91 protein-coding genes and 5 pseudogenes (2 of these 96 only partly in view) are annotated in these 115,343 nt (G+C 37.6%); 62 read left to right on the top strand and 34 right to left on the bottom strand.

Annotated features, from left to right (window positions below):
- On the top strand, positions 1-616 hold the 3' end of the coding sequence (locus ACLBWE_RS02120) for a TonB-dependent receptor (RefSeq protein ID WP_447600898.1). It extends 1,481 nt beyond the left edge of the window; the window shows 616 of its 2,097 coding nt (coding positions 1,482-2,097); the start codon falls outside the window, past its left edge; it ends in the stop codon at positions 614-616.
- A 55-nt stretch (positions 617-671) separates the two neighbouring features.
- Here the strand turns inward: ACLBWE_RS02120 and ACLBWE_RS02115 are convergent, their stop codons facing one another.
- The 3 genes from ACLBWE_RS02115 to ACLBWE_RS02105 form a co-directional block, all read right to left on the bottom strand.
- Positions 672-2,015, bottom strand: a complete 1,344-nt coding sequence (locus tag ACLBWE_RS02115; RefSeq protein WP_447600896.1) for a PepSY-associated TM helix domain-containing protein — start codon at positions 2,013-2,015, stop codon at positions 672-674.
- A 300-nt stretch (positions 2,016-2,315) separates the two neighbouring features.
- Positions 2,316-4,280, bottom strand: coding sequence for a multicopper oxidase family protein (locus ACLBWE_RS02110; RefSeq protein ID WP_447600894.1), 1,965 nt, complete (start codon positions 4,278-4,280; stop codon positions 2,316-2,318).
- 43 nt (positions 4,281-4,323) lie between these two features.
- Entirely contained in the window at positions 4,324-5,892 is a 1,569-nt protein-coding gene (locus ACLBWE_RS02105) for a tyrosinase family protein (RefSeq protein ID WP_447600892.1), read from the bottom strand.
- Positions 5,893-6,547: 655 nt separating this feature from the next.
- Here ACLBWE_RS02105 and ACLBWE_RS02100 point away from each other — a divergent pair.
- Genes ACLBWE_RS02100 through ACLBWE_RS02085 form a run of 4 tightly spaced genes read left to right on the top strand, consistent with a single transcriptional unit; the run spans position 6,548 to position 9,832 of the window.
- Complete coding sequence (locus tag ACLBWE_RS02100; RefSeq protein WP_447600890.1) at positions 6,548-7,567, top strand: ABC transporter substrate-binding protein; 1,020 nt, start codon at positions 6,548-6,550, stop codon at positions 7,565-7,567.
- A gap of 2 nt (positions 7,568-7,569) precedes the next feature.
- Positions 7,570-8,580, top strand: coding sequence for a FecCD family ABC transporter permease (locus tag ACLBWE_RS02095; RefSeq protein ID WP_447600888.1), 1,011 nt, complete (start codon positions 7,570-7,572; stop codon positions 8,578-8,580).
- A complete protein-coding gene (locus ACLBWE_RS02090) occupies positions 8,577-9,341 on the top strand; it encodes an ABC transporter ATP-binding protein (RefSeq protein ID WP_005040479.1) in 765 nt (254 codons plus the stop codon). The genes ACLBWE_RS02095 and ACLBWE_RS02090 overlap by 4 nt, the downstream gene beginning before the upstream one ends.
- Before the next feature lie 2 nt (positions 9,342-9,343).
- Positions 9,344-9,832, top strand: coding sequence for a GNAT family N-acetyltransferase (locus ACLBWE_RS02085; protein ID WP_447600885.1), 489 nt, complete (start codon positions 9,344-9,346; stop codon positions 9,830-9,832).
- Here ACLBWE_RS02085 and ACLBWE_RS02080 read toward each other — a convergent pair.
- Positions 9,827-10,615, bottom strand: coding sequence for an AraC family transcriptional regulator (locus ACLBWE_RS02080; RefSeq protein ID WP_447600883.1), 789 nt, complete (start codon positions 10,613-10,615; stop codon positions 9,827-9,829). The genes ACLBWE_RS02085 and ACLBWE_RS02080 overlap by 6 nt on opposite strands.
- A 98-nt stretch (positions 10,616-10,713) precedes the next feature.
- Here ACLBWE_RS02080 and ACLBWE_RS02075 point away from each other — a divergent pair, with 98 nt between their 5' ends.
- The 5 genes from ACLBWE_RS02075 to ACLBWE_RS02055 all read left to right on the top strand — a co-directional run bounded on the left by ACLBWE_RS02075 (position 10,714) and on the right by ACLBWE_RS02055 (position 16,390).
- On the top strand, positions 10,714-11,523 hold the full coding sequence (locus tag ACLBWE_RS02075; RefSeq protein ID WP_447600881.1) for a sulfite exporter TauE/SafE family protein: 810 nt from the start codon (positions 10,714-10,716) through the stop codon (positions 11,521-11,523).
- Positions 11,524-11,705: 182 nt separating this feature from the next.
- The gene (locus ACLBWE_RS02070; RefSeq protein WP_447600879.1) at positions 11,706-12,590 is read left to right on the top strand and encodes a phosphoribosyltransferase family protein; all 885 of its coding nucleotides are present in this window, start codon (positions 11,706-11,708) and stop codon (positions 12,588-12,590) included.
- An 11-nt stretch (positions 12,591-12,601) separates the two neighbouring features.
- The gene (locus ACLBWE_RS02065) at positions 12,602-14,095 is read left to right on the top strand and encodes a nicotinate phosphoribosyltransferase (RefSeq protein ID WP_447600877.1); all 1,494 of its coding nucleotides are present in this window, start codon (positions 12,602-12,604) and stop codon (positions 14,093-14,095) included.
- 60 nt (positions 14,096-14,155) lie between these two features.
- A complete protein-coding gene (gene ntrR / locus ACLBWE_RS02060; RefSeq protein WP_447600875.1) occupies positions 14,156-14,923 on the top strand; it encodes an ADPR responsive transcriptional repressor NtrR in 768 nt (255 codons plus the stop codon).
- A 72-nt stretch (positions 14,924-14,995) separates the two neighbouring features.
- Positions 14,996-16,390, top strand: coding sequence for a methylenetetrahydrofolate reductase C-terminal domain-containing protein (locus ACLBWE_RS02055; protein ID WP_447600873.1), 1,395 nt, complete (start codon positions 14,996-14,998; stop codon positions 16,388-16,390).
- 484 nt (positions 16,391-16,874) lie between these two features.
- Here the strand turns inward: ACLBWE_RS02055 and ACLBWE_RS02050 are convergent, their stop codons facing one another.
- A complete protein-coding gene (locus ACLBWE_RS02050; protein ID WP_447600871.1) occupies positions 16,875-17,180 on the bottom strand; it encodes a hypothetical protein in 306 nt (101 codons plus the stop codon).
- A gap of 127 nt (positions 17,181-17,307) precedes the next feature.
- Here ACLBWE_RS02050 and ACLBWE_RS02045 point away from each other — a divergent pair, with 127 nt between their 5' ends.
- From ACLBWE_RS02045 to ACLBWE_RS01990, 12 genes and pseudogenes are all read left to right on the top strand, one after another.
- Positions 17,308-17,832, top strand: a complete 525-nt coding sequence (locus ACLBWE_RS02045; protein ID WP_311085757.1) for a DUF4468 domain-containing protein — start codon at positions 17,308-17,310, stop codon at positions 17,830-17,832.
- Positions 17,833-18,092: 260 nt separating this feature from the next.
- A pseudogene (locus tag ACLBWE_RS02040) lies at positions 18,093-18,353 on the top strand (DUF4236 domain-containing protein).
- Positions 18,354-18,445: 92 nt separating this feature from the next.
- Positions 18,446-19,129, top strand: coding sequence for a hypothetical protein (locus ACLBWE_RS02035; RefSeq protein WP_447600869.1), 684 nt, complete (start codon positions 18,446-18,448; stop codon positions 19,127-19,129).
- A gap of 67 nt (positions 19,130-19,196) precedes the next feature.
- Positions 19,197-20,135 carry a hypothetical protein gene (locus ACLBWE_RS02030; protein WP_447600867.1) on the top strand — a complete coding sequence of 313 codons (939 nt, stop codon included), beginning with the start codon at positions 19,197-19,199 and terminating at the stop codon, positions 20,133-20,135.
- A gap of 93 nt (positions 20,136-20,228) precedes the next feature.
- Positions 20,229-20,948 (top strand): response regulator transcription factor, encoded by a 720-nt coding sequence (locus tag ACLBWE_RS02025; RefSeq protein WP_447600865.1) that lies wholly within the window; start codon positions 20,229-20,231, stop codon positions 20,946-20,948.
- A 91-nt stretch (positions 20,949-21,039) separates the two neighbouring features.
- Positions 21,040-22,500 (top strand): indoleacetamide hydrolase, encoded by a 1,461-nt coding sequence (gene iaaH / locus ACLBWE_RS02020; protein ID WP_447600863.1) that lies wholly within the window; start codon positions 21,040-21,042, stop codon positions 22,498-22,500.
- 695 nt (positions 22,501-23,195) lie between these two features.
- A complete protein-coding gene (locus ACLBWE_RS02015) occupies positions 23,196-24,257 on the top strand; it encodes an HlyD family secretion protein (protein ID WP_056480193.1) in 1,062 nt (353 codons plus the stop codon).
- 25 nt (positions 24,258-24,282) lie between these two features.
- Positions 24,283-25,830, top strand: coding sequence for a DHA2 family efflux MFS transporter permease subunit (locus ACLBWE_RS02010; protein ID WP_016138092.1), 1,548 nt, complete (start codon positions 24,283-24,285; stop codon positions 25,828-25,830).
- Between the two features lie 188 nt (positions 25,831-26,018).
- A complete protein-coding gene (locus tag ACLBWE_RS02005) occupies positions 26,019-26,807 on the top strand; it encodes a hypothetical protein (protein WP_426456151.1) in 789 nt (262 codons plus the stop codon).
- On the top strand, positions 26,804-28,390 hold the full coding sequence (locus ACLBWE_RS02000) for a GH3 family domain-containing protein (RefSeq protein WP_447600860.1): 1,587 nt from the start codon (positions 26,804-26,806) through the stop codon (positions 28,388-28,390). The genes ACLBWE_RS02005 and ACLBWE_RS02000 overlap by 4 nt, the downstream gene beginning before the upstream one ends.
- Positions 28,387-29,715, top strand: coding sequence for a TolC family protein (locus ACLBWE_RS01995; RefSeq protein ID WP_447600858.1), 1,329 nt, complete (start codon positions 28,387-28,389; stop codon positions 29,713-29,715). The genes ACLBWE_RS02000 and ACLBWE_RS01995 overlap by 4 nt, the downstream gene beginning before the upstream one ends.
- Entirely contained in the window at positions 29,712-30,869 is a 1,158-nt protein-coding gene (locus ACLBWE_RS01990; RefSeq protein ID WP_447600856.1) for a hypothetical protein, read from the top strand. The genes ACLBWE_RS01995 and ACLBWE_RS01990 overlap by 4 nt, the downstream gene beginning before the upstream one ends.
- A 168-nt stretch (positions 30,870-31,037) precedes the next feature.
- Here the strand turns inward: ACLBWE_RS01990 and ACLBWE_RS01985 are convergent, their stop codons facing one another.
- Positions 31,038-31,478 carry an HD domain-containing protein gene (locus ACLBWE_RS01985; RefSeq protein ID WP_270902483.1) on the bottom strand — a complete coding sequence of 147 codons (441 nt, stop codon included), beginning with the start codon at positions 31,476-31,478 and terminating at the stop codon, positions 31,038-31,040.
- 803 nt (positions 31,479-32,281) lie between these two features.
- On the opposite strand from ACLBWE_RS01985, the gene ACLBWE_RS01980 reads away from it, so the two are divergent.
- The gene (locus tag ACLBWE_RS01980; protein WP_447600853.1) at positions 32,282-32,830 is read left to right on the top strand and encodes a TetR/AcrR family transcriptional regulator; all 549 of its coding nucleotides are present in this window, start codon (positions 32,282-32,284) and stop codon (positions 32,828-32,830) included.
- Positions 32,831-32,956: 126 nt separating this feature from the next.
- Here the strand turns inward: ACLBWE_RS01980 and ACLBWE_RS01975 are convergent, their stop codons facing one another.
- On the bottom strand, positions 32,957-33,958 hold the full coding sequence (locus ACLBWE_RS01975; RefSeq protein WP_447600851.1) for a hypothetical protein: 1,002 nt from the start codon (positions 33,956-33,958) through the stop codon (positions 32,957-32,959).
- Positions 33,959-34,077: 119 nt separating this feature from the next.
- Between ACLBWE_RS01975 and ACLBWE_RS01970 the strand changes: the two are divergent.
- The 4 genes and pseudogenes from ACLBWE_RS01970 to ACLBWE_RS01955 form a co-directional block, all read left to right on the top strand.
- Positions 34,078-34,279 (top strand): annotated as a pseudogene (locus tag ACLBWE_RS01970) (GNAT family N-acetyltransferase); the annotation flags it as partial.
- Positions 34,258-34,467 (top strand): annotated as a pseudogene (locus ACLBWE_RS01965) (helix-turn-helix domain-containing protein); the annotation flags it as partial. The pseudogenes ACLBWE_RS01970 and ACLBWE_RS01965, both read left to right, overlap by 22 nt.
- Before the next feature lie 200 nt (positions 34,468-34,667).
- Positions 34,668-35,837, top strand: coding sequence for an MBL fold metallo-hydrolase (locus tag ACLBWE_RS01960; RefSeq protein ID WP_447600849.1), 1,170 nt, complete (start codon positions 34,668-34,670; stop codon positions 35,835-35,837).
- A gap of 3 nt (positions 35,838-35,840) precedes the next feature.
- Positions 35,841-40,133: a trypsin-like peptidase domain-containing protein gene (locus ACLBWE_RS01955; RefSeq protein ID WP_447600847.1), complete on the top strand. Its 4,293-nt coding sequence runs from the start codon at positions 35,841-35,843 to the stop codon at positions 40,131-40,133.
- Positions 40,134-40,503: 370 nt separating this feature from the next.
- Here ACLBWE_RS01955 and ACLBWE_RS01950 read toward each other — a convergent pair whose 3' ends face one another.
- Positions 40,504-40,677: a hypothetical protein gene (locus ACLBWE_RS01950; RefSeq protein ID WP_447600845.1), complete on the bottom strand. Its 174-nt coding sequence runs from the start codon at positions 40,675-40,677 to the stop codon at positions 40,504-40,506.
- A gap of 66 nt (positions 40,678-40,743) precedes the next feature.
- Here ACLBWE_RS01950 and ACLBWE_RS01945 point away from each other — a divergent pair.
- Positions 40,744-41,019, top strand: a pseudogene (locus ACLBWE_RS01945) (GNAT family N-acetyltransferase); the annotation flags it as partial.
- A gap of 66 nt (positions 41,020-41,085) precedes the next feature.
- Here the strand turns inward: ACLBWE_RS01945 and ACLBWE_RS01940 are convergent.
- Positions 41,086-42,117, bottom strand: coding sequence for a helix-turn-helix domain-containing protein (locus tag ACLBWE_RS01940; protein WP_447600843.1), 1,032 nt, complete (start codon positions 42,115-42,117; stop codon positions 41,086-41,088).
- Between the two features lie 249 nt (positions 42,118-42,366).
- Here ACLBWE_RS01940 and ACLBWE_RS01935 point away from each other — a divergent pair, with 249 nt between their 5' ends.
- The 3 genes from ACLBWE_RS01935 (at position 42,367) to ACLBWE_RS01925 (ending at position 45,489) form a co-directional block, all read left to right on the top strand.
- Positions 42,367-43,383: a lipase family alpha/beta hydrolase gene (locus ACLBWE_RS01935; protein WP_447600841.1), complete on the top strand. Its 1,017-nt coding sequence runs from the start codon at positions 42,367-42,369 to the stop codon at positions 43,381-43,383.
- 78 nt (positions 43,384-43,461) lie between these two features.
- Positions 43,462-44,469: a lipase secretion chaperone gene (locus tag ACLBWE_RS01930; RefSeq protein WP_447600839.1), complete on the top strand. Its 1,008-nt coding sequence runs from the start codon at positions 43,462-43,464 to the stop codon at positions 44,467-44,469.
- A 252-nt stretch (positions 44,470-44,721) separates the two neighbouring features.
- Positions 44,722-45,489, top strand: coding sequence for a tetratricopeptide repeat protein (locus tag ACLBWE_RS01925; RefSeq protein WP_447600837.1), 768 nt, complete (start codon positions 44,722-44,724; stop codon positions 45,487-45,489).
- Between the two features lie 79 nt (positions 45,490-45,568).
- Here the strand turns inward: ACLBWE_RS01925 and adeT1 are convergent, their stop codons facing one another.
- A complete protein-coding gene (gene adeT1 / locus ACLBWE_RS01920) occupies positions 45,569-46,564 on the bottom strand; it encodes a putative multidrug efflux protein AdeT1 (protein ID WP_447600835.1) in 996 nt (331 codons plus the stop codon).
- Positions 46,565-46,906: 342 nt separating this feature from the next.
- Here adeT1 and ACLBWE_RS01915 point away from each other — a divergent pair, with 342 nt between their 5' ends.
- The 11 genes from ACLBWE_RS01915 to mgrA all read left to right on the top strand — a co-directional run bounded on the left by ACLBWE_RS01915 (position 46,907) and on the right by mgrA (position 59,217).
- Positions 46,907-48,532 carry an ABC transporter permease gene (locus ACLBWE_RS01915; RefSeq protein ID WP_447600833.1) on the top strand — a complete coding sequence of 542 codons (1,626 nt, stop codon included), beginning with the start codon at positions 46,907-46,909 and terminating at the stop codon, positions 48,530-48,532.
- 9 nt (positions 48,533-48,541) lie between these two features.
- Positions 48,542-49,357, top strand: coding sequence for an ABC transporter ATP-binding protein (locus tag ACLBWE_RS01910; RefSeq protein WP_068615156.1), 816 nt, complete (start codon positions 48,542-48,544; stop codon positions 49,355-49,357).
- A gap of 12 nt (positions 49,358-49,369) precedes the next feature.
- Positions 49,370-50,212, top strand: coding sequence for a TonB family protein (locus ACLBWE_RS01905; protein WP_447600830.1), 843 nt, complete (start codon positions 49,370-49,372; stop codon positions 50,210-50,212).
- A gap of 37 nt (positions 50,213-50,249) precedes the next feature.
- On the top strand, positions 50,250-50,984 hold the full coding sequence (locus tag ACLBWE_RS01900) for a MotA/TolQ/ExbB proton channel family protein (protein ID WP_447600828.1): 735 nt from the start codon (positions 50,250-50,252) through the stop codon (positions 50,982-50,984).
- The gene (locus ACLBWE_RS01895; RefSeq protein ID WP_447600826.1) at positions 50,984-51,391 is read left to right on the top strand and encodes an ExbD/TolR family protein; all 408 of its coding nucleotides are present in this window, start codon (positions 50,984-50,986) and stop codon (positions 51,389-51,391) included. The genes ACLBWE_RS01900 and ACLBWE_RS01895 overlap by 1 nt, the downstream gene beginning before the upstream one ends.
- Before the next feature lie 156 nt (positions 51,392-51,547).
- Positions 51,548-52,345: a Crp/Fnr family transcriptional regulator gene (locus ACLBWE_RS01890; RefSeq protein ID WP_447600824.1), complete on the top strand. Its 798-nt coding sequence runs from the start codon at positions 51,548-51,550 to the stop codon at positions 52,343-52,345.
- Positions 52,346-52,464: 119 nt separating this feature from the next.
- Positions 52,465-53,373: a TauD/TfdA dioxygenase family protein gene (locus ACLBWE_RS01885; RefSeq protein ID WP_447600822.1), complete on the top strand. Its 909-nt coding sequence runs from the start codon at positions 52,465-52,467 to the stop codon at positions 53,371-53,373.
- Between the two features lie 50 nt (positions 53,374-53,423).
- Positions 53,424-54,491 carry an ABC transporter substrate-binding protein gene (locus ACLBWE_RS01880; protein ID WP_447600820.1) on the top strand — a complete coding sequence of 356 codons (1,068 nt, stop codon included), beginning with the start codon at positions 53,424-53,426 and terminating at the stop codon, positions 54,489-54,491.
- A gap of 128 nt (positions 54,492-54,619) precedes the next feature.
- Positions 54,620-56,815 carry a TonB-dependent receptor gene (locus ACLBWE_RS01875; RefSeq protein WP_447600973.1) on the top strand — a complete coding sequence of 732 codons (2,196 nt, stop codon included), beginning with the start codon at positions 54,620-54,622 and terminating at the stop codon, positions 56,813-56,815.
- A gap of 63 nt (positions 56,816-56,878) precedes the next feature.
- Positions 56,879-58,207: an LLM class flavin-dependent oxidoreductase gene (locus ACLBWE_RS01870; RefSeq protein ID WP_447600818.1), complete on the top strand. Its 1,329-nt coding sequence runs from the start codon at positions 56,879-56,881 to the stop codon at positions 58,205-58,207.
- Between the two features lie 11 nt (positions 58,208-58,218).
- Positions 58,219-59,217 (top strand): L-glyceraldehyde 3-phosphate reductase, encoded by a 999-nt coding sequence (mgrA, locus tag ACLBWE_RS01865; protein ID WP_447600816.1) that lies wholly within the window; start codon positions 58,219-58,221, stop codon positions 59,215-59,217.
- Between the two features lie 83 nt (positions 59,218-59,300).
- Here the strand turns inward: mgrA and ACLBWE_RS01860 are convergent, their stop codons facing one another.
- From ACLBWE_RS01860 to ACLBWE_RS01850, 3 genes are all read right to left on the bottom strand, one after another.
- On the bottom strand, positions 59,301-61,778 hold the full coding sequence (locus ACLBWE_RS01860) for a TonB-dependent receptor (protein WP_447600814.1): 2,478 nt from the start codon (positions 61,776-61,778) through the stop codon (positions 59,301-59,303).
- A 226-nt stretch (positions 61,779-62,004) separates the two neighbouring features.
- A complete protein-coding gene (locus tag ACLBWE_RS01855) occupies positions 62,005-63,669 on the bottom strand; it encodes an arylsulfatase (RefSeq protein WP_447600812.1) in 1,665 nt (554 codons plus the stop codon).
- 117 nt (positions 63,670-63,786) lie between these two features.
- A complete protein-coding gene (locus ACLBWE_RS01850; RefSeq protein WP_348950805.1) occupies positions 63,787-64,608 on the bottom strand; it encodes a Crp/Fnr family transcriptional regulator in 822 nt (273 codons plus the stop codon).
- A 221-nt stretch (positions 64,609-64,829) separates the two neighbouring features.
- On the opposite strand from ACLBWE_RS01850, the gene ACLBWE_RS01845 reads away from it, so the two are divergent.
- The 3 genes from ACLBWE_RS01845 (at position 64,830) to ACLBWE_RS01835 (ending at position 67,541) form a co-directional block, all read left to right on the top strand.
- A complete protein-coding gene (locus tag ACLBWE_RS01845; RefSeq protein ID WP_202732407.1) occupies positions 64,830-65,783 on the top strand; it encodes a TauD/TfdA dioxygenase family protein in 954 nt (317 codons plus the stop codon).
- A 74-nt stretch (positions 65,784-65,857) separates the two neighbouring features.
- Positions 65,858-66,958 carry an ABC transporter substrate-binding protein gene (locus ACLBWE_RS01840; protein WP_447600971.1) on the top strand — a complete coding sequence of 367 codons (1,101 nt, stop codon included), beginning with the start codon at positions 65,858-65,860 and terminating at the stop codon, positions 66,956-66,958.
- Positions 66,959-67,232: 274 nt separating this feature from the next.
- Entirely contained in the window at positions 67,233-67,541 is a 309-nt protein-coding gene (locus tag ACLBWE_RS01835) for a helix-turn-helix domain-containing protein (protein ID WP_447600809.1), read from the top strand.
- A gap of 191 nt (positions 67,542-67,732) precedes the next feature.
- Here the strand turns inward: ACLBWE_RS01835 and ACLBWE_RS01830 are convergent, their stop codons facing one another.
- On the bottom strand, positions 67,733-67,969 hold the full coding sequence (locus ACLBWE_RS01830; RefSeq protein ID WP_004642834.1) for a VF530 family protein: 237 nt from the start codon (positions 67,967-67,969) through the stop codon (positions 67,733-67,735).
- 62 nt (positions 67,970-68,031) lie between these two features.
- Between ACLBWE_RS01830 and ACLBWE_RS01825 the strand changes: the two are divergent.
- A pseudogene (locus ACLBWE_RS01825) lies at positions 68,032-68,243 on the top strand (TetR/AcrR family transcriptional regulator); the annotation flags it as partial.
- A 1,079-nt stretch (positions 68,244-69,322) separates the two neighbouring features.
- Here ACLBWE_RS01825 and ACLBWE_RS01820 read toward each other — a convergent pair.
- From ACLBWE_RS01820 to ACLBWE_RS01810, 3 genes are all read right to left on the bottom strand, one after another.
- A complete protein-coding gene (locus tag ACLBWE_RS01820) occupies positions 69,323-70,519 on the bottom strand; it encodes an LLM class flavin-dependent oxidoreductase (protein ID WP_447600806.1) in 1,197 nt (398 codons plus the stop codon).
- A gap of 22 nt (positions 70,520-70,541) precedes the next feature.
- Entirely contained in the window at positions 70,542-72,872 is a 2,331-nt protein-coding gene (locus ACLBWE_RS01815; protein ID WP_447600804.1) for a TonB-dependent receptor, read from the bottom strand.
- Positions 72,873-73,123: 251 nt separating this feature from the next.
- Entirely contained in the window at positions 73,124-75,736 is a 2,613-nt protein-coding gene (locus ACLBWE_RS01810) for a TonB-dependent receptor (protein ID WP_447600802.1), read from the bottom strand.
- A gap of 285 nt (positions 75,737-76,021) precedes the next feature.
- Between ACLBWE_RS01810 and ACLBWE_RS01805 the strand changes: the two genes are divergently transcribed.
- Positions 76,022-77,605: an ABC transporter substrate-binding protein gene (locus tag ACLBWE_RS01805; protein ID WP_447600800.1), complete on the top strand. Its 1,584-nt coding sequence runs from the start codon at positions 76,022-76,024 to the stop codon at positions 77,603-77,605.
- A gap of 62 nt (positions 77,606-77,667) precedes the next feature.
- On the opposite strand, the gene ACLBWE_RS01800 is transcribed toward ACLBWE_RS01805, so the two are convergent.
- The 4 genes from ACLBWE_RS01800 to ACLBWE_RS01785 form a co-directional block, all read right to left on the bottom strand.
- Positions 77,668-78,072 carry an ExbD/TolR family protein gene (locus ACLBWE_RS01800; protein ID WP_001018517.1) on the bottom strand — a complete coding sequence of 135 codons (405 nt, stop codon included), beginning with the start codon at positions 78,070-78,072 and terminating at the stop codon, positions 77,668-77,670.
- On the bottom strand, positions 78,072-78,806 hold the full coding sequence (locus tag ACLBWE_RS01795; protein WP_198495780.1) for a MotA/TolQ/ExbB proton channel family protein: 735 nt from the start codon (positions 78,804-78,806) through the stop codon (positions 78,072-78,074). Before ACLBWE_RS01795 ends, ACLBWE_RS01800 begins: the two co-directional genes overlap by 1 nt.
- A 24-nt stretch (positions 78,807-78,830) precedes the next feature.
- The gene (locus ACLBWE_RS01790) at positions 78,831-79,658 is read right to left on the bottom strand and encodes a TonB family protein (protein ID WP_447600797.1); all 828 of its coding nucleotides are present in this window, start codon (positions 79,656-79,658) and stop codon (positions 78,831-78,833) included.
- A gap of 190 nt (positions 79,659-79,848) precedes the next feature.
- A complete protein-coding gene (locus ACLBWE_RS01785; RefSeq protein WP_447600795.1) occupies positions 79,849-80,982 on the bottom strand; it encodes an LLM class flavin-dependent oxidoreductase in 1,134 nt (377 codons plus the stop codon).
- Between the two features lie 314 nt (positions 80,983-81,296).
- On the opposite strand from ACLBWE_RS01785, the gene ACLBWE_RS01780 reads away from it, so the two are divergent.
- From ACLBWE_RS01780 to tatC, 7 genes are all read left to right on the top strand, one after another.
- Positions 81,297-82,370 (top strand): ABC transporter substrate-binding protein, encoded by a 1,074-nt coding sequence (locus ACLBWE_RS01780; RefSeq protein ID WP_447600793.1) that lies wholly within the window; start codon positions 81,297-81,299, stop codon positions 82,368-82,370.
- 3 nt (positions 82,371-82,373) lie between these two features.
- Positions 82,374-83,213, top strand: a complete 840-nt coding sequence (locus ACLBWE_RS01775) for an ABC transporter permease (RefSeq protein WP_447600791.1) — start codon at positions 82,374-82,376, stop codon at positions 83,211-83,213.
- Positions 83,214-83,216: 3 nt separating this feature from the next.
- Complete coding sequence (locus tag ACLBWE_RS01770) at positions 83,217-84,005, top strand: ABC transporter permease (RefSeq protein WP_447600789.1); 789 nt, start codon at positions 83,217-83,219, stop codon at positions 84,003-84,005.
- A 33-nt stretch (positions 84,006-84,038) separates the two neighbouring features.
- Complete coding sequence (locus tag ACLBWE_RS01765) at positions 84,039-84,794, top strand: ABC transporter ATP-binding protein (protein WP_447600787.1); 756 nt, start codon at positions 84,039-84,041, stop codon at positions 84,792-84,794.
- A 96-nt stretch (positions 84,795-84,890) separates the two neighbouring features.
- Complete coding sequence (locus ACLBWE_RS01760) at positions 84,891-85,106, top strand: Sec-independent protein translocase subunit TatA (protein ID WP_447600785.1); 216 nt, start codon at positions 84,891-84,893, stop codon at positions 85,104-85,106.
- 13 nt (positions 85,107-85,119) lie between these two features.
- A complete protein-coding gene (gene tatB / locus ACLBWE_RS01755; RefSeq protein ID WP_447600783.1) occupies positions 85,120-85,536 on the top strand; it encodes a Sec-independent protein translocase protein TatB in 417 nt (138 codons plus the stop codon).
- Positions 85,533-86,279 carry a twin-arginine translocase subunit TatC gene (gene tatC / locus ACLBWE_RS01750; RefSeq protein WP_447600781.1) on the top strand — a complete coding sequence of 249 codons (747 nt, stop codon included), beginning with the start codon at positions 85,533-85,535 and terminating at the stop codon, positions 86,277-86,279. The genes tatB and tatC overlap by 4 nt, the downstream gene beginning before the upstream one ends.
- A 29-nt stretch (positions 86,280-86,308) precedes the next feature.
- Here tatC and ACLBWE_RS01745 read toward each other — a convergent pair whose 3' ends face one another.
- Positions 86,309-87,385, bottom strand: a complete 1,077-nt coding sequence (locus ACLBWE_RS01745) for a sigma-54 interaction domain-containing protein (RefSeq protein WP_017390729.1) — start codon at positions 87,383-87,385, stop codon at positions 86,309-86,311.
- A 315-nt stretch (positions 87,386-87,700) separates the two neighbouring features.
- Here ACLBWE_RS01745 and ACLBWE_RS01740 point away from each other — a divergent pair, with 315 nt between their 5' ends.
- On the top strand, positions 87,701-88,789 hold the full coding sequence (locus ACLBWE_RS01740) for an LLM class flavin-dependent oxidoreductase (protein ID WP_447600778.1): 1,089 nt from the start codon (positions 87,701-87,703) through the stop codon (positions 88,787-88,789).
- 94 nt (positions 88,790-88,883) lie between these two features.
- Here the strand turns inward: ACLBWE_RS01740 and ACLBWE_RS01735 are convergent, their stop codons facing one another.
- From ACLBWE_RS01735 to ACLBWE_RS01720, 4 genes are all read right to left on the bottom strand, one after another.
- Entirely contained in the window at positions 88,884-90,146 is a 1,263-nt protein-coding gene (locus ACLBWE_RS01735; RefSeq protein WP_447600776.1) for a lipase family protein, read from the bottom strand.
- A 37-nt stretch (positions 90,147-90,183) separates the two neighbouring features.
- Positions 90,184-92,676, bottom strand: coding sequence for a TonB-dependent receptor plug domain-containing protein (locus tag ACLBWE_RS01730; RefSeq protein ID WP_447600774.1), 2,493 nt, complete (start codon positions 92,674-92,676; stop codon positions 90,184-90,186).
- A gap of 165 nt (positions 92,677-92,841) precedes the next feature.
- Positions 92,842-94,674, bottom strand: a complete 1,833-nt coding sequence (locus ACLBWE_RS01725; protein WP_447600772.1) for an ABC transporter ATP-binding protein — start codon at positions 94,672-94,674, stop codon at positions 92,842-92,844.
- Complete coding sequence (locus tag ACLBWE_RS01720) at positions 94,671-96,482, bottom strand: ABC transporter ATP-binding protein (protein ID WP_447600769.1); 1,812 nt, start codon at positions 96,480-96,482, stop codon at positions 94,671-94,673. Before ACLBWE_RS01720 ends, ACLBWE_RS01725 begins: the two co-directional genes overlap by 4 nt.
- A 283-nt stretch (positions 96,483-96,765) precedes the next feature.
- Here ACLBWE_RS01720 and ACLBWE_RS01715 point away from each other — a divergent pair, with 283 nt between their 5' ends.
- Positions 96,766-97,818 (top strand): ABC transporter substrate-binding protein, encoded by a 1,053-nt coding sequence (locus tag ACLBWE_RS01715; protein ID WP_447600767.1) that lies wholly within the window; start codon positions 96,766-96,768, stop codon positions 97,816-97,818.
- A gap of 337 nt (positions 97,819-98,155) precedes the next feature.
- Here the strand turns inward: ACLBWE_RS01715 and ACLBWE_RS01710 are convergent, their stop codons facing one another.
- Genes ACLBWE_RS01710 through ACLBWE_RS01675 form a run of 8 tightly spaced genes read right to left on the bottom strand, consistent with a single transcriptional unit; the run spans position 98,156 to position 107,864 of the window.
- Positions 98,156-99,424, bottom strand: a complete 1,269-nt coding sequence (locus ACLBWE_RS01710; RefSeq protein ID WP_447600765.1) for an acyl-CoA dehydrogenase family protein — start codon at positions 99,422-99,424, stop codon at positions 98,156-98,158.
- Positions 99,425-99,451: 27 nt separating this feature from the next.
- Positions 99,452-101,269, bottom strand: coding sequence for an ABC transporter ATP-binding protein (locus tag ACLBWE_RS01705; protein WP_447600763.1), 1,818 nt, complete (start codon positions 101,267-101,269; stop codon positions 99,452-99,454).
- Between the two features lie 2 nt (positions 101,270-101,271).
- Entirely contained in the window at positions 101,272-102,120 is an 849-nt protein-coding gene (locus ACLBWE_RS01700) for an ABC transporter permease (RefSeq protein WP_056480070.1), read from the bottom strand.
- Positions 102,117-103,268, bottom strand: coding sequence for an ABC transporter permease (locus ACLBWE_RS01695; RefSeq protein ID WP_447600760.1), 1,152 nt, complete (start codon positions 103,266-103,268; stop codon positions 102,117-102,119). The genes ACLBWE_RS01700 and ACLBWE_RS01695 overlap by 4 nt, the downstream gene beginning before the upstream one ends.
- Positions 103,269-103,273: 5 nt before the next feature.
- Entirely contained in the window at positions 103,274-104,845 is a 1,572-nt protein-coding gene (locus tag ACLBWE_RS01690; RefSeq protein WP_447600758.1) for an ABC transporter substrate-binding protein, read from the bottom strand.
- Positions 104,846-104,855: 10 nt separating this feature from the next.
- Positions 104,856-106,049, bottom strand: coding sequence for an LLM class flavin-dependent oxidoreductase (locus ACLBWE_RS01685; protein WP_447600756.1), 1,194 nt, complete (start codon positions 106,047-106,049; stop codon positions 104,856-104,858).
- A gap of 33 nt (positions 106,050-106,082) precedes the next feature.
- Positions 106,083-106,793 carry a class II aldolase/adducin family protein gene (locus ACLBWE_RS01680; RefSeq protein WP_424612233.1) on the bottom strand — a complete coding sequence of 237 codons (711 nt, stop codon included), beginning with the start codon at positions 106,791-106,793 and terminating at the stop codon, positions 106,083-106,085.
- A 12-nt stretch (positions 106,794-106,805) separates the two neighbouring features.
- Complete coding sequence (locus ACLBWE_RS01675) at positions 106,806-107,864, bottom strand: ABC transporter substrate-binding protein (RefSeq protein WP_198495798.1); 1,059 nt, start codon at positions 107,862-107,864, stop codon at positions 106,806-106,808.
- Between the two features lie 1,013 nt (positions 107,865-108,877).
- Between ACLBWE_RS01675 and ACLBWE_RS01670 the strand changes: the two genes are divergently transcribed.
- From ACLBWE_RS01670 to ACLBWE_RS01645, 6 genes are all read left to right on the top strand, one after another.
- Positions 108,878-109,168: a hypothetical protein gene (locus ACLBWE_RS01670; RefSeq protein ID WP_045432360.1), complete on the top strand. Its 291-nt coding sequence runs from the start codon at positions 108,878-108,880 to the stop codon at positions 109,166-109,168.
- A gap of 492 nt (positions 109,169-109,660) precedes the next feature.
- Positions 109,661-110,194, top strand: coding sequence for a fimbrial protein (locus ACLBWE_RS01665; protein ID WP_000731817.1), 534 nt, complete (start codon positions 109,661-109,663; stop codon positions 110,192-110,194).
- 85 nt (positions 110,195-110,279) lie between these two features.
- Positions 110,280-111,014 carry a fimbrial biogenesis chaperone gene (locus tag ACLBWE_RS01660; RefSeq protein WP_447600752.1) on the top strand — a complete coding sequence of 245 codons (735 nt, stop codon included), beginning with the start codon at positions 110,280-110,282 and terminating at the stop codon, positions 111,012-111,014.
- Positions 111,015-111,072: 58 nt separating this feature from the next.
- On the top strand, positions 111,073-113,631 hold the full coding sequence (locus ACLBWE_RS01655; RefSeq protein WP_447600750.1) for a fimbria/pilus outer membrane usher protein: 2,559 nt from the start codon (positions 111,073-111,075) through the stop codon (positions 113,629-113,631).
- Positions 113,628-114,638: a fimbrial protein gene (locus ACLBWE_RS01650; RefSeq protein WP_447600748.1), complete on the top strand. Its 1,011-nt coding sequence runs from the start codon at positions 113,628-113,630 to the stop codon at positions 114,636-114,638. Before ACLBWE_RS01655 ends, ACLBWE_RS01650 begins: the two co-directional genes overlap by 4 nt.
- Before the next feature lie 113 nt (positions 114,639-114,751).
- A protein-coding gene (locus ACLBWE_RS01645) for a DUF4882 family protein (RefSeq protein ID WP_447600746.1) crosses the window boundary here: on the top strand, positions 114,752-115,343 show its 5' portion. The gene runs 377 nt beyond the window's last position; only the first 592 of its 969 coding nucleotides appear in the window; it begins with the start codon at positions 114,752-114,754; its stop codon lies beyond the right edge, outside the window.

The raw sequence follows: 115,343 nt of genomic DNA, 5'->3' as shown, positions 1-115,343 counted from the left end.
GGGGCTTAATAAAGACAATCAACTTTATGACCCCGAGAAAACTCAAAGTTGGGAAATTGGAGCCAAATACGAATATCTACCGCAAAGCTGGTTTGGACTGACCTATTTTGACTTAGATAAACAACATCTATTGACTGAAGGTATTACCGATACGTATGTAGATAGTGGTCGTGTACAGAGCCATGGTGTAGAAGTCGAGTTAAAACATCAATTCAATGATCATCTTCGTGTGGGAGCCAATTATACTTTTACAAAGGCATCGGTCATTGAAAGCGAAGTTGATACAAAAGGTGCTCGTCTTAAAAATATTCCGAAGCACACCGCAAATTTAAATGCGGACTACCAGTTTGAACTATTGGGAAGAGAAGCAGGTTTGGTAGGAACGATCAACTATTTTGGCAAACGCAGTGCGAACTACATAGATAATGGAACCAGTTTGCCAGAATTTACGGTGGTGAATGTTGGGGGCTATATGCAAGTTCATCCTGATCTGCGAGCGCAATTAAATATTGATAACGTGTTCGATAAGGATTATTACGTTTCGAGTTATACGGATGAATGGGTACAACCCGGAGAGCCGTTAAAGGCAACTTTATCTTTGACTTGGAATTTTTGATGAAAAAGGAGTTAGGTAAATTTTGAGCCTAGCTCCTTTTTTAAGATTTATAGATTTATGGTTTGGAAGGAATATATTTACGTATTGCAAGGATGAATAGCGTAAATAATATGCTAAAACCAAAAACAGGTAAGCTTAGCCCTAACACTAGACTCACCGATATTAACGATAACTTTTGTTGGCCAGTTGCACGCTTCCAAATAAATAAGCTTTGACCAACAAAGTGAGTTGTCATGAGTTTTAAATTTGAGTTTTTAAACGCAGCCCTGTAGGCATAAATAATCATAACGCAGAGTGCCAAAGCATAAAGCGCCAGCACCAATTGGTTTATCCAGCCAAATAAAATACCAATATGGGCATCAACTCCCCAACGAGTGAGTTTTGCCACCAGTGAATAGTCTTTAAAAGCAAGTTGATCGATGACTTTATGTTGTTCCATATCAATTGCGATGCTGTCAGCTTGAGTTGGCCATTTGCGTTGAATCTCGGCGACTTCCCAAGCTTGATTACCACTGGTAGGTGGTTTGATTTGTATTTGTGCCGCGTCAATGCCATGTGCTCTAGCTATTGAAAGAACGCTATCAAATTCACTTGGAACAATATTTAAATTAAGATTTTCACTATGTGGCATGTCGTGATGTTCATGATGCATCACTGTAGGTAAATTATCTGTTTGAAGGGAAGTTGCCAATGTTGGGGTTTGCCAGTTAAGCCATTGACGAGCAACCCGAATATTATCTCCGGCCCACTCGGACCATGTTAGCCCCGTAATGGCGATTATTAATAAGAGTGGAAATAAGAATAAACCCAACGTGCTATGCCATTTCAATAATCTATTTTTGTGTGTTTGTCTAATTTTAAGATTTTGACGACGTTTCCACCAATTATACAGTCCAGTTAAAGTCAAAATGGCTAACCAACTTGCTGCCAGTTCACTGTAAAAGCGGCCCCATTTTCCAAGTAATAAGTTGCTATGTAACTGATCGAGCGTAGTTCGAAACGGTAGAACTCCACTGGTCCCATAGACAGCCAGATGGCCTTTGGCTTTAAGCGTAAAGGGATCAATGAAAACAGCTTCACTGGTAAAATGATGGATCGGGTCTGAGAAAATGACACGAGTTGTCTGATCAGCGCTTGGGGCTGGTCTAACTTCAATTACCTGTGCAGACTTGGGCATCACTTGCTTTGCGGCTTCAATTTGCTGACTCAGCTTATATTGCGCCTTATTTAGCGGCTCAACATACAGAACATTTTTATACATCGCTTGTTCAAGTTGAGGTGTAATCGCATAGAGTAAGCCGGTGAATGCTGCGACCAATATAAATGGTGCAATAAAAATACCAGCATAAATATGAATTAAACGGTAAAGACTACGCCAGAAGGATGAATGGGTCAGCATCAGAAGATAATGTCTATCAGGTGTTGGGCGGATTATAACGACTTATTTCTCTTAATGTTGATTGAGCTGTAACTGCTATTAAATTATTTGAGTAGCTCTTATGCAGACTGTTTGGCCTAATAATTAAACAGTTTTTATTACTTGGTAAATTTTATGCCTTTTTAAAATTACTATTTAAGGCCTTATTTGATAACTCTACAACTTATAATTCAAACTGTTTTGCTTCCTTATTAGTATTAAAAAACCGCTTATTTTAATATAAGCGGTTTTATTAGAATAAAGTTTTATTGCAGTCCAAAACTAGTGATGGCCTTGGGAAACGCCACCATTCCCATCAGGAAGACTAATTCGAATATTTTGCATCATACCTTGATCTTCATGATCTAAAATATGGCAGTGCAATACAAAGTCACCGATGTAGCGTTGGTACTTGGTTCTCACAACGACTTTATAACTGGCTCCTTGTGCGTTTTTAACCCAGATTGTATCTTTCCATGTACCTTTTAGCCCACGATATTGTGGGTCGGGAGCTGCCGTTTTGTCATAGTCATCCACGGCGTTTATATCGCTTACATCTTTACCGTTAGGGTCATATACTGCCACCACTTGAAATGGGTTTACATGAATATGAAAAGGGTGGCTGGCTAATTTAGAGGTGAGTATCCATTCATCGGTTTTACCTAACTCGAGCGTACGGTCAATTCGGTCTGGTTTGTATGGTTTTCCATCCACCTGAAACTGAGTTGGATTAGCCTTAGTATCAATATTAAATTCTAAAAATTGTCTATTCGATGTTGCTGGTAGGTCCTGATGAGGAACAAAGTGGCTGAGCTTTAGATTTTGTTCTAAATCTTGAAGCACTGCGGGACGCATATCTGGGGCAATATTTCGGTATGCATTATTGCTTAAAGCCGTTGTTAAAGACTGCGTAGCAGAGCTGGCTTTATTGACTTGAACTATACCAAGTAAGTGTTTCTGTGAAAATGTACGATCCACGTTAGCAGAAGCCGAAGCCGCTTCATCAATTAAACAATAACGACCTTCTTGAGGGAATTGAATTAATGCATCGTAACGATAACCTGGTTGAAAGACGGTTACTGTTTTGTCCATAACTTGTTTGAGGGTTAGACCGTCGGCTGCGATGATGTGTTGACTCACAATAGGTCCTGTACAACTTTCACTTAATAATTTCTTTTCACCCATTGGTGTCAAATTGAGTTTAGATGGGATATTTTGCATTTGACGAACGCTCAGGTTGATACTGTCGCGGACACCTGCATGTACCATTCGCCAACGCTCAACTTGTCCTGCAACCGCTTGAGTGATGAAGGGTTGAACTTCTCCATTGATGCTCGTATATCGTCCTGATTTTCCCCAATCGCCAGGGCCAAAACCTTGATAATCTCTAATTTCACCAATTTGATTGTTTTGGCAAATATAGTTGCCATTTTGATCAGTTTCGATTTTTCCGTTAGCATCGTAGCAAGCATATTGGATTTGCTGAAAAACCAGAGTTCTTTCTTTGAAACCATAGGTGAGTAAATCTAAATCACCTGACTTATTTGGGGTAGGCTGGCGATATCCGCGAATAATTAACGCACCCGCCATGCCACTTGCAACTTGAATAGCAGTTGAACCATGTCGATGAGGATGGTACCAAAACGTTCCGGCTGGATGATCGGGCGGAATGTTGTATTCATATTGGAAATTAACACCCGGATTAATTGAAACTAAAACGTTATCACTATTTCCTGCTGGATTTATCCATAAACCGTGAGTGTGCATGTTGGTGCCATCAAAACAATGTGGTTTATTCACATCAAAATGATCGCCAGTACAACTTGGATCTTTAGGAAATTTTTTGTGAGTAATCGGGTCTATATCAAGTTGATTATCTAAATTTGCCCGTACAGTTTCTCCGGGAAATACTTCAATCGTCGGAGCAATATAAGGCGTATTGGGCTGCGTATTTGTACCTTGATAACTACGTAAAAGGACTTCGTCATAACGATTTGTCGCTGGGTTCCAAAGTCTGTTCCTCGTTTTTTTAACTTCCCAAGTAAACAATGCTTCATTTGAAGATTGCATTTGCGGTGCATTTGTTAATGACACAGTAGGATTCGGTGCAGCAAGTAATGCGACATGATTACGTGTAACAGCCATATCGGGTGGGTCTTCTAATACACGTTCAGAAGAATCATTTGCTGATGCAGACCAACTAAGCAAAGTTAGAGGCGTGCACAATATTAAATGAGCTATTTTCATAATGAATATAGGCCTGAAAAAATCAGGCCTCTCCCTTAAATTATTATTTTGAAGTTTCTAAGCGAACCTGAGAAATACTGAGTCCTTGAGAGCTTAATTCTTCTTTCACTTGATCAAGCGTTAAATCAGTAGCAACAAACTGAACTTCTAAGTCTTCAGCAGGCATGCCTAATTGCTTAACCTGATCACTAACTTGATAGACCAATTGACCCATAGCACCTTTACTCGAGTGTCCGCCATGGTCATGATCTAGTACACCGAAATAGTTGATTGTAGAGACGTAAACCTTTTGCTCAGGTTTATTTTTAGAAGATAGATAAATCTTATAAGTTAGATTTGGAGTACCAATCATTTGAACATTGTCTAATATTAAATAGGTTTGTCCCGATGAGAGCGTTGTTTGAGTAAGTTGACTTGAGTTCTCTAAGAAACTTGCAGTTTGAGGGTCTAAGGCTACTGTTTGAGTTACACCCATAAGTTTAATAGTTTTATTGCTGCTCACTGGCTTATGATTCATTTTAAATAAGTTTGCTTTTCCTGCACTTTGACTACTCATAACAGGTGCTTCAACTTTACAAGCATTTTCATTGGTATATCGAACTGGGATTTTACCAGGGGTGAATACATCAGCAATGGTCATGGTGACTTTGTTGCCGTTTTCATCTGCAAAAGTATATCGGGTGTCATACCAACTATCTGGCATACCTAAATTTTTCTTTGCCCACTCAAGTGTAATCGGTTGCCCATTCGCTTTTTTATTTAGCCAGCATTGCCACAAGCGGTCTATATTGGCATGGTGCATATAAAATACGGGGTCTAAGCCTGCAATAGGTACAAATCCCATATCCGGTAGCACACAGTTTTTACCTACAGCACAGTGCATAATACCATGAGGTTGAGATTGTAACTGTTTCGAAAACCATTGAAAATTATCAGATTTAAATGCTTGAGCAGCGCTGGCATTATCTGGATCTATGGCACTGATATTTGTATTTAAACCAGGGGTACGGAACTGATCATATAAAGTACCAGCTTGTTTACCGCGGACCAATTGAGGCAGTGCTAAGCCTTGACCATTAGCCGCTTTTTCTTCGTAATAGTCCCAATAAGGAAGGGAGTAATTTTGCCCCACATATTTACGTACTGTTCGCTCGTAAAAATAAAGCATTATACGGTGCCACGGTAAGAAGTTTAGATTGTCGTAAGTTGGAGTGCTATGTTGGCACGTGCCCCAAACTTCGTCGGTAAAGCCATCATTTGGCACTGTTGAATTTTGAATATGTTTATAGTAACTGTCACATACTGCTTTACTATATACCTGTAAGCACTGTGGCATACGGTATTGATTAACATAATAATCTTTGTCTGTTGCATGTGTACCTGTACCAAAATAACCATGCGTATTGGCCCAGTAATTAAAGCTTGTACGAAACTCCGGTGATAAGGGAGGAGCATTATTATTTGCTCGCATTTTTTCCAAACCTTTTTGTAATGCACTTACTTTGGCTGGATCTTTTGCAAACTCCGTCGCACTCATTCGTAGTGAGTCAGCATGAGTTGTTAAGCTCATGCTAAATAATAGAGTGCCTAAAATATAATAATTTCTCTTCATGATTTTAAATCCTTGTCATGTTTAATGTTCTTATATTTGATTATTTGTAATGTATGAATTTACCCTTAGGTTGGGTAATTCTTAATCATTAATCTAGCATATAAAATAGTTATTATTAAAGGTTTATGTTTAATATTAATAATGATGAAAGTTAATTTTAAATCCTGTAATTTTTTAGAAAAACTTAATTGTTTAATGTGTTGTTTCTCATTGGTATTTAAAATATTTTTAAAATAAAATTAATTATATTTTTGTGTAATGTGTTTTGTTTTTTAAATTTTATGGTTATGCAGTCTCATTATTTTTTCTGAATTAAATTTTTAAGTATTAAAGCTAAAACTTTCTGATTAAATTTAAATATTGAAAAATAAGTGATTTCAGTTGAATGGTTTAAAGAAAATTCTAAAGATTTTGGAAATAACTACCTATCTTTTGAGTTTTAAAAATCACAATCACATGATTATTAAGTTTATTTTGTAATTCTGGCATTTTTATTGCTTAATTACTCTTATCTTCAGCACAACACTTGATTTGACTGCCGTATTACTTATGCTTCAAATATTCTTGATCACTTATGGTGTGTTTTTCACATGAAAAATGCACCAAATAGACACATCTTTTTATTTTGCACTGTATTTGTGCGTTGGGTGCTGTAATGAAGTTTTTGGTTTCAATACTCACTTTACTCACTCTATGTGGATGCTCTTCATCTGAACAAAAGGCAAAAACACAAGAAAAGTTAGCGGTCCATTCAATATGTGTGTTTGATAGTACAAATACAAAAGTCTGTGTAGCCAAACCAGCCCAAAGAATTGTGTCTTTGTTTGAGTCGGGTTTAGATGGCTTATATATGCTGGGGCAAGGTCATAAAGTAATTGGCATACCGGCCGAAGTATACATCCAACCATTATTATTTAATGCCTATTCAAAAATCGATCAACGTATTGCCAATAGAGAGCTTGCTACACCTTCGCAAGGTGCAAATGCCACCAATATTGAAAGTCTCGTGCTGTTAAAACCAGATCTGGTGATTTTGGGGAGCGGACAAACCCAAACAATTGAACTGTTAAGGCAGTTTGGCATTGCTGTATATGTGATGGAGTCCGGCACTTACCAGCAAGTGAAAGAAGAACTTTCTGAAATTGCTGTACTTAGTGGTGCCCAAAAGCGTGCTCAAGAAATTTTAAGTTTTTCTGATGAAGTTGTGGCAGAAGTCGCAGCTAAAACTGCACGTCAGTCAAATAAACAATCGATTTACTATGCATGGTCAGGAGGGCGAATTTTTTCTACATCGGGACGTCAGTCTATTACTAATGACTTTATTGAGCTGGCGGGTGCGTACAATGTAGTTCAGACCGATGCAAATCAACCCAATGTGAACCCCGAGACCTTAATTGAATGGAACCCAGACAATATCGTGCTTTGGAATAACAACCCAAAACTAATTTATGAACGAAAAGAATTACAAGGCTTTAGCGCTGTACAAAACCGAAAGGTATTTAATTTGAGTCCCGCATTTATATATAACCCACACACCATCAAAATTATTATTACGGCGATTTATTTGAATCACAGTATTTATCCTGAACAGTCCGATTTACCTGTAAGTGCTTTACAACAGCGTATTTTAACTAAGTTGTATGGTGAGCGCCTTGCAAAAGCGTTGGTGCAATGAATATGCAAAAGCTGAAATATTATTGGTTTTACCCGTTACCCGTCGTGATGATTTTTATCTCGCTGCTCATTGGGCCAACTCAGACATTGAATGCATGGGACTATTTGCGGTGGGGTGTGCAAGCAGTCTTTGGTACACCATATTTTGATGCTGAACAATTTAGACTAATGCAAAATATTCTTGTGAATGTCAGACTACCCAGAATTTTACTGACCTTTATGGTGGGGGCTGCATTAGCAACAGCCGGTAATGGCTTACAGGCATTGTTTCGTAACCCCTTAGTTGACTCTTATGTACTTGGTATTTCATCTGGGGCGGCGTTCGGTGCGGCTTTGGCACTTTCTTTAAGTTGGCTTTCGCCCAATCTATCCGCCTTTATTTTTGGTGTTTGCGCCGTTGCCTTAACGTATTTATTTGCTCATCAAAAACATGAAAGCCAGACGTCTTTAGTGATGGTTATTTTATCGGGCATGATTGTTTCTGGGCTATTTTTGGCTGGTCTCACGGTGATTCAATATTTAAGTGATCCATTTAAATTGCAAGCCATTGTGCAATGGACCATGGGCAACTTACATCAAGCTTCTTGGCAAAAGGTTCAATACGCCGTACTACCGATTTGCATTGGGCTTGCTGGATTATTTGCTATGCGTTGGCGCCTAAACTTAATGGCACTTGGTGCTGAAGAAGCACACGCAGTTGGTGTTAACCCTCGCTGGGAACAGCTGGTTTTAATTACTTTGGTGACCGTTTGTACTTCAACTTCAGTTGCTGCGGCAGGCATTATTAGTCTATATGGGCTGTTTATGCCGCATATTGTGAGAATGTTGGTTGGGCCAGATCACCGCTACAGTATTCCTGCCAATATGGTGTTGGGTGGTAGTTTTCTACTGATGATTGATAACTTTTCTCGGGTTTTACTAACGTTTGAAATACCGATTGGTATTTTTACCATGCTACTTGGTGCGCCATTTTTCTTATTATTAATGAAAACACAGAGGACTCATTGGGCATGATTCAAATTGATCAGTTAAATTATGCCTATGGGCACAAACAGGTTCTTAAAAATATTCATCTGGAGTTTCCTGAAAATCAGTTTTCAGTCATTTTAGGGCGTAATGGTTGTGGGAAATCGACACTTTTTAAATTGATGGCTGGCCTAGAACCCGTAAAAGATGGATTAATCCGTTATTCGGGAAAGCCATTATCGGACTTTAAAGGTAAAGATCGGGCTGCATTACTTGGCTTTTTACCGCAATTTCACAAAACCGTATTTCCATTTTTGGTTAAAGATGTGGTGATTACGGGACGTGCTGCTTTTAGCAGATATAGACCTTCAAAATCAGATTGGGAACGTGTTGACCAAGCTTTGCTTGATTTAGACATTGAGCATTTACGTGATCGTCCTTATACCGAGCTATCGGGTGGTGAAAGGCAATTGGTCATGATTGCCCGCATTTTAGTACAAGCACCGAAAGTCATTTTGCTTGATGAACCAACTAACCATCTCGATGTTTATTATCAGTCTTATTTAATGAAAAAATTGCGTCAGTTGTCGCGGCAAAATTTTACGGTGATTGCGATTATGCATGATCCAAACTTGGCTTTTTTATTTGCAGATCATCTATTTTTCATGCGCGAACATGAGGTAGTTAAGCCTGAGTCAAAAACTCGAATCACCGATCCGAAGTTTTTAAAAAGTGTCTATGATGTCGAGTTCCATGAGGCCATGATTCAAGACAAAACCATTGTTATCCCTGATCATTCTTGGCTATAAATATGACATTTCACTATCAGCTAGCCGACAAATCAGACTATGCCTCTGCGGTAGAGTTTGCACTTTATACTAGACAGCTTTTATTCCCAGAAATCTATCATGGGCAAGTTCCCAAAGATTTAAAAAATTTTGGGCAATATTATGTCAATGATCCATTAGGTTGCTTTATTACGGTAAAAGATAAAAACCGTATTATTGGCACCATTGCATATCGGGCGTATGACCATCGTTTTGATCTAAATTTGCCGTCCAATACGGCTGAAGTCGTCAAGTTGTTTGTATTGCCTCAATACCGCCGTAATGGCATCGCAACTCAACTATGTGACATGTTGTTTAGCCATGCAAAAAAGAATGGAATTGCCACTTTGTATTTGCACACTCATCCATTTTTACCTGCGGCTGAAGAGTTTTGGACTCTACAAGGCTTTGAAGTCATTAATCGAGAATGGATCGAGACGTATGACACCATTCATATGAGTAAATCTTTATAGCATTTCATCTTGAGTATGAAATCTTTTTAGAAAGTGGGTAGGCGGATAGCCCATAATCTTGCTAAACATTACGCTAAAAGCTGCCGAGTGTTCATAGCCCAAACTAAAGGCAATTTCAGTAATTGAGATATTTTCTTTTAAGGCATTTAAAGCATAGATGATACATACCCGATTACGCCAAGCCTGAAATGACATGCCCGTTTCAGACTTAAACCAGCGATGAAAAGTCCGTTCACTTTTATTGTGACCATGCGCCCAATCTTTAGGGCTGCTATGAATATCAGGGTGTTCCATAAACTCAGTACACTGTTTAGATAGTAATGTGTTGTGAGGTAGTGGAATAAACAGAGGCAGGGCTGGTGCAGCTTCTAGCTCATATAACAATAAATCGATAAGAGCGCCGTCACGGCCTGAGTGTGAGTAATTAATAGATAACTGGTTTGCCTGAATCAGTAACTGATGCAGTAATGGTGATACTTGTACAACTTCGCAGTATTTTCCCTGTCTTAGGGCATTGCTCACTTCTATATACAAACTATAAGTACTGACTTTAGACAACCATACCCGATGTGGTTTGCCTGCGGGTATCCATACACCACTATAGGGCAAGACGAGCCATTGGCCATCTTCAGTTTCAACTTTCATGAGGCCTTCGGGTGCATATAAGAACTGTGCACGGCGATGGCTATGCGTATCTAATAAGGTATCAGCTGGATAGTCTGATCCTAATGCTAGAACTGCTTGTGGTAGATGATCTACATCGTTAATTGGAATATTACGCATATATTTTTGGCTGAAATAAATAAAAATATGACTTTTCTACGTTAGTTTGCCACATGGCTATTTTATATCATGCCTCTATAAATGTGAGGAAGATGATCATGCTATATGAGCTATTTTTATTTGGACTACTTTCGGGCGTAACCACTTGGTTATTTGGCTTTGGCGGCGGCTTTGTTGCTGTGCCTTTGCTTTATACAGTCATTCTTCAAAAGTGGAGCAACGAAAGTAGTGTCAGCATACATGCTATGCAAATCGCGGTTGCCACATCTGCATTTGTCATGCTGTGCTCGGCAAGTTTTGCAACCTTTCGACACTATCGGTCTGGACAGATAGATTGGCAAAAGATCCGCTTTTTATGGGCTGGTATCGCATTTGGAGGAGTTGTTGGTGCGGTAATGGCCTCATTGTTTAATGGAAATTGGCTTCGCTGGATATTTATGGGTTATGTGTTCGTAACCATTATTGATTGTTATTACCGACCAGGGTTTATGGTGACATCAAGACAAAAGCAACACTATGGTCAAAACAGTGAACTCATTAAAGGTGGAATTATTGGCTGGGTTGCAGCACTTTTAGGTGTTGGAGGAAGCGTAATGACGGTTCCTCTATTACGGCGGAGGGGTAGTTCTATGGCAGAGGCTGCGGCTATGGCAAATATTCTCACCTTACCATTGTCTTTAACAGCAACGCTTACTTACTGTGTATTGTCGCTTTGGCAATCTACATGGGCACCAAGCGGATTCATTGGTCTGATCTGGTTTGAAGCTGCATTATTCTTGGTTGTGGGAACATGGATCGGACTGTATTTTTCAGAAAAATTTATTTCAAAACTACCGGATGTATGGCGGGCAAAGTTGTATCCATTACTTTTAATCATAGTTCTACTTGTAATGATTTTTGTAAATTAAATATTTATTTCAATGGTTTAAATAATAAATTTAATTAAAAAACGAATTTCTAAACGCTCTAAAACTGCAAATTTCATGTCTTAAATGGCTTTGAAAAAAGTTTGAAAATTAGACTTGAAATATATAGTGGCTTTATGCCACTATATATTCATCGAAGGTCATCAGACAAAAAAGAGGATGATATGGCTATCCAGCTTTTAGATGCGGCAAGCAATGAAATTCCAGTGAAATTTACGCAGTTTTCTGCTGGAGAGCGTCATGTTCAAATTGATGAGACAACGTTAGGTTCACTATCTGGCAACGTATTGGTCCGTGCGCAAATGACCTCAAGTCACGATGTGATGGACTATTTGTTACTTGAAAATATATTGCTGACTCAAGGCTTAACTGTTGACCTAGAAATTCCGTATTTCCCTTACGCACGTCAGGACCGCATTTGTGCAGTAGGCCAAGCATTTTCACTTGATGTTATGACGAAGTTACTTAACATCAATGCAGACAAAAAAGCGGGCAAACAACGCAAGGTGACTGTATGGGACTGCCATAGTGAAGTAACTACAGCATTACTTGCTGCCAATACTTCTTTTAGCGAAGTTGTAAATGTCAGTTCAGTCGACATCATCGCAAAGAGTGAAGCGCTGAGTGCATTATTAAAAGATGAAAAAACAATACTGATTTGCCCAGACAAAGGTGCAAAAGCACGTACACAAATGGTTGCAGACGCTTTTAATCTTGAGCGTAAACAACCAATCACTATTGTTCAGTGTGATAAAAAACGCGACCCAGTGACTGGCAAAATTTTAGGTACACATGTACATGCGACTGATTTATCAGGGTTGACTGCGGTCATTACCGATGACATTTGCGATGGTGGTGCAACATTTATTGGTATTGCCAAAGAACTCCGTCGCCTCAATTGCCATAAGGTCGTTCTATATGTGACCCACGGTATTTTTAGTAAAGGATTAGAGGTTTTTGATGGGCTGCTAGATCAACTGTTTACTTCAGACAGCTTTCCACAACAGCCAACAGACAAAATTTCAGTAATTGCTTTTGCAGCAAAATAAAGAGAATAAAGATGACTATTAAACTTAATCCATTAAACGCTATCGATTTTTATAAAGCTGATCACAGACGTCAGTATCCAGTAGGTACAGAGTACGTGTACGCAAACTTTACGCCGCGTTCATCTCGACTCGCTAAAATGTTACCTGACTTCGACGATAAAGTTGTGTTCTTTGGTCTTCAGGGTTTTATCAAACACTTTTTAATCGATACGTGGAATGAAGGATTTTTTAAACAACCTAAAGACAAAGTGGTAGCTGCTTATAAACGCCGTATGGATAGTTCATTAGGTGAAGGCGCAGTACCAGTTGATCATATTGAAGCATTACACGACTTGGGTTATTTACCATTACGCATTAAAGCCTTACCGGAAGGTAGCCGCGTCAATATGCGTGTACCTGTGCTCACTGTAGTTAATACCGACCCGCGTTTCTTTTGGTTAACCAACTATATTGAAACTGTGTTAAGTGCTGAGCTTTGGAAAAGCTGTACTACTGCAACGATTGCCTATGAGTACAAACGCTTATTAACGCAATATGCCTTAAAAACTGGCGCACCACTCGATTTTGTACCTGTGCAAGGACACGATTTTAGTAGTCGTGGCATGAGTGGAATTTATGATGCTGCTCAATCGGGTGTAGGCCACTTAACCAGTTTTATTGGAACAGACTCGGTTGCTTCAATTGACTACACAGAAGAATATTACAATGCCACAGGTGTGATTGGAGTCTCTGTACCAGCGACCGAACACAGTGTGATGTGTATGGGCACAGAAGACAGTGAGCTAGAAACATTTAAACGTTTAATCTGTGAGCTTTATCCGTCTGGTGTTGTCAGTATTGTGTCTGATACTTGGGATTTCTGGCGAGTGATTACAGAGTTTATAGTGGCTTTAAAACCTGAAATTCTGGCACGACAACCCAACGCTTTAGGTTTGGCTAAATTAGTTTTCCGTCCTGACTCTGGTGACCCTGTCAAAATTATTTGTGGTGACCCAGATGCCGAAGTCGGCAGCCCAGCATATAAAGGTGCAGTTGAATGTTTATGGGAAGTATTTGGCGGTACAACAACTGACCAAGGCTATAAAGTACTCAATGAACGTGTTGGTTTAATTTACGGTGACTCGATTACCCTAGACCGTGCACAGCGTATTTTAGAAGGCCTTGAAGCTAAAGGCTTTGCTTCAAACAACTTGGTGTTTGGTATAGGCAGCTTTACCTATAACTACTTAACTCGCGATACTTTTGGATTTGCTGTGAAAGCGACTTGGGGACAAGTGAATGGTGTAGGCCGTGAGTTGTTTAAAGACCCAATTACTGACTCAGGTGTGAAAAAATCTGCGAAAGGTCTGTTACGGATCGAAGAAAGTGAAAATGGCTTTACCTTGTTTGATCAGCAAACAGCCGAGCAAGAACAAGGCGGAGCACTAAAAACAGCCTTTGAAAATGGTAAACTTCAATATGAGTGTACTTTGGATCAAATTCGTGAGCGTTTATCCATCGCATAACTGAGTTTAGATGAGCCGTTGCATGGGTATCGGCTCATCATTTTTATTGAGAGGCTGAACGTGAATATTCAAACTGAACAAGAATTCCTTGCCAGTTATGATCGCCGAGATTATGACGCACCTTTACTCACTGTAGATATGGCTATTTTCTCGGTATTTAATGGTCAGTTGCAGGTATTACTCATTAAGCGACCAAACTTTCCAGCCAAAGACCAATGGGCTTTACCGGGTGGTTTTGCCGATTTAACCCATGATCAAGACTTGATGGCAACGGCTTACCGTAAGCTGGTCGAAAAAACAGGGATTGCTTCACCTTATTTGGAACAAGTTGCTTCTGTCGGCAATGCGAAACGTGACCCGCGTGGTTGGGCTGTGACCATTTTGTATTTTGCTTTAATCGATTTTAATGCCTATCAACATCAAGAGTTGGCTGAATACAGCGAATGGGTGCCTGTAGCAAAAGCACAAGATTTAGCATTGGCGTTTGATCACAATGAATTGCTAAGCTTGGCTTTAGAGCGTTTAACCAATAAAACTCGCTATACCGCATTACCTGCCAGTCTGATGCCTGAGTTGTTTACACTGACTGAGCTACAAACCATTTATGAAATTATTCTTGGGCAATCTTTAGATAAAAAAGCATTTAGACGCCGTATGATAGAAGCAGGCGCAGTTGAAGAAACCAACCACAGTAAAATTGTGGGCAAACGACCAGCTCAGCTTTACCGCTATGCATTCGATTCTTTCGATTTTATATTTCCTCGCTCACTCGAATTACCCAGAAATAAAGAGGGTGAAGATAAGCAAAACAATGAGCTTTCTGACTAGCGCATATTGATGCGCTTTGATTTATAATGCCGCGCTTATGATTGATGTCATGTTTTGATCAGCACTTTGCCTATGTCACACATTTCTCCCTGCTTCCAGCAAAACCAGTTTTTTGTGTTGGTGGAATATCTCACTTCACTGCATGAAATTTATCCTGTGAAACAGGAGTTTGCAGGATATCCGGCTGCAATGACATTGGCAGATCGTGTACATTCAGATCACGATGTCGCGCCGCTTGAGGCCAGCAAAAGTTACCCTGACTCAATTGATAAAGTCTTACACTTTTCGGGTAAGGCACGAGACATACAAGACTTTGAGCAGTTTTTAGAGCAAGCCCAAGCAGCTAATATTCAAAACTTATTATTGCTTACAGGCGATAAACTGAAAGAACATCATAATGGTCGAGATGGGCAGCCTCGTAGTCGATACCTTGAGTCTGTAAACGCAGTAATGGCTGCCAAGCAACATGGCGGTTTTCGCATTGGGGTTGCTTTTAACCCATTTAAATATGTCGAAGCTGAGCGTGAAGCACAGTATTTAAAACTACATAAGAAAATTAAAGCAGGCGCTGACTTTATCATTACCCAATTGGGTTATGACATTGAAGCCTTGAAGCAAGCCAAATCATTTTTAACCAAGCATGCTTATTCACAGCAAATACTGGCTTGTGTTATGCCACTGACTTTGGGCCGAGCCAATTTTATGGTGAAGCATAAAGTTGCAGGTATTGTAATCACCCCACACATGTTAAAAGTCTTGGCAGAAGAAAAACAAGCAGGGCATACAGACCGTGTTTATTTGCGCTGTGCTTTACAGATTTTAATATGTAAACATTTAGGATTTGCAGGGATTCATTTATCTGCCTGCCATAAGCCTGAAGAGCAAATGCTGCTTGAAAGCTACATTGAGCAATACAGACACCTTAAGCTTGAGGCCCTAGAAGAGCTATGGAATTCACTTTGGCAAGTCACCACAGGCAAAGAGTTTGCGCCTGAAATTGCTCGTTTTTCTCGCCAGCCAACATCTAAACAATTAATTAAATATCGCCAATTGCATGTTATGCATGAAGCAATGTTTGGATCAAAAATTGCTAAAGGTGTAGGACGGTTTATTTTTAAAGCATCATTTTGGGAAAATGCTTTAGTCGCTAAGGTATTACTCAAAACCGAAGTGCTCAGTAAATATAGCTTAGTGGGCTGTGAAAGCTGTGGTCAGTGTCGCTTAAGCGATACCTTATATATTTGCCCTGAAACTTGTCCAAAAGGTTTAGCCAACGGGCCGTGTGGCGGAACAACTTTAGACCGCTGTGAATTTGGTGACCGTGAATGTATTCATTCAGTCAAAGCAAGACTTGCCAAAGCGGTTGAACAAACTGATGTCTTAAAAGAAAAACTCATTCCAACCGTACCTCTTGAAGTGCGTGGCACGAGTTCTTGGAAAAATTGGTATTTAGCAACTGAGGCTTAATTTTGTATTAACCGTTGATTTGTTGTTGCTAAAAAATCAAATCATATGCTAAAGCACGGCGATAATTTAAAAATAACAATTGTTTGCCTTAATTATGTCCAATCAAAATGGCTACCGAGGAGTATACTTAAAGCAAATCTTTTGCGTTAAAAGAAAGGCTGTCTCAATGAAAAAGTTGGTTGCTGTACTTACTGTAATTGTTGTTTTGACTGGATGCGTTTACGACCCTGTTAATTACAACAAAATACACGACCAAGAGTTCCAAGATCACCTCAGGCAAAACGGTTAGTAATAAAAAAACCCACTCAATGAGTGGGTTTTAGTGTTTAAAAAGCCCGACTATCCACTGTATCTGAAATTACTGTGGTATATCCTAGTTAAAGCTCTACATCCACAAGCTGCAAATTTGGTTCTAGCAATCCCTTTACCTTCCCGTGAAACAATTGAGGTCCAAAAAAGGTAAACTGTTCCCTTATGGCTCAATTTATTCTTCATTTATACATTTAAATCTGATTTCAGTTTTAGGAAAGTTACCCAAAATATAGGGTGGTTTTGCATCAATAGTTTCTAAGACATTAACGAATTTATTTGTTTTTTGGCATTCTTGATATGCTTCCTTCATTGCCTCTGCTTTAAGTGTTCCCATTCCACTAAACCCAGTAGCAGCTTGTCGGGAGACCATATAAGTATTATTTCCCATAGGAACAATACCTGAATTTGCAGCGCATCCTACAATTAAAAAACTGCAAATTGTTATTAAAATTTTTTTATTAAAAGAGGTAGTAAGCATGAAATTTTGATTCCATAAACAAGTTTTTAAATTAAATATTTCTTAAGGTTACTACTTATTTTCATATGTGACAATTAGTAACCAGTTTGTTACAGTAGGTGTACTTAATAATAATGTTGGAAAGTACATGAAAAAACTTTTAATAAGCTCAGTTTTAGTTTTGGGTATGTCGGGTTGTGCAACTACGCCTCAACAGCCTTCAGAACCTATTAAATTTGAAAAAGTTTATACCATGGATAATTTGAAGCAAACTCAAGTATATGATGGTGCACGTCAATGGTTTGCAACAGCTTTTCGTTCAGCAAATGCAGTAATCCAATATGAAGATAAATCAACAGGCTCTATTATTGGTAAGGGTAATATGGCCTATCGTTGTGGTGGATTTGCTGATTGTATGACTGCAACCCCAAATGATCGGGTTGATTTTACAGTACGTGTAGATACTAAAGATGGAAAAATGAGAGTTAGTTACGATAACTTAACTCATTATCAACCATCCCACATGAGTGGTACAGTAAGAATTCAGGAAAGTAATCGTCCTATTATAGAAACAGCACCTTCAGCAAAAATTATTTTGAATGAATTAAATCAATCAGCAGATAGCATGGCTGAAAAAATAAAAACTCAGCAAAAAGTTAATGCAGATTGGTAAAGTGAATGAAAGCACCCTCTAGGTGCTTTCATTATTAGATATTAATAGTTAAATAATAAAATAAAGGGCAAGAATATGAAAAAAATTATTATGAGTATTTTATTAGTTCTAGGTTCTATCAGTATTACAGAAGCTGGTAAAGGTCGCCAACCTTGTTCTGGTAGTAAAGGTGGGATTAGTCACTGTGATGGTAGTAAATTCGTCTGTAAGGATGGCTCAATAAGTGGTTCCAAGAAAATTTGCACTAGATAGGTTTGGCTATGGGATTTAATTTTAGAAAGAGTTTCGAGATTGTGACGGGTATACGGTTAAATATCACGAAAAAGGTATTTCGAGTGTTTCACTAGGTGGTAAGGGTGCGCGTATGTAAACCTTGGGGAAAAGGAACACGTACAACAGTAGGATTACTGGGTACAGGCTTATCTTATTCTAAGTTCTCTAGTCATACTAAGAAAACAACACGTAGAAGAGAGCCTGATTTCAATTTATATAATGTGTTGGGTTACCCTAAATCTAAATAGATTATTTGTGGAATTATTTTATTTGTAGTTTTAATGATTTTTATTTTGATTATTCGCTAATTTTTAAACATTGATATTTGATAGGTTTTTATATGAAAAAAATTGTTTTGTTGGGTGGCTTAGCCTTAGCCCCTTTAATGGGTGCTAACAGTGCAGAAGTTACCGTCCAATACCCAGCTCTATTAAAGTTAAGACAACAAGAGTTTGGTCAGTTAGTTTTAAAATTCATGCCAGATAAAAATGATCAAGAATTTTATTGGAATTATCGGGCTAATGATCCAAATGTGATTTGGTTAGATAAATCATATATTGAGACTAAATTGGATGATGGTACTTACTATTCAAGCAGAAAAGGTATAGCACGAGTAAATGTTTTAGGTATTAAAGGCAAATATCTAGATCATAAAGAATATGAGATTCCTTGGGCGATAATGTTTGAGGGGATGGTTGGTAAATTTGGTGTAGATTCAATATCTTTTTATCCTGCAATGCCTGAAAGAGAGGGTGATATATGTTTTGGGGAGGGTTTTAGTGATTGTGAATTTTCTCCATTCAAGTCTCTATCTAAAGCTGGTATAAGTTTTAAAAAAATATGTGACAAGCAATTTAGTGCAGGAAACTTTGAGAAAGCTTATATTCTTAGTAAAAATAGTAAGAAAAGCGTATATGGTATTTGGGGAGCAAGTAGTGGATCTGGAGGATCAAGTAATTCATTTAAATTAGTTTCATTAGGCAATGAAAAGGAAATGTGTAAAAATTTAATGGGTGGACTATAAAAATATTTTGCAATGCTTTTCCATTCCTTTAAAATATACGTATTGAATATATATGAAGAATAGATAAATGAAAAAGATATTTCATACATATATAAAAAAATATCAATTTTTAACACCAGAAAGATTGTATGGCGAGTATGTTAAATATTTTGAAACTAATTTTACTAAACATGATTCAACTATTTATTTTATTGCCAAATGTAAAAAAATAAGATGGATTCCTGAGTCAATTAAATTTTTGAGAAATTACGAATTCTCAGCATTAGTTGAGATTGATAGTAAAATTCATAATATCACTATTAATATGGCTGACTATTGGTACGCAATGGAAAAAATGCAAAGAATATTTCCCAATAAAGAGAGTATGGCCTCTTCTTTAATGGAGCGTTCTGGAATATTTAAATTTTTACCACCAGATTTACGATATAAAAACTTTGGTTCTGTTGTTGGTACTGATTCTGAAGGAAGAGTACTAAAAATTAATTGTGCTCTTAAGAAATCTATTAATACAGATAAGAATTCTATAGTAGATATTTGTTTATATCAGGCAATAAACTATTATAATTTACCCAAGCCTACGATTAATATAATTTATATTGGATCAAGTTTAAAGGAAACATTCTCTAGATTGCAAGAACATGAAAAGTGGGGGTGGATACAAGCACAAAAAAGACCAGATGAAGATATATTAGTTTATTTTTGTGAGACAGAAGGTGCTCAATTAGATGTGAAACTTCCTTTTTTGTTGAAACAAGATCATAAATTATGTAAAAAAGAAGAAACATTGATTACTGAAATAGCACTTATAAATTATTTTAAACCTAGTGAATATAATAAGCATTATATTAATAGTAATATTGAAGATTCTAAATATATTAAAAGTTTGGTTGAAAAAGGTTTTCATCAGATAAATATAGAAATGATCCTTAATGGTAATATGGCCCAACTAGGATCGATACATATTGGTAAATACGGGAATCATAATATTTATTATGAAATAGAATAATTAGGTTTAAAATGACGGGATTGGTATTAAGCTCAAAGGAAGCGCTTAACCTATCTTCTTAAAATTCGATGGATTTCGTTAAATAGGTAGACGATGACCGCACTTTTAGAAAAGGATTTCAGCCCGTCTGAGTTTACATTGTTTTCTGAAATATTATGGAAACTTGGCTCAGGAAAAGGGCAATATAATTTACGTGAAAATATCATTGCAGATATTGCCATCTTGTTGCGGGCTGATTTTGCTGCATCTTATATTTGGGATTCAACGCATAACTTATCGAAAGAAGGCGTGATATGGAAAATCGACCCAAAAGCGATGGAGGACTATGAGAGTATTTGGCAATTTGCTGATCCAATTACTGCACAACTTCATAAACTTCAGAAACCAACATTTGTAAATGAAGTTATACCTCTTGAAGACCTTAAAAAAACCAGCTATTACAATAAATTTTTACGAGCGTATGGTTTGTATCACGGCATAAATATTTATTTTGTCCGAAATGGTATAGATGTTGGTGATTTACGCATTTGGCGTGCACAAGACGCTGACATGTTTGGTGAACGTGAAAAAAGAATATTAAATCTGCTTGAACCTTATTTTACCCAAGCCTTACCACTAGATTTATCAACACAATATGGTCTGACTCCACGTGAACAAGAAGTGGTTCGTTTGGTCTCTAAAGGTTTAAGTGATAAACATGTGGCGAATTTACTTGGAATTAGCTTTACCACATTAAGAACTCATCTTAACAACGCCATGAGAAAAATAGGCTGCAATAATCGCACTGAAATGGCTTTATTGATTCAACATTAAAACAAAGCAATCCTCAATTTTGAGGATACGAATGAATGAGCAATTTGTACTAAGTTCTTAAGATCACAACTTAAATGGATTTTAAGTCATCATGTCAAATGCAGTTGAAAAAAATAATTGGATTGAGTCACAGGGTTTAGCAAATGCTTCAGTAGATGTCATCACTAAACTGATTCATGAAAGAAAAGTATCTTGTGAAGAGCTCGTCCATCATTACTTCGCCACTATTGAAAAACAGCAATCTTTAAATGCATTTATTAGCACAGATAAAGCTTCAGCAATTCAACAAGCTCAATATTGGGATAAATATCTGCTTAGTGGAAAGCCATGTCCGGCTTTGATGGGCATTTTAATTGCGGTTAAAGATAATATTCATGTTGCAGGTTTTCCTAATAGTGCAGGCACACCAGCTTTAGCCAACTTTAAGCCTCAAAGCTCTGCACCGATTATTCAAAAGCTCATTGGTCACGGCGCGATCATTGTGGGTAAAACCAATATGCACGAACTAGCCTTTGGCGTAACAGGTTATAATACTGCCATGCATATTGAAGGTGTTGTGGGTACACGAAATGCGGTAAACCCGTTACATATTGCTGGTGGGTCTTCTTCAGGTAGTGCTGTGGCTGTTGCCGCAGGAATGGTTCCGATTGCGATTGGTACAGATACTGGGGCTTCGATTAGATTACCGAGTGCTTTAAATGGTTGTGTCGGCTTTCGTCCAACGGTAGGAAGATATTCACAAGAGAGTATTACCCCAATTTCACATACGCGGGATACCGCTGGCCCTATTGCACACACAGTATCTGACATTATTTTAGTTGATCAGCTCATCACCCAAGAGCCAAGAAAAAAACCATTACTACCTCATCAAATTAGGCTCGGTATCACCCCATATTTTTGGAATCATTTAGATGAAGACGTTCATCAACAAGCTCATATTGCACTTGGTCTTTTAAAAGATGCGGGAGTCGAAATTATTCCTGTCGATATGCCAAATTTAGAACAATTCAATCATGCTATTTCATTTCCAGTGGTCGTCTATGAAGGCAAATATGACCTTATTCAATATTTGAAAGATCATCATGTAAATCTGTCTTTAGAAGATGTAATTGATCAGATTTCAAGCCCAGATGTTCAGGCAATTTTTAAAGAGAATATTCTTCCCCAATTAATTCAAGATCAGACTCGGCAACTTGTTCCTGTTTTACCTTTCTATGAAAAAGCCATCAGTGAAGCTCGTCCACAATTGCTGGAACTCTATCAAAACACATTTAAAGCGCATAATTTACATGCTTTATTGTTCCCAACATCAGCCATCGTTGCACCACTAGTAAACGAGCAAGTCAGTTCAATTGAAAATTTTCAGACACTGATTCGAAATACAGACCCCGGCAGTAATATCGGATTACCTGGACTGAGTTTACCCATTGGAAAGGGGGCGAAATCGCAACTACCAATTGGGTTGGAGATTGATGGTTTACCTCATCAGGATAGTGAAATACTTGCGATTGGAGAGACTTTAGAAGAAATTTTTAGGGTTTTAAATAAGTAAAAAAATAAACTGATAATTCTCTATTTTTTAAATAAAAAAGAGTTACTTTTAACTCTTTTTTATGATTAATTTTATTTGTTCATAATGCTTAGTTTCTTGAAAGGATGTTGGCTTGGGCTTAGAATTTCTCTGCTATTCCACTTAATATAGTTAATCATAAACTTATTAAAATACATCTTTAATAAGTTTTGTTTAACTATTTTGATAAATAAGAACATTTATATTTTATGTTTCTATAAATATTATAAAACTTATCTATAACTCTTTTTAAAATTACACATTACCTTAATTAATTCTACATAAGTACTACAAATTGAAGGCTGATTTTTAATATTGGTACAATGAATTTTCCTGTCAATTAATCACTTTAATAAGAAAAATAATTATCTTAAGGTATTGATTAAAATTAATAAATTAAATTTTTAGATAATGGGTTATAAATGGAAATTTCAAAAAATATAAAATTACATAATTTTTAAACATATTTTTTATAGCATGCAATCTATTGGCGTAAATAGAAAAAATATATGTCAAAACGGTCAATGATATTTAATCGATTTAAGAATCATAATTTGCACCAAATTTTACGCTGTCACGATTCATTGAATAAACCAAGTGAAAAGTTACGTAAAAAAGACGCTAATAGTTTATTGGTGTAAATAAAAAATCGAATATTACAAATAAACGGAATGAATATGGATAACGTAGCTCAGCTAGAAACTGATACTAATTTCCAAAGTCGAAAAAAGATAACTTGGGGTGTTTTTAGTGTCCTGCTGTTATTTTTAGTCGCGGGCATTATATATTATTTTTTTGTATACCGATTTTATCAATCTACAGATAATGCTTATGTGCAAGCTGATGTCACTTGGGTGATGCCAAAGATTTCAGGCGAAGTGATGGAGTTATTAATTAACGATAATCAGTTTGTAAAGAAAGGGGAAACTTTAGCTGTCTTAGACCATCGTGATTACCAAGCTCGTTATGATCAGGCTAGCTCTGTCGTGAGCTTAAAAGAAGCAGCGCTAGGCGTACAACAACAAAATGAAAAGTCTGCCAAGTCTTCCATTACTGAAGCAAATAGTGGCGTTGTTGCGGCACAAGCAGACTTATCTCGCTTAAGAAAAGATTTTGAACGTTATCAAGATTTATTAAAAGATGGAGTAATTACCCGTCAAAATTTTGAAGGGGTTCAATCTCAATATTTAACGGCTCAGGCACAGCTCAGCAAGGCACAAGCCGCCGTAAATGCCGCAGAAGCGCAGTTGGGTAGTTTACAGGCCAGTAGAGCGCAACTTTTGGCAGATATTCAAAGTGCTAATGCAAACTTAAACCTTTATCAAATTGATTTGGCTTCATCAAAAGTGGTGAGCCCAGTCGCAGGGAAAATAGGAAGCCTTGCAATCCAGAAAGGTTCGCGTGTTTCTCCGCAAACCCGCTTAATGGCGATTATTCCTGAAAATAGTTTGTATGTACAAGCGAACTTCAAAGAAACCCAAATTGAAAAAATGCATATTGGTCAGAAAGTTAAATTAAAACTTGATGCTTACCCAAGCCTGACTTACAGCGGAACAATTGAAAGCTTTTCTCCAGCCTCTGGCGCAACTTTCTCACTCATGCCACCAGACAATGCCACAGGCAACTTTAATAAGGTTGTTCAACGTATTCCTGTACGCATTGCCATAGATACAAGTCCGCATATTGATCTTATAAAACCTGGAATGTCGGTTAGCGCTACGGTTGACCTAAGAACTTAATAATAAAATTTTTAGGTAATAAGAAATGAATAAGCATATTGACGCTGAGTGGAAGTTTCCCGCAAAGACGGCTTGGGCAATTTTTGCTGCCATGATTTTTGGCAACTTTATGGCGATTCTTGATATTCAGATTGTGGCGAGTTCTTTAAACGAAGTTCAAGCCGGCATGAGTGCAAGTCGCTATGAAGTGACTTGGGTGCAAACTGTTTATTTGATTGCCGAAATTATCGCGATTCCAATGTCGAGTATTGTCTCACGGGTGCTTTCAACACGGGTGTATTACACGATCTGTGCAATTGGCTTCACCATCAGCTCTTTACTTTGTGCGTTGGCATGGAACTTAGAGAGTTTACTGGTTTTCCGTGGCATTCAAGGCTTTATGGGCGGCGGGATGATTCCAACCTCCATGACAGCATTGTACTTACTTTTCCCTGAACCAAAACGCTCATTGCCTTTGGTCATGTTTGGAATGATCAGTACCTTAGGTCCAGCCATCGGCCCAACCATTGGCGGCTGGTTAACCAATAACTTCTCATGGCACTGGATGTTCCTGATTAATATCATTCCGGGCATTATCATTGCCACGGTCATCTACTCGGGTCCAAATATTGACCGTGCGAATCATTCACTCATCAAAAGTATGGATTGGTTCAGCCTCATTGGCATGGCGATGTTTTTAGGTGGGCTTGAATATTTCCTTGATGAAGGTGCACGGCACGACTGGCTTGCAGACACAGGCGTTCGGATTGCTTTTATGGTCTGTGTTGTGGGCGGCATGATCTTCTTCTCTAGAAGCTTTACCCAGCCTAAGCCATTGCTCGATTTATCCGTATTTAAGAATAAAAACTTTACATTAAGTGCCATCACGACTTTTGTGATTGGTATGGCGCTTTATGGCTTGGGTTACATGATTCCGGTGTTTTTGGGGCAAGTCCGTGAAATGAACAGTAGCCAGATTGGTCACGTCATGATGGTGACAGGTATTGTCATGTTCTGCTTTGCGCCGTTTCTTGCGTGGCTCATTCCTAATTTTGATACCCGCAAAACTGTGTTTATTGGAATGATTCTGGCTGGCTTTGGTGTATGGCTCAATTCTCACCTCAGCATTCACAGCGATTATGACTTTATGTTCTGGCCGCAAATCTATCGTGGCATTGGTCTCATGATCTGTCTGATTGTGGTTTCGCATTTAGCCATGAGCACCTTGCCACTGAGTAAAGTTGCCGATGCCAGCGGTATTTATAATCTGATGCGCAATATTGGTGGAGCGGTTGGACTAGCGCTGATTAACTCATCATTAGATTGGCTGACTGCGCTTCATGTTACTCAGATTAATCAGTCGATGACCCCGCAGAATTGGATCTTTACAGAAAGACTTGATCAGCTCACGGCGCAATATCAAGAAGTCGGCTCAAATGCACAGCAAATTGCGCTCAGCGTGATCTATCGTGACATTCATTTTCAAGCGCTTACATCTAGTTTTAATGATTTATTACGCATGCTCGCAATCATCATGTTTGTGACCGCCTTTTTAACCATCTTTATGGATCGGGGGAAGAAAATGAATATGTAGCGATTTAGAAATAAAGGGCAGCTTTCAAAGAATGAAAAACAATAGGGCATATCAAAACGTATCCCTTCATAGAAAAAGAACATTTTTATGAGTTTTCTTATATCGGTAGATGAGATCGGGAAACTCGCAAATTAGAGGTGGAAGGTTAAAGGATTATGATTAATACAACGTATAAATTGATTTCAAAATTGAACCTGAAAAACACGACTTATGGTCAATATTTTGAAAAAGAGCAAATCGATACTGACCGATTAAAAGTGATGTATTCCATTTACGAACAGTATTATGAAAATACGAGATTTTCTATTTTCGTAGATGATTTCCAAAATAAAAGTGGTGCGATCTTAATTTTTGACTCGGAAACAGATGAGATTGTAGGATTCTCTACCGTTGTTGTGCAGCACTTCTATTTAAACGGTAAGGACTACACCGTGTTATTTAGCGGTGATACGGTCATTTTGAAGAAGTTTTGGGGCACGCGTAGTCTGCAAAGTACCATGCTCAAACTCATGATCAAACTTCGAATCAAATATCCATTTAACGAACTCTATTGGCTACTCATTTCTAAGGGCTACAAAACCTATCTCTTACTTGCCAATAACTATTATGTGTACTACCCAAACATTAAAGATGAAAATCAGCATCTCTCGGAAGTGGTTGAGCATTACTGTGAGAAATTCTTTGGGGAATACTACGACCGTGAAGCTGGCTTATTAAACTTTGGAGATGACTATCAACCATTAAAAGGTGAAGTCGCACCGATTACTGCCGAAATGAGACAAAAGAACCCAAATATTCATTTCTTTGAGCAAATGAATCCAACATGGAGTGCGGGTACGGAATTACCGTGTATTGGTCGATTAGGCTGGAAAGATCTTGCGCGTTTCCCAGTAAAGCTCATCACCAAACCCACGAGTAAGGGAAAGTTTGAAGCCTGTGTAACACATAAAACAAAACGTAGAGAGGCCATCCAATGAAATCTAATGAATGGCTAACTCTTGGCTCACATCTTATTTTAAAAAAATGGTGTGATGCATCTGACCGTAATTTTCAAAAACAGTTTAATGCTTTAGAAGCGACACAACGTCAAATCCTGCATTCGATTTTACAGACCTCTACATTTGCTAAAGACAAAAAAGTTCAAAACTATGAGCAGTTTGTAAAATCATTTCCTGCGACACGTTACGGCGCGTGGCGAGAAGACATTCAACGCTACCGTGAACAAAAGCTTTCATTGTCTAGTAGTAAGCTGGTTCGTTTCCAGCCGACCAGTGGGTCGAGTGAACAAATCAAGTTTATTCCATACACCAAGCTGTTTTTAGATGAGCTTGACCATGCGATTGCGCCGTGGATGGCAAGTTTATACCGTAAATGTCCGGCGCTTAGTTCGGGAACGCATTACTGGTCGGTGTCATGGTTACCTGAAAGCCAGCGTGAAGTTTTAAAAGATAAAAACCTAAATGATGATAGTGCGCTACTGGGCGTAGGTAAGCGAATTTTATCTAAATTTACCCAAGCGGTTCCAAGTAATGTTGCATTTGCAGCCAATGCCGATGATGCACTCTTTGCCACGATTTGCTATTTGGTAGCAAACCGTAACTTAGCCATGATTTCGGTGTGGAGTCCAACTTTTGCGTTGCAATTGCTTGAGCGTTTGGAGTTACTACAACAAGACGTGATTGAAGTTTTACAAAGTGGTTCATGGAACAATCGTCAGGCTTCATTAAAAGAAGTGACTGCACCGCATAGTCCTGAAAGCGCTCAAGCCTTAATTGACAGTTCAAACGGCGAACAGATCGACTTCAAACAGCTATGGCCTAAGTTAAGTTTAGTGTCTAGTTGGGATACAGCAGGTTCAAAAGCTTGGGCCGAAAAATTAAAAGAGAAATTACCCAGTGTTCAGTTTGAAGGAAAAGGTCTATGGGCGACTGAAGGTGTAGTGACCATTCCCTATAACGACCAATACCCACTGGCGTATCAAAGTCACTTCTATGAATTTGAATATTTAGAGGGTGAAAAACAAGGACAAATCATTCCGTCGTGGGAACTGAAAGAAGGTGATGTGGTGAGTCCACTTATTACATCGGGTAATGGTTTGCTTCGTTACTGTATGGATGATTGCTTACGCGTGACTGGCTTTATCGAGCAAATCCCATGTTTTGAGTTCCAAGGCCGCCGTTTTGGTGTAGATCTGGTCGGTGAGAAACTCGCACCTGAAACTGCCCAGCAATTATTGTCGCAGTTAAATGAAACGGAATCGAAAGCGATTTCTTTACTGGCGATTGATACCGAGCAACACGTTAAACCATTTTATTGCGTGCTTTTTGAAGGCGAAATCCATCACAGCATTAACAATGAATATATCGACAGTATTTTGCGCCAAAACTTCCATTATGAACTTGCACGAAACTTAGGGCAGCTCGACCAGCCTCAGATTCGCCAAGCCAATAATGGTTGGAATGCTTATAAAAAACTGGTCATGTTTGACGGTATTATCGAAGGCAATATCAAGCCTGAACCACTCAAAAAAGTCACCCTGAATAGTTTGGAACAACTATGAAAGGGATGAAGCAATTTAATACTCGGTTTTTAACACTTCGACACGCCTTGTATCTTGGCGTGTTGGTTGTGTCGAATGTACAAGCCATGACTTTAGATGAGGCATTGTCTGCCAGCTTAAGACACGAAAGTCAGCTTGAAGTCAGTCGTTTAAGCGTGAACCAGTCGACCGCTATGCTCGAACAGGCTAAACAGCGTGATGGACTCAAAGTCAATTTAGTCGGGCAACTTGACTATGAAAGAATAGATACGCCTTCACAAGTCCTATTTCCAACAGAAGGAAACCGTAAAGGACGAAGTTTGCAATTGCAGGCGGATTATCCGATTTATACCTCTGGGCGACACCGCTTAGGAATTGATATTGCAGAGAACCAGCTTTCTGCCCAAAACCAAGGGCTATCTGACCAAAGATCGGAAACTATTTTAAATACTGTGATGGTGTATACCGACGTATTAAAAAAGAAAGCCATTTTAGAGCTTAGACAAAAGACTATGGCGAATCTGCAACGTTCTTTATATGAATCTAAACGCCGTTTTGACGTGGGGATGATTACCCGTGCGGACTTGGCTCAGGTTTTGGCACAAGTCGCACAAGGCCAAGCCGATATTACACAGGCTCAATCTAACTTGACCGTAAGTGAAGCGCAGTTTTACCAAGTGACAGGTGTAACGCCTGAAAACCTTGTCGCAATCAAACAACTACCCGCTATTCCGGCTAACTTAGATGAAATTTTGGCTCAAACCAAAAATCATCCAGCTTTAATGCGTAGCAAATACGAAAAACAGGCCGCAGAGAAACAATATGCTTTAACTAAACGGGAACTCTGGCCAACGGTCATGCTTACTAGCCGTGCCGGAAAACAGGATGAAGCAAGCTATATTGGCTCCGAAAGTAATAACTATATGGTAGGCGTACAGCTCAATGTACCGCTCTATGACGATGGACTAAATCGGGCCAATGTCAAAAAAGCACAGGCCGATATAGATTTGGCTAAACAAAAAACGCGAAGTCTTGAACTAGATTTGAATAAGCGTACCCGCACGAGCTATGCACAGCTTCAAACCATTCGACAAAATAAAGACGCTTTGCAAAATGCAATAGAGGCAGCGTCGATTGCCTTTGTTTACACACGTAAAGAGTTTGATGTTGGCACCAAAACCACATTTGATTTGCTCAATACCGAGCAGAAGTTATTGGATGTACAAACCCAGAAAACAGTGAATGACCAAGACGAAGTCGTGTTTGTCTATCAGTTACTCGACCAAATGGGGCGTTTAAATAATTTGGTGCCCGTACAGACCGCACAACAGGTGAATAATGAATGAAAACAAATCCACCACTTGCTGAAAATACGCTCATAACCCGTGAAGCCACTTTGGCCGATGATCAGGCTTTAAGAGATTTGATCGCCGTACCTATGACCACCAAAGGGATACAAATTAGCTTTCAGCGTGAACCCAGTTATTTTCAAGCTTCCGACATTGTGTATCGACATAAATTACATGTCGTGATTGAAGACACCGAGAGTCAGAAGCATGTTGCTTGTTATAGCAATGGGCATCGCCCATGTTATGTCGATCGAAACGTTCAAAACTTACGATACGCGGGTGATTTACGGGTAGACCACAACTATCGTGGCAAATCACTGGTTAAGGTTTTGGCAAAACATGTAAAACAAACCATGCATGAACCGAACTATAGTCAAATGATTATTTTTGATGATAACCATGCGGCACGGGCTGCCATTCAAACGGGCAAAACGGGAATGCCTGATTATTATGATGAAGGGCTCATTGAGACATTAAGTCTGACCGACACGGGCGCAAAAAGAAAAATCACGGCTTTCTTAAAGCAAGCTAATCAGAGTGATCTTCAAGAGATTCGTACATGTGTAGCAGAAGCTAAACATGTGGCAGCCATGAATCAGTTTATTACTGAAATGGCCGAGTTTTATAACTTTATTCCTGCCTATAACTTTGAAGAACTCGCTCAAGGTCATCAGTATTTTTCAGGAATAAAACTCTCGGACTTTTCACTTTATTTTAAGGGTGAAAAGCTGGTCGGCATGTTTGGCTTGTGGGATCAGCACAGTATTAAGCAAACCAAAATTTTGCATTACAGCTCAGTCATTGGAATTTTTAGACCCGTTTATAATTTGCTAACTCCAATTACTAAAGGTATGCGTTTGCCTAAACTCGGTGACTCTATTCAGTACCATGTGCTACACACCTTAATGTGCCATCCACAAGATTTGGCTTTGCATCATAAAATGCTCGAAGATGCCTATAACAAGTCAAAACAGCAGGGCGTTGGTGTGGTGAGCTTTACGCTTTCCCATAAAGACCCGCGCTATCAGCTAAACCAGTTTTATAAAGGCGAACGCTTAACAGGAATGCATGGTTTTATTAGTTATGAGGGCGACCCAAGGCCACATTTTGATAAAAAACTGATTCCATATTTAGAGGTCGGACGTATTTAACTTTGAGAGAGATTCGCCGTAGGTTATTAATGAGAAAATATTTGCTCAATTCTTAAGTCAGTTAAATAGGATTGAGCAAAAATCTTTTTTTTACATGATAAATCTTGATTACGTTACAAAATCAAATTGATCGTCTTATATTTTATAAACCTAGCTAATTTGACCTTTTCATTCCAACCTATCTTGGGCTGTTGAAACAATTAACATGGTTTGAAGGTAATAATCTACACGCGGGTGATTATTGTCCTTATGTGAGTTATGCGCATTAAAGGCTGCATCATGAAGTTTCACGACTCGAGCGATCGGATTCGAACTACAACGAATTAAATATTCTTCGCGTGTTTCAGTTTCCCGTTTAGTTAATGCATCAACGGCATCACGGACTTCTTTTCCGAATAAACTTTCGATTTTGTCTAGGGTAAGAGGTGTGTCTTCAACACTATCGTGTAGAAGGGCGGTAATAATATAGACTTCTGAAAATCGGTGCTTAATTAATGAATTGACCACACCTTTAATATGGTAATCAAAGTAATCATGAGGACCATACTTTTGACCTTGATGCGATTCTTTTGACAATTTCTCTGCTAATTCAACTTTATTTTGAGTCATTTTTTGCTCTTATCAATTTAAGTATATTGCTCGGCCCAATTTGTGAGATGGGTCGCTTAAATAACAAGTTTATACTGAATACTCAAATTAGGCATAAGAGTAATTACTCATTTTATTTATTCATTCTTAGTTGATATGAGCCAATCTAGACCTTAAGTTTTTGAAATTTTAAACTTTAACTTAATGATATAAAACTTGATTGTAAATATTACTTAAGAGTTTCCTTAATTATGTAATTAAATGAAAAACAATAATTATTTAAATATTTTCTAGCCAATTTCACATTGACACTTCAAATATTGAAGATTACCATTTGCGGGCTGGCCTACATTGCCAGTCGGTTGTCGCAGACCGTTTAGTAAAGTGCATCAGATTATTCCTTCTGAGGAGTATTCTTGTGTATATCGATCGTCCCTCGCTTGTTGCGGTAGGACGAGTGAGGGACACCTTCGGGTGTGCTGATTCTTTACTATCAGTCTGCGAACCCTTGCTCGTTCTGCCACCATAATTCTAATGTCTTGGCAGAACTCCATATATAAGGAGTTGGCTTTGCACATCCATTATTTCTTGGCAACCATTGCCAAAAGCTATAACAACACAGCTTAAAACATTTAACGCAGCTTGATCGCCGTAAGGCTTTTTCAGGCTTTAGCTCGTTATTACTTAAAACTTAGATCAACAATTAAAACTTGAGATGTGCTGTGCACAGTCTTTACGGCTTTGCTATGCCTTTTTTTCTCCCAAAAGGCAGCGGCTTTTATATCTCATTTATATACAACAATAATTTTTATAACGGTAAAAATATGCCACATTTAGTTCTCCCAAAACGTGCATTACAAGTCGTAAATAAATCAATTGAGTTATTTCACTACAATGGATTTCATCTGGTCGGCATCGACAGACTTGTAAAAGAATCTGAAATTACAAAGGCGACTTTTTATAACTACTTTCACTCTAAAGAACGGTTAATTGAAATCTGTCTGATTGTGCAAAAAGAACGCCTAAAAGAAAAAGTGGTTTCAGTGATTGAATACGACCGCGACACAAACGCAATGGATAAACTCAAAAAGCTCTATCTTTTACATGCAGACCTAGACGGGCTGTACTACTTATTATTTAAAGCTATTTTTGAAACAAAACTGACCCATCCAAAAGCGTACATAACCGCCGTGCGATATAGAACATGGCTCACCAATGAAATATATAGCCTGCTTAGAGCACTTAACGCCGATGTTTCTTTTACTGATGCCAAACTATTTTTATATATGATCGAAGGCGTAATTATTCAGCGTTTAAGTTTGGGTGAGGTTGATGAAAGGGTGTTGGAAGTGTTTTTGAAGGGGATGGGGTGAGGTGCAAATAATTTCGAGTAGGCGGCCTCAACCAACTATAAGCGTTACAACTTTTGTGCTAAAGCTCTATAATGGGCTTTTCCACAATTTGATCTAATAAAATTCTTATTTTAAAAACTATATATTTTATTCTTTAACAAGAGAAATAGTACTCACGCCATATTTATCTTTTTTAAAATATAATTGTGCAATGTGATTTTTGTTTTTTAAAATTAAGTGATTTCTTATTACAGGTAAGTATTTTTTATGAGAAACATGCGTATTGCTCATATCGGCAAGGGTGCCAGCTATCATATCTGGTATTCTATTCAAGTTATCAGTAATAGGTGTTGATTTACTATCATGTTGAATAAAAATAATTTTATTATTAGTTTTTATGAATGAATGGAGTGATGCGTGAATCATACTGAATATTAAGGGCATACTTAAGTTTTTTTGCTCAAAATTTATTAGGCTATCTCTATCTGAGATCCAAATAAATGAAAGTTTTTTATTTTCATGAGCTTGTGATATTAGAATACATATCGAACTAACTATACTAGTAATAATTTCAATATCACGAAAGACTTTAAGTGAAATAGATTTACTTTTAAACTTATTTAAAATAAATCTAAAATCTTTAATTTGATATTTAAAATCAAACTCCTGTAATGGTATACTTTGTAGTCTTTTAAAATATTCTAATAAAGATTCATATCTCATTTTTAGAAAATCAATTTCATTGAAATCAAATGCGTTAGTATAATTTCTGTTTTCAGGTAGTCTAAAAGATATATTGAAGATAGGCATTGCATTTAAAAAGTTTATAAAATTTAAATTTATCTCTTTAGACTCCTTTAAATCAAAGGGTTGAAGTGTACCTATAACTTTATCAATAACTTCAAGTTGATCATAATTATCTAATCCAATAATACTAAATGTCATTACCTGATTGTTCTTGTTTTTATCATTAATACAGTAATCACTGAAGATAAACCAGTGTAATTTTTTAGAGCTGGTGATAAATTTTTTGATTTCATTTGTTGATTTTAAATTTTTATAAATATTTTCCATAAAATAAGGATGAAGTAAGTTCTGCAGATGTCTTTTATCCTGAGTTGAATGGATATTAATCATCTCATAACGCATTTTTCGAATCTCATAAAAAACTATTTTTTTATAGTCGATAAATTAGTCCAAGTAAAGGGAGTTACTTAACTTAGCTTTTTTAAATTTGGTTGAAGGCAGGGAGTAGGACATATGTTTAAAAGTTCTTGATGCTTACATCTGCAAGAAAACAAGGAATAGCAACATTACTAATGAATGAGCTAGAAAGTTTTTTCAAGAGAAAAAGGGCTGCGCTTACTTGTCTTAGTTACACGTGAAGGTGATGTGTCCGAACTTTTGTATATCAAAATTGGATTTGTCCGTATAGGTGTAGTTCTAATGAGCAGCTTGCAGAGCGATTAAATTATTCACGGAGAACCTTACAACGCCGTTTAACCGAGACAGCTACGAACTTTCGCAAAGAATTAAATATTGTCTGTTACGAATTAGCAAAATCGTATTTAAAAGATCCAAGACTACAAATTGTAGAAATAGCATTGCTGTTAGGTTATGCCGAGCACAGCCCAATTACACGGACTTATAAAGAGTGATCGGGTAAAACGCCACAACAAGCCCGAGAGGAAATGAATAACTGAAGGTAGAACTTCTTTTGGAAGCATTTTTTATACATTGATAAAGTCCCAAAATGAAAAATATGTGGTGGCTTAAAATTTCAGATAACATTCTGTATTACCTTTATTTTTAATTAAGTAAAGTATAAAATTTAAGAAATCTAATTTTTGAGATTCGGATGTTAAAGATAAATATCTACCCTGCAAGAGAAGGTGATGCTTTATTAGTAAGATTGGGAGATGATGAAATTAATTTAATTATTGATATGGGTTACGATGTCACTTATCAAAAATATATAAAAAAAGATTTAGAGTTGCTGAGCTCTAAAAGTAAGAAGATTGATTTGATGGTAATTACACACGTTGATCAAGATCACATATTAGGCGCTATTAATTTTTTGGAAGAAAATAGTAAAAAAGAAAAAATTATTGATGTTAATGAAGTATGGTTCAATTCTTTTAGACATTTACAATTTGAAAAAGAAAAAAAAGCTTTGCATCAAGATGAAAATCATATATTAAAATTAATATGTAATCAAAATAAATATAGAACAAGAGCAGATGGATTACATGACATAACCATCGAGCAAGGCACCACATTATCAAAATTATTATATGAAGGAAAATATAATTGGAACTCAACATTTAATAATGAAGCAGTATTAGAACAGGTAGATAATGATAGTATAAAAATTGGTGATGATGCCTCATTAATATTAATTTCTCCAAGTATAGAGAAGTTAAACTCCTTAGCTAAAAAATGGAAAAACAAACTTGAATCTGAAAAATATGGGTTCACAATTAATGATGAAGAAATATTTGATGAAGCATTTGAATTGTTCATTAAAGAACACGGAACTGAATATCTTAATCAAGATATTTCAAAAGAAATATTTATGGATTTTGATGAATTGATTCAAATAGATGAAAAAGATACATCTCCAACAAATGGATCCTCAATTGCATTTATATTAGAGTATAAAGAAATAAAAATTTTATTTCTTGGTGACGCGCATGAAGATATAATTTATAGAAAACTACTTGAATTGAAAAGTCAAAAATACGATTTAAAGTTTGATTTAGTTAAAGTTTCCCATCATGGAAGTAATAAAAATATTTCAAATAGACTCCTTGAAATAATTCAGTGTGAGAAATTTTTAATATCAACGAATGGTACTCATCATAATCATCCAGATTTAGCTGCTATTGCTAAAATTATAAAAAATACTTCTAATCCTCATATTATAACTAATTATCATCATGAGAAAATTGAAAAGTTTAAGCAAACTGCTAGAAAAAATGGTCATAATTTTTATCTTGAAACGCTTAATGAAATAATATTTGAGTAATATATGAATCTAGAAAATATAGTTTTTAAAGTTGAATGTGGTCCAAAAGTAGGGACAGCTTTTCTTATTAATAATTGTAGAGTTATTACAGCCTTTCACGTAGTTAGTGAGTACAAGAATAATGATATATTTTTAACAGGAATATCCGGAGAGAAGATAAAAGCAACCTTAAGCAGATCAATAAATGACCATTACAAGAGACTAGATGTTGCATTATTGATTCTAGAAAAAGAAATTGAAGTTATAGAAAATATAAGTTTTGTTTCATATAAAGAAATACCTTCTGGTACCAAGTGGATATCTAGAGGCTACCCTGAGTCAAAGATTTTTACAGGTGACAATCTTCTTAAAGATGATAATAATGTTGTAAATCAGCATCTTAATTCATTAAGAAATGGTAAAATAGATATAGAATTAGAACATAAACAAAAGTTATCTACATATGCTGGATATTCAGGTGCACCTATTTTAATTGATGGAGATTTAATAGGCTTAATAAACCAAGAGTTAATTGAAAATAGCCAATCTAGAGAACTAACAGGACTAACTTTTAAACATTTTTCAGATTTATTAAAGACAGAAGGATTAAATCCTATTCTAATAGATAGGTATAAAAATAATTCTTTGAAAAATATATTATCTAATGAGTGGTTTTCCAATCATATTAAAAATAGTATCTCAAATATTGGGGCTAGGTATTCACCTGAAATCAATGTAGAACTAGATGTAAAAGAAAAAATATATTCAATATTGAAGAGAAATAATTTCTACAAATATTCCAGACAAGAATTCCATTTGTATTTGCTTAATACAAACAAATTGATTTCAGAGGTACTTAATTTCAATAAAAAAATAAATAACAGTTATTTAATTGCTTTATTGGAAGATGTATCTAAAATAAAAGAAGAAATTAAATCAAATTATGAAGATTTTGTTAGTGATCCTGCTTTAAAATTCGAAATTAAAAGTTTTAAAGAAAAACATGATTATCTAATTCTTAAAATTAAAAATGTATTAGAACTTTTTAATGAGATCTTTCCTGAAGAAAAATTAAAAGATGATTATTATTTAATAATTTCTCAATTTTCAAATTATTTGAATGAAGTTGATGAGGATCTAAAACTTGTCAATAACCCATATCTATTACTGAAAGGAAAAGCAGGAGTCGGAAAATCCCATTTACTAGCAGATGTAATCCTCGAGCAGCATAAAGATGGAATTCCATCTATTTTCTTGTTAGGGCAACATTTTATTAAAAATGAATCACCATGGAGCCAAATACTTAAAAATATTTTAAGATTAGATTGTCATGAAAATGATTTATTACATCAACTTAATGAAATTGGTCTAAGAAAAAGAAAACGTATCTTATTTGCAATTGATGCGATTAATGAAGGCAATGGAAATTTTTTTTGGGTTCATCATATTAATTCTTTTATTAATAGTTTTAAAGAATTTCCTTGGATATCTTTAGTTATTACTTTACGTGATACATATGAAAAAAAATTATTACCGTCCGACTTTATAACAAATACAAACGCTAGTATTTTTCAACATAATGGATTTACGAATCATTCATATGAAGCTGTGTTGATGTTTTTCAACTATTATAAAATTGAATTACCACAAACACCTATATTTAACTCAGAATTCTCTAATCCATTATTTTTAAAACTTTTTTGTGAAGGTTTATTCAAAAGAGGATTAAATAGAATACCTGAGGGATATGGAGGTATCAGTAGTGTTTTAAACTATTTTACTGATAATATTGATATTCAATTAGGTAGTTCTAATAGGTTTGATTACGAACCTTCTGCAAATATTTGTAGAAAAGTTATCGACCAATTGATTAGCTATAAGCATACAAAAAATAGCTCTTTTGTTCCATATGATGATGCATGCGATATTTGCAACCAGATTATTAGCAGATACTCTAACAAGAAAGGTCTTGTTGATAGTCTAATCCATGAAGGTTTACTATCAAAGAATTTATATTCATTAGAAGAAGATGAATATATTGAAGGTGTTTATTTTTCATATGAACGATTAGAAGATCATTTTTTTGGACAAATTTTAGTAAAAAATAAATTATCCAACGATAATATTAATACTATTTTTAAAAAATCTGGGGAACTCTATTATTTAATTGAGGATAATTATAAGTATCAAGGTGTAATTGAGTCTTTATCTATAATAATTCCTGAAAAATTTGGATGTGATCTCTTTACATTACTTGATAATATTTTTATTAATGATAATTTTATTATAGAAGCTTTCATCTATAGCTTATATTGGAGAAAAAAGAATTCAATTAATGAAGTTTCTCATCAATATATTAATAAAATAATATATCATAATGATGATTTATATAGTATTTTTGTAGAGCTTATTTACTCAGTTTCTGGAGATACTACACATCCTTTTAATGGTAGTTATCTTAATGAAAAGCTTTATAGTATGCCAATAAATGTACGTGATGCTAAATGGACAATATTTTTAGGGCAATATGTAGATTCTAAGCATGGCATTTTTAGATTATTAGATTGGATAAATTTTAGTGAAAATTTCAATTCGTTGTCTGAAAATTCCTTGTCTTTATTAGGTAAATCTATATGTTGGTTATTTACTACAACTAATATTGAATTACGAAATTATGCAATAAAATCATTAGGTTTATTATTAATTAATAATTTAAATATATCAAAGAAGTTACTTGAAATATATATTCCTGTAAATGATCCATATGTGTTAGAGCATACTTTAGCTTCTATTTATGGATCAATATTAAATTCAGATCGACTGGTTGGCTTAAAAGAGTTATCCCAATATTTATTACAAGAAATATTTCTTAAAAAAGAAGTTTATCCTAATATTTTAATAAGAGATTATGCTAGAAATATCATTGAATATGCTTTATTCAAAAAATATTTTCAATTAGATAAACCAAATGTTATTCGTCCACCATACAAATCTACACTACCAATTAGATTTCCTTCTAATGATGAAATAGATCAATACAAATTCGATTATAAAAGTATCGATTTTAAATCACATTATTGGTCTCAAAATACTATTTTAAGTTCTATGGTTACGGAATACGGTCGAGGTGTTGGAGCCTATGGCGATTTTGGACGCTATACCTTTGAATCAGCATTAGATATTTGGCGTGATAAGATAGATACGAACTTATTGAGTAATTATGCTTGCTATTTGATATTTAAAAAATTTGAATATGATGTCGAAAAACATGGTTTTTTTGATCATTATTTACCGGGTTCTGACCGATTTGATAATAAGATCGAACGTATTGGTAAAAAATATCAATGGCTAGCTATGTATGAAATAATTGCGCGAATTGCAGATAATATAGAAATCAAAAAATCTAATAGTTTTGTGTTTTATGAGGGGCCTTGGCAAAATTGGTTAAGAAAATTTGATCCAACAGATTTACCTTTCTCAAAAGAATATAAATCAATTCCGATTAGTTTATTTAATCCTGAGTATAATTTTTGGCAAGATGATGACCGCAATTGGTTGGTTAGCGATGAGAATTTAATTGATCCTAAATCTTTAATTGCTAAACACAATTTTTTGTCTCTAGAATCTTCTCACTCATGGTCGCAAGGAAGTGAATTAGGTGTCGATAGAGGCTCTGGCGAAGGCCAAAATCTTTGGATTCAAATTAGAAGTTATTTAGTAAAAAAAGATGACTATGAATATTTAAAATCGTGGTTGTTCTATCAGGATCTTATGGGACGCTGGATGCCTGAGTCCACACAAAATTATTCCATATTTAGTAAAGAATATTTTTGGTCACCTGCTTATAAAAGTCAGACCAAAGAATTAGAACACGAAAATAATCAATGGCTTGAAGTTAGGGATCGTCAAAATTGTAATCGATTAATTGCTTCTGTCCTGCCAACGACAGAAGAACATATTTGGGAGGGGCGTAATAATAAATCGTTTTACTCAGTTAGAAATGAAATGTTTCATGGAATGAATCTGAATATTTCTCGAGTGCCAAGCTGTTTATATAATGATATTGGTGAATTAGCATGCTTTGATCCAAGTTGCTTGAGTGATAATACTTCAGAACTATTGATTAATCAGCAGATATTTGAAAGCTATCTACTAGAAAATAATTTTGAAGTAATTTGGACTGTACTTGGTGAAAAGCAATTATTAGGAAGTTCCAATCATTTACAATCAAAATGGTTAGATTTTTCGGGGGTTTATACTTTAGAAAATAATAAATTGGTGGGCTCCATTAAGACTAGAATTAAAAGAAGAGGCTAAGTATCTTTAGTGAAACCAAGGTAACCAAACATAACTTTTGTCAAAATAATTTACGACACCTTCTCTAAAGCTAACGCAATATTAGCTTTAGAGATCCAAATCATTGTAAAATATTTTAGTCCTAAATTTAAACAACTTATAATAGTAAAAGTCCTGCACATCAATAAGTACAGGGCTAATACCTATAAAGTCTTTTTATATTTATTCGATGGATTAGAGTACCAAAAACTATAAAAAAATTCCAAAGCTATAATAGGCATTAATCATCATCATGTTTAAGAGAAAATTTTACTTTTAAATCCTTTTCATAGTTCTTAGACTAGTCATAAAATTACCAGATATTTCTAATGATGATTTAAATTTTTTATATTTATACTAGCAATCCACCATCCAATTTTTCAGTCATATTTCTTATAAACGTGTGATTACTAGATAAAAGATTATCCCACATATCAAGACAATATCCCAGTGTTTCATCATCGGCATCATTTTTTGCTTGATCATATAATTGTTGAATGACTCTCGTAATGGCATCTGTATCCAAATCATTTATTAATTCCTGTGTTTCTAATTTGAGGATATTTTGAATCAAAATAATAATAATTTCACTAAATTGAGCAATGTTTATAGAGCCGAAGTTGAAAAACTCATGGTGCTTACATCGGCAAGAAAACAAGGAATAGCAATATTTCTAATGAATGAACTAGAAAATTTTTCAAGGGAAAAAGGTCTGCGCTTACTTGTCTTAGATACGCGTGAAGGCGATGTGTCCGAACTTTTATATAGCAAAATTGGGTTTGTTCGAGTGGGTGTAATTCCAAGTTTTGCATTAAGTTCAAACGGTAACTATGACGGAACAGTGATCTATTATAAAAGGCTTGTTTGAAAAGCTTCATAAAAGCCTAGCCACAAGTTGTAAACTGAAAAGAACGCACAAAATTTTGGATAGAGATTACTCTATTTTTTTTCGTGCTCGGTTAAAAGTAGATGTATTTGAATAACCTAATTTTTTTGCTATTTCTTCTCGGCTTAATACTTGGTTTTTAAGAAATTTAAGTAATTTTTCCTCGCGTACTTCTTTATATAATTTCTGAAAGTTATATCCTTTTTCTTTAAGCATTCTTTGCAAAGTACGTTTAGTTAAATTTAATTTTTTAGCAACTTGCTCAAGATTTAATAGGCCGTTTAAATCATCATATAATGCATTTTTGACACGAAATTGAATTTCCTGAAATTTTGATATTTTATTTAATTCATTTTCACAGATCACTTGTAACTTTTTAGATGTTAATGGGTCAGCCATAATGAGTGGGTTATTAAGAATTTGGCTAGATGTTATGAGGCAGGTGTTTTTTTGATTATAATTTATTTTTTCAAACGTTGAGCTTAAAAGGTCGTGAAAACGTGTGAAATATTGTGGATATTCACATTCTAAATTAATGATAGGTTTAAACGAAGGAAAGAAAATTCGGACTAAAGAAACAAACCCAACTAAAAAAAATGCGAAACAAAACTCATAAGTTGCAACATCTAAAGGGTTATCCCAGTCAAGTGTTCCGTCTTCATAAGTAATTTCATAATAACTTAAATCCTTTTCTACATATAAATTTAAGTTTATAAAAGTACACTGTATTTTTACAAATTTATTGATGGTTTCTAGAGCATCCTTTACATCGTTAGATATGACAGCGGTTAATCCTAATAAGCCATGTGAGGTAATTTTTAACTCTTTGGCAGCATAAAATCCAAGACCGAGTTCTTGTGTTAAGGTTGTGCAATTTCTAATAATGGTTTTAAAGTCAGAAATATTAACCTTATAATCCAAATCATTTAATCGATCTAAATCAACACTTGTATTCAAGAAAATCTTATCCGGATTAATATTCCACTTTTGCACAAATTGTGAAAGTAAATGAACATATGAACCTAAAATAAAGTGCTCGGTACTATGTCTAGGAATACTCATTTTTTGCAGAAAATCCATTTTTAGCCTGTATTTGATGAAAAAATAAGACATTACTATCAATTTGAAAACATACATTCATCCGATTTTTAGCCATTTCCCAATTTTTTGTCGCCTAATGTGCTGTTTTGGCACGTAATGTTTGGGCAGTTCTATATTAAATAATTAAAAAGCTCAGTATATTTTTTTTAACTCTTAAGTATAAGGAAATTGAATATTTAAGAGTGTAGGGACATCAATTTAAAAAAAATGAAAAGCTTGGAGCTTAGGATGAAAAAGAAATATAGGAATGCTGTAATTCTTACATTCAGTTTAGTTATTAACAGTGGAGCTGTGGTAAATGCAGCTTTTAGCGACTCAAGTACCAGCAAGTCTTCTTGGCTAAATTGTAACGTAAATTCATGTACAGAAGGCGGTAGTACTTCCGTAAAATCAAGTTATGCAAAAACCAAGTATCCAATTGTATTGGCTCATGGAATGGCAGGTTTTTCTGCGGTTGGCCCTTTACAATACTGGAATGGTATTACGGAAGATTTGGTGGCTAATGGAGCTAATGTTTATGTGGCTCAACAAGCTTCCTTTAACTCTTCTGAAGTGCGTGGTGAGCAATTACTTCTACAAGTTAAACAAATTTTAGCAATTACCGGTGCAGAAAAAGTTAACTTAATTGGCCATAGCCATGGTAGTCAATCTGTTCGTTATGTTGCTGGGTTAATGCCTAATAAGATTGCTTCAGTAACCTCTGTAGGCGGACCTAACAAAGGTTCACCTGTTGCCGATATCGTTTATAACTTAACCAAATCACCTGTAGGCCCAATATTAGAACCAGCACTTGGTACAGCAGTTAACGTCTTTTTTTCTCTAGTGGGTGTTGGTTCAGGCCATTATTACGATCAAAATAGTGTGGCTGGCTTAAACTCTTTAACTACAGCTGGAGCAGCCGATTTCAATAAACGCTTTTCTGCTGGTGTGCCTGTTACTCAGTGTGGCTCAGGCGATGAACTTGTTAAGAGTGTTCGTTACTATTCTTGGGGTGGAACGAGTCCTGCAACTAACATATTAGATCCCTTTGATTCTGGATTATTGGCTTTATCTCTACTTATACCTAGCGAAAGTGATGGCTTGGTATCTAGATGTTCAAACCATCTTGGTACGGTGATTCGTGACAACTACGCATTTAATCATCTCGATGAAGTTAATCAGACGCTTGGTTTGGTTGGTTTTCTACAGAATCCTGTTACCCCGTATCGTTTACAAGCCAACCGCCTTAAAAATTTAGGACTATAGTTTAAGTGTTAAAGGAGCTTACGGCTCCTTTAATAAAAATTATTTCTTAATTAAAAGTAAAAATGAGAGATAGCTACCTTGAAGAATAAAGTATTATTTATAGTTCTTATTATTATATTTTTAGGTTTAATATACTGGTTTTTTAAACCAGATCATCAAACTTTAACAAGTTCAAGTAGTAATAAATCAGACTCTTATACTGAATCTAAATATAGCCAAGAAAGTATTAGGTCAAATAACGGTACACCTCAACTTTCAGCTTCACTACAGGGCACAGAAATTGATTGTCCAATTCAAGTTGATAAACAAGGAAAATTAATTTTAACAGTTGGAATACGAAGTTGTTTTGATTACTTTTTTTCAAGTTTAGGTGAAAAAAGTGAAAATGAGCTTGTATCTAATATTCGTCAATATTTAACCACAAACTTGCCAGCTGAGGCTGCTAAATATGCAATATACTTATTAGATCAATACGTGGCTTATAATCATGCTTTAAAAAATCTAACACCAGAAAGCAATTTTACAGCCAATGATTTTAATGCGTATCAACGGTTAGTAAATCAGATAAATAGTTTTCAGCAAAAGTTTTTCAAGCCTGAAGAGATAAATGCTTTGTTTGGTAATGAAAGAAATCCAAATCAATTTAACATCGAGCAGATGCGAATTTACGCAGATAAGTCTTTAAGTACGGAACAAAAAGCGAGCCAAATATCGCAATTAATTGACAAACTTCCTGAAAGTTTAGGATCAGGAGTAAAAACTGCCATGCAATTTCAAGAATTGCAGCAACTTACTCAAGAAATTAAGGGAAAAGGTGGAACATCTGAAGATATTAGAAATATGCGTGAAAATTTGTTAGGAACAGAAGCTGCAAAACGGTTGGAAAAAGTTGATCAAGAAGAAGCTGTATGGGGTCAACAAGTAAATAGTTATTTAAATGAGAGAGATCAGATTTTAAAAACTGGCATGAGCAATGAAACTAAGCAACAGTCCGTTGAGGAGTTGAGAAAAAAATACTTCGGTACAAACGAAGAGCAATTAAGAGCGCAAGCCTACGAAACAATGCACGACCAAAGTAACAATTAAATGTAGCAGCTACAAATGGCTTGTTTGAAGGTAATTTTGGAAACAATAGGTGGTACTTGTTTTAACTAAGTTGGGTGTTTAATGATTTAGGGTTCTTATGAGCATTTTGAAAAAAATTATTTTGCTAAGCTTTCTATTTCTTCTAGCAACTTTTATATGGTTGGGTTATTTAGTTTTTATTGTTGTTTGCGACAAATAACTCAATATAATTTTATTAACTATAAAATATTGAGATAAAAAGAAGGAAGTTAAATGATTTTAAAGAAATTTATATTAATGATCTTTTTATTAACGCTTGTGAAAAATGAGGTATTGGCTGATTCATCAATTGATGTACTTCTAGATGAGGGAAAAGATTATTTTGAAGGCATTAATGGTAAAGATCGAGATTACGCTAAAGCTTTAGAACTATTTTTAATGGCTGCAAAACAAGGAAGTCCATTAGCAGATGCTCGAATTGCATATATGTATCAAACAGGAGTTGGGGTTACTCAAGACTATTCCGAAGCTTTTAAGTGGAATCTTAAAGCTGCGAATAACGGAGAATTACAAGCACAATATAATTTAGCATTGATGTATCAAAATGGTCTAGGTACCGAAAAAAGCGATACAAATGCTTTTAAATGGTTTAAACAAGCAGCACTTCAAGGTGATGTGTCAGCTCAAATAAATTTGGGACTAATGTATCAAAATGGAGAAGGCGTTGATAAAAATCTAGATAAGGCATTCTTTTGGTACAAGAGCGCTGCTGCACAAAATGATTTCATGGCTTTTTATTACTTGGGAACGTTTTACGAAGAAGGAATCAGTGTTAAAAAAGATGAAAAACTGGCATTTGAATATTATCGGAAGGCTGCATTGTTAGAGTATGGAATTGGTCAATATGAATTAGCTAGATGTTATGAATATGGAATTGGAACAGATAAGAATATGAGCAAGGCGATCGAGTGGTATGGTAAAGCAGCTAAAAGAGGCAGTGACGAAGCTATCGAAAAATTGAAAGAACTAGAAATTAAATAATTTTAGATTCTAATCAATGGGAAGCTGCCAAGGCTATTTAGAACTTATGTATCCAAATTCGCCTTTTCTGCCTCAGTATTTATTCATCGTTTAACGTGCATTCAAAATTACTTGGGTTTTCTTTACATCTCACTTTTTTTAGAAAATTCATCATTTTAGGGTCGTAGATGCCTGCCTTGGTTAGCTGTATGCGTGCCTCGCGCATCATTTTCATATAGTTTAATTGTTCATTTTTAGGAATATCCATCCAATATTTTGAAGGAATATCACTTTCATATTTGGCAATAATCCCAAACGTTCTATTTAATTGGCTGGCTACCCAAGTTCGCGACTTTTGCCCAAAACCTGCTGGAAACTGATCTTTACGAATAATGAAGTTTGCCGAAATTTGAGTTAAAGGAAAACGAATGATTGCTCCTTTCTCACCTAAACCTTTGTGTAGCTCAAAAGGTTTAAATGCCACAATAGGAGCGGGCACAATATCAATTTCATGGTTATTAAACTTTGCACCGGCATTGGTGACGTCTACCGATACAGCCTGACCGCCAACATGTTGAACAAGCTTTGGTTGGGCTTCATCGTATTTAAATACCCCAATTTTTTTACCGGCAGCTTTAGCGAGTGTATTGATACTTCTATCATTTACAAATAAATATGCAGGGCCAATTGTGCCTAAACCTGCAATTTCGTAAGGACCTACCACCATATTTTTTGCGGCCATTGGTGAGGACAACAGCTTATAGGCATTAATTGCCGTTTTCATATTTGTTAATGCGCCAACAGCATCTAAAGATCCTGTATATTTATTAAATTGACGGCCACGTAAGCCACTAATAATAGCGCCATCACATTTTCCAACTTTTAAATCTTCAGCCGCAACTCGTTCATCAACATATGCTTTTAAAGATATATCAGCTCCCCAATTTTTGGCTTCAAGGGCATAATCTTTGGCTAAAGCGAAAGCATCTCCCGACTTACCAATTGGGTCAAAAACACAGACGACTTGTTGTTTTGCATAAAGAGTTGTTGTTAAACATGTACTTGTAATAAATAAAATAATTTTAAAACGATCCATATTTAGTTATCCATTATTTAAATTATAAAATTTATTTTATAAATCTTGGTCAGATTAGATATGACATTTAAACAAAAATTTTAAGGGAAAAAGTCAAAAGACAGCTTTATCTAGGTGGTTTTCTAAATACCTTATCTTTATCTCATATTTATAAATAAAAATATTTTCTGATCTTTGTACCTGTGTAGACAGTTAAACAAAACATCTCTCTTTACACTCATCTAGAGCATAACACCACAGGTGATCACAACACGTCTCACATCAGAACTGAATGCCGTGAACAGATGATCATCAGGTATACGTTTAGTTAAACATTCTAAGAGTTCTATAAAAACAGAATGTATGGATATGTATCGAGATATGAAAGAAATAATTTCGCAAAAAAACTCATCCGGCATTGTCTGGAAGAATACCAAGAAACAATGGTTCATTTCTGTTGGGTATTTTAACTCGCTTGCGATCTATTGGATTGTACCTCTTTGTTTATTCTTACTTTGGTGGATCGCGTCAAACGAACAATGGATGCCTGCTCAAATTTTACCTACCCCAAAAGACACGTGGAATTCTTTTGTTGAAATCTCATCTCAAGATCTATGGTCACAGCTTGCGATCAGTCTTGAGCGCTTTGGTCTTGGTTTATTGTCAGGTGTATTAGGCGGCGTATTTCTAGGTGTTTTACTTGGCTATAGCCGTATTGCAGAACAATATCTATCGGCAACGTTTTATGCGTTGGTGATTATCCCAACATTGGCTTGGTTGCCTCTGCTCATGATCTGGCTGGGCATCGAAAATAGTTTAAAAATTTTCATAATCTTCAAAGCTACGATGGTGCCGATTGCCTTACATACTCAGGCAGGGGTACGTGATATTCAACCTAAGCTCAAAGAAATGGCAGCAATTTTACAGTTTAATCGTCTAACGCTGCTCACAAAACTTGTACTGCCAGCCACACTTCCATATTTCTTTACTGGTTTAAGACTGGCTGTTGCAGCAGGCTGGACAAGCTTAATTGCTGTTGAGTTATTAGCTTCATCGGAAGGCATTGGATATTTGATGGTGACAGGCCGTCAGTTATTTCAGCTCGATATTGTCTTTGTCACGATTTTTGTGATCGCGTCTGTTGGAATTATTTTCGATTTTATCCTACATCGAATTGAACGTAAGTTTGTGTTCTGGCCACATGCTGCTTTAAGTGCCCATGCTTTTCACAAAAAAAGCCGCACCGATGTTTTCAAGTCATGGGTTTTGCCTTTGAGTTTAATAGCGCTTTGGGCAACTAGCAGTTGGTTTGGCTTGATTTCGAGTCAAATTTTACCTGCGCCATGGGCAGTATTAAAGGCACTGTGGTTAGGCATTCAAGATTTTTCACTCACCACTGCCATGTATTACAGCCTTTATCGCGCAATCTTGGGATTACTTATTGGTGGGTTAATTGGTGCTTCAGTAGGAATTATGGTGGGTCTATTTAAACCGATTGAAAATCTGTTGGCGCCTACACTCAACACATTACGTCTAATTGCTATTTTTGCTTGGATTCCACTACTGACAGCTTGGTTTGGACTCGAAGATTTATCAAAAATTGTTTTCATTTCAATAGCGACATTTTTTCCGATGTTTATCGCGACATGGAAAGGCATGTCCAGCATTCCAATGCAGCTCGTTGAAGTCTCAAGCACCTTAAGAATGACATTGATTCAACGCTTAACGCTTTTGATTTTACCTAGCATTGCACCTTCAATGTTTGCTGGGTTTCGACTGGCTTTGCTTTATTCGTGGATGGCATCTTTTGGGGCTGAATACTTGATGGGCTCTGGAATTGGCATAGGTAGCTACATGATGGCAGCACAGCAAAACTTTGAAATGGACCGTGTAATAGCAGCAACCGTTTTAGTCGCTGGTTTGGGCGCGATTCTGGCATGGCTGGGCAAAATAACTGAAAACTACGCAACATCTTGGCGAAAAAATTGAGGTCAGACCATGACAATTACCCTTAATACAAATACTGAAAAACATCACCAGTCTTTTCAATCTCATGCTCAAACACGTGTGGCATTTCACCATGTCCATAAGTCTTTTGTCGTCAATCAACAACCTGTCAAAGTCATTCACGACTTTAATCTAGAAATTAAAGAAGGCGAGTTTATTGCGATTGTAGGTAGCAGTGGTTGTGGTAAATCTACGCTCTTACGTCTTTTGGCTGGACTTGATCAAGATTTTGATGGTCGGATTTTAATTGATGGTGCTGATGTAAGCGGGATTGGCGGCGATCGAGCAGTAGTTTTTCAAGAACATCGCTTATTTCCTTGGCTTACCGTTGAGCAAAACATTGAGCTGGGTTTATTAAATGAGGCGTTAACTTCACGTGATAAAGATATTCTGGTTCAGAAAGCAATTGAATTGATTGGTTTAAATGGCTTTGAAAAGGCGTATCCACACCAATTATCTGGTGGGATGTCCCAACGCGTAGCGATTGCACGCAGTCTTGTTGTGCAACCTCGTATTTTTCTGTTAGACGAACCGTTTGGTGCTTTGGATGCATTAACACGGCATCAAATGCAAAATGAATTGCTACGTATTCAATCCCAACAAAAAATGACCACTGTTTTTATTACACATGATGTGGAAGAGGCTGTAACTCTGGCAGATCGTGTGGTGATTTTAAAACCTAAACCTGGTCGTGTTGAACAGATTATTCCCGTCAACTTGCCACGTCCTCGAAATCGTTCAAGTTTTGAATTGCATCAATTAAAAGAACAGATTTTTCGGATTTTGACCGAAGACAAAATTGGTTAATAGGAGTTATTGATGAGTGAATTTAGTCAAGGCTCGATCAAAAAAGCATTTTTATTTGAGCAATTATCCAATCAAGTCATCCATACAACGACGGTTAATGATCCTTTTAGACATAACGTAGATGTTGGACATGATCCTGCTGAGCCAAAAAAGAATGCTTTGGCAATCGCGATTGTCGCCGTTGCTGCGGCACATTTGGGAATCTGGTATATCGCCAAACAACTTCCTACGCCTCAGCTTGACGTTAAAACACCTGATCCTGTGGTGATAGAGATTGTCAAACCACCTGAGCCACCCAAAGTGATTGAACCTAAAATCCCTCCAGTGGTGCAAAAGCCAAAGATACCGCCTGTTAGCCAGACACCTCAGCCTGTACAAAAGCAGATAGAGCCACCCAAACCAATACAGAAACACGTTGAGCAGCCTAAACCTGTTGAACAGCATAAGGCAGTAGAGCAACCACGACCTGTAGCAGAACCGCTAAGTAAAAATGTGGTGGCGGCTCCTGTTCAGCAACCAGTTTCAAAACCCGCTGATGCACCTGCTAAAGCTGCTGATGACAACTTACCTGTTACAGAAGCAAAGGGCTATGCAGGTTATTTGAGTAACCCAGCACCTGAATATCCTGAACAGGCTCTCGATCGAGGTTGGGAAGGCTCAGTTATCTTGAGGGTAAAAGTCTTGCCAAATGGTAGTCCCGATAGCGTGACAGTCAAACAGAGTAGCGGCAAAAAAATACTCGATAGTGCGGCGATTAGAACCGTAAAACAATGGAAATTCTCACCGGCCTTAAAAGGAAAAACACCAGTTGAAGGTTGGGTCGATGTTCCTATTCACTATCAACTCCCAAAATAATTTTTTAACTTAATATTGATCTATAAGGAATTTTAACATGAGTGATATCAACTCCCTGATTCACGATGGGACTATCTGGTTATTGGTTACTTTTTCAATTGTGACGTGGGGTTTGATTGTCATTAAACTGGTTCAGACCCAAAAAGCCAACCGCCAAAGTAGAGCCTTTGCCGAAGAGTTCTGGAGCGCCAAAAATCTTCAAGATGCCATTCAGAAATCGGAAACAGGACAAGGGCCAGTGGCACGCATTGCAAATACTGGTTTTAAAACACTTGCCGATGCAGACGATGATACGCATCAAGATTTACAACATAGCTGGAGTCGTCAAGATTTACTCGAGCGCCATTTACGCAAACAAATTTTATCAGAACGTCGCCAGCTAGAAAAAGGCTCTGCCTTGCTCGCATCAATTGGTAATAATGCACCTTTCATTGGGCTATTTGGTACCGTCTTTGGGATTATCCATGCTTTACAGGCCATTGCACATTCGGGTAATGCCAGTATGGATGTCGTTGCAGGGCCGATTGGTGAAGCGCTAGTTGCAACAGGCATTGGGATTGCAGTGGCTGTTCCAGCGGTACTGGCATACAACTATTTTGTGCGCAAAGTAAAAACTATCGGTGCCGAACTGGATGACTTTGCGACCGACTTTGTGAGTCTAAACCAGAAATCAGGTTTCCAGCTTAAGACTGTCAAGGCAAAAACAACAAACACGAGCACTCCAGCCAGCGAGTTAAGCCATACCCACAATAAAGATAAGGTATATGCATAATGGCAATTTCAACATCAGAACAAGATGATGTCGTCAGCGAGATCAACATTACCCCTTTAGTGGATGTGATGTTGGTTCTGTTGATTGTGTTTATCGTTACGGCGCCCTTACTGACAAACACTGTTAAGGTGAACTTACCAAAAGCTGCACCGACGCAGGTGACAGAGCAAACTAAGGCGGTGGTCATCAGCGTTAACTCCAAAGGGGAAATTTATCTAGACAAAGACCGAGTCACTCTTGAACACTTTGAACAGGCCATTCAAACGCGTAAGGCAGCTAATCCTAAACTGGCACTGAACCTGAATGCAGATGAGACGGTTCCTTATGGTACGGTTGCCAAGTTACTGGCCAGTATAGAACGAGTAGGCGTTGATAAACTATCAGTTATTACATCGCCTAAGTCTTAAGTTCTATTAAAAGAAATAGGAAGAAAGAAAATCAAGATCCAAATTTGAGATCTTGATTTTCATATAATTGTTTAATCTAAATTTATATTAAACTTGAATTTCACGATGAGGTTGTATGGTCTATTTTAGAGCTTCAATTTGATGGTGAGATAGCGAATGACAACACTTGTTTATAACGAGACAAAAAGAAATAACTATGAGCATTTTTTAGATTTATTAGATCAAACTCATGTTAATCGTTATCAAGATTTCAACATTACCTTTGAATATAAAAAACTGGCAGAACAAATGCTGTCAGAATGTGAGTTTATGGATGCATGTTCGCTTGAAGAAAAGCAGAACTTATTTAATGAAATTAAGATAAAGCATCTTTATCAAGGACAAGTGCTATATTCGAGAAATCAAAACTGTCGTGAACTCATTATTGTTTTAAGTGGTGTGCTCAAGTTAGGTTGGAATTCATACGATGGGAAATATCTTATTCATCGTTTTATTCCGACAGGTGCACTATTAAATATTGTCTATCTTATTTCTGAATCTGCGCTAGAGCATGAATATGTTGCACATGAAGCAACTGTGATAGCAACCATTCCTGAACATATCTTTAAGCACACCATACAGCACAATTCGCGCATGCTATATCAGGTTTTAAAATTGGTATGCCAGAGAACACGTCTTTTAGACAATGATATCTATCACACTTCTACGCAACCTTTAAAAGTACAAATTGCGCGACAGCTCATTTATTTAATCGAATTTTTTTCTACTCAAACTCAAAAAGGCATCGAAGTTTTATTAAAGCTCTCGCAAGAAAATTTGGCTGAACTTTTAAAAATATCGAGACAAAGTATAAGAAAGGAAATTCAGTGGTTTGTTGAAGAAGGCATTATAGAAACAAAATACAATCATATCTCTGTCAAAGACATCGACAAATTAAAAGCCTTACTGCGGTAAATAGATTATGACGAATTATGAATAATTTTTCATAAATGAAGAAATGCTATGTAATTTTTGTTGCAGAATTTAAAAGGGGTAATTTCTAAACTCATATCATCAATGATGAGAACGATGATATGGCAGATTTATTAATAAAAAAACCAGTGAGTGAGTTAATCGATGTTATCCCTTTAGCGGGTCGTATTGGCGCACAAATTAATGGTATTGAATTATCTTCAAAACTTAAGGCTGAGGTCTTGAATCAAATTAGGCAATCATTGCTTGAACACAAAGTTATTTTTTTCCGTAATCAGGAACATTTAACCGATCAAGAGCAGGAAAAGTTTGCAGAATTGCTTGGGCAACCTATTTCACATCCTACTGTTCCAGTGGCAGAGGGTTCGACTTATATATTTGAACTTGATTCCCGTCATGACGGTCGTGCAGACGTTTGGCATACCGATGTCACATTTGTTTCAAATTACCCCAAAATCAGCATTTTAAGAGCGGTAACTACTCCCAATCGAGGGGGTGATACCACATGGGCAAATACAGAAGCAGCCTATGATGAATTACCTGAGCCACTAAAGCTCCTTGCCAATCAGCTCCGTGCGATTCACACCAATGATTTTGATTATGGTGGTTTTCGGCCTTCCGCAAGTGATGAAGTGGTAAAACGCCATCAAAAAATCTTTGCTTCAACTGTCTATGAGGCGGAACACCCATTGGTCAGAGTACATCCTGAAACAGGTAAACGAACCTTAATTTTAGGCCAATTTTTTAAACGATTTGTAGGTCTGACTGCTAAAGAGTCCAACAAGCTATTTGAAATTTTTCAAGATCGTATTACCAAACCCGAAAACACGATTCGCTGGACGTGGAAGAACGGAGATGTCGCTATTTGGGACAACCGTGCCACTCAGCATTTAGCCGTCAATGATTACGGTAATGCATTGCGTATTATGCGACGCGTTACGTTAGCAGGAGATGTTCCTGTTGATATCGACGGTAAAGCGAGTAAGCAAATTAAGCCATCTACGTCATAAGCGTCTAAGCAATACAACGCTGATTTATCAATAAAAATGTGGAAAATATAATGAAACCATCAATTTTTAAAAAATTGATCTTGCTGAGCTTATTGGCTTGTGGACATGCCAGTTATGCTGAAAGCCTTAAAACAATCCGAATTGGTTCTCCTGATTTGACTGCTGGTCAAAAACACGCGGGTGGTGGAGTTGTTGATGTGCTTTACAACAAGAAATTGCTTGAGCAAGAACTTGCAAAAAAAAATGTCAAAGTGGAATGGCATTTCTTTAAAGGTGCTGGACCAGCCATTAATGAAGCATTGGCCAACAACCAACTGGATTTCGCCTTTTTAGGTGATTTACCTCCAATCATTGGTAAAGCCAATGGATTAGATACCCAATTACTTGTTCCAACGGCGCGCGGCATCACCAACTATCTGGCAGTGAGATCTGATCTTTCGATCAAAAAATTTGCTGAATTAAAAGGAAAACGCGTTGGTTTGTTACGTGGCACGGCAGATGAGCTGTCATTTGTGAGTGCATTGAACAGCCAAGGTTTAAAGCTCAGCGATGTGCGAGTGGTCAATTTAGACTTTAACGCCGTCAACGCTGCTTTGGCCGCAAAAAAAATTGATGCGTCATGGGGACCTTCTCGATTTTTTGCGTTACGTGACAAACACATCGTTAACTTGCCTATAAGTAGTCGTCAGTTAAATGGTGCAGGATCTACTCAAGGTGTGTTTTTAGGTCGTCAATCTTTTATTCAACAACATCCAAATGAAACACAACAAGTTGTGACTCAGGTTGTAAAAGGGCTGAATTGGCTCTCAAATGAGAAAAACCGAGTACCACAAGTCGCACTTTTTTTTACCCAATCGGGCTATCCAGCATCTATATATGCTCAAGAACTCAATGGGGTAAATCTGAAGTTTTTATATTCACCGTTATTTGATGGCTATTACACCCAGCAATTGCAGCAAAAAATTACTTTGGCTACGCAACAAGGGTTGATACGCAAAAATATTGACGTCAAAAGCTGGGTTAATCCGTCATTTGTAAATCAAGCACTTGAACAATCAAATTTAAAGACCTACTGGAAGCCAACTCAGCAGTACGAATATTTGAAATCAGTGAAATAAGCACCGTCTTTTAAAACTTAATTATGGGGTAAATAATGTCGATACATTCGAAAAATGTAGCGCGTGATCCGTTCACGTCAGCAACCAAACAAAAAATTTTAAATTTAAGTCTGCTTTCGCTGAGTATCTTGTCAGTTTGGGGACAAGCTCATGCAGAAACAGTCTCAAACACCGCACGTTCTTCAGAGGATGTGGCACAGTTAGAAACCGTTTTTGTGACAGCAACACGCCGTGAAGAATCACTCCAAAAAGTACCTGTTGCTGTTTCAGTCATTAGTGGAAAGGAACTCGATAAGCAACAGCGAAACTCACTTGAAACATTGGTAACACAAGTACCAAGTGTTAACTTTCGGGCTGGAGCTTCCAATAAGGATACTTCTTTATTTGTTCGCGGTATTGGAACTGTTACCACTTCACCGGGTGTTGAGCCTTCTGTTTCAACAGTGATAGATGGTGTTGTGTACAGCCGACCGGGGCAAGCAACACTTGATTTGTTAGATGTGGATCGTATTGAAGTCCTTCGTGGCCCCCAAGGAACACTTTTTGGTAAAAATGCATCGGCAGGTGTAGTCAATATTGTGACCAAAAATCCAACCAGTGAAACGTCTGGTTATATTGATGCCTATGCCACTAGCGATAGTGAACAACGAATTAAACTAGGAGCATCTGGTACATTAATTCCTGAAAAATTAACTGCCAATGTCTCGGCACTATTAGGTAATTTTGATGGCAATGTAGAAAATCTCACAACAAATGAAGACGTCAACGGCTATAAAAATTATGGTTTTAGAACCAAATTTGAATATACGCCTACGGATAGTCTAGTGTTGGGCTTTACTGCCGATTACCTGCATAAAAAAGGGAGTGCCCCGACAGGCATTGTGGTTAAAAATACCGATGCCAATTATGCAGCAGCATTATCGCCTGTTGTGGCATCTCCAACTAATCGAAGTACAGTTGAAAATACACAAGCCTCGACTGAGGATACTAATCAGGGTGTAGCACTCACCGCAGACTGGACATTAACCAATCATCAACTATCATCGATTACGGCCTTTCGCCAATGGAAAAACACACAGATTGGTGACAGTGATCAACTTGCTGCTCCGACGCCAAATTTTGCCGGAATTGCCGATTTAGGGCATGTTAACAGTAAGCAATTCTCTCAAGAAATTAGAATTAAACCGCTCGATCATGGTTTTTTTGATTATGTCGCGGGGCTATATTTTTCAAAGAATAAAAACGATGAGACTTATCAACGTGAGTCAACTTGGTACAACAATGCCTCTAATGCCTATGTCGTAGATTTTGGTAAGGCAATCTATAACACAGACAGCACCAACTATGCTGCATTTGGCGAAGGTACCTTTCATTTCACAAATCGATTGAGATGGATTGCGGGTTTACGTGTTACTCGTGATGAGTTGTCTTATGATCACAGCCGAGTTTCAACTGTTCCAAACAGTGTAGGTGTCCGAAATGCGATTCGTTCTTCATTTAGCAGTGATGGATCGACCAGTGAAACTGGAGTTTCAGGCCGCATTGGCCCTCAATATGACTTTACACCGAATATATTGGGCTATTTTACCTATTCGAGAGGTTATAAAGGTCCTGCATATAACGTTTATTTTAATATGCAGCAAAATGATACGCCTGTGATTGACCCCGAAACGGCTAACTCCTACGAACTTGGTCTCAAATCTCAATGGCTGAATAATCGTCTGCGTGTCAATGTGGCGCTATTTAACACTGATTATGATAACTATCAGGCAAATTTTAGAACCCTCGACCCAAATGGTTTCCCAATAACCCGCTTGGTTAATGCAGGAAGCGTGTCTACCTATGGGGCTGAAATTGACTCGGTATATAAGATCAATCCAAATTGGGCACTAAACTTTTCAGGTGCCTATACACATGCACGAATTGATGACTTCAAATGTCCAGCTGCCGATACTTCATGCCCAAATGTAAATGGTAAACCACTACCATTTTCACCGGATTGGAAATTTAATACGCAGCTCGATCGCTATTTTACTCTGGCAAATAACAAGCAAATTGAACTCTCAACCCAATATGCATGGCAAAGCAAAGTACAGTTCAGTCTCGACCAAAACCAAAACACTATTCAGGGTGCATATGGACTTTTGAACGCGAGCATCGCTTTAGCTGATACTGCTTCTGACTGGCGACTGGCATTGAATGTACGGAATATAACGGATAAATCATATGCAACATTACTGAGCACAAATGGTAGCCGTATTAATCGTCAAGTCCCTAGAGATGATGAACGCTATTTTGGCATTTCATTCCGTAAAAATTTCTAAAAAGTATGTCTAGTACGCTTCGTTTTTTTAAGAGGTGTACACCCATCAATTGGACTGATTAAAATGAGTAATCCTTCGTCTACAAGAAAGCTTCACCTTAATTTATTTTTAGACGGTTATGGCCATCATTTGGCCAGTTGGAGGCATCCAGCGAGTCAATTAAACCTAAGTCCCTATGAGCGCTACTTAAGTGCAGCAAAAATAGCTGAAGAAGGGAAATTTGATGCCATTTTTTTTGCCGATAGTTTGGCTGTTGATCCAGCAACTGCGACCTCAGGAAAAATTCGTGGTAACGAGATTGAACCCCTCACATTACTTTCAGCAATTGCGACTCAAACACATCATATTGGACTCATTGGAACAGCCACGACAACCTACAATGAGCCATATCATCTCGCAAGAAAGTTTGCTTCTTTAGACCAGATTTCTGCTGGACGTGCAGGCTGGAACCTCGTCACCACTGATTTTGCACTTGAAGCGAAAAATTTCAGCACAAAGGAACATGTCAAACATCAAGACCGCTATGCACGTGCTGAAGAATTTCACGATGTCGTAAAAGGACTTTGGCGTAGTTGGGATGAAGATGCAACTATTCATGATAAAGCCAGAGGCATTTTCTTTAATCCAGATAAAGTACACACGCTCAATCATTGCGGTGATATTTTTCAGGTAAAAGGTCCTCTCAATATTAGCCCAAGCCCACAGTCTCATCCTGTGGTTGTTCAAGCAGGCAGTTCCGAACGAGGTAAAAATCTCGCAGCTCGTACGGCAGATGTCATTTTTACTGCCCAATCCAACTTGGCAGCTGCACAGCAGTTTTATAGTGATGTAAAGAAACGTCTTGAAGACTTTGATCGTCAAGAGCATGAGTTGGTAGTGATGCCCGGTGTATATGTGCTTGTTGCACATTCGCATGAAGATGCTAAGAAGCAGCAACAGCTTTTAGATGAACTCGTTGATGATGACATTGGCCTTGGGCTTTTAGGCAGAATGTTGGGTAATTTTGATTTAAGCGGTGTTGATGTGAATCAGACTTTAGCTTCGTTAGATTTATCCGAGACGCAAACGGGGCAGCAAAGTCGCCAGCAATTGATTCAGGCACTGGGGCAAGAGCAAGGTCTAACCATTAAACAGCTCTATCAACGTATTGCATCGGGACGTGGGCATTTTTGTTTGGTTGGAACGCCAGAATATATCGCCGATCAGCTTGAAGAGTGGTTCGTTAGTGGTGCAGCAGATGGATTTAACATTATGCCTGCCGTCATATCAAACGGAATTAGAGACTTTGTCGATCTGGTTATTCCCATCCTTCAACAGCGCAATTTATTCCGCAAAGAATATGAAGGTCAAACATTAAGACAAAACCTCGGCCTCTTGGCTGCTGCCGAATAAAAGGACAAAGTATGTATCTCGCAAATTCAGAACGATATCAATCATTTCAATATCGAAAAATTAAAAATAGTGGTTTGGTATTACCACCATTGTCACTTGGTTGCTGGCATAACTTTGGCGATGACACTCCAATTCAGCAACAAAAATCGGTACTTTACACGGCGTTTGATCATGGAATTAATCATTTCGATCTTGCCAATAATTATGGAACACCCTTTGGAAGTGCTGAAAAAAATATTGGGCACTTTTTAAAGGCTGACTTTAAGCCATATCGAGACGAACTTATTATTTCGACAAAGGCGGGTTGGGACATGTGGCCTGGACCTTATGGACAAGGTGGTAGCAGCCGAAAATACCTGATGGCTAGTCTTGATCAAAGCTTACAGCGACTGGGGCTTGATTATGTCGATATTTTTTATTCACATCGTTATGACCCAGAAACACCGCTTGAAGAAACAGCCAAGACACTTGCCGATATTGTGCAGCAAGGTAAAGCTCTCTATGTAGGGATTTCTTCTGGATATACACCAGAATTAACTTTACAGTTGATAGAATTGCTTCAGGCCTATCACGTTCCACTTACTTTGCATCAACCGATTTACAATTTTTTTGAACGTCAGATTGAGCAGGGTTTAACAGAGACCGCTAAACAAGAGGGTTTTGGTGTAATTACGTTCTCACCACTGGCTCAAGGTTTATTGGCTGGACGATATCTTGATGGTGTACCTGAAGACTCACGTATCGGGCGTGGTAGTCGCTATTTACAGTCAGAGCATCTCGTTGCATTGAAGCTACAGCAAATACAGCAGTTAAATGAAATAGCAAAGCGCCGAGACCAAACATTGGCTCAATTGTCATTGTCATGGGTTTTACGTGATGAACGGATTACATCGACTATCATTGGTGCTAGTCGACCAGAGCAGATCATCGAAAACTTAAAAGCATTGCAAAATACGGCATTTAGTGCAGATGAGTTGACTCAGATTGACGCTATTCTAAATACGCCATAACTCTCTATACAAAATTTGCAGCATGGCTTTGAAGGAGCCAGTGCTGCAAGACAACATAAAGTATTAGTTAAGTATTCTAGGTGCTAGAAGCTAAGTTTTACTGTTGCGCCGATGGTACGAGGCTGACCTAAACTGGCGAGAACAATACCATTAGAAGAGTTCCATGTATTGGTCACATAGGTTTCATTGGTGAGGTTTTTTACCCATAGCGCAACATCCAGTTCATTTTCACCAATATGATGTCGTGCACCTAGACTCGCATTTGTTAATCCATAGGCTTTGATGACACTGTACGGGTTATTATCTAAAGAGCCATATGACCAATCGCGCCAAGCATAACTTCCTGAAACATACGGTTGCCAGTTGTTATGCTCAGCTAAGTCATAACGAAAATTGAAATTTGCAATCCACTTCGGTACGCCATAGACACGTTCTCCAGACAGATCTTGTGTATTTACGCCTGTTGGAATGCTGATATTGGATGGAGCAGGCGCGTTTTTATATTCTGTATAAGTGGTATCGTTAAGAGAACCATTAAAATTAAGTGTAAGGCGACGAATAGGTTGATAGGTTGCATCGAGTTCAATCCCTCGGCTGCGTACTTTACCTGCATTTGCCAATACACTCACGACAGAGTTGCCAACTTGTTCATAGCTTGTAGTTTGATAGTCAGAAACATCAATCCAGAATATATTGCTATTGAGCTGTAAGGTATTGTTGAGAAAATTCTGTTTCAGTCCAATTTCATAGTTATCTGCTTTTTCAGGATCAACCTTTAACGAGTTAGCACCCGCTGCTGGTGCAGAACCAATGCTCAGGTTAAAGCCCCCTGATTTCTCGCCGTGTGAATACGTTGCATAGGCCAGTGTGCTCGGATTTAAACGATAACTGCCAGTCAGTAAGCCAGAGTAACTTAATCCATGTTGTTTCAGTTCACCCGAGCCGTATGCGCCGAGCTGGGCATTTAGTAAATTACGCTCTGCCGCACTTAAACCCGAAACTGGAGTACCCCCAATAGGGTCGGTTCTGTAGATACTGGCAGATTTATCTTCATAGGTAACCCGTGCACCTGTGGTGATGTCTAGCTTCGGTGTCGCATGCCATGTACTTTGACCAAATAATGCTGAGCTTTTTGTCTCAGTTGTTCCATATGAATATGAATCTCGATTATTCAAAATATTCGATTGACCATTGGCAATTAAGGTTCTGACGCTCGGTACGTTATAAAGATAAAATGCGTCCGCCGTATCTCCATATAAAGAGAAAGTCGTATTGTCTAACTGTTGCTGAAAGTAATATAGACCTGTTACCCAATCCACTTTTTGATTTCCAGCAGAAGTTAGGCGTAGCTCTTGAGAATACTGTTTATCTCGAACCGAAACACCGGCATTAGTCAATGCATTTGAACTAATAAAATCACTGTTGGTAGGGGTAAAGTTCCAAAAGCGGTATGCACTAATCGACGTAATTTTTTTACCGCTATCGAGCGACCAATTGGCTTCTGCCGATCCACCACCTTGCTCAACAGACATGTGTTGTGGGGCATCTGAATGAATCTGTTTGTCTTTCCAGTTGGTGTAAAGATTTTTGGCACCCGACTGTGTGGCATTTTCTAAGTAACGATTGTAGTTATTTCCATATACGGTACTGTTGAACGTTGGCCCAGCGTAGTAGACCACCATCGCGCCTTGATCATCATCTTGCTTGTTGTAATCTGCAATTAGGCGTAAATTAAAATTCTCTTGCGGCTTCCAGAGAATTTGACCGCGCACGCCTTCGCGGTCTGTATTATTATAATCCTTATCATTATAAGTATTATGAATAAAACCATCCTGAGTCGTTTTATAAAAAGAGAGTCGGCCTGCTACATTTTCGGATAGAGCATCTGAAAACGTTCCTTTAGCCTGTAAATAATTGCGTGAACCAAAAGAAATTTCAGCAGAATGGTCTGGGTCGAAGGTAGGCTGTTTTGAGCTAATGTTTAATAAGCCCGCCGTGGTATTTTTACCAAATAATGTTCCTTGTGGTCCGCGTAATAATTCGAGTTGAGCAATATCTAATAAATCAAATACAGCCATGCCGGGACGACCTAAGTAAACATTGTCCAGATAGACTCCGACACTGGCTTCCAAACCATCACTGGCTGGGTTATTACCCAAACCTCGGACTGCTACACTAGATTGACGAGGGTTTAAGAAAGCAACATTAAGGCTGGGTAGGGCTTGTTGTAGATCTTCAAGTTTACTGAGTTTTTGTGTTTCCAGTGTTTTAGCACTTAAAATACTAATGGGTGTTGGAACATTTTGTGCTTTTTCTTCACGTCTTCGTGTAGTCACAATGACATCAGCAAGCTGAATAACATCATCTGCTTTATTGTTTGACTGTGAATTTGACGTACTGGCTTCTGTTACCGTTGTACCTGAAGTAGCGGAAGTGTCCTCGGCATAGACGATAGATGAATATCCTGCACACCCTATAAGTGAAATAAACAGACTTTGCGTGATTTTATTTAAAACTAATCTTTTTCTCTTGAAGTGAAAGCTGTGCTTTTGAACTGACATTAATAGACTCCATTTTGTGTTTTCTTTGTGATGATTTTAATTTTTATGTAATTGAACACTGTCATTATCAGTACAAACTTAAGTTTATATTTTGATGATCTTATCTCTATATTTAATAGTAATTTTTTAAACATAGGCCTTTTAAAATATTCTTCAGGCGGCAAATGTAAAAGCCAGCATTAGGTGCTGGCTTAGTTCAATCTAAATGCTGATCTCTTCGTTATTTTTATGCTTCAAATGGTTCTAGCTGATCATTCTGTAATAATCTTCGTTGTTGCACATTTTCGATCACTCCATTTTCTTTGACATAAGTTGCCCATTCTTTAAGTAATTCATCGAGCTTTTCTGGATATTGTTTTGCCAAATCCTGAGTTTCGCCTTTATCATCTTTAAGGTTATATAGCTGCCAGCGATTCGGGCCATTTGGCGCAGGGATGAAGAGCGCTTTCCATTCTCCTTTGCGTAGAGCCTTTTGACCAAATAACTCCCAGCCTGTGACATGATCTTCACTGTGAATATGGTCTTGTTGTACTTGTAAGTATGGCAAGATAGAACGACCACGTAGGGGTACCAATTGACGACCTTTATACACCTGACCAGGGTGCTGAATATTTAAATAATCTAATAGGGTTGGTAGTAAATCCATGACCGTCAAAAACTCGTGACTGATCTGATTTTGGCGTTTAAACCCTGCGTAGTGAATGAACGAAACTGTTCTAATTCCACCTTCGCTAGTATGTGCTTTATAAAGGCGAGCAGGAGCAGTGGCTGCTTGTGCCCAATGTTCTCCGTACCAAACATATGAGTTTGCTCGCCCAATATTATCAATACTATTGTCGTAATATTGCTCGATAATTTCATTAAGTTGACCGCCAAAGACTGGTAGAGCTTCAAGTTGAGCACCTTCTGCACCATTGTCAGATAAAAAAATAACAATGGTATTGTCTAATTCCCCTCGATTTTTGAGGTATTCGACTACACGTCCAACGTTTTGATCCATACGATCTACCATAGCCGCATAAACCTCCATAATTCTTGAAGACTTATCACGTTGCTCTTGAGTAAGATTTTCCCAGAATGGAGTTCTAGCGAGGATAGGGTGAATCGTTGTTTCAGCATCTACCAATTGAAGTTGCTTGAGTTTTTCAAGACGCTGTTCACGTAGTTTAACGGGACCATCCGCATAATGTCCTTTATATCGATCTATATCTTCCTGAGGTGCCTGTAAGGGCCAGTGCGGTGCAGAGAAAGGTAAATATGCAAAAAAAGGACGTCCTTGGCGTGCTTCATCATCTTGTAAAAAGTCTAGAAGGCGAGTGGTAAAATAATCTGATGAATAAAACCCTTGAGGTAGTTCTTCCGAAAACTTATCATCTTCTGCATAAAGTCCTTTTGTTGACTTAAGTAAGCGTGGAATTTGGTCTTCTGGAATATCCGCTTCAAATAGATAATGATTGGCTGCACCAGGTAATAGTGCAAAAGAACGCTCAAATCCTTTTTTAATTGGAAAATATTCTGGTTTTAGTCCCAAGTGCCATTTCCCAGACATAACGGTGTAGTAACCCGCATCTTTTAATAATTCTGGTAATGCGGCAACCTTGTTATTTAACACACCTTCGTAGCCTTCTTTACCTTCTAGCTCTGGGGTAAGGGCCTCTGCCATGGTTCCTAAACCAGCTAAATGATGGTCAGTGCCTGAAAGTAACATTGCACGAGTAGGGGAGCAGGTTGACGCCGTATGAAAATTAGTCAGTCTTAAGCCGGTTAATGCTAATTCATTCAAATGAGGTGTATTTATTTCTCCGCCAAAAGCACCTAAATCTGAAAAGCCTAAATCATCTGCCACAATCAATAAAATATTAGGTTGGTTTTTGATATTTACATCTGTCATGTTTTATCCAACAAAGCGACTAAAATGCTTAGTGTAAATATGACAAATTTTTATTCTGTTTCTATTCTGACAGTTATCTCCTAATAAAATCATATCATTATGACAAAAGCAGATATATCAAAGAAACTTAGTGGTACTGTTGAACTGATGAGTCTGAGCAATATCACTTAGCTTTTCAAAGTCCAAAATAAAGATTTGGTTATATTTAACCTCAATAATGTTTTGGTTCGAAAGCGCTGCTAGTTCTTTATTAATACTTTGTCTTGAAGTCTGCAAAAGCTCTGCCAGATTTTCCTGACTCAATTTGAGATTCAGTAAAATTTTATCTTTGTCCTGATAGGAATGATAATCCACTAGAAAAACTAGTTTTTTAGCGAGACGGGTTTGCAATGTTTCAGTTGAATAAATGAAATTTTGTTCACGATTTAGCTGTGTTCTTACACAGATTAATTTCAACACCATGAATAAAGCATCTGCGTTATTTCTGATGACATCCATAAACAATTGGCCAGGAAGGTTGGCAATTACCGTTCTACCTTGTGCAATGTGGTCGTGAAGTAAGGGTTGACCCGTTACAATTGGAACAATATTGATTAATGTACCTGAAGGCACAAAAATATCGGTGTGATATTTGCCTTGAGATGTGCTCCAGCCAAGTTTAAGCGCGCCTTCAAGCAAAATATTGATATCAGTACACGGATCATTTTGATTGTATATCGTTTGATTATGATAATACTTTCTTATTTTTAAATGCTGAATAAGCGTAGATTTATCTGTATTAGATAAAGATTGAATAACCTGATAATTTTCTAAAATACGAATACTTTTATGAATAAATTCATTCGTTATAATTTGATGATCAGAGTGTAGTCCGCCGTCAAAATCATTCTGATATTTTGAGATAGGATTCCTGAACTCGATAATTGATGATGCTTTCATGATAAATCAGAGATATAAACTAAGATTTTAAACAGCTTATCAGAGTTAAAATTTATTCAAATTTCAAAAAAATATAATTTCATATTTAATTTTCATATGTGCGTGTTATTAATTATTTAAATATCAAAATAATTTTTTACGTGATGGATTGTCTCTGAAATAACAGAATATGCCGCCGTTTCTGATAAAAATTCAGTCATATATTATGACAGGAAATTAACATGACAACATTTATTCAGAAACCAGCACAACAACTACACGTTAAAAAATTAACTGGTCGAATTGGGGCTGAAATATCAGGCATTCATTTAAGCTCTGAGCTTGATTCATCAACCGTTCAGTTTATACATGACGCTCTATTAGAGCATAAAGTACTCTTCTTTCGTGGCCAGCAACATTTGGGGGATACCGAACAGGAGAAATTTGCAGAATTGTTTGGTTCACCTGTTAAACATCCAACAGTACCCGCAGTGGATGGCACAGATTTTATTTTTGAACTTGACTCACAAAAAGGTGCACGAGCTAATTCTTGGCATACTGATGTTACTTTTGTGGATGCTTATCCTAAAATTAGTATCTTGAGAAGCCTAATCATTCCTGAAACAGGTGGTGATACAACTTGGGCAAATACCGAAACTGCTTATGAAGATCTGCCTGAGCTTTTACAGCAATTTGCTGAGCAGTTGGTGGCTGTACACTCTAATGAATATGACTATGGTGGACCAAAACAAAATGTCGAACCGGAACAACTAGAAAGACTAAAGAAAATTTTTGTATCTACCAAGTATGAGACAGAGCATCCAGTAGTTGTAGTACATCCAGAAACTGGCAAGAAAAGCCTATTACTGGGGCATTTTTTCAAACGACTTGTGGGATTTAGCCAAAGTGATTCACAGCTTTTATTTAATATTTTACAAGAAAAAGTAACGCGACCAGAAAATACAGTGCGTTGGCAATGGCAGGAAGGAGATGTGGTGATTTGGGATAATCGCTCTACACAGCACTACGCGGTTAACGATTATGGCGATCAACATCGCGTTGTACGCCGAATTACACTTGCCGGTGAAGTAACGACTGGTGTACATGGCTTAAAAGGTAAAACCACATTACCCAAAGATTTATCAGCAGAACAACTCGAAAAAGCCAAGCTTCATGCTGTTTTAAATGCCAACTAAATACCACTTTAAACATGCAGAACGTCACTGTCGTTAACGGTAGTGGCGTCTGGTATGTTGTTGAGAAAAACTATATGGCCACACTATCAAAACGTAATCGATTTATCTGGATTATTCCTGCACTTATTTTTGTCGCTTTGCTACTGTTTATTTTCAAACCATCTTCATCAGCACCTTCAAAAACAATAAATCAGACGGAAAACATTGTAAAAATTAGAATTGCAGTACCTGATTTAAGCAGTAGCGAAAGACATAGTAGCGGCACACCACTGGTCGATTATATTTATTTAAATCAGCTACTCGAAAAAGCATTTGCAAAGAACAATATTCAGATTGAATGGCAATTTTTTAAAGGTGCAGGGCCTGTAATTAATGAAGCCTTGGCCAATAAGCAATTAGATTTTGCTTTTTTGGGTGACTTAGCAGCCATTATTGGTAAATCAAACCAAATTGATACCACTTTACTGGTGGCGACTGGACGACATATAGATGCTTATTTGGGGGTTCTGCCAAATAAAGGATATACCAGCTTAGAACAGTTAAAAGGTAAAAGAATTGCGATTTTTCAAGGAACTGCCATGCAGTTATCGTTTGATCAGTATATTGAGCGTTATGGCTTTACTGAAAAAGATTTCCGCATTATTAATTTGGATCCTGCTGCGGCCAATGCAGCACTTGCAGCTAAGCAGATTGATGCAAGCTGGGGTTTGATGTCAATTCTGGCGCTAAAACAGCAGAAAATTGTAGAGGTTCCGCTGAGTACTGGACAGCGGCAGGATGGAGCTGGGACAATTCAGTCGGGTCTGGTGGGTCGTAGTGAGTTTATTAAACAACATCCTGAACTTGTCCAAACACTGGTCAATACGGTTTTACAATCAGCACATTGGGTTTCACAGCCTGAAAACCGGGACAATGCTATTCAACTTGTCACTAAAAATGCAGGCTTACCAACAGAACTCTATGCGTTGAGTCTACAAGACAAAGCCTTAAAAACAGTTTTTTCACCACTTTTAGATGACTACTATCTTGGGCATCTACAAGAAGGTGTACAAACTGCATTAAAGGCCAAGCTGATAAAACGCGATGTTGATGTAAAACAATGGCAAAATGCTGAATTTGTCGAACGAGGGATTCAACAGTTGAATTACGTCAATTATTGGAACTCTTCAAAATAAAATTATTAAATGAAGCGGCTATGCAAAAAGACCTTAATCGAGGTCTCTTTTATCATCTACTTAACATTGTCTTATGAGTTTAGCCTTCGCTATCTAATATCAGCCAATACGAAGATGAGCAAAATTTTGCGCATAAATGGTAGAGGTTAAATGATTTTGAGCAAATATATTCACAAAAAGTCTTTTTTATAGTATTTTTGAGAAAATATTTGCTCATTTACTCCAATGAAAAAATTAACAATATAGAAGCTAAATTGAAAAGATGGGAACTGTTATGAACGTGAAAAATCAGACTCAAAATCGTCAGCAAGTTCTCATCGATTTATATAAACAATATTTATTGAGTGAGATTACACTGGGACAACTATTGTCATATTTACGCAAGAATGTGCTGGGCTTGTCGCAAGAACAATATGCTGCTTTAGTCGGGATAAGTCGTCGAGCATTAACTGATATTGAGCAGGACAAAGGTAAACTTACTCAATCAGTGTTAGATAAGGTGTTTAAGCCACTGGGTTTAAAAACAGGTCTTGTACCTACGCATGAACATATTGTTGGCAAAATTATAAAGCCATCTGAATGAGTGATTAACTTGGTAAACGATTAAAATTCAAATAGAACACTAAGGTGATAACTTATAAAATATTTGGTTCATGAACCTAGCTATGAATACATATTTTCCTACTAAAAAAGTCTTAAAAATAGACTAAATTTGTCTAGGAGAGTGGTGGTAGTCCACCACTAATTAAAATGCTGAGGTTAGGATTTTGATAGCTACGATTTCTGTTTAGCTTTTTGGCGTAAAACATACAAATATAAGTTTTCTACTTTTTCACGTGCCCATGGTGTGGTACGTAAGAATCGCAATGATGATTTAACACTTGGATCTATACAAAAACATCTAATTTCAATTTTACGATTTAAGCCTTCAAAGCCACCGTAGTAATCCAATAACTCATCCAAAATGTCAGCAAGTTTTTTGCCGTGTAAAGGGTCATTAGAGGCATTCATAATAGATCAACAATATTTGGGAGTCCATTATTATAACCTGAGCTAGTTGGAAAATGAGAGGGATTGCGAAAACACATCTCGAAGCATATTAGGTTGTAATTGATTATCGAAACTGGCTGATTAAAGAAATTTATAGTTGACTGTTAACGAAGATGCTTTGAAACAAGATGCACATATGTTTTTGTTTGATGGAGCAATTGTTCCGCTTTTAGACAGAAACAAACCAGATGAGCGGGAGAGATTGCTTGAATATTTTTTGATGCAATTGGGGTGAATATTTGAAGTACTGCGCCATTCATCATGATTTAAAGAATAGCTGTACACATGTATTATAACATTTTTATGTGTATGTAAAGGTTGTTTTAAAAATTTTACTTAACTTTCAATAGGATATGAAATAATCAATGTGTTCGAATTTAGCCTAAGCAAAATAATAATATTGCTGCTCAAAAGGCGATTTAGAAAAAGAAATCTATATGGCAGCCAGTAGTAATCACAAAATACAACTCGTAAAGGTGATGTGTAGGTCACTAGGGCAAATATAAAAGTGTAATTACAACTTATAGGAAACTACCTAGAGAATTATTCTGGCTAAGATTAGAAATAGGGTTAAGTCAATTTAAGCCGTTAAGAGTGCCACGGCTTAGTAAGTTGCTTGAGCAACAGATGCAGTCGAGCAAGCTTTTAATAATTCAGTGTAATGAAGTATAAACGGTGTAGCAGCAACGTAGAGTAGCCAGAGCCTTAGATATGGTAGGTTTCTAAATATCTTATTTAACATAATATACATTATACGAACAATTATATAATTCCTTATTATGTGTTTAGTTCTATCAAGCTTTAGCTACATTTTCTTCTTGCTGCTGCCTTACCATCACAGTTTTACGATAAAAAATATTGCTGCCATTGATGACAACATTACTGGAATAAAGATTTCTTTATTCAGATAACACTTATGAAACTCAACTAAATGATGATCTTCATCAAGTTTAACTGCCTGCGAACATAGCACCATTTGGCTCAAGCCCACGATCGAATTTTTCTGATTGCAAAATTAGACGAATATTATGTGCCTTTATCTCCACCACGTGCATCTACTTTGAGTAATTTGCCTTTAAAGATATTGTGTATGTTTGTCATGATAAATAGCCCTTATTCGATGCTTATCACGCTGAATTTTCAGGTTCAGTATGAAGGTTCTTGAGACTAAATTTGGTTTAGTTAAATATATAAGTTATTGATAATACATATCTTAATTGTTAAAAATTGCTTGACAAAATAAAACTTATCTAGAGAAAAATTAAAAAGCCCAACTAGCTTACTAATCAGGCTTATTTAAAGAACATTTAAACTTCAAAGCGCAATATCAAACTCTGGTGTAGCTACTGTAGGCTGTAATCGAGCACGTTGCTTTTTAAAGTTTGGAAGAACGTGTTCACCAAGTCGGTATGATTCTTCAAGATGTGGATAGCCTGCAAGAAAGAATAATTCTATGCCAATACTATTATATTCTTGAATACGCTCAATAATCTGTTGGTAGTTTCCCACTAAAGCAACACCCGGTGGAACACCAATATACCCAAAGCCAGACCAGACATTTGGATGTATAAAGAAGTCACTGACATTTTTACTACCATCTTTTTCAGCGTATTCTTTTTCGAAGCTAAGTACACGTGCTGAACGTAAACCCGCATGGGCTGCTGCTGCATGTAAGCGTTGCTTTTCAGCAGCTTCATCAAGAAAACGCTGTGCTTCTGCTAATGCTTCTTGTTCAGTACGGCGAGCGATTGTATCTATTGATAAACCAAATTTTATATTTTCACGACCATACTTTTTTGCACGTAAACGTACATCAGCAATCAATGCAGCGATTTCTTCAGGTTTTTCAGCTCTCATTAAATAATAGTCGGCATGTTTCGCTCCAAATTCGCGAGCAGCTTCTGAAGAACCTGCTGTACAAATAATTGGAAGGCTCGCTTTATTCAGTGGATATTTTAATCCACCACCTTCTGCTGAATAGTACTTTCCTTGATAGTGAAATGAAGGATTATTCCAATATCCTTTTACAACATCTAGAAACTCTGTGGCACGTGCATAACGTTCGTCATGAGGTAAATCATCACCTACTTGACGTTGAATCACTTCCGAACCTCCATTAATAATATTCCAAACCAGCCGATTACCTGTTGCACGCTGATAAGTTGCCGCAGTTTGTACGGCATTATATGGACTAAAATGATAAGGCTGGAATGCAGTCACAAAGTTAAGTTTTTTGGTTTCTCGAGCAAGTAACGAACATACTGTCCAAGGCTCTTCACCCGTTGGCGCATTCACCATGAGTGCACCAGCAAACCCATTAATTTCTGCAGCCCGTGCGATCTGACTTAGATAATCAATATAGGTAAAATCATCACCTACGTTATAGTTCGAAACCGCTCCGGTATTTTCAACATTTTCAATATTGGCCCAATCACCGCGATTACGTGGATCACCGGGTAAAAATTCTGTTTCGCCATGAAGTGGCAAACGTGTAAAAAATTCAATTCCCATTATTTTCTCCGTAAAGCAAAGCTTAGAATTTTGCAGTGAGAGAAACACCAACTTGACGTGGGTTTCCATAGGTTAAGACATATTGCCCAGCAGGACCATTCGGTCGCCCATGAACTTGATATTCTTCATTTAACAGGTTTTTAACGTAAGCATTAACTTGGTATTTATTATTTGCGCTGATATACCCAACGTTCGCGTTCCATAAGGTGTACGCTTTTTGACTCAAGATTGGGTCAACTGAATAATCTTGACGATTGACTAGGAAAAACTCACGGTCACGATATTTTGCATCTGTGCCCACAATAACTCGTGCTCCACTATCAAGATTAAAGGTATATTCACCCCCTAAACCAATAGTGTATTTTGGAGAACGAACCAAGCTGTTACCTGTATTGTCAGCATTTACGACATTGGTTACTGGGTTTTTATCAACGAAGTCGGTGTATTCACTGTCTAAATAAGCGCCTGCAAAACGTAGGCGTAAATTATCGGTCGCTAAATAGTCTAATTCTAATTCTGCACCTTTTACTTCTGCCTTAGGTCCATTTGCCAGAACTGAGGTTACCCCTCCACCCTGTCCTTCGGTCGCAACCAATAGATTTGTTTGAATGTCTTTGTAGTCGTAATAGAAAATATTGGCATTGGCCGTTAAATTGCCTTGTAACAAGCTAGACTTCAAACCTAGCTCATAACTATTTAAATATTCTGGGTTAACATCTGCAAGTTGCGTTAGACTACTTGAAAGACCGGTGTTGAAACCTCCTGAACGGAAACCTCGAGCAAAACGGAAGTATGTGTTGATGTCAGGAGTAATTTCATATTCAGGCGTAATATCGTAGGTCAGCTCATTCCATCTCTTTTTACGGCTTGTTGAACCATTTGCGTTAGGTGTTGGGTTATAAACCGCATTACTGTACCCATCCTTTTGCCACCAACTGCCTTTGGTGTAATCGCCCGTGGTAATTTGAACAAGGTCTAGATCAATGTCTTTTTCTTCACTTGTCCAACGTAAACCACCTGTTACTTTAAATTTGTCGGTAAATTTATAGGTACTGTTTCCAAACAGGGCAAAACTTTGGGTGGTCTGGTTATAGGTAATATCCCTGAAAGCAGGCGTTCCCGCGGTTTGAGCTGGAGCGCCATTCGGTAATGTTTTGTTTACTCGTGCGCTTACCCCTGTTGAATCCAAATCTTCATTAAAGTAGTGAAAACCTGCGATCCAACTGAGTCTTTTTTCAGCATCAGAAGAAACACGAAACTCTTGGCTATATTGGCGCCACTCATTATCGCTATAGCTTCTTGCTACATCATATGGCGTATAGTCACCATCAGAAATAGATTTTTGAGTGGTTTTATCAAACGCTGTAATGGATGTAAAAGTATGACCGCCCCCTAAATCTCCTGTTAAGGTGAGTGAAGCGCCATCATGTTGGATTTTATTACTTTCAGGCAAATCTAAATTTGTATCTCGGCCTTGTGGTCTTTCATAGACACCCCAGTATTTTCCAATACTTAACGAACCATTATTGCCAAGACCATTATAAGTTTGGCTATGTAGATTGACTAAAGCATTCCAATCATCATTAATTTTTCCTAATATCTGGAAGCGGAATGATTTTTTATCTACATCCCCGTAGTTCTCACCATTGGCTAAATTTTTTGCATAGCCATCGCGATCTTCTGAATAGAATGCTCCTCGTACGGCAACGTTATCTGATATAGCCCCGTTCACGGCGCCTTCAAAAGTACGGAGATTATGGTCACCTATTCCTATTGTTCCATAGCCGGTCGGTTTATCTGAAAAAACAGGTTTTCGTGAAATGTAATTCACCGCACCAGCCGTGGTGTTTTTACCGTAAAGCGTGCCTTGTGGACCACGTAGAACCTCAATACGTTCTAAATCGAATAAATCTCCAGCACCAGCAACAGGCGCATTTAGATAAACCCCATCTGCATAAATACCGACTGGGAAAACTGTAGAGGCTGCAACATCGCCAGTTCCCAGACCGCGAATATACCAACGTGGACGGCTATCGCCATCTGGGTTTTCAGCTGCTGCATTTGGTGTATAAGTTAAAACATCGCCAATAAATGTTGAGCCTTTCGCAGCCAAATCTTTGCCCGAAACTGCTGTAATTGCAGTCGGAACTTTTTGAATGTTTTGTGCACGATATTGTGCAGTAACGATGACATCGCCTAATTTTTTTACATCTTTAGCATTTACCACTTGAGCTTGTTGCTCAGCAGGAATTGCATCAGCATCATCGTTCGCTAAAGCTAATGTCGATACACTCGCCGTTACTCCCCACATAGCAGTTAAAATACTCTGCCTAATTTTTGTAACCTTAAACATGGTGACTCCATTTAAATAAATCTATTCTTATATTGGCAACTTCTATGCCATTTAATTTATTTAAGTATTTTCAAACACTTATTAAAAATTAAAAAATAAAATGAGTAAAAATTGCTGATAGATAGACAGTCTGAAACGTATTATTGTTGTTATTTCAACATTCACGATTTAATGTGTTTTATATCCAGTATTAATAATAAAGCCATACAGACGTATGGCTTTTTAAGATTCTTGGAAATAATTGATTGGTTTTAAAATTTATAACTAAATTGGCCTTGTACAGTCAGAGGGCGCATTGGTTGTAAAAACTCGCTATTCGCTCCTGCCAAACCATTCACAAAATTTCGTTCATTGGTTAAGTTAAGAATGTTAAGGCCCACCGTCCACTGTGGCTGGCGATAATAAAGACCTAAGTCCAGATTATAGTTGTTCGGTACTTTCACGGTTTGACTTAAGTTTGTGTACCAGTAGCTTGTCCACCATCCTGATAGGTTGACCCCAAAACCAGACTGATGTTGGTAATCTACATAAGCACTTGCAGAGTACTTGGGAATTCCTGCTGCATCATAACGTCCGGCTTTACGTTGGTTTAAAGCGTTATTGTCTCCCCAAACCGTAGCATTGTCTGCATGAAAGCCAAATGGTGAAAAACCAGCAGGTATAATAGAACTGTATTCAGCATCCAAATAAGTGAAATTGCCCCCAATCGCTATATTTTTTTGTAGTTGCCATCTTAATGATGACTCAATACCTTTTACTTCAAAGCGGGCCATATTACCGTTCGTATCTGGTGATAAATCCCGTTTTTGTTCAAACCCACTTAGGGTTAAAAATAACTGGTCAGTGATAGGTTCATACTTAAATCCTATTTCTTTTAGCTCACTTTGACTGTCAAAAGCTAATGGATTGAGTTGATTTCCTGCGCCCCAAATCAAGAAAGGCCCAAATACTCCCGTATTTAATGCGGTGCTTTTGTCATAAGTAAAATAGAGTGTGCTTTTCGCCGTAGGCTTAATGAACGTACTGAGTTGGTAGCTCAATAGGCTATATTCGTCACTCGATGAACGGACATCTGTAGGGGTTAAAACAAGTGGGTTTTCAAGTTTTGCTCTTACAGAACTATGGTTAATACCTAAATTAATACCGAATACATCGTTAAAGGTAAAATTTTGCTGAGTGAATATGCTCAACGTATCCCAAAAACCAGAACCCGTATAAACAGCTCCTCCTCCATTTGGTGGGAAGCCACCTTTTTCTGCATATAAACCATTTCCAATTGGGTACATGCGCGGTAAATTTAAATAACCAAAATATTGAGAATATTGTGGTACTCCGGCTTGTCCAATCCAACCTCCTGTTGAACCGCTATTGTTAATTAACCCCAGTAAATCACCAGGGTTCTTCTGTGATGGATCATTGGTTAAATCATATGGATTAATATTAAAACTATTATTTGCAGCTAAAGAGGTAAACTTCTCATGACGATATGTTCCCCCTGTACTGCTTTTATTATTAATTTTTACGCCACCTATTTCAAAATCATAGTCGCCTAAAAATTCTAGTCGGTTATCAATTAACTCATGATCTAAATCTGTAAAGAAGCTTCCAACAGAGTCGCCTAAATCTTTGTTATTTTGATAGAGCGTACTGTTTGCAATAGACCAATGTTCATTTAAATCTTTAATTACTTTTAATTGAGTGCTAAATCGCTTGGCACTATTTTTATCTTCACTACGTCCAGAAACATGATCATCTAGCTTGACCAATTCATTACCGGGGATTGATGGATCATAGACCCAACCTTTAATAGTTCCCGCTTGATCAGCAGTTGAGTTCGGTAACGGTGTGGTCTGAACTCCACCAACAGCCACATATTGGTTTTTATCGTTCTTCTGACGAGTTTGCCAACCAATGACTTTAGAATTTGCCGCACCCGATTCAAATACAGGAGACCAAAAAGTCGAACCGTTTTGAATAATAGGCGTAGCTCTACCCTTGTAATAGAGACCACTATCAACTGATTGTTGCGACGCTCTATTCCAGCCATGTGTCACATTAAAATCGTAATAGTCATCGTAACTGATATTCCAATCTACCCGTAAACGATCATTTGGGCGCCAAGCAAGTGCCCCATAAAATGCATTAAAGTTATTTTTCACATTGTCATAATAGTCATCTGTCTTTTGTGCTGTTGCACTCACGCGAAATGCTAATTCTTTTGAAATGGGTGCCGTGTGATCAATACTGACAGAGAAATTAGGCTCTGCGCCTTTACCTGAGTAAATGGAACCTACAGTCCCAGAGATATTGGTTTCGGCTTTATTAAAATTAGGCTTTTTGGTCAGGTAGTTAATATATCCACCAGAACCTGAAGTCGGCGCAAAAATTACACCTGTTGGCCCTGCCACAATATCGGCTCCTTCATAAGCATTGAGATTGGTCGGATGGCGGGTACTATAAATTCGTTGGCTATCTTGAAAAACTTCTGAGTTCTGTCCACGAATTTGTGGAGCAAAGTTAGCATTTTGTCCCCCGCCTCGCGTAATGCTAGGTGCATATTTGACAAGATCATCCGCACTTCGAATAACATCTTCTCTAAATTGTTGTTCTGATACTTGGGATACTACACGCGGGGTATCCAATACAGAGCTATCCGTTCCATAAATTGAGGTCACTTTGCGTTTGGGAACAACGGTGGTTTTCTTAGCTGCTCCAGTAACGACTACATCTGACAAAGTAATTACATCACTTTCATAATCGCCTGCTTGTTGTGGTGTTTCTTCGGCAAAAACATATAACGGTAAAGTCGTCCCTAATACGCTAAGCGCAATAACTAAAGGTTTTAATTGAAAAGGCTGTCTCATATCACACTCAGTAAAGTAAATTTACAAGGCGTTACGCAAAGCCTATGCCAACCAATAAACGACCAAATAATTATCCTTAACCAATTGATTCAGTTATTTTTAATTTCTCATTCTTTATTTATCACTTCTATTCATGTTTGTTTTTTCAACAAAGCTGTTGGAATAGAGACACTCACCAAAAACAAGACTTCTATAAGCTAATGATAAATATAGTAAAACCATATAAAAAACTTGGCATTTATTCTGCAATACCTTAGAAGATGAAGATCTAATCAGGTATTTATAATGACAAATCAAACATTTCTGTTATCACGTCGAAAATTTTTAACACAAAGTCTCACGGCGCTAGGTGGCGTCTCTTTAATGAGCAGCTTATCAGGCTGTGGCCCCTCTCCAGATAATAGTACCGAATCAAAAACTACCTCTTCAGCAACGCCTAAGCATGGAGGAGTTATACGTTTGGGTTTAATTGGAGGACAACAATCAGGCAGTCTAGATCCTCATCTTTCAGCATCGGGAAGTGGTATTACACGAGGTTTCGCTATTTATAATAAGTTATGGGAATGGGATGAAAATATGCTGCCCCGACTTGCTTTAGCCGAGTTTGCTGAACCTAATCACAATGCAAGCGAATGGACCATTCGTTTACGCAAAGGCTTAGAATTTCATCACGGTAAAACTATTACCGCAGATGATGTAATCTTTTCAGTGAAACGCCTAACAGATCCTAAACTCGCTTCACCATTTCGTAATCTGGTGCAGTGGATTGACCGAGATCGTATTCAAAAACTAGATGAATACACTGTTCGTATTCCTTTTATTAGTACGATTCCCGGCTTTGTTGCACTGCCAGAAACTTGGGTAAACTTTGGAGGAATTGTACCGACTGACTTCGACCCTATTCATAATCCAGTCGGAGCTGGTCCATATAAAGTCAAAGAGTTCATTCCGGGGCAACGTTCTGTTTTTACCCGTTTTAATAATTACTTTAAACCTGACAAACCTTATGCAGATAGTTTTGAAGTGATTGATTTTAAAGATCAGGTCTCTCGATTAAATGCTTTATTGGCTGGGCAAATTGATGTAGCAAATGCAATTTCCCCTGAATATATTAAAATTTTGGAGCAAGCAAAACACATTCAAACCATACGCTCTGCGACCAATACACATAATAGTTTTGACTTTAACACTCAACAAGCGCCGTTTAATGACCCTAGAGTGCGTCAGGCATTTCGTTTAATTGCAAACCGAGAGGAGTTGGTACAACGAGGCTTAAATGGGCAAGGTCGAATCGGCAACGATCTTTATTCGCCGCAAGACCCTGCCTTTCTCAATTTACCGCAGCGCCAACAAAATATTGCCGAGGCAAAAAATCTATTAGCGCAAGCAGGTTTTAAAGATGGTTTGAGTGTAGAGCTTGTTACCCCAGTGAGTAGTGCTCAACCTGCATTAATTTTTGCCGAGCAAGCAAAACAAGCCAATGTGAATATTCGAGTTAAACAAGTCGATTTTGCAACGTTTAACGGTCCTGACCGCAGTAAGTGGCAGCTATCGAGTAATGCGACCAATGTCGGCACGCCCTATTTATCGACTGCCGTTGTTAACGATGCTCCAATTTCTACGACGAATCGTGTGAATTTTAAAGACCCTGAATATAGTGAGTTATTTTTTAAAGCACTGGCAGAACCTGATTTAGTCAAACGCAAAATCTATTTAGCGCAAGCACAAAAAATTCAACATGAACGTGGTGGAATGCTCATTTGGGGATTTAGCCATACGATTGACGTAGCAGCTAAAAATATTGGTGGTTTAACTCCTGAACATACGATTTTTCCAACATGGCGTTTTGAAAAACTCTGGAAAGCTTAATATTCATCTGTACTCACAATATAAAAAAAGCTGCCGAAGCAGCTTTTTTTATGGAGGCCTAATTATTTAGGCACTGTAATCACAGAGAGTTTATCTACCCCTACACGTTCAATACTTGCCAATAATTTTGCGACTGTTCCATAAGGTACGGTCTCATCAGCATTTAAGTTTAATGCTAATTTAGGGTTACTGCTTTTGCGTGACTTTATTTCTTGTTCAAAGTTAGCAAGTGTCACCTTATCTTTATCAAGGAATATTTCACCTTGTGGATTTACACTAATGACCACAGCTTTGTTTTGGTCTGTAGATTGAGTCGGAGCCGCTTTTGGTAAGTTCACTTTTACCGTATTTGTTAACAAAGGAGCTGTCACAATGAATACGATGAGTAATACCAACATGACATCGACTAGCGGCGTAATATTAATTTCACTGACGACATCGTCTTCTTGAGAGGTAGAAATTGCCATTATGCAAACACTCCTTTCTCTTTCACTTCTTTAGCAGAATTATCTTTAAGCGCCGTATTACCAGTCGTACCTTTTTTAGCAGTTGGTAGCTGGAATCCTGCTTTTTGATTTAGACTCACGAAGTCCGTTGCAAAATCATCAAGATCTGCGCCAATTGTTTTTACTTTACGCACAAAGTAGTTATAGGCAAGTACCGCAGGTACAGCAACTGCAATACCAATACCAGTTGCAACCAGCGCCTCTCCAATTGGCCCAGCCACGACATCCATACTTGCATTACCTGAATGAGCAATGGCTTGTAATGCATGAATAATCCCAAATACTGTACCAAACAGACCAATGAAAGGTGCGTTATTTCCAATAGAAGCCAGTAAAGCCGAGCCTTTTTCTAATTGACGGCGCTCGGTAAGAACTTGTTTACTTAAATGGCGCTCTAATAAGTCCTGACGACTCCAACTGTTTTGTAAGTCTTGATGTGTCTTTTCATCTGCTTCAATTAATGTTTGAAAACCTGTGTTAGCTACTCGAGCTGCTGGGCCTTCACCAAGTTCAGACTTAGTTACTGCATCTGATAAGTTTTTTGCTTTCCAAAACTCTTCTACAAAAAGCTTACTTTGTTTTGTTGCTCGCTGTGTCTGGACCACTTTAACCACAATCAACACCCAAGTCACAATTGAGAAAGCAACTAATAACCAGATCGTGCCGTCATGGATCAATGAATTAATATCTGTCATGAAAATATCCTCTTAATTTAAATTTTATTTCGGTAATTGATAATGAATTGGAACATCGACCCAGCCTTCTACAGGTGTTTTCCCTTTTAGTGCAGGTGAAAATTTCCATTGCTTTACTGTTCTTACGGCAGCACTGTCTAGAAGTTTTTTGCCGCTACTTTGCTTAACACTAACCGTATCAGGGCTGCCATTTGCTAATACTTTGACCCGCAAAATGACTGAGCCTTCCCAACCACGTTCTAAAGCTTGTTCAGGGTATTCAGGTGCAGGGTTACTGAGATATCCGGCATAACCTTTGGCTTCAGTCACTGGCAAGTTGTCATCTGAAGCTTTTACAGGCTCAGCAACTTTTTTAACCGGTTCTGCGACTACTTCTTTTGCGACCACAGGTGTTGCAACTTTTTGTGGGGTTGGCTCAGCTACTGTTTTTGCAACAGGCTTAGGTTGCTCCACATTTTTTTGGACAGGTTTTGGCTGTTCAACTTGTTTAGGAATTGGCTTGGGTTTTTCCACCACAGGTGGAACTTTTGGCTTTTCAGTAATCGGTGGAATTTTGGGTTCAGTCACTTTAGGTGGTTCAACCGGTTTTACAATTTCAATCACCACAGGTTCGGGTTTATAAATATCTAAAGCTGGTGTCGGCAATTGTTTCGCAACATACCAAATTCCTAGATGTGCTGAAGCAACCGCAATAATTGCAATTAAGACTTTATTCAACTTCACAGGAGCAGGTTGAATAGTTTCTTGATCATGCCGTGCAAACGGATCTGCAATTTCAGCTGTGGCTGCAACTGTTGCATATTGCTCAAAGAGCAAAGCCCGCTTATGGGGATTAAAGATTTGTTCACGCATAGCAACTTAAACTAAAAATAAAAGATTAAGCAGTAAGTTGCACAAGCCATGCCAAATACTTAAGTTATTATTTTTAATATATTTAATAAAAATTATTTAAATAAACCATGTAAAAGATGTTGGTTTTCAAACACTGTTATGCTGTTCAAACAACAAGACCCCTTTGATTTCTCAAAGAGGTCTAAGTTTATTATTTTAATTTATATCCTACTAAGGGTAACACTTCTTCAGCCACTCGATATGCTTCTTCTAAATGCGGGTTACTGGCTAAAATAAAATGCCCCACCCCAATATCAATATATTCTTGCAAACGCTCTGCGACCTGCTCATAACTCCCGACTAAAATACAGTTTGGCCCACCTCTTACATTTGACATTCCCGCCCAAACATTCGGACTCACAAATAGATCTTCAAAACGAGTGCCCTGTGCCAATGCTTGCTGACGCTTGGCTCCTACCGATTCAGTATCTTTTCGTTCAAAAGCATTACCATCAACGGCAATGGTTTCATACATTTGTTTAAGCTCTTGGAATGCTTGTTCTTGAGTAGGTCGTGCCAAAATATCAATACGCATGCCAAATTTAACTTTTCGTTCCGGCGAATTCTGCTCAAAGAAATTTTGAGCCCGTTCGATCACTTTCTTCTGTTGATCTACAGGTTCACCCCAAGTTAAATGAATATCGGCATGACGTCCTGCCACTTGTAAAGCAGCATCACTCGCACCTGCTAACCACAAACGCGGAACATCATATTGATTCATTGGGTATTTCAGACCGCCCTGTTCAACATGGAAAAACTTTCCATCGTAATTGAAAGGCGCATGGTGCGAATAACCTTTCACAAATTCTAAAAATTCGTTGGTTCGTGCATAGCGTTGATCATGTTCAATAAAGTCTCCATATGCGCGTTGTTGTGCACCGCCTCCCCCTGAAATCACATTCCACTCAACTCGCCCCTGACTTAAGCGCTGCAAACTTGCAGCCATTTGGCTTGCATAGGCTGGATGAATAAACCAAGGCTGAATTGCGATGAGCAAGCGAAGCCTTTTTGTCTCTCTTGCCAGTGCAGACGCTAACACCCATGGTTCTTCAGTATGTGGAAAAGCAGGAATGAGTGCGCCATGAAAACCAACAATATCGGCTGCTTTCGCCACTTGCTGGACATAGTCATAGTAAGCAAACAATTGATCTTCATGTTGCGGAGCAACACGTTGTGGAGATTGAACTGATGGCGTTAATTGGTTCCATTCACCGCGTGTGTGTAATTGATGTGCTCGACGACCATCCCCATGAACAGGGATTCTCCATAAAAACTCAACTGACATAATGAATCTCGATAATTTAAAGATTTGACGATATTTAATTCGTTAAAAGTCTTATGAGCAGGAATCATGCCGATATTTTTTTAAATTAATTTTCAGCTATGGTACTGTTTTATATAGCTATTACAAAATCAAGTTTAAATGCTGTGTTGATATTTCAACACTTAGCCACTAAAGAGTGTTCCAATCACAACATAACTGCGGTATTTAACCTCAATAATAATTTTAAAAAATTATAATTTATTGATTTATTTATAATAATTTTATTGGCTTGGTTCTTGCTCTATACCCATATATTTTTTAATTCTTATGATGATATGCGTATTTTTCCACGTCTACTTTTAGGTTTCAGTTTTTTGGGTCTTGTTGCTTGTGGCGCACAAAAAACCGAAGAGTCCACGCCAAAACAGTCTGAACAGCAACAACTCCGAATTGCAGTCGTTGCCAATGGCACTTCGGGTAGTTTGGACTTTATTGGTGTGCCACAACTGATTTCACAAGATCAAATTTTTCTAAGAGCATTAAAGCAAAATAATATTGAATTAAAGTGGGAACCAGTGACGACTGCTGCCGTCGCGACTCTGGTCAATGAAAGTTTTATAAATAATAAAATCGATTTTGCTTTTTATGGAAACCTACCTGCTGTAGTGCTCAATGCAACAGGTGTTAAAACGCAAATTGTTGTACCTGGAGGTATCGGTAATAACGTCTACCTTATTGTTCCAGAAAATTCACCTATTAAATCTATTGAAGAATTAAAAGGTAAAAAAATTGCATTACATCGTGGTCGTCCGTGGGAAATTAACTTTGGACAACTCATACAAAGTAAAGGATTAAGCTTAAAAGACTTTCAAATTGTGAATTTAAACCCGCAAGCTGGGGCTGCCGCTTTATCTGCCAAAAGCGTAGATGCCTTTTTTACCTTAAGCGATGCGCTTACTTTACAAGATCGCCATCTGGGTAAAATTATTTGGTCATCACAATCTTTGCCAGCAGACTGGAAAATGCGTGCCGAACTCTGGGGTAGCAAAAGTTATATTGAGCAACATCCAGATACCACACAATTACTTGCTGATGCGACAGTACGCGCAATGGACTGGATTGCCCACCATCAAGATGAGTTTCAGCAAAGTCAAACTAAGTTTGGCCAACCTCTTAGTGTGATTCAACGTGAAAGCCAGAACACGGCAAGCACGTGGCAACAAGACTGGTCACCTAACTATCAAGTCGACTTCCTGAAACAGCATTATTCAAAAGTTATTGATCACGCTGTGAAAAATCAGCTTATTCAAAAACCAATTAAAGCAGATGAGCTGTTGAATCCGCAATTCACACGTCAAGCGATTCAAAATTTACAGGCGAATCATGCTTCAAATAAGCAGGGAAACTAGACAATGAAAATACTAGTAAAGCCACTTATTGAGCAAAATAACGTTTTATTTAAAACCCCACTCGGTAAGAAATTTTCTTCTAAAAAGGTGTATGGGCTGCTCTCTGTGATTTCACCCTTATTAGTATTACTCATTTGGCAGTTGATCAGTTCTTTACAGATTTTCCCAACCCAAATTTTGGTGCCGCCTAAAACTGTCTGGAATACTTTCATTGCGTTGTTACAAAGTGGTGAGCTTCAAATGCATCTCAAAGATAGTCTTTCTCGTCTGTTTTTGGGATTTTCTATCGCAGCAATCAGTGCAATTGCTTTTGGTATTGCTTATGGGGCAAATACTCTATTTCGCAATTACACCTATATTTTATTTAACGTTTTTTATCAAATTCCGATCTTTGTCCTCATCCCTATTTTTATTTTAATTTTTGGGATTGGGGAGTTATTTAAAATTTTACTGATTATTAAAGCCTGCTTTTTTCCAATAGCGTTAGCAACGGCCGATGCAGTCAAAAATATTCCCAAAAAATATATTGAACTAGGACAAATCTACCAGCTTAAAACACGTGCTTGGCTCAGGCTTATTATTCTTCCATCCATACTCCCGCCGTTAATTGGTGGGCTACGAATTGCGCTTGGTCGTGCATGGTTGATTTTAGTTGCCGTTGAACTATTGGCAGCTGGAACGGGTATTGGGCAAATGATGGAACTAGGACGTCAAATGTTGCGCTTAGATGTTGTGATGGTCGGTGTGTTTATCACAGGCCTAGTGGGCTTTGGTTTGGATAAAGTTTTACGTTTAGTCGAACAACGCTTTACCTCACCTGCGCTCAGTTCGAGGGAGAAATAAATAATGTCTCAGCGTTCATTTACTTTAAAACAGACATGGCAACGGCCAATCATTTTAGTACAAGGCTTGGTACTACCATTATTGTTATTAGGCTTATGGCAATACAACTCAAGCTTAGGTGCCAGTCATGCCTATGCATTTGTTCCCTTGCAAAACATTTATTTCGCATTTATTAAATTGCTGGAAACAGGTGAATTGTGGCTAAACACGTGGGGAAGCCTTAAAAAAGCTGGAATAGGATTCATCTTAGGTTCGATAAGCGGCTTAATTTTAGGTACTTTGCTTGCCTATTCAAAAGTTTTAAATGCTTTAGTTTCTCCACTATTTAACAGTATTCGACAAGTTCCGTTACTGGGTTTAACACCCTTAATTGCCTTATGGTTTGGCAATGGAGAAGAAGCAAAAATCTTTATCATCGCGCTTGCTTCATTTTTTCCATTAGTGATCAATACGTTTCAGGGCCTCAGCCACAATGATGCAAAATACGAGGAAATCGCACGTATTTATCAATTTTCATTCTGGCGCAAATTTAAAAAAATACGTATCCCGCAAGCCCTACCCCATATTTTAACTGGTTTAAATTTAGCCGTGCCATTTACTTGGATCACCACGACAGCAAGTGAGTTGCTATTCAATGCCGGTGCCGGACTCGGCAACTTAATGATGAAAGCTGAGATTAATGCTGAAATGGATATTCTGTTGGTTTGCGCGATCACGGTGACCCTGTGTGGAGCTTTCATGACTGCAAGTATTCATCTTATTTCAAAGCACCTACTGCAATGGCGTGCCTAATCTTTAATTTAAAAAATAACATCGGGAATTAATATGTCTTTCTCTCTACTTTCAATTAAAAAACTCAATAAATCTTTTCAGCGTGATCAAAATACTTTGACCGTTTTAGATGGTATTAATCTCAACATTGACCAAGGCGAATTTATCTCGATTGTTGGTAGTAGTGGCTGTGGAAAATCAACACTACTACGCCTCATTGCTGGATTAGATCAAGACTATGACGGTGAAATTTTACTGAATCAAACTCAGATAAAAGGTACAGATTTAAAACGAGGCCTTATCTTTCAAGAACACCGATTACTTCCATGGCTTACTGTTTTTGAAAATATCCATTTAGCACTTGAAGAGACTCCACTCACCCGTGAAGAGAGAAATTTACGGGTAAATGAACATATAGAAATTGTCGGGCTGAAGGGTTTTGAAAAGGCGTATCCACATGAGCTTTCGGGTGGCATGGCACAACGTGTTGCAATTGCCCGTGGACTCGTCAATAAACCCGATATTTTACTTTTGGATGAGCCTTTTGGTGCTTTAGATGCCATCACACGGAGTCACTTACAAGCTGAACTTCAGCGTATCTGGCAACACGAAAAAATCACCATGATTTTAGTCACCCATGATATTGAAGAAGCTGTCTATCTCGGAGACCGTGTGATTGTAATGTCGGCCCGACCAGGAAAAATTAAAGAAATTATTCAAGTTCCATTGACACATCCTCGACATAAAGAAAGTGAACTTCTATTTGGTTTTCGCAATCAGGCACTTAATATGCTAGATCACACAGCATAATTAATTTGAATATTGATCGATATTAATATGATTTAGAAAAAATATAATATCGTGATATTAATATTATTTACATTTAATTAATATAGGATAGAGAAAATGGGTTTATCTATTTGGCATATTTTACTGTTCGCAGTGATTGTTATTTTATTATTTGGAACTTCAAAGTTAAAAAATCTAGGTAAGGACTTAGGTGGTGCAATTAAAGATTTTAAAGACTCGGTTAATTCTGAGGATCAAAAATTATTGCAAAACCAGCAGTACAAAGATATCAGTCCACTCGAATCACATAATGAAAAACAAAATAAAATATGAGTGATTTATTATTATGTTTAATATCAGTTTTGGAGAGTTATTAGCTTTTGCAATTATTGCGCTTATTATTTTAGGGCCTGAAAAACTTCCTCACACGTTAAGATCAGTCCTCCTAAAATATAGAGCAGTTAAAAACCAAATTAGTAAAATTCAAAATGATATTGAAAACGAACTTGACCTAATCGAGCTTAAAAGAGTCATGCAAGAAGAGCTGCAAAAAATAAAACAAAATGAAGAGCAGCTCAAACAACAACTCCAACTCATGCAACAAGAAATTGAAAATGTACAAACATCTGTTTCTATTGAACAAAAAACCAAAGCACGGCGCATCAATGATTATGTCTACTTAGGATCACATGATGAGTTAAAAACACCATTTTTAGCTCATTTTAAAACAGCCAATAAATTCAGTGAGGACCAAGCCGCATGACGGAACAGATTGTCAGTGAAAGTCTCACTGAAATGAAATATAGCGAACATTTAAAAGAATTAAGAAAACGGCTGATCTATAGCATTGGTGCAGTTTTAGCGATTTTTTTACTGTTATTGCCGCTTGCTCAGAAGAACTACCATTTTCTTGCTCACCCTTTAATTTCATTGCTTCCTAGCAACTCCACCATGATTGCAACAGATGTCATGAGTACATTTTTAGCACCATTTAAACTCAATATTTATTTTGCGATTTTATTAAGTATTCCCTTTATTCTTTATCAATTTTGGCAATTTGTTGCTCCCGCACTTTATCAAAAAGAAAAAAGGTTCGGTATAGCACTCGTGCTTTCGAGTAACCTTTTATTTTATTTAGGAATTGTGTTTGCCTATACTTTAATTTTGCCACTTGCTTTAAAGTTCTTCGTATTGGCATCGCCCGATAATGTGTTACCTATGACGGATATCAATAGCTATCTGGATTTTTGTTTAAAGCTGTTTCTGGCTTTTGGTCTAGCATTTCAAATTCCAGTTTTAACTTATATTCTTATTTTTATTGGCCTTATTTCTATTCAACAGCTAGAAGCACATCGCAAACACATCATTGTATTCTTCTTTTTTATTGCTATGTTTATTACCCCTCCTGATGTTTTTAGCATGCTTGCTCTTGCAGTCCCAATGTGGCTGCTTTTTGAATTGGGTTTATGGGTCACAAAATTCACAACGCAAAAAAACATCCATTAAAAAATGGATGTTTTTCCTATGTAAAATCATTAAGCGATTTCATTTTCATTCTTATTAGGTAGTAAGTTATATCTTGATAGAAGATTACGCAAAACATTACGAGATAGACCTAACATTTTTGCGGTCTTGACCTGATTATTCCAGCAACTTGAAAATGCAGTATTTACAATTTTATCCTCAATAATATGCCACGCTTCTCCATCATACTCCTGAAATAAACGCTTTAAGATATTCTCAAACTCTTGAATAAGATCATTATCGGGTAACACGGCGGAACCCGTTTCCTCAGAAAATCTTAAGTGCTCAAGATCAATTGTTTTACCGCCACTTACGAGCAAAGCATAATGGATATTGTTTTCTAGCTCACGAATGTTGCCTGGCCAGCTATAGTTCAGCAGCGCATTTCTTGCTCTATCACTAATATTTGGTTTAGTGGTAATGAGCTTCTGAGAGTATGAACTTAAGAAGAAATCAACCAGAGGTAAAATATCTCCTTTACGTTCACGCAATGGCAAAATATTAAGCACAACTACATTCAAGCGATAATATAAATCTAGACGGAACTTGTTTTCTGCTACAGCTTTACGTAAATCGACGTGCGTCCCCGACAAAATACGGACATTAATTGGGATCGGTTTTCGCCCCCCCACACGTACCACTTCTTTTTCTTGCAATACCCTTAACAGCTTAACTTGTAAGGATAGTGGTAACTCACCTACCTCATCTAAAAATAAAGTGCCACCATCCGCCGTTTCAAAAATACCAGCTCGTGTTTTATTTGCACCCGTAAAAGCCCCAGCTTCATAACCAAACAGTTCAGACTCAGCAAGTGTCTCGACTAAAGCACCACAATTGACTGCAAGAAAAGGCTTATTTTTACGATCACTTTTCAAATGAATTTCACGCGCAATTAACTCTTTACCTGTTCCAGATTCACCTTGAATGATGACGCTGGCAGAGCTTGGAGCAATTGTTTCCACTTGATTTAATAATTTACGGGAGTTTTGATCTGAAAAGATAATTGCTTTTGCTCTTATTGGTTTTACAGGAACACCATTATCAGGCAAAGTAATTACTTTATAATCATTATCTAAAAAGGTCTTCATAATTGCCCCATAAAACTTATGATATAAGCATTCTAAAAGGCTATATTACATTTCAGGGTGTTTTTTAATAAATAATAAATAAAGATATTTAATCCAAAATTCACCTATTTTATTTTAAGAATATTTTCTCTTATAAATTAAAAATCAACACAATTCTTTTTTTGTGATATGTTGCTTCTTAAACACAATGTTGTCTTTTTGATTAAATCCAAACATTAAAATAATTATAAATCACTACAACATTTGATTTATATAGGCATAAAGCTTGGCATTTATCTTGCTCATTCATTTAAAATCCACAAAATAGGTTTAATAATGAGCATCGAATTTGTTGGTATGGTTTTTCATAACCAATGGTCTGAAACCAAAGGAACACGAATTGGTCATAAAATTGACCTCGAATATTTACGTTACCACGCACGGGCACATGAATATGCTGGTTTTGATAAAGTCTTAATTGCTAGTGGACCAAGCAGTCCAGACAGTGCACAAATTGCGGCATACCTCGCCCAACATACACAACGTCTTGGATTTATGATTGCTCATCGTCCTGCACTCGTCACTCCAAATCTAGCTGCACGTTCTTTTGCTACGCTTGACCATACTACAGGTGGTGGAAGAATCCGTTTACATGCGATTACGGGAATTACAGCTGAGCCTCAAGAGGGCGATTATATTGTTGATAAAGTTCAGCGCTATGAGCGGACGGGTGAATATCTAGATATCATCCAGAAACTTTGGAAAAGCGATCAACCGATTAGCTATGAAGGTAAATACTTTAAGTTAGATAATGCTTTTTGCCCGTTAAAGCCAGTCAACGGTACAATCCCGATTTCATTCGGTGGCTCATCAGACATCGCTTATGATATTGCAGTTCGCCATGCAGATCTCTATTCACTATGGGGTGAACCACTGGCTGGAGTAAAAGAGCAAATTACTAAATTGAAGCTCGCAGCAGAAAAAGCCAATAAACCCCAGCCTCCTGTTAGCTTATCTGTACGTCTTATTATTGGTGCAACTGAAGAACTTGCTTGGCAACGAGCAGAACAGATTCTTGCAGACATTCAAAATAATCCGACTTTTCAAAATAACGGCACATTATCAGGACATAAAATCAAAGGCATTGGTTCACAGCGCTTATTGGCAGCAGCCCAGCAAGGTGATCGACATGACCGAGCATTATGGATGCCAACTGCAACTGCTGTAGGAGCTTATGGCGATACGACTGCCCTAGTTGGTACGCCAGACACTATTATTTCCTCATTACTCGATTATGTAGATTTAGGGGTGACGACTTTTTTAAATCGAGGCTACGATCCGATCTATGATACGGTCGATTATGGTCGTTATATAATCCCAGCTGTACGTGAAGAGGCAGCCAAAAGATTAAAACAAATTGCTTAAACATTTAAATCAAAAAGCCGCTCATTCAATATCTTTGAAGAGCGGCTTTTTAAAATAAAGATTTTCCCTAGTGAGAAAATCTTTAGTCCATCTTTTATTGCAAGTCAGGTTTACAAACAGCCTGAATTTTCTCTCCTGCAATCACTTTTTTAGCAAACGGAATTGAATCTTTTAATGAGGCATTAACAGTTTCGCTATGGCCTAAGCCATGATACAAATGGCCTTCGACAACTGTACCAGCTTTACAAGCATCAGCCACCAGTTTCATTTGAGAACGGGCATCTGGTGTTCGGTCATTTGCCCCTGTTCCAATAAACAATGGGTGACTGATTTTTAATGTAGGATAATAACCGTAATCATTCGACTGTTTCTCTTGCAGCTTTTTATAGCTTGCAGGCGGATTAGGTTTATATGCTTGTGCTGGCGAAAGCCCTGCGGTTTGAATATCTCCCATAAAACTTGTTAAGCAGGCATTTCTTGCTTGTTCCACTAAAGGAGCTGCTTCAGAAGTGAAAATATCTTCTGTTTTAATTTCTGGATATAAACTTTGTGTCACTAAAAAACTATAGATGCCATAAGCCAGTGATGGGCTGACTTCGTAAGGATTTAACTTCAACTGATTTTTTTCAGGCGTCGCTTCAGGATCTTGATAAATCACGCCTGTACCAATTGAACCTTTAATATTTAAGTCAGGTGCGTAGGTTGCCGAATAGGAAGAAGCCGCAACAGCCCCAGCGCCTCCTTGAGATTGACCAACAATCACAAAATTATTTGCAAGTGGTAATTTTGCTTTTAGAGCAGCTCTACCACTATCTAAAATACTATAAGCCAGCATTGGGTTATTAATTAACAAATGCGGTCCTGCAACACCTAAACCTTCGTAATCTGTGGCAACGACGGCAAATCCTTCTTTAAGCCAACGGTTTAAATATTGTACGTCTCGGTATGATCGCCCACTCCAAGACGGCGCACAAGCGTCGGCTAAACCGACCGTACCATGTGCCCATAACACCACTGGCCAACCCTCTTTAGGAGGCGTTCCTTTTGGTAAGTGAATACTTCCTGAAACCACAATAGGTGTTTTGCTATCTTTACCACTGGTAGAACTGTAGAGAATCCGAATAGCCTGACTGTCATTTGCCAAACGAATATAGGGATTATGAATAGCCTCTGTTTTTAATAATTTTCCAGCTTGATTTGGAATAGCTGATTTCCATGTGTAAAACTCAGAAACTCGGCCATCTCCATATTTATCTTCAGGCGCTGGAGCTTGTTGAGCGTTTGCCAAACAACTCGAAGTTAAAACCGTTGTGATTAAAGAAAACTTGCATAACGTTGATAAAAAAGTATGTTGCATTGTCATTTACCTTAAAATTTGTTTCATCATTTTTGATTTAAAATTCGTAACTTACGCGGCCATATAAATATGTTCCAAATGCTCCTTCAGGCGCATTAAAACTATATTTGACGATGTTGCCGACCGAAGAATCTTTCGCTTGATCAGGATGGCTATTAAATAAATTGATCGCCCCTAAATTGAATTTCAGGCCTTTCACGAATGCATCCGCTTTGTAGCCAATATCCAAATCTGCAATCCACTGAGGATCAAAGGTTTGATCTAGTGCAGTATTGGTATTATTTAAAGTGGTCCATTTATCGTAACGGCGGATTGCTGTATTCACGCTCCACGCTTGATTTGACCAAAGTGCGCCAAGCGTTAGCTTTGTCTTTGGTGCAGCAGACTCAATAAGGCTTTGTGTATTTCGTCCTGCAATGCTTGAAACAGGAATTCGATCACCTTTTGCGGTAATAGAATCTCTTGTTTCTGTAATTTGATTTTTGTTATATGCCAGACCTAGATTCAGATTTAACTTGCCATATTGTTCAAGGTTTAAATCATGTTTAAGCGCGAGCTCTACGCCTTGGGTACGTGTATCTAGTAAATTATTAAAGAACGCCACATTGGCAATGTTTGAATACGCTGTATTAGCAAAAGCATTGGTAATTACGCTTCCAGTAATATTGTCTGAAAGCAAAATACGATTTTTAATATCAATTTGATAAAGGTCTAAAGTTGCCGATGTATTGGCAATAGGTTTCCAAACAAAACCTAAAGAATAATTCGTCGATTTCTCAGGTTTAAGAGAAGTTCCACCAATCAGTAAAGCTGCCTCACTTCCTGCAACTAAAGTTCTTTGTTGAACATCTTGCCAACCTGAAGGGGTCTGCACTGTTTGTACGCTATAAGCCGAATACCCCTGCTGTGCCAATGACGGCGCTCTATAGCCTGTATTTACTGAGCCACGTACCGTAAATTTAGGTGATACATCATATTTGGCGAATAATTTTCCGTTTGTGGTCGAACCAAAGTCTGAATATTTTTCACTTCGAACAGCGGCACCCACATTCAAGTTTTTAATAATATCTGCTTCTAAATCTAGATAGACACCATAAACATCACGACTAATTTTTCGTTCATCTTGGTCTGTAATTCCAGCATATATCCCCGGAACTCCAACTCCTAAAGTTGTGCTTGGATTGAAATATGGGCCTCGGGTATAGGCAATTGGATCACCAGCATTTTGCTTATATTGCTCCCAACGATATAAAACCCCTGTAGATAACGTGAGTGGGCTTGCTAACCAGTCAATTGCAATATCACGGCTATAATCTAGCCCTGTATTTAATTGCGAAAAAATATTTTCGCCCAAGTCATAGTTTGAAGGAGAATTTGAGCCGTAGCTTGGGTTAATACCGTTACCTTGTTCGGTACTCACTTTATTTTGCCCATAGGTCGCATAAAGATCATATTTACCTGACTTCTGCTCTCCTTTTTTAACTCCAACTGTCGTTGCAAAATCATCTACAGTGACTAAGCTCAATGGCGAGCGTCCATCTGGATAACGTTCTTTAAAATAGCTGGATTGATTCAGTACTGTTTTGGTTGTTGGGGGCTCATAAAAGTTTTCCCCTATTGTTTTACGATGTCCATAACTACTAAAACCATAAAGTGCAACGTCATTCGTCAAAGGTAAATCTAAATTCGCCGTTACATTGATTTGATCTTTTTGTTCGGGTGAACCAAATTTCCATGTTCTATAGGGTGTATTTTGTTCTGTATATTGAGCCTTGGTTGAACCATCATAAAAAGTTCGTGTATCTGGCGCCGTGTTACTTGCAGCTTCACGCTTGCCTAAATCTAATGCAATAGTCAAAGCACCATCGTTAGGTAATGCAAAACCTTTCCAAAGATTAACTTTATGTTGTTCACCATCTCCTTGAGTGTAGCCACCCGTTTGATAGCTTACCCCACCTCCATGATCTCGTGATTTCAAAATAATATTAACGACGCCGGCAATAGCATCTGACCCATATTGTGCGGCAGCACCATCCCGCAAGATTTCTATACGCTCAATCGCGCTCACTGGAATTAAACTTAGGTCAGTTACCGCTGCGCCTCTTCCACCTGCATAGGCTTGGCGGGTGAAATATGCTGATGTATGACGACGTTTTCCATTAATTAAAATTAGAGTTTGATCCGCAGATAATCCTCTTAGCGCAATACTTGGTGGAACCGATGCGCCAAATCCACCCGCAGGAGAACTCGGTAACGTCACCGAAGGAGACAACCGTGTTAATGCTGCTGCAAGATCAGTTGCACCAGTCTCTTGTAAATTTTTAGCAGTTAAAATATCAACGGGTGCAGGTGCATCGAGAGAACTACTAATGGCTCGTCTAGAGCCGGTGACAACGACAGATTGTAATGTGATGACATCCTCTTTCTCTGACAAATTCTTTTGGTCGTTTGCCAAAGCAATTGAAGCAGTAAGTGCACTCAGTGCAAAAAGTGAGGACTGAATAATAAATTGAGAAAAATATGTACGCATATGAGCTTCCTTAACGATCTAGACTGATATAGCAAAGCCAATGCCAATAATTTAATTATTTATTATCAATTGGTTAATTAATTAAAATAAAAGAATCATTGTTTAAATTTAAACAATGATTCAAAAAAATGTTTATAAAACTACAGTTTTAAATTTCGAAGATGTTTAGACCAGTTGATTTTGAAGATACGACTGATATAACTGAAAATATGCTGTTTCTTGCTGTATTAACTGTTCATGTGAACCTTGCTCTACAACATGACCGTTTTCGATCACCACAATTTTATCGGCCTCACGAATCGTACTTAGCCGATGTGCAATAACAATACATGTTCGATTCTGGCATAAGCGTCTGAGTGCATATTGTATTTTTTGCTCGGTATAGATATCGATTGCAGAAGTAGCTTCATCTAAGATTAATATTTTAGGATTTGCTAAATATGCACGAACCAAACAAACCAGCTGTCTTTGCCCATGACTTAGGTTTTTACCGAGGGTTCCTACCTCAGTGAAATACCCTTGTGGAAGTTGTTGCAAAATTTCATCTGCCCCCAAGTCTTCAATTGCCGCGATAAGCACCTGATCTGAAACATTAGGTTGAACTAGACGCAAGTTATCTAAAATTGTTCCACTAAATAAAATATTATCTTGTAAAACAATACTCACATGCTGCCTCAAACTGGCAAGATGAATATTTTGGATGGGGTAACGATCTAGAAAAATTCCGCCCTGCTGAGGTTCATAAAACCTCGTTAACAACTGAACAATCGTACTTTTCCCATGTCCTGTTGGCCCTACAATCGCTATTATTTTTCCAGCTTCAATCTCTAAATTAAAATTTTGTAAAACGGGCTTATGGGTATAAGCAAAATTTACCCCCTGAAATCGAATATGACCATTCAACTGTTCAAGCTTCACAGCATTCGGTTGTTCTTGAATGCTAGATTGCGTATCTAAAAGTAAAAATATACGTTGTGCACATGCGGCACCATTTGCATAGCGTTCAAATAAATCGGTAAGTTCCTGTAACGGAGCTAAGAATAAAAACACATAGAAAATACTTTCGGCGAACTGACCAATACTAATCATTCCACCACTATAGGCATAACTACCAATCACAATAAATCCGGCAGTGGCTACAGTCGAAAGTAGTCCTGTAAAGGGTGCAAACCAACTGGTCCGTTTACTGCCATAAATAATAGAGCTATTAAAATCTTTTAATAAATCCTGATAACGGGATTGATTTGTTTCGGTGTAATTTAACTGCTGAATGATTTTTGCGCCATTTACAGTTTCAACCAAATGGGCAGTAAATCGACTACGTTCTTCGGCAACTCTTCCCCAGTGTTTTTGCGATGATTTTTTAAAAAAGGCTGTCATCCCAAATAAAATGGGTAGCGTCGCAAATAAGCACCAGAAAAATGGTGGATAAATATGCCAAAGAAGAACTGAAGCCAGACCACAACGCAAAATCGCTGAAAGTAATTCTGGTGGTCCTTGTATTAAAACAGGCTCTAAAGTATCAACGTCACGATCTGCCCTTGAAATAATTCTGCCAGCTTTGGTACGGTCAAAATAGCCAATGTTTAAACTTTGAATATGCTGGAACAAAGTACGTCTTAAACCATTAATAACTTTTAAAGCTGCTCGGCCTGAAAGATATTTTGATACCCCCGCTAAAGTAAAACGGCAAATCCAACTCAACGTTAAAATGCTAATCGCAATCAATAAAACGGGCTGATGCAGCACCATTTTCCCAGCAATTTGCTGAAAGCCTGAATCTAAAATGTATTTAACGGCCCACGGTCGAACAAAGATACTTAATACTTGCAAAATTTCTACTGCAATCAAAGCAAGCAGCAAGTAACGAATGGGATAAATTAAAGGAATAAGTTTTGTTAACATTCCTCTATGAATTGAGGTCTTTGCCAAATTTTCTTCAATTTGTAGATCGGCTGATTTGGCGAACGGACGGAAATTTTTAACACTTGTATTCATGCTTCAAGCTCCTGTTGTGGCAACTCAAAACCCATCAACTCTCGATAGAATGAACAACTTTGTACTAATTCATTATGTGTTCCCTGAGCAATAATTTGCCCTTGATCTATAACAATAATTCGGTCAGATAAAGCAATCGTGGTTTGTTTATTTGAGTTGATAATAATGGTTTTCTTAAAATGATTTCCCATATCAGAAAGCGCTGATAGACGCTGTAAAACCTGTTTTTCTGTGGTCGAATCCAAAGCACTGGTTGAGTCATCTAGGGCTAAAATTGGCGAGTTTTTTAAGATAGAACGAGCCAATGCAATCCGCTGTTTTTGTCCTCCAGATAAAGTAACGCCTTTATCTCCAATCAAAGTGTTTAATCCATCATCAAGCCGTTGTAATAATTCGGATGCAGACGCTAAATGTAAAGCATCTCGCATCTCTTGCTCAGTTGCATCTTGCTTAGCAATTCTTAGGTTATCTGCCAATGTTCCACTGAAAAAGAAATTTTCTTGGGGAATAATCTGAACCAAATGGCGTAATTCAAATAGGCTTAAATCTTTGATATTGATCCATCCCTGTTGCTCAGAACCAATCAGGACTTGCCCTTCTGTTGGGTCAATAAACCGATTGAGTAAATTCATCAAAGTAGTTTTACCTGAGCCAGTTTTACCTACAACAGTGACGATTTCACCTGCACGAAATTCAACATGACACTGCTTTAAAATAAACTTTTGTGTAGTTTTATCCTGAAAGCTTACATTTTCTAATCTAATATTTAACCCATCACTCCATTGCAACGGCAAAGGGTGTGGTTGATCTTCAATTACAGACTTTTCATCAAGCATTTGCCATATTCTTGTTGCCGAAGAGCGAGCATCAGCAAAAATTTGTAAGACCTGACCAATGCTTTCAATACGAAACACCAATAAATTTGCCATGAGTATCGCAGCTACAAATTGCCCCACCTGTAACTCATTTTGGCCAATTAAATAAGCACCAAAGCCAATCACCCATAAATAAGAACACGCAATAATCACTTGAGGAATGGGCAAGCGTTTTGCACTTGTGCTTATGGTTTGAATAGAGTGATGAATAAATAGATCTACGGCATGATTAAAGCGCTGTAAAAGTTTCTCTTCGAGTTGGAACGCTTTGACTACCCGAACTCCATTCACGCTTTCTGCTAAGGTATCGCTGACTTTTTCGTAGGCAGATGCGACTTGGTGATCTAGCGCCACCAATTGATTGGTCAGTTTAAAGAGGACCCACAGCCCTAGAAAAATAAATAATAAAGGGACTACTCCAAGCCAAGGATGATACCAACACAAGAGTCCAATGGTTACCGACACAACAAGACTTGATTCAAACACTTGTCGCCAAAAATTAATAAGAGCTTCTTTTAATTTATCTGAATCACGTGTTGTTCGAGATAGCACCTCTCCTAACCCATGTTTCCAGTGCCATGAAACATCTAAATGCTGCACTTGGCTAAAGATTCTTTCTCTCAAAATACTTAGTAATTGCTGACCAATGCTTAAAGCACTTAGCCCTGCCAAATACTGAATAACAGCCCTAATACCAGCAATACTCGCAAGTAGAATGAACCAAAACCAAGGATTTAAAGGATCAGAAATAGCATGTTGAAATAAGGTTTCTCGCTCACTGTGTTTTAAAGTATCAATCGCATGTCCGATTGAATATTGTTGGAGTGCTAACCCTATATTTGCAATCACAAATAAGGTCGCCGTCAATAAGAAGCGAAATGGCATAAAACGGTATAAAGCCAAACTTCGTAATAATGGATAATTTTTAAACATAAAAGATAGTAAAAATTTAAGATTCCGTTTTATTGCGAGATTCATGCCAAATTAATGATCTCTAAAAAGATTTTAAATTATTGTTTTATATTAATTTTATAGTTCACTATTTATGGGGGTGTTGATTTTAAAACACTAGCGCAATTGATTTGCTGTAATCGCAACAAAATTTGATATATCAACATCATAAAAAACGATATCAAAAATAATCATTAAATATCAATAAATTATTGAGTGGCATCAATTTTGCTTTAAAGCATAAAAACCACAAAAGGATGTCACGATGACAACACTTCAAACTCAACCATTAAACACACTTTGGTATACTCGCTGCCCTGTACCAACAGGCCTAGGCATTTCAATTCAAAAAGGTTGGCTCAAAGAAAGGTTCAGTGAACAACAGATTGAAATCAAATCAATTCGAGAATCAAATTCCAAAGATATTCGCAACTCTCATTTCAACCATACCCTTGCCAACTCAGTTCGACATGGCGGCAGTATTCCTGCAATCTGGGCATATGCATCTGGTCAAAAAACTAAAGTGATTGGCTTATCTTGGGCTGATGAAGTTCAATTGTTGTTAACACGCTATGATTCAAACATCAAAACTGTTGCCGACTTAAAAGGCAAACGTTTTGGAATTCCATTGAATCAAGATGCAATTATTGATTTCTCACGTGCACAGGCTATTCGTGGGTTAGAAAATGCCTTAAAAACAGTAAATCTGGAAGTGAGCGATCTTGAATTAGTTGATTGTTTACGAGCAGATATTTTAACAGCACAGCAACAACAGCCAGAAGAAAATGATTCTAGTTTTTATGGCAATCGCAATAAAATCAATGCAAGTGCAGAGATCGTGGCATTAATTAAAGGCGATGTCGATGCCATTTTTCTAAAAGGTGCTCACGCTGCGCAAATCGCTCATGATTTTGCACTTCATACTATTATTGATATTGGTTCACATCCAGACCCTATTCTACGCTCCAATAATGGCACACCAAGAACGCTCACTGTCGATGAAGATTTTCTAACGCACTATCCAGAGCAAGCACAATCGATTGTCGATGCTGTTTTACAAGCAGAACAATGGGCACATGCACACGCCGATGAAACCCATCGTTATCTAGCAAAAGAATGTAATAGTAGTGAGCAATGGGTTCATGCAGCTTATGGGGAAAATGCTCATCTAAAACTGAACACTAACTTTAATGAGACTTCTATTATTGCCTTACAAGACCTGAGTGACTTTCTCTATCGCTGGGACTTTATTCCTGCACAAATTAATGTTCGTGAATGGCTGGCACAGGATATTTCTATTCAAGCTCAAGTGGCTTAACAGTACAAAAGCAAAAAGGTTGTCTTGATGACAACCTTTTTTATTTTTAACATCCAAATTCAAGTAACCATAAACTATCGTAGTAGTTGGCATCGGTAATGTTAATCTCTTTAATAACAATTATTTTAACGGAGTCTTATCGAGTTTTATTCAATTTTAGGATTAGCTTTCAGCTGGAGTTACTTTGGTTTCGCCCAAAGTAACCAAAGGCATTGTCATCTGCAAAACCTGTTCTTTTCTTGGATTTATTAAAACCTCTCGTAGAAACAGTCTCTTGTTTAAACCATGCAGGTTGCAGATGACGTTTCCGAGTATCATATTTACTTTCGAACTCGGGTTATTTATTAAATTTAGTCACATTTTCCGCCTGCTTCTTCAGAAGCACTGAGTTGTATTCTCCTGGTGGAATATTATTTAAATAATAATTTCCAACATGATATAGCCTCCAACGAATTGGATCATGCGTGGTGTGGGTTCGTGCATTACGCCAGAAACGATCTAGGTTCCATTTCGATAAGGTTGAACTTGACCCGAGTAATCCAAAAATTTCACTCGAAATTTTTAAAGATGCATGATCAGACTGACTTCGTGTAGCAGCAACCGATAAAATCAGTTCAGTTTGTAAGTCTTCATCTTCTACATTTGCCAAATGCTGTTCAAAAATCTGTGCCGAACGATCCAACAATGCTTCAGCCGAACGGACCAAAACAGCAAACTCACCAATTTGTTTAATGATATGAGATTCATGTGTAGGTGAATCGACTCCACTTTCCACCCAAGGTCGAGCATGATGTTGTAAATAATCAATCCCGCCTTGTAACGCACCTTTGGCAATTCCTGTGTCCATTGCAGCGTGTAAAATTTGAGGCCAAGTGAGACCCGTACGTAAAACCGTGCCTAAACCACCTGTATTTCGCTTGGCAACATAACGTTCATCAACAACCACATCTTTAAAATTAACCGTACCGCTGACACTATTATTTTGTCCCATCGCATCCCAGTCATCAAGCAACTCTACTCCCTGCGTATCTCGATGAATTAAAATCGAGACTGGTCCATCATCACTACCAGCAAATAAAGAAATCCATTCTGCGAGTAAAGAACCCGTAGAATAAAACTTACTACCGTTTAAAATTAATTGCCCTTCCGCATTTCGTTCTACGCGTGTTTTATGCTGAAACTTATCTTTGCCTCCCACTTCTGCAAGTGCATTTCCCAAACGTTTTCCACTTAATACATCGGCAAGTAATTGATCACGGATTTCATCGTCATAGCCCGTTAAAATTCCTCGAAACATGGTGAAGTGAATCTGCAATAACTGACCTACACCACCATCGGCGGATGAAATAATTTTGACCACATTCACCAATGTTGAAATACTGGCGCCTAAGCCCCCAAATTGCTTGGGTACAATAATCGCAGTTAAACCAGCTTCTGAAATTAAGCGAGCCTGATCATAAGGCACCGTTTTGTTATAACTCGGGTCTCGAGCAAATTGATTCAGTTGATTTGCCACCTCTTTTGCAATCTCAAGTGCTTCTTGCTCACTTTGAATATGTCTTACGCTACCTAATTCTAAAAAACTGCGTTGGTTAATATCGTTCATTTTTAACTCCGGAAAATCTATTCTTTTTTATGCGCTAACTTCAAGCACGTTGTTTTTAAACAAGCTTGGCGCATGTGTAAGCAAAGTTTTGGTATATATATGTTGAGGATGACTGAGCACTTGGTCTGTTTCACCGTATTCAACAATATGTCCATTTTTTAATACGGCGACCCGATCGGCGATTGCACGAACAACCCCTAGGTTATGGGTCACAAATAGTAAGGTCACACCTTGCTGCTGAAGGTCTTGTAGCAGTTTTAAAATAGATGCCTGAACTGAAACATCCAAAGCAGAGGTAATCTCATCACAAATCAAAACATCAGGTTGGCACAGTAAAGCTCGCGCGATAGCCACACGTTGTCGCTCCCCACCCGATAAATCTCTAGGATAGAGTTCTTGAACTTGTATAGGCAGAGAGACTTGTTTAAGTACCTGCGTGACTTTTTCTATGGCTTCTTGTCGAGATGTTCCAAAGAAATGCTGCACGACCTTAATTAATGTCTGACCAATCGTATGCGCTGGATTTAAGGCTTTATAAGGGTTCTGAAAGATATATTGTAGTTTATGTCGCTGCTGCAAATGACGCTGTTGTCCACGCAATGACAAGACTTCATCTGCTAATGTAATTTGTCCATCTGCATTTTCATTCAACCCAGCAATAACACGGGATAGCGTGGTTTTACCCGACCCCGACTCGCCGACCAATGCTAAACATTCGCCTTTTTTTAATTGAAACGAGATATCAAAAAGTGCCTGTTGCTGCCCATACCAAGCATTAATATGTTCAACTTTTAACAGTGCTTCTGTGTCACTTTCTAATTCACGTACCGGATGATCAATTTCTTTAAAATTAATCACACAGACTTCATCTGAATGGTGACAAGCAACAAAATGCGGGTCAAACTCATCTTTTAATTGAGTTAATTCGGGTTGTTTTTGGCGACATATTTCGGTAGCGAAAGTACAACGTGCAGCAAATGCACACCCTGCTGGACGCTCATTTGGTGAAGGAGCATGACCTTCAATTGGAGATAAATATTTACGAATAGCCACATCAGGAATGGCGTTGAGTAAACCTTGTGTATAAGGATGTTTTGGTGTTTCAAATAATTGAGTTAATACTGCATCTTCAGCAATTTGCCCTGAATACAGAACAATCACACGATCTGCAATATCTTTCACCACCGTTAAATCATGCGATACATAAATAGCGGCAACGTTATATTCCCGACATAATTTACGAATGATATTTAGCACCAAGGTCTGTGTCGTTACATCTAATGCGGTGGTTGGCTCATCCAAAACAATTAAACGTGGCTGTAGCAAGAATGCCAAGGCCAATAAAATTCGTTGTTGTTGACCACCAGAAAGCTGATGAGGATAACGCTTTAGAAAAACATCATCATGTGGCAAACCCACTTCATCTAAAATTTTGGTAACCTTCTGGTATCTTTCAGCGCTCGATAACTGTGCCTGATGGACTTCTAATAATTCAAATAAATGTTGGCCAATACTTAATGCGGGGTTGAGTGCTGTTCCAGGATCTTGAGCGACATGACTAATATTATGACCACGAACCTGACGTAAAGCATGATCATCAAGACTGAGAATATTTTGATCATCTAACTCAATTATGCCCTGAATAATCTTGGCACCATGCCGTGCATAGCCCAATAAGGCGCTCGATAATGTCGTTTTACCCGAACCACTTTCTCCGACCAGCCCTAGAACCTCACCTTCTTTTAAGCTAAATGAAATATTAGAAACGATGTGATTGCCTGTGTTTACTAATGCAACTGTTAAACCTGTTACGGTCAATACTGTATTTTTAAATGTATCTGCCATGCTTATTTTTCCTCAATCCGAGCTGCTGCACGTCCAACACCCTCAGCCAATACATTCGTTCCGAGCGCAAACAAAGCAATTAAAATGACAGGAGCAAACACAGCCCATGGTTGAACTAATAAACCCGCACGGTTCTCATTAATCATGAGTCCCCAGTCTGCTGCTGGAGGCGCCACCCCATAACCAAGAAAAGCCAAACCCGATAACATACCCACCGCCCAAGTCAGCATCACCCCCAGATGAATTAATAACGGCGTCAACATATTGGGTAAGATTTCACGAAATAAAATATAGGTTTTTGAATAACCAAGAATTCGGGCAGCTTCGATATATTCCTGTTCCACTAAATTAAGTGCAACGCTTCGTGCAAGACGTACGACTCCGGGAATAAAAGCAATTGAAACCGTTAAAACAATTAGCCAAGGTTGCCGACCTAACATCGAAACAATAAGCAAGACTAAAATGAGATCGGGAAAGGCCATAAAAACATCAGTCAGCCAAGTTACAAACTGATCAATCTTGTTTCGGGCAAAAGCAGCGAATATGCCTAAACTAGAACCAATAATTAATGCAACTAAACTAGCAGCCAGTGTCATCCAAATAATAGAAGCACCGCCAGCAAGTACACGAGACCAAACATCATGTCCAATATAGTCATAACCTAAAAATGAACGTCCTTCAGGTGAGCCATAAGTCATGCCGACCAAAGCAGTAGGCTCAAATGGAACAAATAACGGGCCAACCAGTGCAAAAATCAAAACCAAAGCAGTGACTACAAATCCAAAACGTACTTGTCTTTCACGAATTAATGTTTGAAAAAAGTTTCTTTGATACCAGTGAAGTGAGCTCATTTGCCACCTCCTTGCTGAATATTCTTTAAAGCATTGCGACGGTCGACAGGTTTTACTGTAATTGGCCGGCCAGACTTCCATAAACGTAACGCCTGACGTCGTCCCGGCGAACGTGCTTTATGTCTTTTTGCAGTTCGTATTTTGGGTGTAAGTAAAGTCGTGATTAAATCTGCAATTAAATTAACGACCACCACACAAATGGTGAGCAATAAAACAATCGCTTGAATGGTCGGAATATCCCTCATTTCGATTGCTGCATTGAGCGCATTACCAATACCGGGATAACTGAAAACCACCTCAATAATTAAAGCACCACTTAGCAAAACTCGGATGGTCAATGCTGTTCCCTGCACAACCGGAACTAAGGCATTTGGTAAAACATGTTTCCAGATGATCCGTCGCTCAGGAATACCACGCAGTCGTGCAGAGGTCACATATTCCGACTCTAGCGCATCAATCATAGAACCACGCACTAAACGCATCAGATATGGAATGAGTGATAAAGCTAAAGTTAAAATTGGTAAAATTAAAAATTCTAGTTGGCTATAAGGTGACTCATTAGGAATCAATAACGATGCTGCTGGTAATATGTGTAAAACCGATGTTGAAAAAAACATCATTAACCAAATCGCAATCACAAACCCCGGCACTGCTTTAAACAGAATCGAACTGGAGACAATAATCCGATCTAACTTGCTGTCACGGCGGAGCGATAGCCACACACCCAGCACGACTGAAAGCGGTACAGTAAGGACAATAACGAGGCTCGTGAGTGCAACTGTATTACCAAAATAATTCTGAATAATTTGTAAAACAGGCACATTGGAGTCAATCGAGCGTCCAAAATTACCTTGTAATAATTGACTTAACCAATGCCAGTATTGAACCAATATCGGATCATTCAAGCCTAATTGTTCACGAAGTATTTGAACCGTGGCTTCAGGTGCTTCTGGACCTAAAATGACGCGAGCCGGATCCGATGGAAGTGCCTGTGTAGCAATAAACACAATGAGGCTAATAACAAAAACAACCAATGCCCCTGATACCAAACGTGTCAAAAACCAAGGTAACCACGCAGGCAATTCAAATGACTTGGCGATTGTCGGATGTTGGATTGATGCCTCTATTTTGCTGGATTGAATTGTCATATCGGTTACCCTCTACGCCAGAATTCATCTGTACGCCACGCAGCAAAGCCAGTGCGATCAGGTATTACACCACCAATTTGGCTCGAATGTGCATCAAGTACATTATTAAAGCCCCAAATGAGTAAACCGCCTTGCTGATGCTGAATATGCTGTGCTTCATGAACAAGAACTTTGCGTTTTTCCAAATCGGGTTGTTGCAATGCCGCATGCACTAATTCGGTAAAGCGCTCATTCTTAAAACGAGTTTTATTATTTGCCGCACCCGGCCCATCAATTTGCAAGACTGTTAATAAGAAAGGACGCGAAACGTTCGAACCGGTACTAAATGCCCAATCTTGTTTTACAGCATCAGCAAAGGTAGCAGCCTCAACCTGTTTAACATTAACGATGACTCCAGCCTGAGCAGCATGCTGAGCAAAAACCAATGCCGCATTGCTATCTGGGCCTGTATATAAATCGATAGTTAAATTGTTATTAAAACCAGCTTCTTTGAGTAAAGCTTTAGCTTTATTTAAATCTTGCTTGCGCTGAGCAATGCTATGGTCATATACAGGATCACTAAATGAATAAAGGTCATTTGCAACTCGCCCTTGACCAGCCAAAGCGCGTTTCACCAAATCGTCTCTATTAGCAATCAATCGAAAAGCTTGTCGCACTCGTGGGTCATTGAACGGTGCTTTAGACGTATTCATATCAAATGATTGCCAAGCATCTGTTTCAGATGAAACCAGATTTAGTCGTTTATTGGCTTGAATTAAAGCAATATGCTCAGCACTTACACCAGACGCAATATCAATTTGACCTGATTGCAAGGCAGCAAGACGCCCTGTCTGATCTTTAAAATCAATGATTTCTATTGCATCGGCGTAAGGCTGGTTTTCTTTCCAGTAATTTTCAAAACGAACAAAGCGTGAACGTTGACCCGGTGTAAAACTTTCAAGCTTAAAGGGTCCAGCCCCCACGACATTTTTAACTGGGTCATAATCTGTAGGAACAATGCCACCCCAGCTCATCCATGCTTCTGGTAAAGCAACCAATCCTTTCCCTTGAGTAAAAGGAATTTCAACGGTGTATTCATCGCATTTTTTAATTGCATCTCGTTGCAAAGAATAAAGATAGGCTGCAAATGGAGAAGCGAGCTTGGGGTCAGTCAAACGGCGTAAAGAAAAAATAACGTCATCGGCAGTAATGGTTTTACCGTGGTGAAATTCAAGTCCTTTTTTTAAGCGAATCGTCCATTTCGTTCCGTCATTATTCGGTTCAGCAAATTCAGCAAGAGCGAGTTTTGGCTGAATATCTCTGCCCCATTCCCATAATTTTGCATACAAAGGCCAACCTCTGAACGCACTGGACATACCAATAGGTTTATGTGCATCTAAATTGCCAGCTTGATTACCATTGATTACCCCAATTTTGATAACGCCACCTTTTTTCGGCGTATCATTTTGGGCTATACCAGCAGTAGCACTCTCAGACGATGAGTCTGGTTTAGAGCACCCGATAAGGCTGATTGCAGCAAAAGCGCCGACACCTAATCCAGTCTGTTTAATCAGTTCTCTACGTGTAATTTTATTCATGCCTTCTCCCTTAAACCACGACTTCTTGATTCAAAAGGGAATCAATGGATGAATTTTTATTGAGCTTAGGTAACTCAAAACCGTGATCGAGTTCCAATAATGGAAATAATAAATCTGCTACCCGATAGGCTTCTCCAATTAAAGGGAAACCAGACAAGATAAAGGCTGATACGCCATAGCTTTCGTATTCTTTAATTCGTTTGGCAATATTTTCAGCACTACCGACCAAGGCAGTCCCCGCCGCTGGGTTTAAAATATCGAAACCAAATAAAGATGGCCCAGTCCAAACATTAGGATAAATTTCAAAATCTTTAGCTCGAGGTAAAATACCTCGACGTAATTGTTCTAAATTTTTTTGAATAGATGGATTGTTACTTTGATAACTCTCAAAAGTTTCATTTGGAGGAAGCTGTCGTTTAACAGCTTCGATTGCATAATTTACATCAATCTTGTCAAGTAACGACTGAGCATATTGCCAAGCTTCTTCTTCTGTTTCCCGAACAATAATTTGTAATCGAGTACCAAATTCTAAAGTTCGGCCAATTTTTTCAGCCTCAGCCGCAACCTTGCTAAACTTTTCTCCAAGTAATGGCGGCGTATTCGCAAAACTTAAATACACATCTAACAATTCAACAGAGTGCTGAACGCCTTTCGCTGAAGTTCCAGCTCCCCACAAAGGAACACCCTGTTCTTGAGTGGGGCCACGCCATTTTGACATTGGAGATCCACCTTCCAAGCGCGGAGCAATTTGAATAAACTCCCCTTCAAACCCAGATGTATCACCTACATAGTTTTGCTGAAATGCATTCCAATATTCTTTACTAAAGTCATAACGCTCATCATGAGTATAGTGAATACCTAAAGCTGCTAAACCCTTATCATTTCCATTGACGACATTAAATAGCAAACGCCCTTTAGAAAATGCGTCAAAAGTTTGAGCATATTTTGCCAAAACTGCTGGCTGGACTTCTCCGGGATGTTGGGCAACCAGAAACTTTAAACGTTCAGTAAATGGAATTAAACTTGCAGCAACAGCAAGTGTTTCATACTCACTTGTACCCATGAGTGAACCGAAAAAACCAAGTCGATCTGCGGTAATCGCAATCTGTTGCAAGTGTTCATAATCGGTATCCCACCGCCCAGATTCCAACCAAGGATATGGCCCATCTGGAGACGTGAGATACCATAAAAGTTTTACAGCCATAATATTCTCGATCTTTATTTTTTAAATCTTTATCTAATTGAGGGGGAGCAATCCAAGAGATTTTGCTTTTTCAGTCAAACCGCTCATTTTCCATTGCTGATGTAAAACCCCTTGCCCGTATTCTCGGCTACCGCCTACTAATTCTGCGAGAAGCTGAATTTGAGCACCTTCTTCTAACAACAAGATAAATTCAGCTGTTTCCTGTAGACCTTGACGACCCCATACGGTTGCACCACCGTTGGCTTCTAAGATGGCCCGATACTCAATATCAATTTTGAGTTGATCTAAAATGAAATCGACTTCTGCCTGACGGCGATCAATGTAAATCGGCAACTCTTTAAATAAATGGAAACGCTGCACAGGCACATAACGAATCGGTAAAGTACGATGGGTTTGCGCCCAAGCCCCTAAATTCGGCGCGTGTACATGAGATATTGTGGTGACATCTGCATGCTCTCGAAAAAGCTTGTTATAGCGCCCACCCGCACTTTTTCTCCCCAATAAAACTTCACCATCAATTGTCTCCACAAGCACTTTGCTTTTTTTATCTTTAGACCACGGCCCTGCATAGTTAAAAGTGACTAAGGTATTTTCAGGCCCACGTTCTACAAAATTAACCGTTCCATTTGCTGTGATTGTTCCTGTTTCACGGAACACTTCAAAAGCAAATTCAGCTTTTTCACGATTCAATTCGATAAAGTCATTGAGTTCACGAGACAATGGCGTTTGAGTAAGTGTTGTCATGATCAAATCCTCTTAAAATTTTTTATTTTGACGGCGCTTTAAAACTTCGAGCAAAGGACGATGATCAACCCATGTTTCAATATCGACATCTCGCTCTAAAAAGCCATGTAACCAAAGGAAATCTTTTTGTTGTCTTAAAAGTTCTAAACGCTCTTCATTTAATGATGGATGTAAAGACTTATGAAAATTATTTCGATAGGCTGTCGCAACACTCTCTGCCCCTGCAATCGTTTCATCTTCAAGAATCACCAACACTTCATCTAAATGATCTTGTGCCCAATCCGCCGTATCAAATAACTCTTCAAGAAAATCAACGACAACATCAAAGTGATCTTCTAATAAATCTTCATGGACTGTGATTGGACGAGGCGTTCCGTTATTTACACGAGAAGTCACATCTTCAAATTTATCTAAATCAATCCCAACTTTAAGGCCGCGTTTAGTTGCAGCTTCAACAGCAGAAGCTCCTTTTACATAAACGGCGTCAACTTCACCTGTGATTAATGCATCAAGGCCTGACCAATACGTACTCGCATCACGATTCTCTTTAGGCCCTGCACGCTCAGGTACTTCAATAAAATTGACATCTCGGAAAGTGAGGTTGGCAAGTTGTAACGCGCCACGAATACCTTGCAATGACATGGCTCTAAAAATACTACCAGCACGTTTGTCGGCATATTCTGGTAACGCTACTTTCACATTTTTTAGGTGTTCTGGCTGGCTAATGTTTGAATCAGGTCGAACAATAATGACTTGCCACTCATCAATCCAAGTCAATCCAATGAGTCGGCTTGGCGCACCTTCTGAACGTGCTGCTAATGCAGGTACATTTCCACCTTCTCGGAATAAGGCGGGTAATTGATGATCAAAATGATGAACCGACAAACCCTTACGCGCATCTTGCAATACAGCAACATCAATGCCGTGCTTTTCAAATTTTTTAACCAGAGTGCCGCGCTTTAAGGAAATACCTGTTGCTGTGGGTACAGGACATCGAGTAACCCAAATTTCAGACAGGATGTTTTTTACAAATTCTTTAGAATTTTCTTTTTTATCTACTACAAGTGACATACGGATTCCTTAGGATAATTCCACTTTCATCAGTCACATTGAGCAGCTTTTATGCCAATTTAATTTGTTTTTTATTTTCAATAATTTATGCAAAAACATTGGGGGTGGAAATGTTTGTATTTCATCATTTTTCAATGTCAGTGTTGTTTTATCAACACTTACCTCCGACAGATACAACTTACAAAATGCAGAATCATGCAATCAGCCACCCTAGAACTCGTTCTGTTTGAAAGTTGAGTATTTATTGCTGGAGTAGAGCTGAGTCTACAGATGGTATCTTCTGTATTAGATCTTGTAGATAATGCTCTTAGTTACTTTCTTAAGATATTTTTTCTAGAATAAATTTTTCAGCAATCAAATAATATTTATAAAACTCAATTAAAAGATAATTTTCATCAAGTTTAAATATTACTATGTTTTCTATAATTCATATTTCTACTTTATATAATTTGATCTTAAAAAGATCGTACACGCTTAAATTGTTGCAAAAACTTTTAAAAACTAAAATTATCTTTTGTGCCTCAATATATTTAAAATGTGTGATGAATTTCAACTTATTGGTGGTGTGATAATTGTATTTAATAAATAAAGTGAATTTATTTTTTAATTTATAAATAAAAGGTTAAATAAATCACATTTTAAATAAAATTAGTATCTTTTTTCTCTGTAATTATCTTGCAATGTAAATACTAAAATCACAAAAATAAATTACATATTTATTAAATGTTTAATTATATATTATCAATTCTTTTAATTTTATCCTATTGCTTTGTTTTAGTTTATCTTATAAATATCAATAACTTGAATTAAAATAAACAATTTTTAAAATATTGTAATTATTATGTTTCTTAATATGTTTTTAAAATTCTAACTATTACATTATTTAAAACATTTAATGTGATTTTCGTCACGTCAAAATTAATATTTTTTCTTCATTTAAACTTAATTATTGTTTTTAAATTAAAAATATTGTATCAAATAGATATAAACTATTTTATAAATAGGCATATAAAATGAAAAATAATATATTTAAACTTCTTATTCTGATGGTGCTTTCCACTTCCCCATTATTTTGTTATGCAAATAACACAATAATGATAAGAGGAAATATTGTTGAAGATACATGTTCAACAGAACATAGCGAGATAGAATGTGTTGAGGTAAATAATTTAAATATTAAACTTGATAGTGAATATTTAAACAAAAGTAGTCTTTCTAACTTAGCTCAACATACTGAGAAAATGGACACTAGCATTGAAAGCATAGGTTCTAATCACAAAGTCGTGGTTATCAACTATCATTAACTTATAGGCATAGTATTTGAGGCTATTCCTACAATAAGCATGATTAAAAGAGTGATTTGTCGAACTCATCGCACATTTTGATGATTTAAAGGATGAGTCACTCTTTTTTATAAAAAAATGACTATTTGTATGTTTTCTCTATATACATGTGCATAATTTATTCTATATAATTGTATTGTAAGAATTTAAGCTTCTTTTTCACATAAATTGTTTAATTCTTTTCTATTTACATAGTGTTCTTATGTAACTTGCTTATCTCTGCGGTTCCGCTTTTTTGAAAAAATAAAAAATATTAATAAACAGATATATAGACTGTAAAAGGTAGCTTTTAAGCATTTGTTTTTAGTGTGATGCAATTATTATTATGAAAAAATAATGTGATGTAGTTTGCATTTTGTTTAGAAAGTGTTAGTATTGTTACATTACTTTTCAAGATGTCAAACACTGGAAAAGTAAGGAATAAACTTTTATCCAGACTTTTGAGAAAACACTATGAAAAAACTTGCTTTGATTGCTGCTCTTTCAGTTGTAGGAATTGCGAATGCTCAAGCTGCTGATGGTACAATTACAATTAATGGTTTAGTTACAGACAAAACTTGTGACATCGTTACTCCAGCTGGTAAAGACTTCACAGTTACTCTTCCAACTGTTTCTAAACAAACTTTAGCTGTTGCTGGGGATGTTGCTGGTCGTACTCCTTTCCAAATCAAATTAGCTAACTGTTCTGAAGGTAAAGTAGCTACTTACTTCGAACCAGGTGCAAATGTTGACTTTAATACTGGTCGTTTACTTAATAAAGACGCTACTGGTGCTAAAAACGTTAACGTTCAACTTTTAGGTAGCAACAACAACTTCATCCCAGTTCTTGCTGCTGGTGCAAACGGTGCTCAAGCTAACTCTCAATGGGTTGACGTAGCTGCAGCTGGTAGCGCTGACCTTAACTACTATGCTGAATACTATGCTACTGGTGCTTCTACAGCTGGTAAAGTAAACACTTCTGTTCAATACACAATTATCTATCAATAATTATTGATAGTGGGGTTTCTATGTCCGCATAGAAACCCTCTTTTTGTGGCGCTTTCCCGAATCTTTCTTGGTTGAGAATTCTGAAATGAAATTGAACAGTTATAATTTTTTGTTAGGTTTAGCATTTGCTTCAACAGTTGTAGCACCTGCTACTCAAGCAGAAATTGTAATCCATGGCACTCGTGTAATTTATCCGTCGGATGCTAGAGAAGTTACGCTACAAGTTAGCAATAACGGTTCAAAACCAGCACTCGTCCAAGCATGGCTTGATGAAGGCGACACAAAAAGTACTCCGGATCAGTCTAAAGTACCTTTTATGATTGCTCCTCCTATTTCTCGTGTTGAAGCTACAAAAAGTCAGACCCTTCGTATTACTGCTTTACCAACTGCTTCTCAGCTAAATCAAAAGCAAGAAACAGTTTTGTGGTTAAATGTTTTGGATATTCCTCCACGACCAACTTCAAAAACTGAAAATACGACGCCTGATAACTTTCTGCAATTAGCAATTCGCTCACGTATTAAATTCTTCTATCGTCCAGCTTCGATTAAAGACGACGTGAATTTAGCAGCTGATAAGCTTCAATGGGTTAAATCTGGTCAAAATTTAACGGTAAAAAATCCAACTCCTTTTCATATCACAATGACTTCTGTTTACCAAAAGGCAGGTGATAAAAAAGTTGATTTATTACCTCAAGGTTTAATGATTAAACCTTTTTCTGAAGAATCTGTTCAGCTTAAGAATGGCAATCTTCAAGATATGAGTTTTATGAATGTCAATGACTATGGTGGTCGAGTCGAACACCAAATAAAACTTCAGTAATCAGATTTATCTTTTTAATAAATTTAAGCACCTATTATGTGAGTAGGCGGACTTAGCTATGCCAAAAAAAAGGCAAGAATCTTATAAATTATTAAAACGCCATATTTGTTACTACTTGGCTTCTGGTGTTGTCACAATGACAATGCCTGTATTCGTGCACGCTGAAGAAACAGTCGCGAGTGCTCCTGTAGAAGCTGAATTTGATTCTGCTTTTTTAATTGGTGATGCTCAAAAAGTTGATATTTCTCGTTTTAAATACGGTAATCCTGTTTTACCAGGTGAATATAATGTTGACGTTTATGTAAATGGCCAATGGTTTGGCAAACGTCGTATGTTTTTTAAAGCATTAGAATCAAATAAAAATGCTGTAACCTGCTTTACTGGAAATACTCTTGCTGAATATGGTGTAAAACAAGAGATTTTAGCTCAGCATGCTCCTCTTCAAAAAGAAAATAGTAGTTGTTATAAAATTGAAGAATGGGTTGAAAATGCATTTTATGAGTTTGATAACTCTCGTTTACGTGTAGATATCTCGATTCCACAAGTTGCTTTGCAAAAAAATGCGCAAGGCTATGTCGACCCAAGTTTATGGGATCGTGGGATTAATGCTGCTTTTCTATCTTATAACGGCAGTGCTTACAAAACATTTACTCAGTCTAATGATCAAAGCGAAACAACAAACGCATTTATGGGCGTGACTGCTGGACTAAATTTAGGTGGTTGGCAATTACGTCATAATGGACAGTGGCAATGGCAAGATACCCCTGCCGAAAATCAATCTAAGTCAAGTTATGAAGAAACAAGTACATATTTACAGCGCGCATTTCCGAAATATCGTGGTGTTTTAACACTTGGGGATAGCTTTACAAACGGCGAAGTATTTGACTCATATGGTTATCGTGGTATCGATTTCTCAAGTGATGATCGAATGTTGCCAAATAGTATGTTGGGCTATGCTCCGCGTATTCGTGGGAATGCAAAAACCAATGCAAAAATTGAAGTTCGTCAACAAGGCCAACTTATCTATCAAACAACGGTAGCACCTGGTAACTTTGAAATTAATGACCTTTACCCTACTGGTTTTGGTGGTGAAATTGAAGTTACTGTTATTGAAGCTAACGGTGAAATACAGAAATTTGCTGTGCCTTACGCATCTGTTGTGCAGATGTTACGCCCTGGCATGAACCGTTATTCTTTAACTGTGGGTCAGTTCCGCGATCCAGACATTGATCTCGATCCTTGGGTTGTTCAAGGTAAATACCAACAAGGTATTAATAACTACCTAACAGGCTATACCGGTATACAAGCAACGGAAAATTATGCCGCTGTATTATTGGGTGCTGCTTTTGCTACACCAATTGGTGCGATTGCACTTGACGTTACACATTCTGAAGCTGAGTTTGAAAAACAGTCTTCACAATCGGGACAAAGTTTCCGTTTAAGTTATAGTAAGTTAATTACTCCGACCAACACAAACTTAACGCTAGCAGCTTATCGTTACTCGACAGAAAACTTCTATAAATTACGTGATGCTCTACTGATCCGTGATTTTGAAGAAAAAGGTATTAATACCTACTCTGCTGGTCGTCAACGTAGTGAATTCCAAATTACCTTGAACCAAGGATTACCTGAAGGTTGGGGTAACTTCTATGTAGTGGGTTCGTGGGTTGACTATTGGAACCGTAGCGAAAGTACTAAACAATACCAGCTTGGTTATAGTAATAATTTCCATGGCTTAACTTATGGTTTATCTGCAATTAACCGTAAAGTTGAATATGGTTCAACGAATCAAACACACGATACTGAATATTTAATGACATTATCGTTCCCGATTGATTTCAAAAAGAATTCGGTTAACGTCAACGTTACTGCTTCTGAAGACAGCCGTACTGTTGGTGCAAGTGGAATGGTTGGAGATCGCTTTAGTTACGGCGCTTCAATGTCGCATCAGGACTATGCGAATCCATCATTTAACGTAAATGGTCGTTATCGTACCAACTATACAACTGTTGGCGGTTCTTATAGTGTGGCTGATTCTTACCAACAAGCAATGGTTAGCTTAACAGGTAGTGTGGTTGCGCATTCAGAAGGTATTTTATTTGGACCTGAGCAAGGCCAAACTATGGTACTTGTGCATGCACCAGAGGCTGCTGGAGCAAAAGTTAATAATGCCGTTGGTTTAAGCGTGAATAAGGCAGGTTATGCGGTAGTTCCTTATGTAACTCCTTACCGTCTTAATGACATTACCCTTGACCCACAAGAAATGTCGAGTGAAGTAGAACTTGAAGAAACCAGTCAACGTATAGCACCTTTTGCTGGTGCAATTGCTAAAGTAGATTTTGCGACTAAAACTGGTTATGCGGTTTATATTAATAGTAAAACTGCTGATGGCAACAGTTTACCGTTTGCAGCTCAAGTCTTTAATCAGAAAGATGAAGCTGTCGGTATTGTTGCACAAGGTAGTATGATTTACTTACGTACTCCACTTGCTCAAGATCGTCTCTATGTGAAATGGGGCGATGAAAGCAATGAGCGTTGTTCAGTTGAGTACAACATCAGTAATCAGTTGCAAAATAAGCAACAAAGCATGGTAATGACTGAGGCTGTCTGCAAATGAAAAGAATATTATTAACAGGTGCTCTATTTACTGCTGGCCTTGGCATTTATGGCGAGGCTAATGCTGCATGTACCATGGTTAACTATAAAGCAAATGATGTGCTAATGGCGGTGGGCCGTGTTGTTGTGCGCCCTAGTGATCAAGTCGGTGCTATTTTAAGAAAAGCGACTTTTCCTATTACTCGGACTACGACACAAGCCAATAATTGTGATAGCCGTGATGTAGCAGTTGCGGAATTAACTCAAGCTTATCCATTAAGTTCTTTAGGCAATAGCATCTATACCACGAATATTCCCGGCATTGGTATTCGCCTCTATCGTGAAGCAGAGAATAATGCCAATTTTTCTGGTTATTACCCATATCAACGTGGTGGAATCTCAGGTAATCGTTTCTTGGGAGATGGCTATTTTGTTGTTGAAATCATTAAAATTGCTCCTCAAACAGGTTCTGGAACATTAGTACCAGGCAGATATAGTAGTTATTATATCCGTGGTTTTCCAAATCAACCTTTTTTAACAAGTACTGTTAATGCTAATGCGATTACCATTGCGTCATCTTCATGTGAAATCCAAGGTAATATTAACAAAGTTGTACAGCTTCCAACCGTTACAAAGGCTGGCTTCAAAGGTGTTGGTTCTACTCAAGGTGAACAAACCTTTGATATGAACATTCTCTGTAATGGCGGTATCAACCCTACTGGCTACGAAGAGAAAAACCTCATTAGTTTAACTTACGACTTTACACAAGACGGCACAAACAATCAGGTTTTAACAAATACAGCTGCTGCTTCTGAAAAAGCCAATGGTGTGGGCGTGCAGCTACTGTGGAATTACCAAAATAAAAATCAAGTCATCAAAAAAGGTGACAAATTAGCCTTAGGTACATTGTCTTCTAACCAGACACTTCAATATAACGTACCGATGACTGCCCGCTACTATCAAACAGCAGCAAAAGTGACTGCTGGTAAAGTACGTGCAATGGCTACTGTAACTATTGAATATGATTAATCATATTCAATAGTTTATAAACTTAATAAATTCAAATATTTAAAAATTAATAATAAGTTTTACTTTATCAATATTTTCTCAAAATTTAATACTTAACGCGATAGGAATATTTTATGAAAAAAATAGGCATAGTTGCCGTTAGCGCTATTACATTATGTTGGGCAATGTATGAAGTATCTTTTGACAATACGAGTACCGTATCGCGTAATGAATCTGGTCAAAAAGTAGCATCTAAAACCATTTCATCAACCGCAAAGAATGAAAAATTAATACCTCAAACACTTTTAGCTCAAACTAATTCCCTTACTTCTGCCCCAGTCTGTCAATACAATTTTGATGCGACTCAAGAAGATTTCGATCTATGGAATAGTGAACACCCTGATTTTCCTACGAAAATATTTCCATTGATAAATGGTCAAAAATTTGGTTTTAAAGTGGAGCCTCGATCAGAAAGTGAGTATGGCTATGTAGATTATGCAGCTACAAGTAAAGCTGGTCTTAATTCGACTAATGAGATTGGAGATTTAACAATACCTCACACAGGTATTATTGCATTTGAAATGGAGCTTAAGATTCCAACATCAGCTCTTGGGAGCTCATCACTTGGAAATTCTACTTATTATTCCTCTAGCATTAGATTTAGTGGCGTAACAAATAATGGTTATACAGTTAGATCCAACTACTGGTTTGATATGGGGGGGGATG

Source organism: Acinetobacter sp. M5A5_2a, assembly GCF_053345265.1.
This window is presented reverse-complemented; position numbering and strand designations above follow the sequence as displayed.

Excerpts from the sequence above, each read along its gene's own strand:
- ACLBWE_RS02080 (WP_447600883.1), bottom strand. The coding sequence starts at position 10,615 with ATGCGTAATATTCCAATTAACGATGTAGATCATCTACCACAAGCAGTT.
- ACLBWE_RS01855 (WP_447600812.1), bottom strand. The coding sequence starts at position 63,669 with ATGACAGATGTAAATATCAAAAACCAACCTAATATTTTATTGATTGTG.
- ACLBWE_RS01700 (WP_056480070.1), bottom strand. The coding sequence starts at position 102,120 with ATGAGCTCACTTCACTGGTATCAAAGAAACTTTTTTCAAACATTAATT.
- ACLBWE_RS01735 (WP_447600776.1), bottom strand. The coding sequence starts at position 90,146 with ATGCAACATACTTTTTTATCAACGTTATGCAAGTTTTCTTTAATCACA.
- ACLBWE_RS01710 (WP_447600765.1), bottom strand. The coding sequence starts at position 99,424 with ATGAACGATATTAACCAACGCAGTTTTTTAGAATTAGGTAGCGTAAGA.
- ACLBWE_RS01880 (WP_447600820.1), top strand. The coding sequence starts at position 53,424 with ATGAAACCATCAATTTTTAAAAAATTGATCTTGCTGAGCTTATTGGCT.
- ACLBWE_RS01655 (WP_447600750.1), top strand. The coding sequence starts at position 111,073 with ATGCCAAAAAAAAGGCAAGAATCTTATAAATTATTAAAACGCCATATT.
- ACLBWE_RS01890 (WP_447600824.1), top strand. The coding sequence starts at position 51,548 with ATGACAACACTTGTTTATAACGAGACAAAAAGAAATAACTATGAGCAT.
- ACLBWE_RS01820 (WP_447600806.1), bottom strand. The coding sequence starts at position 70,519 with ATGGGAATTGAATTTTTTACACGTTTGCCACTTCATGGCGAAACAGAA.
- ACLBWE_RS01760 (WP_447600785.1), top strand. The coding sequence starts at position 84,891 with ATGGGTTTATCTATTTGGCATATTTTACTGTTCGCAGTGATTGTTATT.
- ACLBWE_RS01705 (WP_447600763.1), bottom strand. The coding sequence starts at position 101,269 with ATGGCAGATACATTTAAAAATACAGTATTGACCGTAACAGGTTTAACA.
- ACLBWE_RS01785 (WP_447600795.1), bottom strand. The coding sequence starts at position 80,982 with ATGTCAGTTGAGTTTTTATGGAGAATCCCTGTTCATGGGGATGGTCGT.
- ACLBWE_RS02100 (WP_447600890.1), top strand. The coding sequence starts at position 6,548 with ATGAAGTTTTTGGTTTCAATACTCACTTTACTCACTCTATGTGGATGC.
- ACLBWE_RS01695 (WP_447600760.1), bottom strand. The coding sequence starts at position 103,268 with ATGACAATTCAATCCAGCAAAATAGAGGCATCAATCCAACATCCGACA.
- ACLBWE_RS01725 (WP_447600772.1), bottom strand. The coding sequence starts at position 94,674 with ATGAATACAAGTGTTAAAAATTTCCGTCCGTTCGCCAAATCAGCCGAT.
- ACLBWE_RS01740 (WP_447600778.1), top strand. The coding sequence starts at position 87,701 with ATGAGCATCGAATTTGTTGGTATGGTTTTTCATAACCAATGGTCTGAA.
- ACLBWE_RS01815 (WP_447600804.1), bottom strand. The coding sequence starts at position 72,872 with ATGTTTAAGGTTACAAAAATTAGGCAGAGTATTTTAACTGCTATGTGG.
- ACLBWE_RS01835 (WP_447600809.1), top strand. The coding sequence starts at position 67,233 with ATGAACGTGAAAAATCAGACTCAAAATCGTCAGCAAGTTCTCATCGAT.
- ACLBWE_RS02015 (WP_056480193.1), top strand. The coding sequence starts at position 23,196 with ATGGATAACGTAGCTCAGCTAGAAACTGATACTAATTTCCAAAGTCGA.
- ACLBWE_RS01830 (WP_004642834.1), bottom strand. The coding sequence starts at position 67,969 with ATGAATGCCTCTAATGACCCTTTACACGGCAAAAAACTTGCTGACATT.
- ACLBWE_RS01810 (WP_447600802.1), bottom strand. The coding sequence starts at position 75,736 with ATGAGACAGCCTTTTCAATTAAAACCTTTAGTTATTGCGCTTAGCGTA.
- ACLBWE_RS01960 (WP_447600849.1), top strand. The coding sequence starts at position 34,668 with ATGTTAAAGATAAATATCTACCCTGCAAGAGAAGGTGATGCTTTATTA.
- ACLBWE_RS02065 (WP_447600877.1), top strand. The coding sequence starts at position 12,602 with ATGACTATTAAACTTAATCCATTAAACGCTATCGATTTTTATAAAGCT.
- ACLBWE_RS02085 (WP_447600885.1), top strand. The coding sequence starts at position 9,344 with ATGACATTTCACTATCAGCTAGCCGACAAATCAGACTATGCCTCTGCG.
- ACLBWE_RS01670 (WP_045432360.1), top strand. The coding sequence starts at position 108,878 with ATGAAAAATAATATATTTAAACTTCTTATTCTGATGGTGCTTTCCACT.
- ACLBWE_RS01795 (WP_198495780.1), bottom strand. The coding sequence starts at position 78,806 with ATGACAGATATTAATTCATTGATCCATGACGGCACGATCTGGTTATTA.
- ACLBWE_RS01995 (WP_447600858.1), top strand. The coding sequence starts at position 28,387 with ATGAAAGGGATGAAGCAATTTAATACTCGGTTTTTAACACTTCGACAC.
- ACLBWE_RS02050 (WP_447600871.1), bottom strand. The coding sequence starts at position 17,180 with ATGCTTACTACCTCTTTTAATAAAAAAATTTTAATAACAATTTGCAGT.
- ACLBWE_RS01800 (WP_001018517.1), bottom strand. The coding sequence starts at position 78,072 with ATGGCAATTTCTACCTCTCAAGAAGACGATGTCGTCAGTGAAATTAAT.
- ACLBWE_RS02095 (WP_447600888.1), top strand. The coding sequence starts at position 7,570 with ATGCAAAAGCTGAAATATTATTGGTTTTACCCGTTACCCGTCGTGATG.
- mgrA (WP_447600816.1), top strand. The coding sequence starts at position 58,219 with ATGTATCTCGCAAATTCAGAACGATATCAATCATTTCAATATCGAAAA.
- ACLBWE_RS02090 (WP_005040479.1), top strand. The coding sequence starts at position 8,577 with ATGATTCAAATTGATCAGTTAAATTATGCCTATGGGCACAAACAGGTT.
- ACLBWE_RS01940 (WP_447600843.1), bottom strand. The coding sequence starts at position 42,117 with ATGGATTTTCTGCAAAAAATGAGTATTCCTAGACATAGTACCGAGCAC.
- ACLBWE_RS01660 (WP_447600752.1), top strand. The coding sequence starts at position 110,280 with ATGAAATTGAACAGTTATAATTTTTTGTTAGGTTTAGCATTTGCTTCA.
- ACLBWE_RS01805 (WP_447600800.1), top strand. The coding sequence starts at position 76,022 with ATGACAAATCAAACATTTCTGTTATCACGTCGAAAATTTTTAACACAA.
- ACLBWE_RS01955 (WP_447600847.1), top strand. The coding sequence starts at position 35,841 with ATGAATCTAGAAAATATAGTTTTTAAAGTTGAATGTGGTCCAAAAGTA.
- ACLBWE_RS01775 (WP_447600791.1), top strand. The coding sequence starts at position 82,374 with ATGAAAATACTAGTAAAGCCACTTATTGAGCAAAATAACGTTTTATTT.
- ACLBWE_RS01980 (WP_447600853.1), top strand. The coding sequence starts at position 32,282 with ATGCCACATTTAGTTCTCCCAAAACGTGCATTACAAGTCGTAAATAAA.
- ACLBWE_RS01690 (WP_447600758.1), bottom strand. The coding sequence starts at position 104,845 with ATGAATAAAATTACACGTAGAGAACTGATTAAACAGACTGGATTAGGT.
- ACLBWE_RS02075 (WP_447600881.1), top strand. The coding sequence starts at position 10,714 with ATGCTATATGAGCTATTTTTATTTGGACTACTTTCGGGCGTAACCACT.
- ACLBWE_RS01910 (WP_068615156.1), top strand. The coding sequence starts at position 48,542 with ATGACAATTACCCTTAATACAAATACTGAAAAACATCACCAGTCTTTT.
- ACLBWE_RS01650 (WP_447600748.1), top strand. The coding sequence starts at position 113,628 with ATGAAAAGAATATTATTAACAGGTGCTCTATTTACTGCTGGCCTTGGC.
- ACLBWE_RS02115 (WP_447600896.1), bottom strand. The coding sequence starts at position 2,015 with ATGCTGACCCATTCATCCTTCTGGCGTAGTCTTTACCGTTTAATTCAT.
- ACLBWE_RS01870 (WP_447600818.1), top strand. The coding sequence starts at position 56,879 with ATGAGTAATCCTTCGTCTACAAGAAAGCTTCACCTTAATTTATTTTTA.
- ACLBWE_RS02025 (WP_447600865.1), top strand. The coding sequence starts at position 20,229 with ATGACCGCACTTTTAGAAAAGGATTTCAGCCCGTCTGAGTTTACATTG.
- adeT1 (WP_447600835.1), bottom strand. The coding sequence starts at position 46,564 with ATGGATCGTTTTAAAATTATTTTATTTATTACAAGTACATGTTTAACA.
- ACLBWE_RS01790 (WP_447600797.1), bottom strand. The coding sequence starts at position 79,658 with ATGCGTGAACAAATCTTTAATCCCCATAAGCGGGCTTTGCTCTTTGAG.
- ACLBWE_RS01765 (WP_447600787.1), top strand. The coding sequence starts at position 84,039 with ATGTCTTTCTCTCTACTTTCAATTAAAAAACTCAATAAATCTTTTCAG.
- ACLBWE_RS02000 (WP_447600860.1), top strand. The coding sequence starts at position 26,804 with ATGAAATCTAATGAATGGCTAACTCTTGGCTCACATCTTATTTTAAAA.
- ACLBWE_RS01900 (WP_447600828.1), top strand. The coding sequence starts at position 50,250 with ATGAGTGATATCAACTCCCTGATTCACGATGGGACTATCTGGTTATTG.
- ACLBWE_RS01680 (WP_424612233.1), bottom strand. The coding sequence starts at position 106,793 with ATGACAACACTTACTCAAACGCCATTGTCTCGTGAACTCAATGACTTT.
- ACLBWE_RS01720 (WP_447600769.1), bottom strand. The coding sequence starts at position 96,482 with ATGTTTAAAAATTATCCATTATTACGAAGTTTGGCTTTATACCGTTTT.
- ACLBWE_RS02105 (WP_447600892.1), bottom strand. The coding sequence starts at position 5,892 with ATGAAGAGAAATTATTATATTTTAGGCACTCTATTATTTAGCATGAGC.
- ACLBWE_RS02055 (WP_447600873.1), top strand. The coding sequence starts at position 14,996 with ATGTCACACATTTCTCCCTGCTTCCAGCAAAACCAGTTTTTTGTGTTG.
- ACLBWE_RS01895 (WP_447600826.1), top strand. The coding sequence starts at position 50,984 with ATGGCAATTTCAACATCAGAACAAGATGATGTCGTCAGCGAGATCAAC.
- ACLBWE_RS01730 (WP_447600774.1), bottom strand. The coding sequence starts at position 92,676 with ATGCGTACATATTTTTCTCAATTTATTATTCAGTCCTCACTTTTTGCA.
- ACLBWE_RS01685 (WP_447600756.1), bottom strand. The coding sequence starts at position 106,049 with ATGGCTGTAAAACTTTTATGGTATCTCACGTCTCCAGATGGGCCATAT.
- ACLBWE_RS01850 (WP_348950805.1), bottom strand. The coding sequence starts at position 64,608 with ATGAAAGCATCATCAATTATCGAGTTCAGGAATCCTATCTCAAAATAT.
- ACLBWE_RS01665 (WP_000731817.1), top strand. The coding sequence starts at position 109,661 with ATGAAAAAACTTGCTTTGATTGCTGCTCTTTCAGTTGTAGGAATTGCG.
- tatB (WP_447600783.1), top strand. The coding sequence starts at position 85,120 with ATGTTTAATATCAGTTTTGGAGAGTTATTAGCTTTTGCAATTATTGCG.
- ACLBWE_RS02070 (WP_447600879.1), top strand. The coding sequence starts at position 11,706 with ATGGCTATCCAGCTTTTAGATGCGGCAAGCAATGAAATTCCAGTGAAA.
- ACLBWE_RS02010 (WP_016138092.1), top strand. The coding sequence starts at position 24,283 with ATGAATAAGCATATTGACGCTGAGTGGAAGTTTCCCGCAAAGACGGCT.
- ACLBWE_RS01935 (WP_447600841.1), top strand. The coding sequence starts at position 42,367 with ATGAAAAAGAAATATAGGAATGCTGTAATTCTTACATTCAGTTTAGTT.
- ACLBWE_RS01975 (WP_447600851.1), bottom strand. The coding sequence starts at position 33,958 with ATGCGTTATGAGATGATTAATATCCATTCAACTCAGGATAAAAGACAT.
- ACLBWE_RS01675 (WP_198495798.1), bottom strand. The coding sequence starts at position 107,864 with ATGTCACTTGTAGTAGATAAAAAAGAAAATTCTAAAGAATTTGTAAAA.
- ACLBWE_RS01990 (WP_447600856.1), top strand. The coding sequence starts at position 29,712 with ATGAAAACAAATCCACCACTTGCTGAAAATACGCTCATAACCCGTGAA.
- ACLBWE_RS01715 (WP_447600767.1), top strand. The coding sequence starts at position 96,766 with ATGACAACACTTCAAACTCAACCATTAAACACACTTTGGTATACTCGC.
- iaaH (WP_447600863.1), top strand. The coding sequence starts at position 21,040 with ATGTCAAATGCAGTTGAAAAAAATAATTGGATTGAGTCACAGGGTTTA.
- ACLBWE_RS01745 (WP_017390729.1), bottom strand. The coding sequence starts at position 87,385 with ATGAAGACCTTTTTAGATAATGATTATAAAGTAATTACTTTGCCTGAT.
- ACLBWE_RS02035 (WP_447600869.1), top strand. The coding sequence starts at position 18,446 with ATGAAAAAAATTGTTTTGTTGGGTGGCTTAGCCTTAGCCCCTTTAATG.
- ACLBWE_RS01845 (WP_202732407.1), top strand. The coding sequence starts at position 64,830 with ATGACAACATTTATTCAGAAACCAGCACAACAACTACACGTTAAAAAA.
- ACLBWE_RS01860 (WP_447600814.1), bottom strand. The coding sequence starts at position 61,778 with ATGTCAGTTCAAAAGCACAGCTTTCACTTCAAGAGAAAAAGATTAGTT.
- tatC (WP_447600781.1), top strand. The coding sequence starts at position 85,533 with ATGACGGAACAGATTGTCAGTGAAAGTCTCACTGAAATGAAATATAGC.
- ACLBWE_RS01885 (WP_447600822.1), top strand. The coding sequence starts at position 52,465 with ATGGCAGATTTATTAATAAAAAAACCAGTGAGTGAGTTAATCGATGTT.
- ACLBWE_RS01905 (WP_447600830.1), top strand. The coding sequence starts at position 49,370 with ATGAGTGAATTTAGTCAAGGCTCGATCAAAAAAGCATTTTTATTTGAG.
- ACLBWE_RS02110 (WP_447600894.1), bottom strand. The coding sequence starts at position 4,280 with ATGAAAATAGCTCATTTAATATTGTGCACGCCTCTAACTTTGCTTAGT.
- ACLBWE_RS01770 (WP_447600789.1), top strand. The coding sequence starts at position 83,217 with ATGTCTCAGCGTTCATTTACTTTAAAACAGACATGGCAACGGCCAATC.
- ACLBWE_RS02030 (WP_447600867.1), top strand. The coding sequence starts at position 19,197 with ATGAAAAAGATATTTCATACATATATAAAAAAATATCAATTTTTAACA.
- ACLBWE_RS01840 (WP_447600971.1), top strand. The coding sequence starts at position 65,858 with ATGGCCACACTATCAAAACGTAATCGATTTATCTGGATTATTCCTGCA.
- ACLBWE_RS01780 (WP_447600793.1), top strand. The coding sequence starts at position 81,297 with ATGCGTATTTTTCCACGTCTACTTTTAGGTTTCAGTTTTTTGGGTCTT.
- ACLBWE_RS01985 (WP_270902483.1), bottom strand. The coding sequence starts at position 31,478 with ATGACTCAAAATAAAGTTGAATTAGCAGAGAAATTGTCAAAAGAATCG.
- ACLBWE_RS01925 (WP_447600837.1), top strand. The coding sequence starts at position 44,722 with ATGATTTTAAAGAAATTTATATTAATGATCTTTTTATTAACGCTTGTG.
- ACLBWE_RS02045 (WP_311085757.1), top strand. The coding sequence starts at position 17,308 with ATGAAAAAACTTTTAATAAGCTCAGTTTTAGTTTTGGGTATGTCGGGT.
- ACLBWE_RS01915 (WP_447600833.1), top strand. The coding sequence starts at position 46,907 with ATGGATATGTATCGAGATATGAAAGAAATAATTTCGCAAAAAAACTCA.